This is a genomic window from Arthrobacter sp. 05T47, assembly GCF_056395825.1.
Genome location: NZ_JBFTKG010000007.1, coordinates 1 through 113,259, shown reverse-complemented (window position 1 = coordinate 113,259; position 113,259 = coordinate 1). Strand labels below are relative to the sequence as shown.

Genomic DNA, 113,259 nt, shown 5'->3' with positions numbered 1-113,259 from the left:
GCCAGCGCCTAGGACCCGGAGAAACCGTGCAACCCACTACCTCCATCACGCGTGTCCTCGTTGTCGGCGCCGGCGCCATGGGGTCCCAGATTGCCCTGACAGCCGCCCTGGCCGGATACACCACCACCGTGCAGGACGTGTCACCGGGCCAACTGGACGCCGCCGCGGCCCAACTGCGCGAACGCACCCACAAAATGGTGAAATCCGGAAAACTGGCCGCGGAACGGGCCGAGCGCGCCCATGACCGGCTGGAATTCAGCACTGACCTGGACGCGGTGGCGCCCTCTGCAGACTTTGTCATTGAGGCCGCTACCGAACGGCTGGAAACCAAGAAGGCCATCTTTGCCCGGCTGGGCCAGCTCGCCCCGCCGCATGCCATCCTGGCCACCAATTCCTCCACGATCGGCTCCTCCGCCGTGGCCGGGGCCAGCGGCCGGCCCGGGCAGGTGTGCAACATGCACTTCTTCAACCCCGTGCTGGTCATGGAATGCGTGGAAGTGGTCAGGCACGCCGGAACGTCCCAGCAAACCGTGGACACTACCGTGGAACTGGCCCGGCGCCTTGGCAAGACACCGGTGCTGATCAACCGGGAGGTTCCGGGCTTCGTTGCCAACCGGCTGATGGGCGCCGTGCAAAAGGAGGCACTCGCGCTGCTGGCCGGCGGCGTGGCCAGCATGGAAGACATCGACGCCACGGCAAAGACCGCACTGCGGCACCCGATGGGACCATTCGAGCTGATGGACCTGGTGGGACTGGATGTTGTGGACTACATCGCCCAGGCCACCTATGCGGCGACTGGCGATCCGGCCGACGCCCCGGACGAGTCCGTTGCAACCCTCGTCAGGGCCGGAAAGCTGGGCCGCAAGTCGGGCGCCGGGTGGTACAACTACTCCTGTTGAACCGGCTCCGCCGTCCTCAGCGCCGACCCAAGCAACGCGGGGTCAGCGCAGGACGATGTCCACGGGGTTCGCCTCGGACCGCCAGGTGCCCTCGGTCCCCGCACGCGGGGCAATCACCGGTGCGGTCAGGACGCCGGAGCGGTTGGTCCGCTTGTCCCGGAGGATCTCGGTCACGGACCCCAGGTGCCGGGAAAGGTCGATCACGTTCTCCGGCGCGGCCAGCAGGAGCTGGAAGCCGAACTCGTGCAGCGCCTTGATGCCGGCGCCGGCGAATTCCTCCGAGGCGAGCACGAAGGCCTCGTCCATCATGACGGTGCCGTAGGTGGTGAAGCCCTGTTCGGCGATGCCCAGCTGGTAGCTCAGCGCCGCCGCCATGATGAACGCGGTGAAACGCTGCCGCTCACCGCCGGACATGGAGCCGGTGTCCGCGTGCATGAAGACCTCGGTCTTCCTGGCGCCCTTCGCGGCCCCTTTGGCGCCGGTACCCTTGGCGCCAATACCCTGCACTTCGCGGTGCTCCTTGCACTGGATGAACAGGTGGCCGCGGACATCCAGCACCTCGGCACGCCAGCGCCGGTCCTCGGGGGTCTGTGAGCCGAGCCGCTTCACGAGCGTTTCGAGCGACTTGTAGCGGGTGGTGAGCTCGGCGTCGTCGTCCGACTGGGCACCCGGCGCCGCCGCGGCGGACGCTGCTGTGACCGTCTTCCCGGGCCGGGTGTGCCGGACCTTGAGCGCGTTCTGGATGGCGTCCTTGAACTGCTTGGCCGTCGCGGGCAGCGTCTGTTTGATGTCCAGTTCCAGGAAGCTGCCCTCGTGGAAATTGACCTCGGACAGGATGCCGTTCAGCGGCAGGATGCGGCTCGTGATGGCGCGGCGTTCCTCGTCCAGCAGGTGCAGCAGGGTGGAAAAGGACTCGTGGGTCCGCTGGTTGAAGAACTGCCGGAACTCGGCCTCCTGCGCCGGCAGCCCATCGCTGACAATCGCGTGGTAGCGGGATTCGAACTCCCCTGCGGCGCCGATCGAGGTGCCGTGGTCCGCGGAAATCGCCGTGCCCCACTCGCGGACGAAGCCCTCGAAAATACGGGTGAGGCGCTCCGAAGTGGCCTGCCCGCGGGACTCGGCACCGTGCAGTTCGGCGAGGAGCCGGGTGCGGACCTGGTTGGCGAGGTTGTCGAGCTCGTGCATCTCCAGGATGTCGCCGAAGCCGGTGAAGTACGGTTCCAGCGCGGCGATGCTGGCGTCCGACGGCGGCGCCTGCGCGAACCTGTTGCGGGCGGCATCGAGCAGCTGATCGGCGGCGGTCATGCGCGCGTCGAGGGCCTTGTACTCGCTCTGCAGCACGGCCGCCGTTTCGGTGCTGGACTGGTGCTTATGCCGCGCGCCCTCGATGCTGGCGCGCAGCGGTTCGAGGTCGGCCTGCGCGGCGAGGGCGTCCTTGAGCCGCTGCTCGATCCTGGCGAGTTCCTCTGCGGCCACGGCGGCCGAGACCTGCTCCCAGGGCCGGTGGTCGTCGGCCACACGGCGCAGGGCCTCGAGCTGCCGGGTCATGCCCTGGTGCGACTCTTCGCGGCTTCGCGCCAGTTCGGCGGCTTTGGCCAGTTCCTGTTGCAGGTCCTCGACCTGGGCCGCCACGAGCTCCAGCTTGGCGGCGTTGTCGAAGCCGAGGACGTAGTCCTGCCGGGAGGTGAAACGGTCGTCCTTTTCCACCGTGTGGGGGTTTCGCTTGACCACGCCGCCCAGGCTCAGGCCCTTATCCAGGCCGGCGAGCTCGTCCGCGTCCTCCACGCAGGGATAGGCGAAGTCGACGGCAATGCGTTCGCGGAGCCAGGCGCTGGCCTCCGCCACCGCCCGGGCGTGAGCGCCGTCGGCCAGGCCGGCGTCGGTGAGGAAACTGAGCTTGGTCAGCAGGTCGCCGTCGGCCACGTCCTCGACTGCCAGCGCGCCGCCGGGCAGGGGGCGTGAGACGTCTACTGCGCGCAGGGCCCCGCGCACGGAGTGGTCATTGAGGTACCGGGTGACCGCGGCGAAGTGCTCGCCAGGCACCAGCAGCGTGGTGGCCAGGCTCCGCAGCGCGCGCTCGGCGGCCGGCCGCCACTGCTCCTGGCCCTCGGCGAGGTCGATCAGTTCGCCGCCGAAGGGCATGTGTTCTTCCGGCACCCCGGTGGCCGCCGCGATGGCTCCGCGGTTTTCAATGCTCGACGGCGGCAGCAGCGACTTGCGCGTATTCAGCGAGACGAGCTCCTGCTGGGCTGCGGCGAGCTCGCGCTTCCTGGTCGCGTGGCCGTCGAAGGCCTCGAACCGCAGTTCCTTGAGCGCCTCGGAGTCGTTCTGGAGCTCGGCAGAGCGGGCCGCGGCGTGGGCGTGCGCCTGTTCCCAGCCTGCGGCCGACCACTGCAGGTCCAGCCCTGCGTCGGTCAGGGCCTTGCGGGTCGATTCCTCCACGTCCTGCCGGAGCTTGAGGCCCACCCGGGCGTTCTCCAGGGACTGCTCGATCGCGGAAATCGCGTTGCCGCCCTGGTTGTTGTACTCCCCCTCAAGCTGACGGAGCTCCTTGGCGAAGCCGTCGCGGACAGCGCGTTCGGCGGCGAGGTCGCTGGCCTTCGCCTGGGCGAGCTCCTTGAGCCGGGCCAGGGTCTTCTCATGGACAGAAACGGCAAGCTGCTGCTTGTAGGCCTCGAATTCCTCTCCCGAAAGGTCCCGCAGCCGGTTCGCGTCCAGCAGCGCCTGCGCGTACTCCTTGTTCAGCCCGGGAACGGGAGCCAGCTGGTCGCGCTGCTGCCGGACGTCCTCGAGGCGCTGCCGGATGGACATGAGGTTGCTGAATTCCTCGACGACGTCGTCCGCTGCGGCCAGCGTGGCCGGGGCGTCAAGGACCTGGTCGCGGAAGAACGTGTTGACGCTGCCGCCGAGTCCCTTGCCGGCCTGGATGACGCGCAGCAGCGGCAGGGCCTGGTCCGAGTTGATCCCCAGGAGGCGGCGGAAGCGTTCGGCGAACGCCTTGTGGACGTCGAAGATCTGGGCGTCCGGGAAGACCGCGTCGAGCGCGGACTTGGTGAACCGCTTGTCCGCGATGCCCTCGATCGCCGCGAGATCCAGCGGCTTGTTGTCGATCACGTAGTACCGGCCGACGCTGGATTCCGTGCCGTTCTTGGGCAGATCGAACAGCGCCGAGACCGTGACCTTAGTACCGGCGGCGTTATCGAACGTCAGGGCGACAGCGGACCAGGTGGCTCCGGGCCGCTGGAACGCACTCGCCGAGCCCTCGCCAACTGCCTTGTCGCCCACTTTGCCGCGCATGTACGTGAACGTGGTGCGCTTGTCCTCGACAGCGCCTCCGGCCCGCTGGGCAGCCGCTTCGTTGGAGCGCGGGCGGGCGTCGAAGACCCGAAGCATGGCATCGAACAGCGTGGACTTGCCGACGCCCGAATTGCCGGTCAGCAGTGTGCCGTTGCGGTCCACGTGCATCGAGTGGGCGCCATGGAACGTGCCCCAGTTGACCACATGGACGAGGGCGAGGCGCATCTGGCCCGGGTTGGTGAGCTCGCCCATCGGCAGCATGGTTGCGATGCTCACTTGGCTTCTCCGTTCGTGTCCGTGGTTGCGTCAGTTGTGGTTGCGGGGGACGCCGACGGCGATGCCGCCCCCGCCCTGGTGTGGTCGGGTGACGCCGACGGCGATGCCGCCCCCGCCCCTTCGCCGGACAGCAATCGTCCTGCGGACGATGCTGCCGGCTCCGACAGGCCCGATGCCACTCCCGGGGCGGCATCGCCGTCGTCGTCTTGGTCGTCATCGTCACCGGTGGCGACATCGGCGTCGTCGTCGCTGGTCGGCTCACTGTCTGCGTCGTCTTCGGCTTCGCCAGTGGCTACGGTGTCGGCGTCGAGCTCCAGCAGCGGTTCTGTTCCTGACTGGTCTGTGCTGGCTGCGACGAGGGCTTCGATTTGGGCCGGGATGTCGCCGATATTTTCGAACGGGAGCGCCAGCGGGAGGGCGTTGGAGATCGTGTAGACCTCGTCCAGGCCTGTGGTGAGGAGGAGCTGGCGGGCCAGGAGCTTGGTAATGGCGCGATTGACGACGTCGGCGTCGCGCAGGGCGTCCTGCTGGCCGGTGGGCTGGTAGTGGGCGACGAGTTCGGCGATTTCCTCGCGCGTGATGGTGGGGTCGGTCTGGGCGGTGACGTGGCGGTCCAGGAGGAGGCGCAGTCGGAGCAGGACAATGGTCTCGACCCTGCTCAGGGCTCGCTGCTGCCGCAGGATGCTGGACCGGGTGCTGCCGCCGATCGCCTCGGGGTCCACGGGGCGCAGGACTGCCACCTTGCGTTCGTGGTCCAGCTGCAGGGTGAGGAACAGTTCGGAGAGGCGGCTGCGCAGGATCAGCTGGTTGTCCAGGAGCGTGGTCCACAGTTTTTCGTCGCGGCCGCCGTCGATGTACGGGCCTTTAAGAAGCTTCACGAGCGCCTGCCGGACCTTCATCGGAAGCACGCCGGTATCGCCCGGGAAGAGGGCGGCGCCGTCGACGAACGTGTCCCGGGGAGTGACGGTGAAGGGGTCGCTCCGGACGTGGTCGCCCTCGTTCTCGGCCGGCGCAGCATTCTCGGCGGCAGTCTCGGTCACGGTCTCGGTCTCGGTCTCTGTCGCGGTCTCTTCAGTCATGGTCAATCCTTCGCGAGCGTGACGACGGGCAGGTAAGCGGTGCGGGTGGTGCCGTCGATTTGTTCGAATTCGATGGGGCCCCAGGTTCCGCGGTCGAAGCCGGCGCCCTCGTGGAGGGTCTGCGAAAGCAGGGCCCGGATGGAGTTGATGTGGCGTTCCCCGGCGGGAAGCTGCTCCCACGCCTCGGTGAGGGTGGAGGCCCCGGCCAGCGCAGCGCGGATGGCTTCCGGCTTGGCCTTGGCGGTCCGGGGTGAACGCGCGCGGTCCGAGTCGGAGAACGCGATGGGGTCCGCGAGCTTGGGCGGCGCCGCGAACTCGTCGGGGTCGAAGAGCTTGACCATGGCAAGGGATTCGAAGCCGGCGCTGAACAGCACCGGGCCGCGGACCAGTCCGGGCCGTTCGCGCTCGTAGGGCAGGGAGCGGATCGCCTGCTCGGCCTCCCGCAAAACCTTCCGGAGCCGGACCGACTGACGGAAGTCATCGCTTTGGACGTACGTGTTGAGGCTTTCGCTGAGCTTGCCGTAGATCCTCTGGATCTGGCTGTGCTGGCTGCGGAGTTCGGCCACCAGGTTCTTGAGAGTCTCGCGCTCGTCATGGCTGAGCTCGTCCGCGAACTGCCGGCTCAGCACCTCGCCGATCGCCGAGCGGAACCTCAGCTGCTGCTGCGGATCCTCCAGGAACGCGGTGAACGACCGGAACGTGCGGCCTTCGGGGCTCTGCCGGAGCCGCTTGTCGGCCTCCAGCACCTGGGCCATGGTGGCGCCCTTGCTGAGGGATTCCTCGATGATCTGGTTGCGCAGCTCCCCCACGAGCTCTTCGATCCGGTCACGCATTTTCTTGTAGTCCGCGGGCAGACTCGCGGCGAGGTCGAGGATGTTGCCGGCGGCCTCCACGGCCTCGTCGTCGTCGAGCAGTCCGTCGAAGTCCCCGGAGCTGATGTCCTCCATCAGTTGGCGGCGCTCGTCGATCTCCTCCTCGAGGGATTCAATCCGGGCGCTCTGGTCCGGGTTGGTCTCGTTGGCGAGTTTCTCCACATCGCCGAGCAGTGTGCCAAGCCGGGAGCCGTTCAGCGTGGAGCGTTCGCTCGAGAGGCTGTCCAGGAAAGCCAGGACACGGGCAGCGGGTTCGGTGACTTCGTAGACGATCTGGCCGGACTGGTTCCGGCGGGTCAGGAAGTTCTTGCGGGTCCATTCGTCCGCATATTTTTTTCCTGATAGCGCGCCGCTAGCCGAGCCGCTCTGCTGCTCCCCCGCGCCGGGGTCCTGCCGGCGGAGCTGTTCGAGGAAGGCGTCGACGTCGGCGTGGAACTCTTCCAGCGGAAGCTGGGCACGGGTTCGGGTGAAGGAGGCCTGGAGCACGGCGATCACCCAGGGCGCCGAGCGCGTCAGCGCCCAGGCCGGACCTTTGGTGAGGAGTTCGAGGTCCCGGAGCCGGGCGCTGATGGCGTCGGCTGATGACACGGCGGAGCGGGACACGCACTCTCCTTCGGCTGCCAGCGGATGGGTTGGGATGGTGTTGCGGGGCAGCGGATTCGCAAAACTGCCAGCTACAAGGTTAACGCAGGGCTCACGCCGCATTCATCGTTGTCTGCTTCCTTCCGTGGGAGCACACTGGAATGACCAGCTGAAAGGAGACGATCATGCGGAAGAGAACGATGTGGATCGCGGGGGCGGCCTCTGCAGCGGTGATCCTGGGCGGGGCGTCGATTGCGGTCGGGGCCACCCAGCAGGCCCGGGATTTTCGGCTCGGAACCCTGGGCGGCCTGGCAGCCAGCATCGGGAGCCTCGATGACGATTCCGACGGACCGGCGCTCACCGACGCCGACCGCGCCATGGCATCAAGCGCCGCGCTGGCGAAAGTAGGCCAGGGCACCGTCACCGAAGTGGAGCGCGACGGCTCCGGCGCAGCCTACGAGGTTGAAGTGCGGCTCAGCGACGGCACGCACGTTGACGTCGCCCTCGGAGCGGACTTCCAGGTCATGAGCCAGAGCGCCCCCGAACACGACGACGACTGACGGGTTTTGCGGCACTAACTTCAAGGCACATAAGCGGCACACATAAGCGGTGCGACACCCGGGATTGGTGAGGGTGCCGCAACCGCGCCGTGACCTACGCCCCGGTAGCATTTCGATCCCATATCAAGAGGCCACGAACGCTCAAAGGCCCCTAGTTGAGCACCTCTCCGGCACCCTACGCTCGGGCTACTGGTTCAACCGAAGCAATGGTGCAGGGGGAAGAATGCAGTTCGACCTAAGCGCAGTGGAAACGGGCACGATGGTGGTCATGGGAACCCTCGTGTTTGCCCTGATGATCGGTGCCTTCATGATGGTGTCCGCCTTCGCCGCCATGGTTCTGGTTGGGGTGGGACGGCTCGCCTGGTACCTCGTGGCCGGCGCCCTGGTTGGCCTGGTCCACGGCATCAACCACGCATGGGACCGGCTGGTGCACCACGCCTCAACAGTGGAGCTTCCCGGCGACTTCCAGGTCGACTTTGGCACGGACATTCGGGCCGAGTATCAAGGGCAGGCTGCCCCTAGCACAGGCACTTACCCGCGAGTAGTATTGCGGGACAGCTGAAGGGTCCTCCACCCGCGGCGGATCCAGGGCTCAAGCCGGCCACCCGGTTAGAGGAGATGCCCAGTGAGCTCCGCCATTGAAGACCCCGCCGCACCCACCACCCCAACACCCGGCACCCCAACGCCAGCGACCGATGCGCCAGAGGCCGCGGGGGCTCCGGGCCACATCGGCTCCGATGCCACGGCCGCCGACGCCCGCGCCATTGCCGAAGCCGCCCGCGAGACCAGTTGGAAGCAGCCCAGTTTCGCGAAGGGCCTCTACCTGGGCAACTTCGATCTGGGCCTGATCCACCCATGGCCCGAGGCCCCGGCCGACGACGTCGAACGCGGCGAGGCGTTCATCGCCCGGCTGACCGACTACTGCCGCACGATGTCAGGGCGCACCATCGAGCGCGACGACCGGATCCCGGACGACTATCTCAAGGGGCTCGCCGAGCTCGGCGCGTTCGGCATGAAGATTCCCCGCGAATAYGGCGGACTGGGCCTGACACTCGTCTACTACGGCCGCGCACTGGCCCTGCTTGGCTCGGTGCACCCAAGCCTCGGCGCCCTGCTGTCCGCGCACCAGTCCATCGGCGTTCCGGAGCCGGTCAAAGTCTTCGGCACGCCGGCCCAAAAACAGGAATACCTGCCCCGCTGCGCCGCCGGAGCCATCACCGCTTTCCTGCTGACCGAGCCCGACGTCGGCAGCGACCCCGCCCGGATGGGCAGCACCGCCGTCCTCTCCGACGACGGCGAGTCGTACGTCCTGGACGGCGTCAAGCTATGGACCACGAACGGCGTCATCGCCGAACTCGTCGTCGTCATGGCGCTCGTGCCGCCGCACACCGACGCGGACGGCACCGCCCACAAAGGCGGCATCAGCGCGTTCGTGGTGGAAATGGACTCCCCGGGCATCACCGTGGAAAACCGCAACACCTTCATGGGGCTCCGCGGGATCGAAAACGGCGTCACCCGCTTCCATCAGGTCCGGGTCCCGGCCGCCAACCGGCTGGGCCGGGAAGGACAGGGCCTGAAGATCGCCCTCACCACCCTCAACACGGGCCGGCTCTCGATCCCCGCGCTGTGCGTCGCCACGGGTCGGTGGAGCCTGAAGATCGCCCGCGAATGGTCCAACGCCCGCACGCAGTGGGGTCGGCCGATTGGCCAGCATGAGGCCGTCAGCAAGAAAATCGCCTTCATCGCGGCCAGCGCCTTCGCCCTGGACGCCGTGTTTGAACTCTCCGCGGAAATGGCCGACGCCGGGCAGAAGGACATCCGGATCGAGGCGGCCCTGGCCAAGCTGTGGTCCACGGAGATCAGCTGCCTCATCGCCGACGAACTCGTGCAAATCCGCGGCGGCCGGGGCTTTGAAACGGCAGACTCGCTCGAAGCCCGCGGCGAGCGCGCCGTCGCCGCGGAACAGCAGCTCCGCGACATGAGGATCAACCGGATCTTCGAGGGTTCCTCGGAAATCATGAAGTTGCTGATCGCCCGCGAAGCCGTGGACGCGCACCTGGCGGCCGCAGGAGACCTCGCCTCGGAGGACGCCCGCCTCTCGGACAAGGCGAAGGCCGCCGTCGGCGCCTCCGGCTTCTACGCCAAGTGGCTGCCCAAACTCGTGGCCGGCGCCGGCATGGACCCGCGGTCCTACAGCGACTTCGGCCGGCTCGCCAAACAGCTGCGCTACGTGGAGCGCTCCTCCCGGCGCCTGGCGCGGCAGACGTTCTACGGCATGGGCCGCTGGCAGGCGAAGCTGGAGCACAAGCAGGCGTTCCTGGGACGGATTGTGGACATCGGCGCCGAGCTGTTTGCCATGGCCGCGTGCTGCTCCCGAGCCGAGATGCTGCTGCGGACTCATCCCGAACGCGGGGCCTCCGCATACGAACTCGCCGAGGCCTACTGCGAACAGGCCCGCGTTCGCGTGGACGAATATTTCGACCGGCTGTGGCGGAACACCGACGACGCCGACCACGTCCTGGCCCGCCAGACCCTCGCCGGCGACTATGCCTGGCTTGAGGCCGGAGTCCTTGACCAGTCAGAAGGGACCGGCCCGTGGATCGCGGACGCCAGCCGGCGCCCCTCCGTCCGGGAGGACCTGCACCGCAAATACCGCTGAACGGACCCCGCGAGACCGCCACAGCCGATAATAAGCACCCTTGCTAACCGGAATCCGCCATGGTTAGGTTTACGGGAGACCGTCACCCCTACGGTGCCGGACATCCGGCGAAAGTGAGCAGTCCGCATGAGCAGCACCGCAGGCCCCGACGACAAAACGACGCGCCACACCACGCAGGCGGACGGCGCAACCGCGCCGGTGACGGCAGTCCGCCACGATGATCCCGTCCGCGACGCGCCTGTCCGTGACACGCGTGCCGGCGACACGGTTGTCGACGAGATCCCGACCCGCCAAACCGTCGTGGCCCGTGAGAAGGAACAGTTCGGCGGCATCCAGGTCGGCTCGGCGTTCTTCGGCTGGCTGGCCGCCACCGGCACGGCCGTCTTGCTCACCGCGCTGGTCGCGGCCGGCGGCACCGCCGTCGGGCTCGCCACCAACACCGACGTGAACGACGCCGTCAACCAGGCCTCCAACAACCAGACGATCGGGCTTGCCGGCATCATCGTGCTGCTGGTGATCCTCCTGGTCGCCTACTACTGCGGCGGGTATGTGGCCGGCCGGATGGCCCGCTTCAACGGCGCCAGGCAGGGCTTCATGGTCTGGATCTGGGCCCTGATCGCAGCGATCGTGGTCGCGGTGCTGGGCCTGGTCGCCGGGCAGCGCTTCAATATCCTGGCCAATCTGAACAGCTTCCCGCGCATCCCGGTCAACGAGGGCCAACTGAACACCATGAGCATCATCGCGGCGGTGGTCGTGGCCGCCGTTGCCCTGGTTGGTGCCGTACTGGGCGGCCTCGCGGGCATGCGCTTCCACCGCAGGGTGGACAAGGCGGGTTTCAGCCCGGCACCGGTGGASGATCAGGCAGACACGACGCCGTCGACGTAGTACCAGCGCCGGTCCACCCGCGCAAAGCGGCTGGTTTCGCGCTGCACGCCGCGTTCGCCGTCGTGCCGGAAGTGCGCCGCGAATTCCACTGTGCCTTCAGCGTCCAGCGGGCCGCCGCGGCCGGTGGACAGGATGTCCAGGCGGCGCCACTGCATGCCCGAATCCAACTCCAGTTCAGCGGGTCTCGTGTCCGGATGCCACGTCCGCAGCAGGTATTCGGCGTCCAGCACCACGAAGGCACTGTACCGGGACCGCATGAGCTGCTCCGCCGTCGGCGCGTCGGCATCCCCGCGATGGAAACGGCCGCAGCACTGGGCATACTGCTCGCCGGACAGGCACGGACAGTTCCCCTGGTACGCGGCGGCAGAACCACTCCCGGAACTGCCAGCGGCAGACGTGCCCGCGGGTTCAGAATCGGCGGCTGCGGCGTGCGTCACAAGATGTCCTTCCGGCGGGCCGGACAACGCCGGCGGGGCTGTCTTTGACTATAGACGCCCGGCCAGCGGCGGCGCGCCCCGCCGGCGGATAACGGCTTTGACACATCTTCGCCAGGACCGCGCGGGTCGGCGCGGGGCGGCCGAAAAGTACGTATTGTTAAGAGCGGCTCCTGCCCCGCCACATGCTTGCGGCCGGGAACCCGCTGCAGCAGGCCGGCAAGGAGAGGTGACATGGAAGATCCAACAACCATTGCGCTGAACTTGACCTTTTTCGGGACCCTCGGCGTGGCGTTCGTGATGTTCCTTGGCCTCTTCATGGTTTTCGCCGCCACCCTCGTGCTCGCGGGGATCGGCCGGCTCGCGGCATTCGTTGTCCTGGCCGTCACCGGGCTCCTCAGCGGTGGTCCCGGGGTGCGGGACGAGCGGCCGCGGGAACTGCCGACGCGGGACGAACCGGCCAAGGCACCGAAGCCCGCAGTCCCGGCCCGGATGACCACACCGCGCCGCCCCGCCCGGAACGCAAGCAAGAAGGAACCGGCGCTGTCGCCCGAATGGGCAGCCGCCGTGGCCCGGGCAGATGCCCGCGCCGCCGCGAGGGCCAAGGCCGAAGCCGGACCGGCCGTCCGGGTCAAGGTCCGGGACCTGCCCAACCCTTCCGCATCGGCCCGGGACATCACGGAAGTCTCGGCCCTGGTGGAGTCGGCCACGGACACCAATGGAACCCTCGGCGCGATCCCGCTGGCCTTCAAGAAGCCCGCCATGCCCGCCGCGAAGTCCCTGCTGGACACCGGCTCACTCGTGTCCTTGCGGGGTCTGCCGACCGCGAAGGCCAAGCAGCCGGCCCAGGAGCGCAAAGCCGGCTGAGCCCTTACCCCGGGCAGGCAAGTCCGCTACGTTGGAACCCATGGAATTCAGATACCTCGGGAACAGCGGCTTCAAGATTTCAGAAATCACCTTTGGCAACTGGCTGACCCATGGCTCCCAGGTGGAGAACGACGTCGCCACCCAGTGCGTCCGTGCCGCGCTCGACGCCGGCATCAGCACCTTCGATACGGCGGACGTCTACGCCAACACGGCCGCGGAAACGGTCCTGGGCGCAGCCTTGAAGGACGAGCGCCGGGAATCCCTGGAAGTCTTCACCAAGGTGTTCGGCCCCACCGGACCCAAAGGCCACAATGATCTGGGCCTGTCCCGCAAACACATCATGGAATCCATCAACGGCTCCCTGAGGCGGTTGCAGACCGACTACGTGGACCTCTACCAGGCGCACCGCTATGACTACGAGACGCCGCTGGAAGAGACCATGCAGGCCTTCGCGGACATCGTCCGGCAGGGCAAGGCCCTGTACATCGGGGTCAGCGAGTGGACGGCCAACCAGATCCGCGACGGCCATGCCCTCGCCAAGGACCTGGGATTCCAGCTGATCTCCAACCAGCCGCAGTACTCCATGCTGTGGAGGGTGATCGAGGCCGAGGTGATTCCGGCGTCGGAAGAGTTGGGCCTGTCCCAGATCGTCTGGTCCCCGATGGCGCAGGGCGTGCTGAGCGGCAAGTACCACCCGGGCAAGCCTGCTCCCGAAGGCAGCCGCGCCACGGATTCCAAGGGCGGCTCGCGAATGATCGAGCGCTGGATGTCCAACGAGGTCCTCACCGGCGTGCAGCAACTCAAGCCGATTGCGGAGGAGGCCGGGCTGACCATGGCCCAGCTCAGCATCGCCTGGGTGCTGCAGAACAAGAACGTGGCCTCGGCCATCATGGGCGCGTCCCGGCCGGAACAGATCGAGAAGAACGTCGCAGCCGCGGGCCTGAAGCTGGATTCCGTGATCATGGACAAGATCGATTCCGTCATCGGCTCGCTGGCCGAACGCGACCCCGCGCAGACCAAATCACCCGCCTCCCGCGAGGCCTAATCCCATGCCCAACGTGCCCGAGCTCGCCGTCACCGGATCCACCGGCAACCTGGGCGGTGTGGTGGCCAGGCTGCTGGCCGCGGCCGGAAGCCCACAACGGCTCCTGGTCCGGGACGCCGCCCGGGCGCCCGAGCTCGAAGGCGCCGTCCCGTTCGTGACCACCTACGCGGACCAGGAGCGGGCCAAGGAGGCGCTGACGGGGGCGAAGACCCTGTTCATGGTCTCCGCGGCCGAGGCCGAGGACCGGCTGCAGCAGCACTACGCTTTTATCGATGCGGCGGCAGCGGCCGGCATCCAGCACATCGTGTACACCTCGTTCTTCGGCGCGGGGCCGGACTGCACGTTCACCCTGGGCCGGGACCACTTCGCGACCGAGGAGCGCATCAAGGCCTCCGGCATGGACTACACGTTCCTGCGGGACAACTTCTACCTGGACTTCCTGCCGCTGCTGGCCGGTGACGACGGCGTCATCCGCGGCCCCGCCGGGACCGGCGTCATGGCGGCCGTGGCGCGGGCGGACATAGCCCGTTCGGCCCTCACCGTGCTGCGGGACCCTGCCCTGCACGTGGGACGGACCTACAACCTGACCGGCCCGGAGAACATCTCGCTGGCCCGCGGCGCGGAACTCCTGACCGCCGGAACCGGCCGGGCCATCACCTTCCACAACGAGACCCTGGAGGAGGCCTACGCGTCCCGCGCCTCCTACGGGGCGCCGCCGTGGCAGGTGGACGCCTGGGTGAGCACCTATACGGCCATCGCGGCCGGCGAACTGGCCGGCCCCACCTCGGCCGTGCACGAGCTGACCGGCCGCGAACCGCTGGGCCTGGAGCAGTTCCTCGCGGAGGCGCACACCCTGTAGCCCGCGCGGCGGACACGACAGGGCGGGCCAGCCCGGGACAGGCCGGCCTGTCCCGGTGTTGACGGTTTCCGGGCCGCGGCGTAGACCTGATTCCAGGTGACACCGGCCAGCACCGGGCCGGTGCGGAGAAGAATCGCAAGGCCATGCCAAAGCAAATGTCCCGCCACTCCGCCGTCCTGAAGAGCCCGCGCCGGCAGGGCCGGAAACTCGCCCCACATTCCGGCGAGCCGAGCTATGGCCCGTTGACCACCGACGAGCTCCAGCTTGCCGTGCGGAATCATTCCATGCCGCTGGAGGCCCTGCGGAGCGATACCACCCCACCCGGGCTGCACTATGTGCTCACCCACTTCGACATCCCGTTCATCGACGTCGAGCACTGGCATCTGCAGCTCGGCGGGGCGGTGCAGCGGGCTGTGGAGCTGAGCCTGCGGGCCCTGCGCCGGGCACCGAGCATCAGCCTCCCGGTCACGCTGGAATGCGCCGGCAACGGCCGGTCCCTGCTGCGGCCCCGCCCGTTGAGCCAGCCCTGGATCCTGGAGGGAGTCGGCACCGCGGTGTGGACCGGCGTCCCGCTCGCCTACCTGCTGACCCAGGCCGGCGTGGACGAGGACGCCGTGGAGGTGCTCTTCACCGGGGCGGACAGCGGCGTCCAGGGCGGCGTCGCCCAGCACTTCGCCCGGAGCCTGCCGATCAGCGAGGCCCTGCGGCCCGACGTGCTGCTCGCCTACCAGATGAACGGCGCGGACCTGCCGCCGCAGCACGGCTATCCGCTCCGGCTGGTGGTGCCCGGCTGGTACGGCATGGCGAGCGTAAAGTGGCTGTCCTCGATTAAGGTCCTGACCAAGCCCTTCGGCGGCTTCCAGCAGTCCGTGGCGTACCGCTACCAGCAGGATGCCGAGGACCCCGGCACCCCGGTCTCCTGGATCAAGGTCCGCTCACTCATGGTTCCTCCGGGCGTCCCGGATTTCTTCACCCGGAACAGGATCCTGCCCCGCGGACCGGTGATGCTGACCGGCCGGGCGTGGTCCGGGCAGGGCAGCGTGGAGCGCGTCGACGTCGGGATTGACGGAAAATGGGCCCCGGCCCATCTGGAGCACCCGGCCGCGCCGTTCGCGTGGTGCGCGTGGTCGATGCCGTGGGTGGCCGATCCCGGCGAGCACGAGCTCAGTTGCCGTGCCACGGATGCCAGCGGCGCCGTGCAGCCGCTGGAACCGGCGTGGAACTACCAGGGCATGGGGAACAATGTGGTGCAGCGGATCAAGGTCAGCGTGGAGTAGCTCCCGAAACCTGGAGTAGTGCCCGAAATTCGGGGCTCAGCGGCTGCGCCGCAGGTGCTCAGCGTTCAGTTCGTCGAGTTCCTCATCCGTGAGGTCATCGAAGCCGCGGGCCTCGCGCTTGTCGCTGCGCGAGAAGCGGATGAACATCAGGATGATCAGGGGCAAATCCACAATTTCGCAGATGAACCACAAGACATCTCCGGCCAGTTGCTGGTCCCGCAGGGCGTTAGGAAACCAGCCCAGCGGGGAGGGCGTCGTGGTGACGTGATCGAGGACCTGGCCGTTGAGGCGCAGGAGGATCCCGGGCACGGCGTCGACCAGCAACTCAATGAAAACGAATACGAACTCCACGACGAAGAACGCGCTGGACCGGCGGAAGTCTGCCTCCTCGATGATCGGCAGGGCCATCATCATGCCCAGCAGCGGAACCCCGACGGTCAGCAGCGCCCCGGCCAGCGGGTCAGTGCGGAGGGTGTAAAAGGCGGGCGTGAGGAAGGTCGAGAAGAGCGCGAGGCCCAGCAGCGGGGCGGCCATCGAGTTGCCGGCCAGCCGCACCATACGGTGTGAGAGCCCTTTGTTCAGCCGGTCGACGCCCCGCGGTGGGAGGGCCGCGCGGGCCAGCGAAATGGGTTTTCCCAGGCCGATCAGCAGCGGCACCACGAACAGCAACAGGGAAATCTTGAGCGTGAAAGCCCACCGGAGCTGCGCGCTGTAGACGCCCGGAAAGCCGCACGTCAGCACTGTCAGGAACCCCAGGCCCAGGAAATAGAACGCCAGCGTCCGCCACAGGGGATGGCGGTGGCCGCGCGCCGCCGCGGATTTGAGGCCAAGGGCATACAGCAGCGCCGAACCGCCGATCAGGGCGGCGGCGGCCCAGTCGATCTGCCAGGCGGTGAGGATTGCTTCAAGGGGCGGCACGGGCCTATGTTAGGCGCCTTTCCTTGGAGGACCCCGGACACCGCCTCAGCAGCCCTCGAAGTCGGTGAGCACCTTCACCTTGTCCGCCGAGGCGGAGGACGGATCAAAGGTGTAGCCGATCCATTCCCGGGCGAGCCGCCGTGCCAGTTCCAGCCCCACCACGCGCTGGCCCATGGTGAGGACCTGGCAGTCGTTGGACAGCACCGAACGCTCCACACTGAAGGAGTCATGGGCTGTGGCGGCCCGGATGCCGTCGACCTTGTTGGCGGCAATGGCGACGCCGATTCCCGTGCCGCAGAACAGGATGGCGCGGTCCGCCTGCCCGTCCCGGATGAGCTCCCCCGCCGCGATGCCCACGTACGGGTAGGGCTTGGCGAACTGCTCGGGGGCGTCGCCGCGGTTGACGCCGATGTCGATGACTTCTGCCACCCGCGGGTCCGTCCGGAGGTCAGCGAGGATCTGGTCCTTGTAGTCCACCCCGGCCTCGTCCGCGCCAACAATGAGCCGGATCCCGGCCGCCGGGCTCATGAGCGTGCCCCGGCAGCCTGCTGCGCACCTGCAATTTTCACATCGGCAGTATTCACACCGGCAAGGTGTGGGCCGAACACGGTGAAGACCATCGCCAGGGACGTCGCCCCCGGGTCGGGTGTGCCGACGCTCTTCTCCGCCAGGGGTCGGGCCCGGCCCTTCAGCGGGCGCAGGGCCGCGGTGGCCTGCGCCGCAGCGGTGGCCTCCCGTGCCGCTTCCGTCCAGCCAGCATCCGCGCCGGCCCCTTCGCCGGCCAGCCGGCTGAGAGTCCCGGTAAACGGGACAAGCGCGTCCACCATGGTCTTGTCCCCGACGTCGGCCTTGCCGAGTTCGGCGATCCGGGCGGCAAAGGCTGCCACCGCCGCCGCGAGTTCGGCAGCACTGGGCGCGTGGTGGTTGCCGAGGGACTCGCCGAAGGCCCGCAGGCCGGCGCCCCACAAGACGCCGGAGGTGCCGCCGGCGTTATCTGCCCAGGCATCCCCGGCGGTGGTCAGCACGGATCCCGCGCCGGCACCGCGGGACGCAGCCCCTGCGGCGGCGTCAGAGGCCGCATCGATGCCGCGGACCATGCCGCGCCCGTGGTCCCCGTCGCCGGCGATGGCGTCGAGGTCGCCAAGGAACTTCTCGGCGTCGTGGAGTGCCTCGCGGGCCGCCGCCAAAGCGGCGACGCAGTGCCCTGCGTAGTCGCGGGAAGCCTCTGCCGCGGCGAAAGCCTCCGGTGCGGCCGCGTCCTCCCCATGCTCCGATTCGTCCGTCTCGACGCCGGGGAGGGCTGCGTTCCCGCGCCGGTAGGCGGGGGTTTCGGCGGGAGCGGTCCAGAGCGGCTCGAGTTCGTCATCGAGCCACGTCACGGTCAGTGACACACCGGCCATGTCCAGGCTTGTGACGAGTTCGCCGACTTCCGGCATCACCAGGGTGTAGCCGGCGGCGCGAAGCAGCGGTGCCACGCTGAGCCAGAGGACGAAGAGTTCCTCGTGCTTGGTGGAGCCGAGCCCGTTGAGAATGACGGCGAGGCGGTCCCCCGCACCCTGCGGCGTCTCGGCCAGCAGCCGGGACACGAATTCCTGGCCCAGTTCCTTCGCGGGCGGCAGGTCCGTGTCGAACAGGCCTGGTTCGCCGTGAATGCCCAGGCCCAGTCCCATCTGCCGGTCCTTGAGCGTGAACAGCGGAGCCTCGGCGCCGGGGAAGGTGCAGCCGTGGAAGGCGCTGCCGATGGTGCGGGTCAGGTCGTTGGCCTTCCGGCCCAGGCGCACCACCCCGGCAAGGTCAGCGCCCGCTTCGGCGGCCGCGCCCATGATTTTGAAGACCGTGAAGTCACCGGCGATGCCGCGGCGTTTTTCCACTTCCGACGGCGGCGCGCTGGCGACGTCGTCGGTCACCAGGACGTTCTCCACTGCGATCCCCTCGGCGGCGAGCCGTTCGCTGGCCATACCGAAGTTCATGACGTCGCCGGCGTAGTTGCCGTAGGTGAAGACAACGCCGGCGCCGGAATCCGCGGCCTTGGCCACGGAGTACGCCTGCTGGGCAGATGGCGAGGTGAAGATGTTCCCGACGACGGCGCCGTCGGCCAGCCCGGTGCCGATCAGCCCTGCGAAGGCCGGGTAGTGCCCCGAGCCGCCGCCGGCCAGCACGGCCACCTTCGGCTCGCGGGGCCGGTGCCGGCGGACAGCGCCGCCGGGGACCTGGCGCACCAGGTTCGCGTGGACGTCGCAGAAGCCGGCGAGGGCTTCCTCGGCGAAATCTGACGGGTCGTTAAATATTCTGGTCATCGTGGGCTCTCTCGGCTGCGCTCGGTCTGGTCGGCGTGGCTGCTAGTGGATGTGGCTTCCGCCGTTGATGTCGATGGTGGTTCCCGTGAGGTAGGCGGATTCCTCGGAGGACAGGAACGTGATGACGGCGGCGATTTCCTCGGTGCTGGCGTTGCGGCCCAGGGGAATGCCGGCGTTGATGGCGGCTTCCTGTTCTTCGGTGCTGCCGACGCGGATGTTGGTGTCCACCGCGCCGGGGGTGATGGCATTGACGGTCACGCCGGTGCTGCCGATTTCGCGCGCCAGGGCCTTGGTGAAGCCCAGGATGGCGGCCTTAGCTGCGGAGTAGGGGACCTTGCCGAAGACGCCGCCGCCGCGCTGGGCGGAGACGGAGGACATGTTCACGATCCGGCCCCAGCCGCTGGCGATCATGTCCGGCAGGAAGGCGCGGGTGACAAGGTAGGTTCCCGTGGCGTTGACGGCCATGACCTTGTTCCAGAGGTCCAGCGTGGTCTCAAGGAACGGCACCGGGGAGGTGATGCCGGCGATGTTGGCCAGGGCGCCGACGGCGGGGAGGCTGCCGGAGCGGACCTCGGCGGCCACGGCGTTGTACGCGGCTGTCACGGAGTCCTCGTTGGCGACGTCAACCTCGTGGCCAAACGCGGGAACGTTGAATTCGTTGCCGATCTCCGCAGCGACCTTGGCGGACTTCTCGCCGTCGAGATCCAGGATCACCACGGCCCAGCCCTGGCTGGCGTAGCGGCGGGCGGTGGTGATGCCGATGCCCCGGTCCGAGGTTGCCCCGGTGAGGACGGCGGTGCGCTGGATGGTGGTCATGATGCTCCTTGAATATGCATGGTGTGTTGATTGATGGAATCGAGTGCTCGGAAAACGCCGTTTTGACTGTTCAAAAGGGCGGTTACGGAGCAATCGACGGATCGATGAGGTCGGTGATGAAGCTGGCGGCCTTGGCGGCCGCGGCGGGGCGTTCCTCGTGGGTGACGTCCCGGGTCTCCAGTTCCAGGGAGAAGTGGCCGGTGTAGCCTCCGGCCGCGAGGGCGCGCAGTCCGGCGGCGAAATCGGCCTGGCCGTTGCCGATGCTGAGGTTGATGTTCCCCGGCACGGCGTCGCGCAGGTGGACGTGGGCCACCCGGCCCTGGTGCCGCTCGAGGTATTCCAGCGGGTCCTCGCCGGCGGCCACGATGTGGCTGAAGTCCATGACGATCCCGACGCCGGAGCCGGCCAGCCGCTTCGCCAGCAGTTCCGCGCGCTCCAGGTTCCAGCAGAACCGCAGGAAGTGCAGTGATTCGGTCCAGAGCTCGACGCCGAACGTGTCCGCACGCCGCTTGGCTGCGATGAGCTGGGCGGCAACGGTGTCCAGGTCCTCGTCGAGGCTGCGGACCGGGTCGTGGCCAAGGGCGCCGCAGGGCAGGACCAGGGCCTTGGCGCCGGTGCCGGCCGCAAGGGTGAGGAGGGCGTCCAGGTGCCGGTTCCGGGCGGACTGCGTGTCGGCGTTGAGCACGGCGTTCAGGTCCCCGATGTCCCCGTTGACGGACCGCACCCGCAGTCCGGAGGCGACGACGTCGGCCGTCACGGTGGCGACGGCATCGGCGTCGAGGTCGTAGGGGACGTGGTCGCATACCCCGGGGAGGGCGCCGAGGTCTATTTCCTCAAAACCGAGGCCGCTGATGGTCCGCAGGGCGGTCGGCAGGTCCTGGTGACGGAAGCTGATGGACGAGCAGCCGAGTCGGGAATTGAACATCGTCGTTGATCCTCTGGTCGTGCCCCGAGGGCGGTAGTGATAGGGACCACACTACAAAGTCGACTGTCAACAGTCAACCCTTGAAGTTGACTGTTGACAATTACTTATGGCGCGGGTCACACTGGCGTATCATCTGTTAACAGTCGACAGTGTTGGTGCGGAAGCGCCGGCAGCTCTCTTCGAAAGGGATTGACATGAGCAACGAAGCTCTCACCATGCGGGGCCCGGTGCATGGCACCAAGGAAGCGAAACGCGTCGCGATCGGTTCCAGCGTCGGGGCAGTGATCGAAACGTACGACTTCATTGGCTTCGGCACGGCTGCGGCCCTGTACTTCGGCACGGCGTTCTTCCCCACCGGTGATCCGGTGACGGGAACGCTGGCCGCGTTCGCCACCCTCGGCGTCGGCTTCGCGGCCCGGCCGATCGGCGGCATCATCGGCGGCCACCTCGGTGACAAGCTGGGCCGCAAGCCCGTCCTGGTGGCCTCCCTGATCCTGATGGGCGTCGCAACCTTCGTGATCGGCCTGCTTCCCACCTACAGCCAGGTCGGTCTCCTGGCTCCTGCCTTGCTCGTGTTCGTCCGGATCGTACAGGGCCTGGCCTTCGGCGCGGAATGGGGCGGCGCCATCCTCATGAGCTACGAGCACGCGCCCTGGAAGTCCAAGGGCAAGTACACCGGCATGGTCCAGGCCGGCTTCCCGGTCGGGCTGCTGCTGGCCAACCTCGTGTTCCTCTTCAGCGTCCAGCTCGGCGGCGAACTCGCCTGGCGCATTCCGTTCCTCGCCAGCATCGTGCTGGTCGTCGTCGGCCTGATCATCCGCTCCAAGGTCCCCGAATCCCCGGTCTTCGACGAGGTCAAGGACAGCGGCGCCATCGTGAAGTCACCCATCGTCGAGGTCCTCAAGACGGACTGGCGCAATATCGTCAAGGGCATCGGCCTCCGCATCGCCGAGACCGCAGGCTACGCCGTGTCCATCACCTACATGATTTCCTACCTCAACAGCCAGCATCTGGCCGACAAGACCCAGACCCTCGTGGCGCTTTGCATCGCCTCCGCGATCGGCATCTTCGCCACCCAGGCCTGGGCCCGCCTGACTGACAGGATCGGCCGGCGCCCGCTCTACATCTGGTCCTGCGCCTTCGCGGTGGCGTTCGCCGTGCCCATGTTCCTCCTGGTCAACACCGGCCTGTTCATCTTCATCATCGCCACCCTCGTGATCTCCTACGCCGTGTGCCAGAACTCGCTCGCCGGCGCCCAGGGCGCCTGGTTCCCGGAGCTCTTCCAGGCCAAGACCCGCGCCTCAGGCGCCTCGCTGGCCTACCAGATCTCGGCAATGGTCTCCGGGTTCACCCCTTTCATCACCACCCTGCTCTTCGTCAGCTTCGGCTGGATGGGACCGGCACTGCTCTTCGGCACGTACGCCGCAATCGGGCTCTGGGCCGCCGTCGTCACCCGCGAAACCTGGGGCCGGCGCGAACGCCAGCTGGCGGATGAGGCCACCAAAAACACACCCGCCCACGTGAGCGCCTGATGGCCACGACAGAAGAAGCCCAAATGACCGCCACCAAGGAAACCGTGACCACCACCCCAACAGAACGCGTCGAGAGCGTTTCGGCCGCGGCCTACCGGATCCGGCACCATGCCCTGAACATGGGCGAGGTCCAGGGCCAGGGCTATGTGGGCCAGGCCCTTGGCGCCGCGGACATACTGGCGGTTGTCTATGCGGACCAGCTCCGGTTCCGTGCCGAGGATCCCGCCTGGGAAGAACGGGACCGGTTCCTGCTTTCCACCGGCCACTACGCGATCGGCCACTACGCGGCCCTCGCCGAGGCCGGAATCATCCCCGTCAAGGAACTGGAGACGTACGGCTCGGACGATTCCCGGCTGCCGATGTCCGGGATGTCCACCTACACCCCCGGCATGGAAATTTCCGGCGGCTCCCTCGGCCACGGCCTCTCGATCGCCGTCGGCGCCGCCCTGGGCCTGCGCTACCAAGGCTCCGACGCCCGGGTCTACAACTTCCTCTCCGACGGCGAACTCGACGAAGGCTCCACATGGGAGGCTGCGATGGGCGCCCACCACCACCAGCTTGGCAACCTGACTGCCATGGTGGACATCAACGCCCTGCAGGCCGACGGCAAGACGGACACCGTGCTGCGCACCGAGCCCGTCACCGAGAAGTGGGAAGCCTTCGGCTGGTACACCCAGCGCGTGGACGGGAACGACGTCGGCGCTCTGCTGGCCGCGTTCGACAACGCGGCCGCCCAGGCGGCCGCCGTCGGACGTCCCTCCGTGATCCTGTGCGACACGAAGGTGGGCCGCGGAGTTCCGCTGCTCGAGGACCGCGAAAAGGCGCACTTCATGCGCATCGAGGAACACGAATGGCAGCTCTGCCGCGAGCAGCTGACTGCAGGATTCAAAGGGAAGGCCGCACGATGAGCACCGCCACTGATTTGAAGGGCACTGCCCCCAAGCTGAAGACCTCGGCCATGATCGCCTCCTTCGCGGATCCGGGCCAGAAGACCGCGTCCGCGCCGTTCGGACACGCACTGGTCAAGGCGGCCCAGGGGAACGAGAAGATCGTGGGACTGACCGCGGACCTGGGCAAATACACGGACATGCACATCTTCGCCCAGGCCTTCCCGGAACGCTTCTTCCAGATGGGCATGGCCGAGCAGCTGCTCTTCGGCGCCGCGGCCGGCCTGGCGGAGACCGGGCTGGTCCCGTTCGCATCGACCTACTCGGTGTTCGCTGCCCGGCGCGCCTACGACTTCCTGTGCCTGGACGCCGCCGAGCCGAACCTGAATGTCAATATCGTCGGCGGCCTCCCCGGACTGACCACCGGCTACGGCCCAAGCCATCAGGCCACCGAGGACATGGCGATCTTCCGGGGCATGCCCAACCTGACCATCGTGGATCCCTGCGACTCGATCGACATCGAGCAGGCAGTCCCTCAGCTGGCCGCCACCGACGGGCCCACATACCTGCGGCTGCTCCGCGGCAATGTCCCCACGGTGCTGGATGAGTACGGCTACACCTTCGAACTCGGCAAGGCGAAGGTCCTGCGCGGGGGCAACGACGTCGTCTTTGTCTCCAGCGGGCTCATGACCATGCGGGCGCTCCAGGCGGCCGAGGCGCTGGCGGCGCACAATGTGGACGTCGCCGTCGTCCATGCCCCCACCATCAAGCCGTTCGACACCGCGACAGTCCTCGCGGAGCTGAACACGGACCGCCTCGCGGTCACGCTGGAGAACCACAGTGTGGTGGGCGGCCTGTTCGAGACCGTCGCCTCGGCCGTGGTCACCGCGGGCCTGGGCAAACGGGTGGTGCCGGTGGCCCTGCCCGACGAATTCCTCGATGCCGGCGCGCTGCCCACCCTGCATGAACGGTACGGGCTCTCGGTGCAGCGGATCGTCGCCAAGGTGCTCGCCGAACTTGGCTGAAGGTGCGCGGGGGCGGCTGCTGCCGGCCCCGCGCACGTGGCGTACCATCAACTGTTAACACACCAACTGTAAACAGTTGACCACTGACGGTGAGGACTAACCATGGCCGGAGCAACAGCCCCGCTTCTCGGACTGGAAAAGAAGAGCCTCCGCGAGCAGGCGCTATCCGCCTTGCGCACGGCCATCACGAGCGGCGAACTGGAGCCCGGGCGGCATCTGGTGGAGACCGAACTGTCCGACATGCTCCAGATCAGCCGCGGCACGCTGCGCGAGGCCCTGCGCCAACTGGAGCAAGAAGGACTGCTGTCGGCCGGACCGCGCGGCAGGCTGTCCGTGCGTCACCTGGACGGCAAGGAGATCCGGGACATTTTCGCCGTCAGGGCGGCCCTGGAATCGCTCGCGGTCCGGACGCTGTGCGAATTGCCGGACCGGGCCTCTGTGATCGCGTCCCTGCGTTCGGCGGTCGATGCCATGGCCGCGGCTGCCGAGGCGAGCCTGGAAGAACGGATTGAATCCGACCTCGAGTTCCACCGGACGCTGTGCCGGCTCACTGGAAACGAGACCCTGCTGCACTCCTGGGAGTCCCTTGAGGGCTCCATCCGGATGTCGATCATGTTTGCCGGGATTGAGCGGGCCGTCAAAAACATGAGCGTGGACCGCCACCACGACATCGTCGCGGCGATCGAAACCGGGAATGCGGTACTGGCCCGCACAACGGTCCTCGAACACATGGATGTTGCCGCGGCCAACCTGGTGGCCTAGCCGGCGTCAGTAGTCCACGATCGCGCCGGCGGAGATGTTGACGGTGGCGTCGGTGATGGCCGCCGCCTTGTCCGAGACGATGAAGGAGGCCACGTTTCCGACGTCCGTCAGCGTGGCTGTGCGGTTCAGGTGCGCGGCCCTGGCGATCTCCACCACGATCTCCTCGCGGCCTTCGGCCTGCCACGGGATGGTTTCGATAATGCCTCCGGTGACCATGGTGACCACCCTGACGCCGTGTTTTCCCAGCTCAAGCGCCCACTGCCGGCGCAGCCCTTCCATCGCGTCCAGCGCCACCTTGAATCCGCCCAGGCCGGGGATCGTCTGTGGACCCGAACCGCCGAACATGAGCACCACACCGGAGCGCTGCTTGACCATGTAGCCGGCGGCCGCGCGGGTGGTGAGGAAGTGCGTGCGCGCGGCGAGGGCGATGGGACGGGTGAAGTCATCGACGTCAATCTCCATGAGCGGCTGCTGGACGTCGCCGAACGAGATCACATTGAAGGAGATGTCGATCCTCTTGCTCTTCTTCGCCACCCGGTTCACGAAGGCATCCACTTGCTCTTCGTCCAGGGCGTCGACGACGGCGGTTTCGGCCGTGCCTCCGGCCTCGCGGATGTCATTGGCCACTTTCTCCAGCCGCGATTCGGTCCTCCCGGCGATATGGACCGTGGCGCCGTCGGCCGCCAAGGCTCTGGCCACCGCCCCGCCCACTGCCCCGCCGCCGCCGTAGATCAGGGCAGTCTTGCCGTGCAGTAAGCCGTGTTCCTCAATCCCGATGTTCACCATGGTCGCCTGCCTAGTGCCGCGGAGTTCGTGAATTCCCTCAACTATGTTCTTGCGCAGGGCCGGTGGCAAGAGGACGGGCGGGACCACCGCGACGCCGGGACCCGGCCAGGTGTCCCCCCAATTGCACACTCCTGGCCGAACCACGACGATGCGGGCGGACTGCTGCCGCCCCTACAGCGAGTAATTGGACACGTCCAATTTCTCGCCCTGAGCGTACCCGGAACAGATTAGACATGTCCAATCTGCTAAACTCGCTGGCGACCTGAAGTTTTGTGACAAGCCGCGGCTGATGCAGCCCGGCCGATGAAGGAAGCCATTGTGAGCGACGACCAGCCGACCTCCGCGCCGGGTCTAGCCCTGGCCCGCAAGCTGAACATCCTCCTGGACAGCGCCGAGGCCGAGGGCCGGAAAATCACGTTCAATGACGTCCGGGATGCCATGTCCGCTGCCGGGACGCCGCTCTCGCGGGCCAGGTGGCACTACATGCGATCGGGCTCGGGACCGGCCGTCAAGAAAGTCGAACTCCTGCAGAACCTGGCCAAGTTCTTCGGCGTCAGCGAGAACTACCTGATCGACGGTGATGAAGAACTTCCGCCCCGGGTCGAGGCGCAGCTCGAATTGCTCGCCTCCATGCGGGCCAACAAGGTACGCAACTTTGCCGCCCGCCAACTGGACGGACTCTCCCCGGAGACCCTGCTCCAGATCCGGGACCTGATCGATGAGCAGCTCTCCCGCGAGGATCCGGATCAGCGGTGATTCCCCGGCGTCGGGAAGCCGCAAGTTGGTGCTCCTTGACCCGCTAACCGCCCTTTGACCTGCACTGATAGGATTCTGGCGAGGTTTGGCCGTCAGGAAGTGGCGTGTCCACGCTGACGCTCTATCAACAGCCAAGGACTCGGTACATGGATTACGACGCCGCCCGTTCGCGGGCACGGGAAGCAGAAGCCGGCCTCTGCCTCAGCGAGCCGGTCTCGCTGGCTTCTCTCCAGCGGCACCTTGAACGGCTGCGGGACCGCAAGATCGTCATCAACCCCATCGAAGGGGCCACCGATAAGGTCTGCGGTCTGTGGTTCGGGCTTGACCATATGGACCTGATCCTGCACGCACGGGCAGCCTCCGAGGTCCATCGGCAGCAGATTGTCCTCCACGAATTCGCCCACATGATCCTGCGCCACGAGCAGGACATTGTGTCCGCCGAATACGCCGCCACGTTCTTCCCGGACCTGGATCCGGAGCGCGTCGTCAGGGCGCTCAAGAGGGCTGATTTCCTCAATGAGTTCGAGGTCGCAGCGGAGCTCCTGGCCGACCGTCTCGCCGCGCGTATCCGCAGCTCCCAGGACCGCTCCGGCGGCCAGCCGGGCAACTTCGGCTCAGTGTTCGGATGATCCAGCTCCTGACGGCCGCTGTTCTCTTTGTTCTGGCCACGGTTCGCATCCCGGCCGTGGTCCGGAACCGCCGGGACACCGTGTTCCTCGCGGCAGTGTTCGCCGGGATCGCGTCGGTGCTGATGTCGCCGGCCGTGTACGCCACGATCGATGCCCACATCGGCGGCGTCAACATCGCAAAGCTCGCCCTGCATTCCTCAGTTATCCTCAGTCTCTGGTACCTCCGGCGCGCCGTTCTTGAGGCGATAATGCCGGCCGACCCGCGCCGGGCCGTGATCCGCACGCTGCCGCTAACGCTCACGTTAGCGCTGGAGTTCATGCTGTTTGTCCTGACAGGCCCCACTACCACCACGGACAGCTGGGGCCTCTACCACGACCGCCTGCCAGCGGCCCTGTTTTCCGCCGTGCTTGTCGGATTCATAGGTTGGATCTGCTGCGGCGGCGCCGTCGTGTGTTTCCGGTATGTCCCGCGGATGCGCCGGTCTTTCAAAGCCGGCTTCACCATGGCCGGCGCCGGTTGCGCCCTCGGCCTCGTCGTCACGATCAAGTTCACGATCGGGCTGCTCTCGATCCGCTTGCCGGCGTTCGCGGCCGTTCCGCTCCCCTCCGACTCAGTTATCCGAGTCGTGGAGATGCTCGCCTTCATCCTGGTCGGGGCGGGTCTGTTGCTGCCAGCCCTGGCAGGCCGGAGCGGACGAAAACGCCGGGCCCGCTGGGAGGCCAAAACCCTCGCCGGCGTCGAACCCATCAGGGAACGGGTCCTGCACAATGTCGATCCCGGACGCCTCCTCGAAAGCGACCCCGCCGCGCCGGCCCGGGAACGGCTGCACCGGATGATCGTCGAGGTCTGGGACGCTGAGCTCGCCTCCGGCGGAACCCTGACCGGGCAGGAGCGCACGTTCCTCCTGGCCGCCGAAGAGCAGCTCGACCTGAACCGGCTCCCGTGACTCCGTCGCTCACCCACCCGGGCGGATATACGCTGGATCAGATCGGGTCCGGCACCCCGGTCAACGAGGCACGGCACTAGCTCCGGAGGCGGGCAAGGGCACGTCGCCCGGATCGACGGGACCCATGTCGAGGTGGAACGGCGGATATTCGTCCCGCATGAGGGCAACGTAGGCGATGACGCGGTAGATCCAGCGGTTCAGGCCGAGCAGGAGGTCGAAGATCCCCCGCCAGTATTGCCCCGTGAACAACAGGATCACGCCCGCGATGAGGACCAGCAGCCCCATCAGGGAGATGCCTACGCCATACTGAACCCACTGGCCGTCACGGTACTCCCACGCCCTCGCCGTCCCCGTCAGGATGCTGATAATCAGCAGATGCGGAATGGCCAGCAGCCACGATTTCACCAGCACCAGGCCGCGGGACAGCCGTGCGGGATAGTCGACGTCGAAGTCCGCCGGGTAGTCGGTGCGCGCCAGGGTGAAGGGCGGGTAGGCGTCCGTGCCGATCGCGCTGAAGGCGTAGTAGGCCACGCGCCAGTTCCAGCGGATCACGCCGACGCTGAAGTTGAACAGCGAGCGGGGGTAGTGCGCCGTGAAAAGGATCGCGAACCAGGCCACGATCGTGACCACGGCGAAGGCGAACCACAGGAAGAACAGGATGATGCAGTGCGGGATGGCCAGGAACCACTTCACCAGCCACATCCAGCGCGACAGGTTCGGGTCCAGGTAGCCGTGGAGGCGCGCGGGGTACACGTAGGCTGTCGTCGCGCCCGGCGTCATCGGATAGGGAGTTCCCGGCGCGGCGGCGTAGGCGGCTACAGCGCCTGCCGGCGCAGCCATGTTGTAGGAGGCAGCCACGTTGTGTTGGCCAGGGGCGGTCCCGGGCGCGTACGGGCCCACCGGGTACGGCTGGCCGGCCTGGGGTGGCAGCTGGCCGGGAGGGACGCCGCTGCCGGGGCCGCCCTTGCCCGCAGCGCGGCCGAGCCCCGCGGCGCCCAGCACTATCAGCGGCACTCCGATCAGCAGCATCACCAGGCCGCCGATCAGCAGGCCGATGAACACAGGCAGGAGCAGACCGGAACGTGCCCCTGCCTGCAGGTTCACGCTTACCGGGGCACTCGCGTCGGCGTTCATGACCACTACGGCCCAGTCTCCGGACCGAAGGTCCCAGGTGAGGTCCTGCTCACCCGGGCCCGTGGCGGTCGCGGCCCAGAAGTTCTGCTGCGCCGGATCGGAGGGGATGCTGGCGCCGGGCACATCGCGGTACAGGACCCGGAAGGGGTTGACCCTGATGTTTGCGATTTCGGTGTGACGGACCCCGGCCAGATAGGCTGCGACGTCAGCCTGCGGCCCAACGCCGATGAAGATGTCCTTGCCGGGATCGGTGGTGGAACCACGGAGCAGCACGCTGCCCGCAAAACCCGGCGGGACGCCGTCGCGCATGCCGCCCCCGGTCCCGAAGTCCAGCCCGGGCGTGGTCAGCGCGTAGGAATTGGCGGTGAACGGCGCCGGCTGTGTGATGAAGTACCTGCCGTCGCGCTGCTGGTAGTTGACCCAGCCCGCGACCCCGGCGCCGGCCAGCAGCCCCAGCCCGAGCATCGCGCACAGCGCGCCGATCACCAGCATGACAATCCGGCCTGCTTTCATGGCCGCCACCGTCCTCTCAGAAGGTCCCTTTTCAGAAGGTCCCTTTCAGATGGTCCCTTTTCAGAAGGTCCCTTTCAGATGGTCCGCCTCAGATGCTCGGACCACTTTTACGCCGTGATCACCACTTTGAGGGCTTTGGTCTCCGCCGCGCGGGCGAAGGTGTCGTACGCCTCCATGAACTCGTCAAAGATGAAGTGGTGGGTGGCGAATCTGTCCGCCGGGATTTTTTGCTGTGCCACGAGCTTGAGCAGCATGGGGGTGGTGTTGGTGTTTACCAGGCCCATGCTGATGTTGATGTTCCGGATCCAGAGGTCTTCGACGTGCAGTTCCACGGCCCTGCCGTGCACGCCCACGTTGGCGACGTTGCCGCCGGGCCGCACGATGTCTGTACACATCGTGAACGTCGCCGGCACGCCGACCGCCTCGATCGCGACATCCACGCCCTGCCCGTCGGTCAGGACCATCACCTGTTCCCTCCAATCGGCGTCGCTGGAGAGCACCACATCCGTGGCACCGAATTCGCGCGACTTTTCGAGCCGGTTCGCGTCGAGGTCGACGGCGATGATGGTCGCGGCGCCATAAAGTCCGGCGGTACAGATCGCGGCGAGCCCAACGGGACCGGCGCCGATTACGGCCACCGTGTCGCCGGGCTTGACCCGGCCGTACTGCACGCCGATCTCAAAGCCGGTGGGAAGGATGTCGGAGAGCATGACGGCTTGTTGGTCGCTTACTCCTTCCGGCAGGAGGTGCAGGGAGTTCTCGGCGTACGGGACGCGGACGAACTCAGCCTGGGTGCCGTCAATCAGATGCCCGAAAACCCAGCCGATGCCCGAGGTTCCTTCCTCGCCGAGGCAGTGTGAGTACAGTCCCGTCTTGCAGTTGGCGCAGTGCCCGCAGGACTTGATGCAGGAGATGATGACGCGGTCCCCGACTTTGAGGCTGGTCACGGAAGCGCCGATCTCCGTGATGGTGCCGACACCTTCGTGGCCAAGGATCCGGCCCCTGGCTACGGTCGGGACGTCGCCCTTGAGGATGTGCAGATCCGTACCGCAGATAGTGGTGGTGTCCACTTTGACGATCACATCGCTGGGGTTCTGAATTCTAGGGTCGGGGACCTCGGTCCACGACTTCTCTCCAGGCCCGCCGTAGACGAGGGCTTTCATACGTGTTCCTTGGCTTTGAGAATGACTAGTGGGTCCACCAGGCGCAGGCGGCATGGCGTCTCGGTGCCGTCGATCCCCGAATACAGCAATGAGACGCGGGCGCGCTCACGGAGTTCCTCGATCGCCGCGGCCGAGACGCGGGCATGCGCAAGGTCCAGCACGAGTTCGAACCCGGGGAGCTTGCCCGAGACGCGGCGGCACACAACGTAGAGTGCCCGCACGTTGGCTGCGGTCACGATGCCGTGTACCTCGATCCGGGCTGATTCGGCGTCGGCGTTAAGGCGGATGAGAACTTTGAGTTTAGGGTCCCCCGAATGGTGGTGCATGGTCATGTGGCCGTGGTCTCCTGCCTTTCCTGCTGAAGCCGGAAAATGCAAAACGCCATTTCCTTCCCCAATGTGCGGTGAGACCCGTACTGCATTCCATGGGGCGATTCCTCCCTCAACTACGCGGCCCCCAACTGGCCGTGCAGGAACCTCCCCACAATCAGCTTGGTGGGGACCCGTTGCAGGGGTAAGGGGCGAAAGTCCCTTGTGCCCATGCGGCGTCGGCTGGCTTTGGGTCAGGGCCTGTGGGCGCCTAGCCTGTTCCTATGTCTGATCCACTCGATCCCGGCCGCGCACCGGATCTCGTGCTGGCCTCCGCCCGGCTGCCCGGGGACCACGCCAGCTTCGACGTTCATGTCCGCGACGGCGCCGTGTCCGCGATCGTCCCAACGCGCCCGGACGTGGCTGCGGCCCCGGCCGGCACGCGGGTGGTGGATCTGGACGGCCGCTGCGTCATTCCGGGGCTGTGGGATGAGCATGTCCACATGACGCAGTGGGCACTGGCCTCCAACCGGCTTGACCTCTCCGGCGCCGGCTCGGCGCGCGAGGCGGCCGCCGTCGTCGGGTCTCACATCACTGACTCTCATGTCCCCGGCGTCGACGGCGGCGCCGGCACCGACGGCGGTGGGGCCGCTTCCGGAGCTGTCGCGACGCTGGTCGGCGTCGGTTTCCGCGATGCCGTCTGGCCGGACCTGCCCAGCCYGGACCTCCTTGACGGCGTGACGCGCGGCCGGCCGACGGCGCTTATCAGCCACGATCTCCATTGCGTCTGGCTCAACTCCGCTGCGGCCCAACGATACGGGGTGCCGGTGGATGCGGACGGGCTGCTCCGGGAAGATCCGGCGTTCGCCCTGACCCGTGAACTCGGCCGGCTCCCGGTTACGGTGGTGGATCCGTGGGTGCAGCAGGCGGGGAAGGATGCTGCCGCGCGGGGCGTCGTCGGGATCGTGGACTTCGAGATGACGTGGAACCGCGACGCCTGGCTGCGGCGGATTTCCGGCGGTTTCGCTGCCCTGCGGGTTGAAGCCGCGGTCTATGCGCAGGATCTTGACCGGGCCGTGGCCGAGGGGCTGCGGACCGGGTTGGAGGTGACCGGCAGCGGCGGGCTCCTGACCGTGGGCCCACTGAAGGTGCTGATCGACGGCTCGCTCAATACCCGCACGGCGTTCTGCGTCGACCCGTATCCGAACGGCGGCCACGGCCTGCTGACGGTGAGCGAGACCGAGCTGCTCGCCCTGCTGGTCCAGGCGCGGCGGGCTGGTTTTGTGCCGGCGGTCCATGCGATTGGGGACGCGGCCAACCGGGTCGCGCTGGATGCGTTTGAGGCGGCGGGCATCGCCGGGCGGGTGGAGCATGCCCAGTTTGTCCGGAGCGAGGATTTCGCACGCTTCGCCCGGTTGGGCGTGACCGCGAGCGTCCAGCCCGCGCATGCCCTTGATGACCGGGACGCCGCCGAGGCGAACTGGCCCGGCCGCACGGACCGGTCGTTCCCGCTCCGTTCGTTGGTGGCCGCCGGGGCAACGCTCGCCCTTGGTTCCGATGCTCCGGTGGCACCGCTGGATCCGTGGACTGCCATGTCCGCCGCCACGGCGCGGGCCCGGCAGGATGGCCGCGGGCCGTGGCATGCCGAGCAGGCCCTCACGCGGCAGGAGGCCCTCACGGCGTCAACCCGCGGCCGTGGCCGGCTCCGGGTTGGGGATCCGGCCGATATTGCCGTGCTCGACGGCGACCCGCTGACGGTTTCCGACGCCGAGTTTGCGGCCATGCCCGTGGCCGCCACATTGGTGGCGGGACGGTTTACTCACGGCGGTCTGTAGCCGCGTGAGATGCCTTGGCCAGGGTGCTTGGCCTACTTGCCTTTCACGCGCGCCTGGACGAGGTTGGCGAACGGCAGCCGGCCATGGTCTTCGCGGAACCGGGCGTGGTATCCGGCCTCCGCCCCGGTGACCGCCTCTGCCGGCAGCTCCTTCCAGGCAATCAGGAGGGAACCGGGGTCGGCGAGCTGCCAGATCAGCCGGCCGTCCCAATGGCCCGGCGGCTTGCCCTTGCCGAAATCGATGAACTCCTGGATTTGTCGACGAAGTCCGCGGTTGCCCTTGCTGCCGGCGCCCGCTTTCCCGATGTAGACGACGTCGGCGTCGTCAACCCACTCCGCGCTCAACGCAGACTCCGCTACGGAGGGCTCCTTCTTCTTGAAGACCCCCGCCGTGCTCTTGGGCAGGAACCCCGGCTCATAGCCTGCAGGCCGCAGCAGCGCGAAGATCCCGGTCCGCTGCGGGATCCGGTTGACGTCCGCTGCTGCGAGGGGCCGAAACCCCGTAAACCCGTCTTCTTTGAGTGTCTGTCTGTTGATCGGCATGGATTCCTTGACTTGGGGCAGTGTGCGCCCTTGAAGCTTACGGAAGAAAGCGTGCGGAAGTCCGTGCTCAGCCGCGCGTGAAGGTGCCCAGCCCGGTTTGATCGTAGAAGTCGAGCCTGACGCTCGGAGCCTTGGCGTCCGCGTTGGCGGTGACGCCGGCGGCACCCGTGGCGAAGATGGCCCCGGCGAGGCCGTTGGCGTTCTCCCCGATGGACTCAAAGCTGACGGTGGGAAACGGCCGGTCGCAGGCTCTGTCCGCGCTGACAAGATCTCTCCCGGCGTCGGCGTCGGCGACAAAGAAAAGACGCCCTCCACCCCGGTGGCAGCTTGGCGTCAGGCCTGCAGGTACCTTCGCGATCTCGCTATGAGAAGGCTCGGACACTTCAATGTCCCGAACAACCCGGCGTCGTCAGATGGTTACCTGCAGGTACTTAAAGCCTACGCCCGCCCCATCGCCAGAACCAGAGGAAGTAGGCCATTGACCCGCCCTTGGCGACCGAAATGAATGCCCCGCCCGAACCACCCCCTGCCGCGAAAGCGTAGAGTGGAGGAAGCCGCCTGATTCTGGACGCCAAGTGCTGAGGGAGAAATCGTGACGATTGACTGGGACGAAAAAAAGACCCTGCTGCAGGAGCCGAACATCGCCGCGGTGACGCAGCTGTGCGACGAACTCATGGAAAAGAAGCCTGGATCCGTGGTCCCCTACATCGACCCCATCCATGACGAGGACGAATGCAGGATCGTCAGCCTGCATATCAGCCCCGGCAAGGGCACGGAATCGGGGTTCGTCTCGCACTTCAATGACGATGAAGCCGCACGCCGCGCCACCTCCATCTACGAGGCCGCAGAGCTGGATCCCCGCTACGTCATGCCGTGGAATGCCTACCCGTGGATCCGCGATCCGGACGCCGCCTCGGCCCTCAACGTCCAGGAGAAGACGGACGGCCTGCGGCCCTTCCGCCAGTTCCTGAAGATTAACAAGCGGGTCTCGGCCGTGATTGCCCACGGCGCCGACGCCCACTCCTTCCTGACGCTCTTCGAGAAGACCTACCATTCCTCACTGAAGAACCATGGCGTCAAGATCTACAAGGCCACCGCGCTTGGCGGCCGCGCCTTCGCCGTCTCGGCAGCCAAACAGGAAGAGCTCCTCGCCAAAAACGTTGAGGTCTACAAAGACGCAATGCAGCGGGCCGGCATCCAGCACCTCTGAGGCATCGCGCCCCGGCAGATTACGACGCCGGCAGCTGCGGCGGTCGCGTGTTGCCGCCACATCCATACGATGCCGCCGGATTACGCCGCCGCCCGGTTTCGACGCCGTCGGCATCACCCCGACAGCAGCCTGCGCCTGTGCCTGAGCTCCTTGAGCCAGTCCCGGGTGACCATCGCCGAAAACGGCGCGGCGCCGTCGTCGGTCATCGAGCGGAACGCCGTACCCGCCTGAAGGTCGGTCAGCAGCGGCCCCGACGCCCTCAACGCCAGCTCAAGAACCTGCACGGCTGACCGCTCAGTCAGCCCCATCCCCGCGGCCCAGCCCAGGAAGTGCTTCCTCGAGATCCCCGTCCGCTTGCCGTCCAGGGTCAGGGCGAGTGTCTTGTCGCCATACACAACAGTGGAGGGGATGTCGTAGACCGGTGCGATGGCCCACTCCCCGGTTGGCTGCTGCACCATGGAAACGTTTTTGGCATGCAGGTCACCGTTGCCCGTAAGCCACGCAAATGCCGCCTGGAGAGCCAAATTCCGCAAAGCAGGCAGCGGAGCCGCGCAGTACGCCGCCAGCGCTTGGCACACCTGCCCGTAGCCCACGTTGTATTTGTCCGCCGGGTAAAGACCCAGCACCTGCGCTCCGTCCTCGACGGCGAGACGCTGCACGGCATCCGGCGACCCGGCCGCCGCCTTCGGACCCGCCGCCTTCGGAGCCGCCAATTCGGCGACAGGCACCCGGTCGAAGCGTTCAACGAGCAAGCCCGGCCGGCCAGCGACGTCGCGGATCAGCTGGACTCGGCTCAACGGAATCCGCAGCCGCGCCGCGTACCGGAACATCGCGTACTCGTTCTCGACGACGTGCGGGAACTCGGGCGCGTTGAGTTTGAGGATGTACCGCCGGCCGGAGCTGGCCACCGGCATGGAGATCATTCCCGCGGACAGCTTGTCCTGCACTCCGGCCAGTGCCACGGGGTCAATGAGCCCGGAGTCGCCCAGCAGGGCATCGAAATCGACGGGCGTCCCGGGGTCAAGCTCGACGGCGTGCTCGTCCGGGTCCAGCTTCTCGCCATGTCCGACGATCTGCACGTCACCCACCGGATTGGCGCCGGCCGCGATGAGCAGGGACAACTCATCGTCCACGCTGGTCTTGACGGAGCGGCGCAACGCATTTAGCCGCCGCCCCTCCGGCAGGAGCCCGGTGAAATACGGCGGAGCAGCCCCCGCCGCGGACAGGACGGGGTCCGCAGTCAGCGGCAGGGAACTTGCGACGGCGGGCCCGCCGGACGCCAGATAGGCCGGCAGGTAGCTGAACCTGGTGCCGCCGTCGTGCCGCTCCAGCCGCGCCGCCAGCAGGCCGGCCTTGTAAATATCCGCAATGCGGTGCCTCATGGCCGGGCCTCCGGGCCGTTCCGCTGATTGCCGTTTGCCGGCGGTTCGCTGGCACCTATATCTCCGCTGGTTGAAGGCCCGGCCAGCGCCCGGGCGGCGGCACTGGTCCGGGTCTGGATCCGGAGCTCCAGCCCAAGCGTGCCCAGGAGTGCCAGCAGGGAATCCAGCTGCACCGTGCGTTTGCCCTGTTCGACGAACCGGACGAAGCGCTCGGAAACCCCGGCCAATTCGGCCAGATCACGCTGGCTGAGCCGGAGCGCCCCGCGCCGGCCGCGGACCTCAGCGGCGAGGTCGTCCGTAAACGAGTTCCCCATGGCCGCCTTTCCGTTGATCAACTCACGTTTGACTCGCGCCTATAGGTACGAACGTGCCGTTTTGGGCGTATTTCCAGTATAGATCGGACAAACGCACCTGCACAGGGTAGTTCCGGCACGTTCGTACCGGCGGAGCGGGGCATCCAGTCATGGAATGGACCTTTCCGTCCGGAGGGCGCATGGCAGTGCCCCCAACGTTGAACTGCTCAACATCGGGTGGGCCGCCGTCGCCGTCACAATTGACACCCGGTGTGACGCCTGCCATATTTTAAGGCGTGAACCTGTCAGACAGCCGGACAGCAGGACAGCCGTTGGCCCGCCTTAGCGCGGCCGAGGCAGTCTTCAATGTCCTCCGCTCCGAAATCGAATCCGGCAAGCTCGGCGTCGGCACCAAGCTGAGCTCCGAGGCCAACCTCGCCCAGGAGTACGGCGTGAGCCGCTCGGTGGTCCGCGAGGCACTGCGCTCATGCACCGCCCTGGGCCTGACGGTCACCAAGACCGGGCGGGGAACGTTCGTCGTCGCCAACCACGTGGCCAAGGACCTGGTCCTGGGCCAATATTCCGCGCACGACCTCACGGAGGCGCGTCCCCATATCGAGGTTCCTGCCGCCGGTTTGGCTGCCGAGCGCCGATCACCCGAGGAACTGGCCATGCTCCGGGACGTCGTCGCCGCGATGACCGGCGAGGACGACCCCGAAGTCTGGGTGGGCCTGGACTCCAGCTTCCACGCATTGATCGCGCGGGCAAGCCGGAACAAAGTGTTCGAAAACGTCGTCGCGGACATCCGCGACGCCCTCGCCCACCAGTCCGAGACCCTAAACATGGTGGCGGACCGCCAGCACGCGTCCAACGAGGAACACCGGCGCATCCTGGCCGCCATTGAAGCCGGCGACGCCGCGACGGCGCGCATCGCCATGAGCCAGCACCTCCATGCGGTGGGCATTGCCCTCGACTCGATCCTCAACCCCTGACGCCAGACGTCAGCGCCTGACACCCCTTTTCCGCAAGCACCGGGTCAGCAACACAGTGACCACCCACAACCACCCCGCCAAAAGGACGCAATGATTTCTCCCGCCCTCGCGCACATCCCGACCCCGCTGGCCCAGGAGCGGCTCCCGCAACACGCGCCACTCGCGGTCCAGACCCGCGACGGCATCGTCGAAAGCGTCCACTACGGCTCGGCCATCGCCACCGCGGCGGACGGCCGGATCCTCCTGGCCGCCGGCGAGCCCCTCGCCCCGTTCTACCCGCGGTCCGCCCTGAAGCCCCTGCAGGCCGTCGCCATGGTCCGCGCAGGCCTTGACCTCCCGGACGAGCTCCTTGCCCTCACGGCAGCCAGCCATTCGGGCGCCGCAGCCCACCGTGACGGCGCGCTCCGCATCCTGGACCTGCATGGGCTGACCCCCGAGGACCTCGAGAACAGCACCGACCTCCCCTACGGCGCCCGCGAGCGGGAGGACTGGCTCGGCGACGGCGGCCAGCCCACCCAGCTGGCCCAGAACTGCTCCGGAAAGCATGCCGCCATGGCCGCCACCTGCGTCATCAACGGCTGGCCGGTCCGGGGCTACCTGGACCCGGAACACCCGCTGCAGCGGCTCGTGGCCCAGACCGTGGTGGACCTGACCGGCGAGGACCCGCAGCGCACCACCACTGACGGCTGCGGGACCCCGCTCTTCGCCCTGACGCTGCGTGGCATGGCGCGCGCGTTCGGACGTCTGGCCGCGGCGGAGGGTTCCGACGGCGGTGCGGAAGCCGCCGTCGCCCGAGCCATGCGCAGCAACCCCGAGATGGTTGCGGGCGAGGACCGGGATGTCACCGCCCTGATGCGCCTGGTTCCCGGTTTGCTGGCCAAGGACGGCTTCGAGGGCGTCCAGCTGGTGGGCCTCCCGGACGGCCGCGCCATCGCCGTAAAGGTCTCCGACGGCGGAGACCGGGCCCGGATGCCCGTCACCGTGCGCCTCCTGGCCGCGCTCGACGTCGACACCTCCCCCTTGGCGCGCCTCGCCGCGATCCCCGTGCTGGGCGGCGGCCGGCCCGTCGGGCTGCTGCAGGCCACCGATTTCCCGGCTGCCCCCAGTTCGTTCCCCCAGACCTCCAACGCCTCCGACGACCTGTAAGGACCGCCATGACATCGCCCGACGAACGTGCAGACTTCCGCTCCGAACACGACCTCYTGGGCGACCGGGATGTTCCCGCCGACGCCTACTGGGGCGTCCACACCCTCCGGGCCGTGGAGAACTTCCCGATTACCGGCCAGCCGCTCTCCTCCAACATGTACCTGGTCCGCGGGCTGGCCGCCGTGAAACTGGCCGCCGCACGCACCAACCACGAGCTCGGACTGCTCGACGCCSAGCGCGCCACAGCCATTGAGGAAGCCTGCGCCGACGTCCTGGACGGCAAACTCAGCGAGCAGTTCGTGGTCGACGTCATCCAGGGCGGTGCCGGGACGTCGTCGAACATGAACGCCAACGAGGTCATCGCCAACCGGGCCCTGGAAATCCTCGGCCACCCGAAGGGCGACTACGCCCGGCTGCACCCCAACGACCACGTCAATCTCAGCCAGTCCACCAACGACGTCTACCCCACCGCGGTCAAGCTCGGCACGATCTTTGCTGCCCGGGAACTGCTGGAAGCGCTCACCGAGCTCGAAGACGCCTTCGCCGCGAAGGCCCTCGAGTTCCGCACGGTGGTGAAGATGGGCCGCACGCAGCTCCAGGACGCCGTCCCCATGACCCTCGGCCAGGAATTCGGCACCTACGCCGTCACGATAGGCGAGGACCGGCTCCGCCTGGCCGAGGCCGACCTGCTGATCCATGAAATCAACCTCGGCGCCACCGCGATCGGCACCGGACTCAACGCGCCGGCCGGGTACGCCGAGGCCGCCTGCCGGCACCTGGCCGAAATCACCGGCCTGCCCCTGGTCACGGCCGTGGACCTGATCGAGGCCACCCAGGATGTCGGCGCCTTCGTGCATCTTTCCGGCGTCCTCAAGCGGGTGGCCGTGAAGCTCTCCAAGATCTGCAACGACCTCCGGCTGCTCTCCTCCGGCCCGCGCGCCGGATTCGGCGAAATCAACCTMCCGGCCGTGCAGTCCGGCTCCTCGATYATGCCCGGCAAGATCAACCCGGTCATCCCGGAAGTGGTCAGCCAGGTCGCCTACGAGGTGATCGGCAACGACGTCACCATCACCATGGCCGCAGAAGCCGGCCAGCTCCAGCTCAACGCCTTCGAACCCATCATCGTCCACAGCCTCCACAAGAGCATCTCCCACCTGGAAGCCGCCTGCCGCACCCTCACGGCCCGCTGCGTCCGGGGCATCACCGCCAACACCGAACACCTCCGCCTCACTGTGGAGCAGTCGATTGGCCTCGTCACCGCCCTGAACCCGCACCTGGGCTACGCCACGGCCACGGCCATCGCGCAGGAAGCCCTCGCCACCGGCAAGGGGGTCGCGGAGCTCGTGCTTGAACACGGGCTGCTCACTGCCGAGCAGCTCACCGAGCTCCTCAGCCCGCAGCGCCTGGCCAACCTGAGCAAGTAGCGCACCCTCGAACCCCGAAGGACCCCGATGACTCATCCCGAAACTGCCCGTGCCCAAAAACAGCCAGCCCAAGAACTGTCGGCCCAACAACAGGCCGTCTCCGACCACACCATTCCGGCGCATGCCCATGCCTCCGGGGCCGCGCTCCACGCCGAGGACCAGGGCTACCACAAGGGCCTGAAACCCCGGCAGGTCCAGATGATCGCGATCGGCGGTGCGATCGGCACTGGCCTGTTCATGGGCGCCGGCGGCCGTCTCGCCACCGCCGGACCGGCCCTGATCATCAGCTATGCCGTCTGCGGGTTCTTCGCCTTCATGATCCTGCGCGCGCTCGGCGAACTCGTCATGCACCGGCCGTCGTCGGGCTCCTTCGTCTCCTACGCCCGCGAGTTCTTCGGCGAGAAAGCCGCGTTCGTCACGGGCTGGCTGTACTGGCTGAACTGGGCCATGACGGCGATCGTGGACATCACCGCCGTCGCGCTGTACATGAACTTCTTCAAGAAGTACTGGGCGCCCATCGCGGACGTGCCGCAGTGGACCTGGGCCCTGGCAGCCCTGATCCTGGTCCTGGGCCTGAACCTCATCAGCGTCAAGGTGTTCGGCGAGCTTGAATTCTGGTTCGCGCTCATCAAGGTCGTGGCGCTGGTGTCCTTCCTGGTCGTGGGCATCTACTTCGTCATCTTCGGCACGCCCGTGGCAGGCCAGGAGGTCGGCTTCAGCCTGATCGCGGACAACGGCGGCCTGTTCCCCAACGGCCTGGTGCCGGCCATCGTGGTGATGCAGGGCGTCGTGTTCGCCTACGCCTCGATCGAACTGATCGGCACCGCCGCCGGCGAGACGGAGAACCCGGAGAAGATCATGCCGCGGGCCATCAACACGGTGATCGTGCGCATCGCGGTGTTCTACGTCGGCTCGCTGGTGCTGCTCTCCCTCCTGCTGCCCTACAGCTCCTACAAGGCCGGCGAAAGCCCCTTCGTGACGTTCTTCGGCTCCATCGGCGTGGACGGCGTGGACGCCATCATGAACCTCGTGGTCCTCACCGCGGCGCTGTCCTCGCTCAACGCCGGCCTCTACTCCACCGGCCGGATCATGCGTTCGATGTCCGTCTCGGGCTCCGCGCCGAAGTTCGCAGCGCGGATGAACAAGTCCGGTGTCCCGTATGGCGGAATCGCGCTCACCGCCGCCGTCGCGGTGCTGGGTGTGGTCCTGAACGCCGTGGTCCCGGCCGAGGCGTTCGAGATCGTCCTCAACGTCGCATCGCTGGGCATCATCAGCACCTGGGCCATGATCGTCCTGTGCCAGATGCAGCTTGCCCGGCTCGCCGCCCGCGGGGAACTCCTCCGGCCCGCTTTCCGCATGCCGGGCGCACCCGTCACGGGCTGGATCACCCTGGCCTTCCTCCTGGCGGTGCTGGTCCTGATGGCCTTCGACTCGCCCGTGGGAACGTGGACCATCGCGTCCCTGGTGGTGATCATTCCGCTCCTGATGCTCGGCTGGCGCCTCTGCCGGGACCGCATCCTGGAAATCGCCGCTGTGCGCGACGGGTTCACCGGCCCGTACCCGCTCGTCGCCAACCGCCCCGCAGGGAAGAACGCAGCGGGCACCGACGGGATTTCGGAGTAGCACTCCGGCGTTACGCGGCCGCGTCTGCGGCCGCGTAACGCAACGTCCCCGCAACCCCTCGCGCACCCGGTTCGCATATGCTCAGCTCAAGACTCAACATGGCTCAGCGACGAACCACCCGGGAGACAGCTCATGACCAACTGGCGGATCAGGGATTTCCATTCGGCCGATCTAGACGGGATCCTGCACCTCTGGGAGTCCCTGAAGGCCACCAACGTCGAGCCGGTCTACGCCCTCTCCGAGGTGCTTGCCTCCTGCGAAAAGGACCATGCCGTCGTCGCGGTGCAGGGCGAGCAGGTGGTGGGCGCCGCCGTCGGACGGGCCGCGCATGACCAGGGCTGGATCGTTTTCCTGGCCACGCTGCCGGATTTCCGGGGCCGCGGCATCGGCACGTCGTTGCTGGCCGCGGTGGAGAACAGGATGGCCCCGCACGGGCTGAACAAGCTCTCGGCCCTGATGCCCGAATCCGAAACCCGGGTGGAGGCCTTCCTCGGCCGCGGTTTCGCGCTGAAGAAGAACCTGCGTTACTTCGAGCGGAAAATCCCGGTCCAGCGCCAGGAACTGGAACCCCTCAGCCTGCTGGGCGGCCGGATCCTGGCCCGCGACCTCTGGGAGAACGTGGCGGGCATGCGCCGCGAAAAGGAACTCCTGGAACGCCGGCTGGTTCTTCCGCTGGCTGAGGCCGACCTCGCCGACGAATACGGGGTGGTGCCGCCGCGGGCGGTGGTCCTCTTCGGCCCTCCCGGCACGGGCAAGACGACCTTTGCCAAGGCGATCGCGTCCCGGTTGGAGTGGCCGTTCGTGGAGGTCTTTCCCTCCCGGCTGGCCGCCGACCCCAAGGGGCTGGCCGGGGCGCTGCGCGAGACCTTCCTGGAGATCGCCGAACTGGAGCACGCCGTCGTGTTCATCGACGAGGTGGAGGAGATCGCGGCGCAGCGCTCGGGCGAGCCGCCTTCTCCGTTGCAGGGTGTCACCAACGAGCTGCTCAAGATCATCCCGGCCTTCCGCGAACAGCCCGGCCGGCTCCTGGTCTGCGCCACCAACTTCATCCGCGCCCTGGATTCGGCGTTCCTGCGGCACGGCCGGTTCGATTACGTCATCCCGATCGGCCTGCCGGACCGGCAGGCCCGCGAGGCCATGTGGCAGCGCTTCATCCCCGCCGCCGTGGTGGACGACGTCGACGTCGAGCTCCTGGTGGACCGCGCCGAAGGCTTCTCCCCCGCGGACATCGAGTACGCGGCCCGCAGCGCCTCCCAGCGGGCGCTGGAAAAAGCGGTGTACGACGACGGCGGTGCAGCCTCCGGTGGCAGCGCCTCAGTCCGCGAGGCGGTCCGGAAGGGCCCCTCGACCCAGGACTACCTCGATGCGATCGCCGAAACCCGGACCACGGTCAGCCCCGAAGTCCACCAGCAGTTCCTTGAGGACATCGACGCCCTGGGCCGGGTGTAGACCGGCGCCCTGGCCCGCCCAGGTGACCTGATTCACAAGGCTGCAACCTCGTCGCAACCCTCGCCTCCCTAGGCTCTAGGCAACGGCCATCATCCGGCTCAGCACATGTACCGGCGATGATCGCCTCACCCACACCCCTTGTGAGGCTTTCGGCGGACAACGGGCACCCACGGCCGGCTTCTGGCGTGATGCTCAAATTCAGGCCGGCGCACTATTTGCTGCGGCTACAAGCGACGAAGGAATATCGACAATGACGACGATGAAAGCTGCTGTTGTTACCGAATTCGGCAAGGACCTCCAGATCCAGGACCTTCCGGTGCCCACCCCGGGACGAGGCGAGGCCCTGGTCAAAGTACTGACCAGCGGGGTATGCCACACAGACCTGCACGCCGCGGAGGGCGACTGGCCGGTCAAGCCGTCACCGCCGTTCATTCCCGGCCACGAAGGCGTCGGCGAGGTCGTTGCCGTCGGGGAGGGCGTCACCGATCTGGCCGTCGGCGATCTCGTGGGAAACGCCTGGCTCTGGTCGGCCTGCGGCGACTGCCAGTACTGCCGGACCGGCTGGGAAACCCTGTGCGAGGCCCAGCAGAACGCCGGCTACAGCGTTGACGGCTCCTTCGGCGAGTACATGCTGGTCGACAGCCGTTTTGCCGCCCGCATCCCGGCCGGCTCGGACCCGGTGGAAGTCGCACCCGTGCTCTGCGCCGGCGTGACCGTCTACAAGGGCCTGAAGATGACCGAGGCCAAACCGGGCCAGTGGGTCACCATCTCCGGCATTGGCGGGCTGGGGCACATCGCCGTGCAGTACGCCGTGGCCATGGGCCTTCGGGTCGCCGCGGTGGACATCGCGGACGACAAACTGGCCCTGGCCAAAAAGCACGGCGCCGAGCTGACGGTCAACGCCCTGCACGAAGACCCTGCCGAAGTCATCCAGCGCGAAACCGGAGGTTGCCATGGAGTCCTGGTCACCGCAGTGCACCCGTCAGCGTTCGGCCAGGCCATCGGCATGGCACGCCGCGGCGGAACGATCGTTTTCAACGGCCTGCCGCCGGGGGACTTCCCCGCGCCGATCTTTGAGATTGTGCTCAAGGGCCTGACAGTCCGGGGCTCCATCGTGGGAACCCGGCAGGACCTCGAGGAGGCCCTGGACTTCTACGCCCAGGGCAAGATCCACCCCACGGTTTCCACCCGGAATCTCTCCGAGGTCAATGCCGTCCTCGATGAAATGAAGCACGCCAAGATCGACGGCCGCGTGGTCCTCAAGTACTGAGTCACTAGGTACTGACCACTCCTGGCTGCCTGCGGCGGCGTATCCCTGGGCGCGCCTGGGGATGCGCTGCCGCGGCTTCCCACACCCGCACGCATATTCACCGCAGTCCATCTCCACAGCAATCCATCTTCACAGCGGTCCATCTTCACAGCCGTCCATCGACCAAAAGAACAGGGGTTACCCATGTCCAACGCCCGCACCGCGGCATCATCCAGCCTCCTCCGGGGCGGCGATGCGTTTGAGAATCTGTCGCAGGAGGACCGGCGGTTCGCGCCTTCGGCGGAGTTCGCGGCGAATGCGGTGGTGACCGCGGGTGAGTATGCCGAGGCCGACGCGGACCGGCCCGCGTTCTGGGCGAGGCAGGCCCGGGAACTGCTGGACTGGTCCCGGGACTTTGACCAGGCTTTGGACTGGTCCGAGCCGCCGTTCGCGAAGTGGTTCGTCGGCGGGGAGGTCAACGCCGCGTACAACGCCCTGGACCGGCATGTGAGGGCCGGGAACGGGGACCGGGTGGCGATCCAYTTCGAGGGCGAGCCCGGGGACACCCGCACCTACACCTACGCSCAGCTGACCGCGGAGGTGAAGAGGGCCGCGAACGCSTTCGAGTCCCTCGGCGTGGCCAAGGGCGACCGGGTCGCGGTCTACCTGCCCATGATCCCCGAGGCCGTCATCACCATGCTCGCCTGCGCCCGGATCGGCGCGGTCCACTCGGTGGTCTTCGGCGGCTTCTCCGCCGATGCGCTGCGGTCCCGGATCGATGACGCCGAGGCCAAACTCGTCGTCACCGCCGACGGCACCTACCGCCGCGGCAAGCCCAGCCCGCTCAAACCCGCCGTCGACGASGCCCTCGCCGGTGCCGGGCACACGGTGCGGAACGTCGTGGTGGTCAAACGCAACGGACAGGAGGTGGACTGGCACGAGGGCCGGGACCACTGGTGGGMCGACACCGTCGGCGCCGCCTCMSCCGAGCACACSGCCGYCGGGCACGACGCCGAGCAYCCKYTGTTCATCCTGTACACCTCCGGGACSACCGGCAAGCCCAAGGGCATCCTGCACACCACCGGCGGCTACCTCACCCAGACCGCCTAYACSCACCGGGCGGTCTTCGACCTGCAYCCGGAGACCGACGTGTACTGGTGCACCGCGGACGTCGGCTGGGTCACCGGGCACTCCTACGTCGCCTACGCCCCGCTGATCAACGGCGCCACCCAGGTCATGTAYGARGGCACCCCGGACTCCCCGCACCAGGGCCGCTGGTGGGAAATCATCGAAAAATACCGGGTCTCCATCCTCTACACCGCCCCGACCGCGATCCGGACGTTCATGAAGTGGGGCACSGACATCCCCGCGAAATACGACCTGTCCTCGATCCGGGTCCTGGGCTCSGTGGGCGAACCCATCAACCCCGAGGCCTGGATGTGGTACCGCGAGACCATCGGGGCCAATGCCGGCAAGAACGGYGAAAAGAAAGAGCACCCCGCCCCGATCGTGGACACCTGGTGGCAGACCGAGACCGGGGCGCAGATGATCGCCCCGCTGCCCGGGGTCACCGCGACCAAGCCCGGYTCSGCGCAGGTCCCGCTGCCSGGCATCGCCGYGGACGTCGTGGACGAGACCGGCGCGTCCGTGCCCAACGGGCACGGCGGCTTCCTGGTGATCCGCGAACCCTGGCCGGCCATGCTCCGCGGGATCTGGGGGGACCCGGAACGGTTCAAGGAGACCTACTGGTCCCGCTTCGAGACCATGTACTTCGCCGGCGACGGCGCCAAGAAGGACCAGGACGGCGATATCTGGCTCCTGGGCCGGGTCGATGACGTGATGAACATTTCCGGGCACCGGCTCTCCACCGCCGAAATCGAATCCGCCCTCGTCTCCCACCCCGCSGTCGCSGAAGCCGCCGTCGTCGGCGCCGCGGACGAGACCACCGGCCAGGCCGTCGTCGCCTTCGTSATCCTCCGCSGGGACGCCRYSGACWCCGGCGAGGACACCGTCACCGAACTCCGCAACCACGTCGGCAAGGAAATCGGCCCGATCGCCAAACCCAAAACCATCCTCATCGTCCCCGAACTGCCCAAAACCCGGTCCGGAAAAATCATGCGCCGCCTCCTCAAAGACGTCGCCGAAGGCCGCGACCCAGGCGACGCGACCACCCTGGCGGACAACACCGTCATGACCCAAATCGCCCAATCGCTAAGAAAATAACCCACCCGCGATCGGTATGCTCGCTTGTGTCCGCACGAGTGGGCTCCCGCGCATGAGAGGTGGAGACCGTGATCCTGTTCCTGACGATTGTCAGCGGCCTGGCCTGGACCGTGGTCTATGTCGATGCCATCCGGATTGGTTTCAAGGACAGGAGCTACGCGATCCCGGCCGCCGCGCTCGGGCTCAACTTCGCGTGGGAGACCATCTACGCCGCCCGCTCCGTCGCGACCGGAATTGACGCGCAGGGGGTCTTCAACATCGCGTGGGGACTCGCCGACGTCGTGATTCTGTACACCTTCTTGAAGTTCGGCCGATCCGAACTTCCGGCGTGGGTGACGCGGCGGCTCTTCGTCGGCTGGGCGCTCCTGCTGGGCGTCACGTCCTTCGCCGTGCAGCTGCTGTTCGTCGCAGAGTTCGGCTGGGATGACGCTTCGCGCTATGCGGCCTTCCTGCAGAACCTGCTGATGTCCGGGCTGTTCATCGCCATGTTCGTTACCCGCGGCGGGCCCCGGGGCCAGACCCTGCTGATCGCCGTGGCCAAGTGGATCGGCACCCTCGCGCCCACGATTGTCTTCGGCTGGTACCGCGGTTCGCCCCTGATCCTGGGAGTGGGCCTGCTCTGCAGCGTCTTTGATCTGGTGTACATCGGCCTGCTGTGGCGGTCCCGGCGCCGGCTTAGGCCTAGAGCGTGACGACGATCTTGCCCTTGGCGTGGCCCTGTTCGAGCGCAGCGAAGGCCTCCGCGATCTCCGCGAACGGGTAGGTCCTGTCCACAACCGGCTGCACGTGGCCGCTGTCGACCAGCGCCGCCAGAGTGCGCAGATCATCCCCGCTGGGGTGCATGAACAGGTAGCGGTAGCCGGCCTTCGCCCTGCGGGCGCGGCGGCGGATACCCATGCTCATCAGCCAGAACGCGGCGGTGATCAACGGCGGCGAACCCAGGTCCTTCGTCGCCGTGCGGGGCTCCGGAACGCCGGCGATGGAAACCACCCGGCCGCCGGGCCGGAGGATGCGGAAGGAATCCCGGAGGGTCGTCCCGCCGACCAGGTCCAACACGGCGTCGAAATCGTGCAGCACCTCGGCGAAATTCTCCCGGGTGTAGTCGACGACGCGGTCCGCCCCCAGCCGACGCACCAGTGCCTCGCCCCGGACCGATGCCGTGGTGGTGACCTCGGCCCCAAAATACTGGGCGAGCTGGATGGCCAGGGTTCCCACGCCGCCTGCGCCGCCGGAGATGAAGAGCCGGGTGCCGTGACCCACGCCGAGTTCATCCCGGAGGGCCTGCAGCGCCGTGAGTCCGGCCAGGGGCAATCCGGCGGCGTCGGCGAATCCGAGCGACGCCGGCATGGCGGCCACGAATTCCTGCTGTACGCACACCAGCTCGGCAAACGCTCCGAGCCGCGTCTTATCCACCCGGGCGTAGACGCGGTCCCCAATGGCGAAGCGGCTGGGCCCGGGTCCGACTGCTTCCACCGTCCCGGCGACTTCACAGCCGGCGACGATCGGCAGGCGGACACGGCTGATGGGACGGAGCGCACCCTGCCGGAATTTGAAGTCCACCGGGTTCAGCCCTGCCGCGGAGACTTTGATCCGGACATCGCCCGGGCCGGGCTGGGGCGCCGGAACGTCGCGGAGTTCCATGGCGTCCGGGCCGCCATAGCGGGTGAGGACGTAGGCACGCACGCTTAGTCCCGGGTGGGCTCTGGTTCGGCGGAGGCAGCCTCGTAGGAGAGGTTCTCGTAGTCGGTGTCGTCCGCCTCGTCGAGCATGTCGTCCAGTTCGKCCAGCAGCCACGGGTTGATCCGGGCCAGGATCTTCCGGGTTTCCTCGACCGGGACGGCGGCATAGAGCACCGGGCGGGCCTCGTCGTAGCGGGTCACCGGGGGCTTGTCCGGCCACTTTTCGGCCAGCGCCTTGACCCGTTCCGGCAGCGAATTGTGCGCATTGTCGGCGATCTTGACCAGGGTGGCGTCGTGGTCCTCGGCGATGTAGCGGATGCCGGCCTGGTAGTCGTCCGGGTTCTCGTGCAGGCGCTTCGTGACCCGTTCGATGATGTCCACGGCCCGCTCGGAGACGCCCATGTCCAGCAGCGCCTGCCGTGTCATCGGGGTGTCCTCGGCGATGTCGTGGAGGTACCCGGCGATCCGGATATCGTCGTCGAAGTCCGCCAGGGCATCGCCGACGGCGAGCACATGCTCCCGGTAGGGCCGCTTGAGCTTGTCCTTCTGGCGGTTGTGGGCCACCTCGGCCAGGACCTTGGCTGTCTCAACGGTGAAGCGGGGCTGGGGGTGTGCGGGCTCGGTCATGAATCCAGCCTACGCGCCGCGGCTGTCCGTTCGGGGCGGGACCCCGGCTGCCGGGAGGGCTGCGGGCACCCCGGGCCACACCCAGGGATCGCGGGGCAGCGCTGCGGGGTCGAAGGCGGCAAGTGCATGTTCCAGCCCGCCGGGCGGGAGGCCGAGAGAGGCCAGCAGCATGTCCCGGACCTGGTCCGCGGTCACGCCGGCCAGCTCCAGGTCGGCGAGGGTGACGGCGCCGTCGCGCTTGGCCAGCCGGGCGCCGTCGGCGTTGAGTACCAGCGGCACATGCGCATATTCCGGAACAGGCATATTCAGGAGGGACGCCAGGTACGCCTGCCGGGGCGTGGAGGGCAGCAGGTCGTCGCCGCGAACCACCTGGTCTATGCCCTGCTCCGCATCGTCCACCACCACGGCCAGGTTGTAGGCGGTCACGCCGTCGTTGCGCCGGAGCACGAAGTCGTCCACCACCCCCGTGTACCCGCCGTGGAGCACGTCCTGGACCGTCACCTCGGCCACTGTGGAACGGAGCCGGACAGCAGGCGGCCGGGTGGCCCGTTTGGCGGCGCGCTCGGCGTCGGTGAGGTTCCGGCAGGTCCCCGGGTAGGCGCCCTGCGGGGCGTGCGGCGCGGACGGGGCTTCCTGGATTTCGCGGCGGGTGCAAAAGCACTCGTAGGTCAGGCCGGCCGCCGTCAGCTGCGCGATCGACCCGGCGTACAGGTGTTCCCGGTCCGTCTGGCGCACTATGCCGCCGTCCCAGCCCACGCCGATCGCGGCGAGGTCGCGGAGCTGCCCGGCCTCGGCACCGGCCCGGGCACGGTCCAGGTTCTCCACCCGCATCAGGAACTTCCGCGCCGTGGACCGGGCGAAGAGCCAGGCCAGGATGGCGGTCCGGAGGTTGCCCACATGCAGTTCGCCGGAGGGACTGGGGGCGAAGCGGCCGGTTGAGGTCATGGGATAAGCCTATGCGGGGGCAGCACAAGAGCCCCTCAGCTACCGATGACTTCGGGAATCCGACGTCGGTAGCTCAGGGGCTCTTGCCGCGTGGTGGTGCGTTGTGCGGAATGACGATGCGTGAACAAGAGTCAATCAGCGGCGGGTTCCTTGCGGGAGCCTCATCCGGGGTCCGGGTGGTGTGCCGGGGTTTCCGTAGCCTTCGGGACCGTGGCGGTGGCCGCGTCCCCTTGTTGTCACCATTTGAGCAGAAGCCCTACAGTTGGTGCAACGGACCGGCGCCGGAGTGGTCAATCTGATCAACTTCTGCCGGGGCGGTGAACAGGAAGTGGTCATTTTGCAGGAGCTCGACGCGACGGACCGGCGGATCCTCGCCGCGCTGGACGAGGATCCCCGCGTGCCGGTCATGGTGCTGGCGCAGAAGCTGGGCTTGGCCCGCGGAACGGTCCAGTCCCGGCTGGAGCGGATGTCGGCGTCGGGCGCGCTCCGCCCGAACAGCAGCCGGGTCCTACCGTCGGCCCTGGGCCGGGGCGTGGCGGCGGCCGTGAGCGCGGAACTGGACCAGAGCCACCTCAACGAGGCGATCGCGGCCCTGCGCAACATCCCGGAAGTGCTCGAATGCCATGCGCCGGCCGGCGACACCGACCTCCTGATCCGGGTGGTGGCCAAAAGTCCGGATGACCTCTACCGCGTGTCCGAGGAAATCCGGCTGTGCCCCGGCATCGTCCGGACCTCAACCAGCATGTTCCTGCGCGAGGTCATCCCCTACCGGACCACGGGACTGCTCGGCGCCTAAGATGCCTGACGCCTCCGACTAGACGGGCGGACCCACGTTGGTCTTGAGGTTCTTCATGACCAGGGTTGAGGTCAGGCGCTCGACGCCGGGCAGCGAGGTCAGTTCGCTGTCGTAGAAACGCTGGTAGGACGGCAGGTCCTCGGCGATGACCTTGAGCAGATAGTCCGGTGAGCCGAAGAGCCGCTGGGCCTCCACGATGTTGGGGTTGTCGGCCACCCGGTTCTCGAAGATCTCCATGGTAGAGCGGTCCACCTGGCGCAGCGTCACGAAGACGATGGCCTCGAAGCCGAGACCCACGGCGGCGGGATCGACGTCCGCCCGGTAGCCCCGGATGATCCCGGCGGCCTCGAGATCGCGCAGCCGGCGGTGGCACGGGGCAACGGTCAGCCCCACCTTGGCCGCCAGGGCCGTGGCAGTCATTCGCCCGTCCGTCTGGAGGTGGCGCAAAATACTTCTGTCAATGTTGTCGATCACGCAATTATCTTACCCAAAAGCCGCGATTCTCCAGTAAATAGGCGAACACTTCCGGGCCGATTTTGCCTAGAGTTTTCCCTGTACCCGCAACGAGGGTGCCGCACCCCTGGAGCCGCCATGAACCCCCAGCTTTTCCTCGCCTTCCTGGTTGTCGCCGTCGCCTTGGCGTGCACGCCCGGCGTCGACTGGGCGTACTCGATTGCGGCCGGGCTCAGGCAGCGCAGCTTCGCGCCCGCCGTCGCCGGGCTGTGCGGCGGCTACGCCCTCCACACGGCGCTCCTGGTGCTGGGCCTTGCGGCACTTCTGGCCGGGTTGCCCGGCGTGCTCGGCTGGCTGACGGCTGCGGGTGCCCTTTACCTGCTCTGGCTGGGATTCAGCACCCTGCGGTCCTGGCGGGGCGCCAGCTTCAACGGCCCCAGCTTCAGCGCGGGCACCTCGGCTCCCCCGGCGGCCGCGCCCCCGGGCCAGCTCCGGATCTTCCTCCAGGGCGTGGGTATCAGCGGGATCAATCCGAAGGGCCTGCTGTTCTTCGTGGCCCTGGTGCCGCAGTTCGTCAGTCCCGAGGCCGCGTTGCCGGTTCCGGTCCAGTCAGGGCTGCTCGGGCTGACCTTCGTCCTGCTCGTGGCGGTCATCTACAGCTGCGTGGCACTCCTGGCCCGGAAACTGCTGCACGCCCGGCCGGGCGCAGCGCGCCAGGTGACACTGGCCAGCGGGATCATCATGCTGGTCCTGGGTGCCCTGCTGCTCGCCGAACAGATCGTGCCCGCGGTCGGCGCAGCACTGTCCCGCGGGTAAGCCCGGGAACTCGGGGCCGGCGCTACTTGCGCTGCATGTACCACTCGGTGAAGGACGACGCACGGCCGTCTGCGGTCAACTGGATGATCCACAGGTTGTCATAGCTTCGGCTGTTGCCACGGTAGGTTGTCAGGCCCTGCACGAACGCCCTGCCGCCGTCGACCCCCAGCAGTTTCCACTCAAATGTCCAGTCATCCGGCTCATCGCGCCCGGCAATCCAGTGCTCCACGATGTCATCCCGGCCCTGCCACGGTTCGGCTTCCTGGGGGCTGGTCGCATAGACGGCGTCCTCGGTAAACAGGGCCCGAATGTCCTCCGGACCATTCGTTGTCCACGCCGTGATGTAGTGCTGCATCCAGCGCTCCACCGCATCTCTCATGCCTCGTTTGTACTCCCCGGCATGGGGGCCCGCAAGAGTAGTGGTTACGTGTATTTGGCGCTGATCCGGCACGTAATCCTGTCAGTTCTCGTCAGGTTTGCCGTATTCGCGGTCCCAGAGTTCGTGCATTTCCGCGTCTTTGCGGATGGCCTTCACGGCCTCCAGCTGGGCCGGTTTCCGGCGCTGCCAATCCCGGGCTCCGAAGGTCTTTCTGCCAGCGTCCAGCAGGAGCAGGGCACGGTCCGTCAGCGCGTCGCCGCGGAGGGTGAAGTCCGTCTTCCTGCGCCGCAGGACCTCCTGCAGAGCGGAGCGGGAGGCGCTGTAGGACCGCAGCCGGCGCAGCGACCGGGCACGGACCAGCAGCAGCGCGGCGGACAGATCGTCCGCATTGAGTAGCCCCTCGGTGTCCGCTACCACTTCTACGTCGCGTCCCAGCTCGGCGGCGAGCGAACAGCGGGCCAGGGCCAGCGGCAGCGACGGCGGGAGGCCGGCCAGCGCGGCAAGCGCCGCCTCCGTCTGGCCGGTCTCGCGCAGGGAATGGGACAGGGCAAGGAATACGGCCTCCTCGCTGAACAGCACCGGGACCTCGATCCGCTCGGCCACCTCCACCCTGGTGACCACGCCGGCCAGGTAGACGGCCGCGTAGCGGTTGGCGTCGGCGTCGTTCCGGAGGCTGAGGCCATGCTGCAGGAGCTCGGACGCGCGCAGGTGCCCGCCGTGGGCGTAGGCCAGTAGCCCGGCCATGAGGTAGCAGAGTCCGGCCCAGCCGGGGTACGTGCGGGCCAGGGTGATCAGCCGGTCCGGCTCGGTGCTGCCAAAGATGGCGGCGTGCACCGCCTTCGCGGTCTTGGCCGAGGTCCGGCCGCCCACCTTGCCCAGCCGGGGAACCCCGCCCTCGGCGGCCAGCGTCCCGGGCTTCCGGCCCGCCATGAGCCCGGTCACCACGCCGCCCACGTTGCCGGCCAGGCCGCGGACAGGCGTCCGGATTACGGGCTTGCGGTAGGGCGTCAGGTCGCGGGTGTCGGTGTACGGTCTGCCCGTGCCCACGGGCGTCTGGCCCGCGGACGTCCGGTCCGCGGCAATCTGCCCGGCGGCAAGGAGGTCGGCAGGGATTTGGCCGATGGTGATGTGGGTGGCAGATTCGCCAAGTCCGGCGCTCATTCCCTCATGGTAGTAGGCTCCGCGGGCCGCTGCTAGGCTGCCGAAGCCACCCAGAGCCCGATCACCCAAGTGCTCGCGGCGAGGCACGCGAGGCCGAATTCCACGATCATGCCCAGGCCGGTGGCCTTCAGCGCCGCCCAGCTCGAGGCCACCGCCGTTCCGAACGCCCGTGTGCGCAGCAGCTCGCTGAGCAGGAGCCCGGCCGCGAACCCCACGAAGAGCCCCACCACGGGGATGATGAACATGCCAGCCACGCCCAGCACCAGGCCCACCACCACCGAACGGCTCGGGATGCTGTGTTCCTTGAGTTTCCGGCCGGTCAGGACGGCACCGGCGGCCATGCCGGCCAGGACGAACACCAGCCCGATCCCGAAGACCACCCAGCCGGTGGTTCCGGCGCCGCCCCACAGCGCCCAGGCGAGCAGGCTCAGCCCGATCAGGATGCCACCGGGCAGCACGGGGATGATGGTCCCGGCCACGCCCACCAGGATGGCAAGGCCGCAGAGCACAGTCACGGCAATCTCGGGGTTCATGGGCCAAGTCTAGGCGGCGAGGCCCGGCCCGGCGCTCCGCGGCGCTCCCCAACCAGGCAGGCGACGGCGGCCCTGCACAGTTAGATCCACAGCAGGCAGGGCCGCCGTCGCCGTTTGAGCGCGGCGTTGCGCGGGTTTACTCGGCTTCCACCGCCGCGGCGACTGCTGCGGAGACGGCAGGCGCCACGCGGGGGTCAAGCGGGCTGGGCACGATGTAGTCGGCGGTGAGGTCGTCCTCGGCCAGTTCGGCGATGGCCCGGGCCGCGGCGAGCTTCATGGCCGGCGTGATCCGGCGGGCGCCGGCGTCGAGGGCTCCGCGGAAGATGCCGGGGAAGGCGAGGACGTTGTTGATCTGGTTCGGGAAGTCGCTGCGCCCGGTGGCGACGACGGCCGCGTACTTGCTCGCGACCTCCGGCAGGACTTCCGGGTCCGGGTTGGACAGGGCGAACACGATCGAGCTGTGGTTCATCAGCTTCAGGTGTTCCTCGTCCAGCTTGGCGGAGGAGACCCCGACGAACACGTCGGCGCCCAGCAGTGCCTCTCCCGGGCCGCCGGTTACGCCGCGCGGGTTGCTGCGGGCGGCGAGTTCGGCCTTCTTGCTCGCCGGATCGGCGGCGATGTCCGCACGGTCGGCGCTGATCGCGCCGCGGGAGTCCAGGAGGACGACGTCGCCGATCCCGGCGGTCAGCAGGATTTCGGCGACGGCGATTCCGGCCGCGCCGGCGCCGGAAACCACCACGCGCAGGCTGTCGAGCGTCCGGCCGGTCACCTTGGCGGCGTTGGTCAGGGCGGCGAGGACCACGACGGCGGTTCCGTGCTGGTCATCGTGCATGACCGGGCAGTCCAGTGCCTCGATGAGCTTTTCCTCGAGTTCGAAGCAGCGCGGTGCGGCGATGTCCTCGAGGTTGACGGCGCCGAAGCTCGGGCGCAGCCGGACAAGGGTCTCGACGATTTCGTCGACGTCGGTGGTGTTGAGGACCAACGGGATGGAGTCGAGTTCGCCGAAGGCCTTGAAGAGCGCGGACTTGCCCTCCATCACGGGCAGCGAGGCGCTGGCGCCAATATTGCCCAGGCCCAGCACGGCCGTGCCGTCGCTGACGACCACCACCAGGCGCTGGGCCCACGTGAGCGTCTTGGCGAGCTCGGGGTTGGCATGGATGGCGCGGCTGACCTGGGCGACGCCGGGCGTGTAGGCGATGGAGAGGTCGCGCTTGCTGGCGAGCGAGACGGTGCTGGAAATCGACAGCTTGCCGCCCTCGTGGGATGCGAAGATTTCCTCGTCGCTGAGCACGGTTACCGTCTCGGCCGGGGAAGTGGAATCGGCGGGAATGATCGTTTCAGTGGACACGTCTTTGTCTCCTGGGATTCACCGTGGGCGCACGGCTCATGAAGCTCAAGCACAGGGGTGCTCAAGTTGGTCTGTCGGGGGCATCGCAACCAGTGGTGGTGGTAGGGCAGCCCCCGGAATTGCTGGCGTCAGCCGGATCCGGTCCAGCAATCCTAAACAGGGCGCTCCCCCGGTTACGTCGGGTCGGGGCGCTATCGCACGATGGTTAAACGTTTACGCATCGTATCAAGTGACCCGTATCACACGAGGAAGACGTTTTTCGGGGCCGCTGGTCTAGACCGGTTACGCGGCCTGCTGGGCGCGCTGGAGCAGTGAGCAGGCCTTCTTGAGGTCCTCCTCCGCTTCGAAGAGGGACAGCCTTCGGCAGCGTACGGCCTGGACCAGCCCCGTGACCGTCAACAGCAGGACCCGGGCCACGGCGGCGTCGCCGCACGCGGCTGCCACGGCTTTCTCGGCGGTCGCATCGATTTCGCGGAGCAGCCGGGTGGTGTCGGTGTCCTTGACGTAGACCGCCCGGTTGAGGCACTGCTCCACGGCGGGCTGCATCAGGCGCATGTGGAAGATCTCCATCACCACTCCCGCCAGGGCCTGGGTGGCAACCTTTCCCTCCGCCGAGCTTCCTGCGAGCAGTTCGCCCAGTTGCTTGCGGTACAGCGCCAGGACCAGCTGGGTGGAGGAGGGAAAGTAGCGGTACAGCGTCCCCAGGGGCACATCCGCCTTGGCCGCCACCTCGGACAGGACCACGGAGTCCAGGCCCTTGCGGGCAAACCCGGCGGCGACGTCGAGGATCCGAATGTAACGGAGCCGTTGCCGGGGCAGAGTGGGGGGAGGGGCCATCGGTGGAAGATCTGAGTGAAAGTCAGGCATCAGCAGCGTTCCGGGAGTCGTTTTTCTCGGCAGCCGGGCGCCATCCGCCCACCGCGCTGCCGCGGCAATTGCCGTCCACTATACGCCACGAAACCGGGCATTCGGCCCGTCGGGCAGGGCCCCAGCGGCCCCAGGAGCCGGCCGCGGCCGGCTCAGTCCACGCCCTTGATCTTCACCACGAACACGGCACCGAGAAGCCCGATCACGGCGGCCGCCACATACAGCGCAACATAGCCGCCCCAGAAGGCTACAAAGGGGTACGCGATCAGCGGGGCGAGCACTTGCGGCAGTGAGTTGGCGACGTTGATGACGCCCAGGTCCTTGCCGCGGTCCAGGGCCGTGGGCAGGACCTGGGTGATGAGGGCGAAGTCCACCGCCAGGTAGCAGCCAAAGCCGATGCCCAGCACCGAGGCGCCGATCAGCGCGCCCGGCCAGGTGGGCGCAAACGCAAGAATGAGGGAGGCCACGGCGATCACGGCCGAGGAGATGATGACCAGCGGCTTCCGGCGGCCCATCCGGTCGCTCAGCCGGCCGCCGACCACGCTGGTGAGAATCACCATGACCGCATAAAGGCCCGTCAGGATCAGAACCCCCAGCGCGGGCTCTATCCCTTCGGTGTCGCGGAGCCGGACGGCGTCGTTGAGGAAGAACAGCAGGTAAAGGGTGACCATGTGGTTGCCGATGTTCACCAGCAGTCGCGTCAGCCAGGCCCAGGCAAAGTCCGGGTAGCGGGCCGGGGAAATCCAAAAGCCCCGCAGGAAGCCGGCCAGGCTGAACGGCGGGCGGGCCTGCGCAGGCAGCGGAACGTCGTCGTTCTTGAAGAAATAGAGCACGACGCCGGCAAGCAGCGCCGCCGCGCAGACAAAGTACCCCGCGGCGAAGTTTCCGGCGACGGCGGCGGCGATCACCGCCCCTGCCAGGATTCCTGCCGTCTGGCCCATGGCAGCCAGTCCACCCACAGTGCCGCGCTGCGGGACAGGAACCCGGTCCGGGATGGCCGCGGTGATGGCCGCGTACGCGCCGTTGCAGCCTGCCTGGACGAGGCACCACAGCAGCGTCATGGCGGCGATGCTCGGGGCGCCCGCCAGCGCGATGAGTGCCGCCGCGCCCAGGACGGCGCCGAAGAGCACCCACGGAACCCGCCGGCCCCGGCGTGAGGTGGTCCGGTCGCTGAAGGCGCCGAAGAGGGGGTTCGCGACAAGGGACACGGCCGCGCCCGCACCCGTCACGAGGGCCAGGATGGCTTCCTTGTCCGGTTCGCTGAAGGCCGCCGCCTGCTGGCCGAGGAGCACCTGGATCGGGCCGAAGAACGCCGCGTTGATGCCGACATTGACCAGCACCACCCCCGCGGTCCAGACGGGCCGGACGCGGCGTTCGGGTTCGGCGAGTGCCGGCGCGGTGGTATCGGACATGCTCATGGTCCCCCCTGGAACTGATGATCAGGCAGATGTATCAGTGCGGAGCCAGACTATCGGGACTCGGCAGATCTGTTCGCTATGTGCGAGTCTCGGTATGAACACGCCGCCCACCCCTGCATCCGAGGAGAACCCGTGAACGCTTCCGCCGTCAATACTGCCGACCTTTACGATGAGCGCGGCGGGGAGCTGGACTCCGTGTCCCTGCAGTTCCAGTCCCTGGGCGGACACAGCCACTTTCGCGGGCCGGTCCGGACCATCCGGTGCTTCGAGGACAACGCTCTGGTCAAGTCCGTGCTGGCCACTCCCGGCAACGGCTCCGTGCTGGTGGTCGACGGCGCCGGCTCCCTGCGCACGGCGCTGATGGGGGACCTGATCGCGGCGAGTGCCGTCGCGAACGGCTGGGCCGGCGTCGTCATCAACGGCGCCATCCGGGACCGGATCGCGATCGCGGGGCTGCCGCTCGGGGTCAAGGCGCTGGGCAGCAACCCGCGCAAGAGCGCCAAGGAAGGCGCCGGGGGAATCGATGTGCCGCTGGAGATCGACGGCGTGGCCATCCGCCCCGGCGCGATGATCTGGTGCGATCCGGACGGAATCCTGGTCGAACGCTGAGGACATTTTTCGCCGGGATGTAGTGGCGGGAACATTTGAGCCAGTAACATAGTTACTGAAAGCAACTATCCGCTTAATTCCCACACTTCACCTTGGAGCAGTCATGTCCAAAACCACCTCCGTGCGCGCCGCGGGAGAGGTCCTGACCCACCGTCAGACCGTCACCGTCATGGTGGGGCTCATGCTCGGCATGTTCCTGTCCTCGCTGGACCAGACGATCGTGTCCACCTCGATCTACACGATCGCCAACGACCTCGACGGCCTTTCCCTGCAGGCCTGGGCCACCACCGCCTACCTCATTACCTCGACGGTGAGCACGCCGCTCTACGGCAAGCTCAGCGACATCTTCGGACGCCGCCCGCTGTACCTCATCGCCATCCTGATCTTCCTCGCCGGCTCGCTCTACGCCGGCTCGGTCCACTCCATGACCGAGCTCGCCGTTGCCCGCGGCATCCAGGGCATGGGCGCCGGCGGCCTCCTGGCCCTCGCCCTGACCATCATCGGCGACATCGTGGCGCTCAAGGACCGGGCCAAGTACCAGGGCTACTTCATGTCCGTCTTCGGCATCTCCTCTGTCCTGGGCCCGGTGGTCGGCGGCGCCTTCGCCGGCACCGAGACCATTCTCGGCATCGACGGCTGGCGCTGGGTCTTCCTCATCAACATCCCGATCGGCCTCGCGGCCCTGGCGGTGGTGTTCATGTACCTGCACCTGCCGGCGAAGCACGTGAAGCAGAAGATCGACTACTGGGGCGCCGCCGCCATCACCCTGGCGATCGTGCCGCTCCTGCTCGTCGCCGAACAGGGCCGCAGCTGGGGCTGGAGCTCCACCAACTCCTACCTCTGCTACGGCCTGGGCGTTGTGGGCATCATCGCGTTCCTGCTGGCCGAGCGGCGCGCCGGCGACTACGCCCTGATCCCGCTCCGGCTGTTCCAGAACATCACCTTCGGGCTGTCCTCGCTGCTGAACTTCATCATCGGCATCGGCATGTTCGGCGCCATCGCGATGCTGCCCATGTACCTGCAGCTGGTCAAGGGCCTGACGCCCACCGAGGCCGGCCTCATGATGATCACCTTCACCGTGGGCATCCTCACCGGATCCATCACGGCCGGCCGGACCATCTCCGCATCGGGCACCTACCGGATCTTCCCGATCCTCGGCACGGCGGTCCTGACCGCCGCCGCCGTCGTGATGGGCCTGTCCCTCGGCGTCGACACGCCGCTCTGGGTGCCGGGCGTCATTGCCGTGTTCTTCGGCCTGGGCCTGGGCTTCTGCATGCAGCCGCTGACGCTGGCCATGCAGGTCTCCGTTCCGTCCAAGGACATGGGCGTGGGCACGTCCTCCGCCGCGTTCTTCCGCTCGATGGGCGGTGCTGTCGGAACCGCCGTGTTCATCTCGATGCTGTTCAGCCTCGCGGCGGACAAGATCGCCACGGGCATGAAGGACGCCGCGCAGAATGCGGACTACCTCAAGGTGCTCAAGGACCCGGCCGTCGCGGCCGACCCCGCCAATGCCAAGCTCTACGAGTTCTTCAAGAACGGGGCAAGCAACGATTCCCTGAACGACACCAGCTGGCTGCACACGGCCAACCAGACGCTGACCCGCCCCATCACTGAGGGCTTCGCGCAGTCGATCGACGCCGTCATGCTCACGGCTGCCGTACTCACGGGCATCGCCTTCCTGATCACCTTCGCCCTGCCGAACAAGAAACTCACGGACCCGAAGGCAGCTGCCAAAGAGGCAGTCGCGGCCGCCGCCCACTAGGGCGGTCCCGAACACCGGCAGGCCCACGTCACGGCAGGCAGTCTTTTGGACTGCCTGCCGTTGTCGTCTCCCGCAAAACCGGGGTTGGGGAGGGCGTCCGACGCCGAAAGGCTGCCCTGCGTGACGCCTGCGGATCCCGGCCGGGCAGGCAGTGTTGCAGGCACTTTCGCAGGCACAGTTGATGGCCGGAGCAGTGTGCGTGTTTAGTCTCACTTTCCGAGGCCTGTGATTCGCCGCACGCCGGGCCGGGTGTAAGACTGGGTAGTTGCGGCCGAGGCCGTGGACCGCGAACTGCCAAGGGAGCCGTATGACCATCACCCAAGACCAGACCGCCGCCAAGATCCCCAAACGGGTCATTTGGCTGGCCGTGGCGGGCGCCGTCGGCGGCTTCCTCTTCGGCTTTGACTCCTCCGTCGTCAACGGCGCCGTCGACGCGATCAAGGACGAGTTCGCCCTCAGCGAGGCCGTGACCGGCTTCGCCGTCGCCGTGGCGCTCCTGGGCTGCGCGGCCGGCGCCTACCTGGCCGGCAAGGTCGCCGACCGCTACGGCCGCATCCCGGCCATGAAGCTGGGTGCGCTGCTGTTCCTGGTCAGCGCCATCGGCACCGGATTCGCGTTCGGCGTCTGGGACCTGATCTTCTGGCGTCTGGTGGGCGGGCTCGGCATCGGCCTGGCCTCGGTGATCGCGCCGGCCTACATTTCCGAGATCTCCCCGCGCCACGTCCGGGGCCGCCTGGCCTCGCTGCAGCAGCTGGCGATCACCACCGGCATCTTCGCCGCCCTCCTCTCCGACGCCCTGTTCGCGAATTCGGCAGGCGGGGCTGACCAGGCCCTCTGGTTCGGCCTGGAAGCGTGGCGCTGGATGTTCATGGCCGCCGCCGTCCCCGCGGTGGTCTACGGCTGGATCGCCTTCACACTGCCCGAGTCACCGCGGTTCTTGGTCTTCCAGGGCAAGAACGAGGAGGCCCTCAAGGTCTTCAAGTCGATCGCCCCGAACGAGGACTCGGACCGGCATCTGCGCGACATCAAGAAGGCCATCGACGAGGACAAGCTCGCCGGCCAGAAGGGCTCCCTGCGCGGCAAGGCCCTGGGCCTGCAGCCGGTGGTCTGGATCGGCATCATCCTCTCCGTGCTGCAGCAGTTCGTCGGCATCAACGTGATCTTCTACTACTCCACCACCCTGTGGAAGGCCGTGGGCTTCCAGGAAAAGGATTCGCTCACCATCTCCGTGGCCACCGCCATCACCAACATCCTGGTGACGCTCGTGGCGATCGCCCTGGTGGACCGGATCGGCCGCCGTCCCATCATGCTGGCGGGTTCGATCGGCATGGCCCTCTCGCTCGGCACCATGGCCGTTGCCTTCGGCTCCGCCACCGGCTCGGGCGATGCGATCTCCCTTCCCGGCGCGTGGGGTCCGGCCGCGCTGGTTGCCGCCAACGTTTTTGTCATCAGCTTCGGCGCCTCGTGGGGCCCGCTGGTGTGGGTGCTGCTGGGCGAGATTTTCCCGTCCCGCATCCGTGCCCGTGCCCTGGGCCTGGCCGCGGCGGCACAGTGGATCGCCAACTTCGCCATCACCCTGAGCTTCCCCGTCATGGCCGCCGCCTCGCTGCCCCTGACGTACGCCATGTACGCGCTGTTCGCGGCGGCGTCGTTCTTCTTCGTGATGTTCAAGGTGCCGGAGACCAACGGCATGTCCCTGGAACAGGCCGAAACACTGTTCGTGCCCAAGGGCTCTGCGAAGGATTCGGCCAAGGATTCCCTCAAAGCCTGACCCGGCGCCTGGAAGTGGCAACAAAAACGCCCATGTTCTGCGGAACATGGGCGTTTCTGTTGCCTCGGCTGCTAGACCACGTGCGGCTCGTGCGCGGCCAGGTAGCGGCGTCCGCCGAACACCACGGCGATTGCGACCACCATGGCCAGTGCGCCGGCGAAGAAGGGGACCTGCGGGCCGAAGTGTTCGCCCAGCTGCGCGGCGGCAAAGGGTGCCAGGGCGCCGCCCATCCAACGCACGAAGTTGTAGCCGGCGGAAGCCACCGGCCGCGGCGAATCGGAAACGCCCATGGCCAGCTCGGTGTAGATGGTGTTGTTGACGCCCAGGAGCGCCCCGGAAATGACTACGAGGACCACGACGGCTGGCACCGAGTGCCCGGCGGCCAGGCCCAGCCCCAGAAGGTCCAGCATCAGCACGAACAGGGTGCCGGTGAGCACCCGGACGGCGCCGAAGCGGTTCTGCAGCACGGGGGCAACAAATACCGAGAAGAGAGCCACGGCGACGCCCCAGCCGAAGAACACCCCGCCGATCCCGTAGGCGTCCATGCCGAGGATGAAGGGCGTGAAGGCTAGGACAGTGAAGAAGCCGTAGTTGTAGAACAGGCCGCTGGCCGCCGTCGTCCTGAGCCCCTTGTGCCCCAGGGCCAGCAGCGGGTCCCGGAGCCGGACTTTCCGCTCGGGCAGCGGGGTCTTGGGCAGCAGGGCAATGAGCGCGATGAACGCCGAGGCCATCAGCACGGCGGTGCCGAAGAACGGGGCGCGCCACTGCCAGCCGCCAAGCAGCGCACCCAGGAGCGGGCCGAGGGAGATGCCCAGGCCGAGGGCGGCCTCGTACAGGATGATCGCGGTTCCGGCACCGCCGCTTGCGACGCCGACTATGACGGCCAGCGCGGTGGCCACGAACAGGGCGTTGCCCAGTCCCCAGCCGGCGCGGAAGCCGATCAGCTCAGCCACGCTGCCCGACGTGCCGGACAGCGAGGCGAACACAACAATCACGGCCAGTCCGATCAGCAGAGTCCGCTTCCCGCCGATGCGGGAGGAGACGTAGCCGGTGATCAGCATGGCGACGGCGGTCACCAGGAAATAGCTCGTGAAGAGCAGCGATACCTGGCTCCGGGAGGCATCCAGGTTCTTGGCGATCGCCGGCAGGATGGGATCCACCAGGCCGATGCCCATGAAGGCGAAGACGGCCGCGAGTGCCGTCGCCCACACCGCCTTGGGCTGTTTGAGTAGCGAGGCCTTCTCGGCCTCGAGGGTAACTTCGGCTGCCGGCAGGGTGTCGGCGGGCTGGCCGTGCATGGGGGTACTCCTAGGGGATTGGGAATGAAGTGTGAAGATCAGGCCTGGAGCGTCGCGTTGATCCGGCCAATGACCGGCAGGGCAGCGGCGAGGGCGGCGCGGTCATCGTCCGAGAGGGACGAGAGGAGGCCGGCCATGACGGCGTTGCGGCGCTCATTGGCGGAGGCGACGGCGGCGAGGCCGGCTTCCGTCAGGGTCACCCGTACGGCGCGGGAGTCCTCGGGATCCGGTTCCCGGCGGGCGAGGCCAGCGCGCTCGAGCTTGATGATCTGCTCGGTGGCGCTGGGTACCTTGACGCCGAGATTCCGGGCGATTTCGCCCACGCGCACGCCGCCGGGGGAAGTACTGCCGGCCGCGGCCGGCCCGGTGTCGATCAGCATCTTGAGCGTGCTGAGCTGGGCGGCGCTGAGTTCGCCGTCTGCGTCGAGGCGGCGGACGAGGTAGATGCTGTGGCGGAGRGCCTCGCGGAARTCCYSGGCGAGGGCGAGSAGGCCGGGGTCAACCGGATCATTGGCGCTCATAGTTAGGTAGCCTAACAGTTAGGCTACCTAATGGTCAAGGGCACGGGTTGCCCTCTCACTCTTGGTTGCCAAAACCGGCAAATGGCAGCCCTAGCTGATAGCGCAACGGGGGTGACGGTGGGCGCTCCTCTGCGGGGGGGCTTAAATACGCCGACGCCGGAACTCCTGTGAGTTCCGGCGTCGGCCCAGCTAGGGCGTTGATCAGACCACCGTTTTGGCTTCCTCAACGAGGGAGGCGACGGCGGCGAAGAGCGGATGGTCCGGCGCCAGGCCGGTGATCTTCTCCGTGGCCTGGTCCGGCGTGGACGCGGAGAGGATTTTCGCCAGCTCCACGGCCTCCGCGTCCGCCGGATCATTGAAGCGCAGGGCCGCGGCAATCGCCCCGAGCAGCGCCTCGGGGACAATACCGCGTTCGGCCAGCTCGGCAGCGGGACCGATGAAACGCTCGTTCCGGCTGAGCTTGCGCAGCGGGGCGCGTCCCACCCGGGTGACGGTGTCCGGCAGGTGCGGGTTGGAGAAGCGGCCCAGGATCTTCTCCACGTACGCCTCCTGATCCCCGCGGTTGAAGCCGTGCTTGGMCACCAGGAGTTCCTTGGTYTCGTCCAGKACGGMGCGCACGTCSGCGGCRACGTCCTGGTCGGCCATGGCCTCGGAAATCTTGCCGAGGCCTGCCTCGAAACCGAAGTACGCCGCGGCAGCGTGGCCGGTGTTGACGGTGAACAGCTTCCGTTCGATGTACGGCCCCAGATCGTCCACGAAGGTCGCGCCCGGGATCACCGGCTCCTTCCCGGCGAACGGGGTACGGTCGATCACCCACTCATAGAACGTCTCCACGGTGACATCCAGGCCCTGGCCGGGCTCCTGGTTGGGCACAATCCGGTCCACGGCCGTATTGGCGAACACGGCGGCGGCGTCCAGGGATCCGGCGGCCGGATCCCACTGGGCGGCCACCTCGGCCTTCAGGATGTCGGTCGCGTTGATCGCGTTCTCGCACGCCATCACCTGCAGCGGCGCCAGCCCGGCGGCGCGGGCGGCGATCCCCTTGGCGATCAGGGGCGCCACGAACTTCAGGATGTGCGGCCCGACGGCGGTGGTCACGATGTCCGCCGTCGCGATCTCCGTGACGACGGCGGCTTCCTGCGTGCCGGAGTTCAGCGCACGGAAGTTCTCGACAGTGCGGACGGCGGGGTGGTCGCCCACCTCGTGGACCTGGTAGCTGTCCGCCGCGGCCAGCTGGGTGATGAGGGCGTCTGCGACGTCGGCGAACACCACCTCATACCCGGCGTCGTGCAGCAGGAGCCCCACGAAGCCGCGGCCGATGTTTCCGGCTCCGAAATGCACGGCCTTCACTAGGAGTTGACCTTTCCGAACAGGGCCAGGACTTCGTCGACGGTGGTGGCCGCCTCGAGCTGGGCCACCTGCGCCTTGTTGGTGAAGACCTTGGCGATCGAGGACAGGATGTGGAGGTGCTCGTTGTTGACGCCGGCCACGCCGACCACGAACTTCACTTCCTTGCCGTTCCAGTCGATGCCGTTGGGGTAGCGGATCACGGACACCGCGGACTTCATGATGTGGTCCTTCGCGGCGTTGGTGCCGTGCGGGATGGCCAGGAAGCTGCCCATGTATGTGGAGACGGATTCCTCGCGTTCGTGCATGGCGTCCACGTAGCCGGAGTCGACGGCGCCGCGGTCCAGTAGGAGCTGCCCGGCCTCGTCGATCGCGGCGTCGCGCGTGGTGGCGGTGCCGTTGAGGACGACGCTTTCGGCCACCAGGATGCCTGCAGGGCCTTCCTCGGCGTCCTCGGGAGCCTCGGCAGAGGCCTCCGGGGTGCCGACGGCGGTTGCACCGGCGGCGGCGCCCGCCGCGGCCGGGGCCGCTGCAGCGTCCGTGCCGTCTGCCTCCGTGTTGCTGGCCTTGACCAGCTCCACGATCTCGTCATAGCGCGGGCTGTTCATGAAGTTGTCGACGGAGACATGCACGGCGCTGGCCGTGGCGGGCTTGGCCCGCTCGGTCAGGTCCTGGTGGGTGATGACGACGTCGTAGGTGTCGCTGAGGTTGGCGATTGCGGAGTTGGTGACCTTGACCTCCGGGAAGCCGGCGGCCTTGATCTTGTTGCGGAGCACGGAGGCGCCCATCGCGCTGGAACCCATACCGGCGTCGCACGCAAAGACGATGTTCGTGATCGGGGTCGCGAGGACGGCGACGCCGCTGGCGCCCACGCCCTCACCGAGCAGGGCCGCGGAAACCGAGCTCTTCTTGCCCTTCAGGGCCTCCATCTTGTGGGTGGCCTGGTCCAGGTCATCTTCCGCGGGCGCCTTGCTGGCCTTCAGGATCACCGATCCAATCAGGAAGGACACCGTGGTGGCGAACAGCACGGAGAGCGTCACGCCGACGTAGCTGTCGCGTGCGGTGGAGGCGTAGACCGCGATGATGCTGCCCGGGGCCGCGGGGGACCGGAGTCCGGCGCCGGTGACCACCAGGGTGAAGATGCCGGTCATGCCGCCGCCGATTGCCGCGAAGATCATCATCGGCTTCATCAGGACGTACGGGAAGTAGATCTCGTGGATGCCGCCGACGAACTGGATCACAGCCGCGCCCGGAGCGGACGCCTTGGCCAGGCCCTTGCCGAAGAACGAGTAGGCGAGCAGGATGCCGAAGCCGGGGCCGGGGTTGGCTTCGAGCAGGAACAGGATGGACTTGCCCTGCTCGAGCGCTTGCTGCGTGCCCAGGGGGGTGAGGATGCCGTGGTTGACGGCGTTGTTCAGGAACAGGACTTTGGCGGGCTCGATGAAGATGCTGGTAAAGGGCAGCAGGCCGTTCGCGACCAGGAATTCGACGACGGCGCTGGCACCGTTGCTGAAGGCCTTCACCACGGGACCGACTATCAGCATGCCGACAACTGCCATGATGGCGGCCAGGATGCCGGCCGAGAAGTTGTCGATCAGCATCTCGAAGCCGGGCTTGACGCGGCCTTCCCAGATCTTGTCCGCTTTCATCATGAGCCAGGCCGTGAGCGGGCCCAGGATCATGGCGCCGATGAACATGGGGATGTCCGTACCGACAATCACGCCCATGGTGGCCACCGCGCCGACCACGCCGCCGCGAACGCCGTAGACCATGCGGCCGCCGGTGTAGCCGATCAGCAGCGGGAGCAGGTACGTGATCATCGGACCGACCAGCTTGCCGAGCTCCGAGTTGGGGAAGAAGCCCGCCGGGATGAAGAGCGCTGTGATGAAGCCCCAGGCGATGAAGGCGCCGATGTTGGGCATGATCATGCCGGACAGGAACGTCCCGAACTTCTGGACGTGTACCCGCGCGCTGGTGCGTGGTTTCGCAACTGTCTCTGTTGCCATGTGAATTCCTAACCGTCGTTCCCGCTGCTTTGCAGGATGGTCCGATAATTTCGCCGAGCTAGCTGGTGGAGCTGTTGGAGATCCGGTGGAGCCATTCGAGGAAGAGCTTCAGTTCCGAGCTGGAAAGCTGGTCCGAGTGGGACGCCTGGAGTGCTGCGTTCAATGCGATGGCCGCCACAACCACTGAGGATTTTCCGTTGTCGACAGAACCGTTGTCCCGGGCCTGCTCGGTGGAAACCGCAAAGATCATGGCGTCGCGGGTCATGGTGGAGAGCTCGAGGTTCCGCTCTGGCACCTTTTCCGCGATCAGCATGAGGGTCACGCCCACGTTGGCCGCCAGGATGGACCTGGCTGCCTCCCTGGGCGGGACGTTGAGCTGCCCGGAGACAGCCGCCTTGTTCAGCATCTCCTCCATGAGGGCCTCGGCATCGGCGACGATCGCCGGCCGGCTCTCAGGGCGGATATTGCCAAACATGACGAGATACAGTTCGGGCTGTTTCAGCCCGAACTGGACATGGTTGTCCCACATCCTCCGGATGTCCTCCAGCGGTTGGCCAGAGGGCGCGAAGTCACGTTCGCCCGCGACATATTCGTCAAAACCTGCTGCGACGACGGCGTCGAACAGCCCTTCCTTGTCACCAAAGTGGTGGTAGAGGGTCGGTGCGGTAACACCGGCCAGCTGTGTGATCTGGCGGGTCGAGACTGCGGATCCGCCCGAGTTGGCCAGCAGCTCGGCGGCTGCGCGCAGCAGCCGGGCCTTGGGTGGTAGCTGGCCATCGATACTCATAACCGCTACCCTAGCACCTATAGCAACGCTATATGAACTGCATCACATACAATTTTTCCAGGTGCCGTGACCAGCCCGCTGACGCAGCAGTCGGCCGCGGTCAGCAATGACCAGCACGGTCATTGGCGGCGCCTGGCTTACCGGCTTACTGGCCACTGGCCTACGACAGAGAATGAGGACCTTCAGTGCAGAACTTCCCAGGAGTAGGCGTCAGCCCCGGCCGCATCATCGGCACCATCCGGCAGATGCCCAAACCGATCAGCGAACCGCCCGCCGGAGAGCAGCTTCCCACCGGCGTCACGGCGGAGGAGGCGACGGCGGCACTGAAGGCCGCCGCGAAGTCCGTCCACGACGAACTCAAGGGCCGTTCCGAGACCGTCACCGGCGACGGCAAGGCCGTCCTGGAGGCCACGGCGCTCATGGCCACCGACACCATGCTGCTCAAGTCCGCCGCCAAACTGATCGGCCGCGGCACCTCCGGGCAGCGGGCGATCTGGGAGGCCGGCGCCTCTGTCTCCGAAATGCTGCACAACCTSGGCGGCTACATGGCCGAACGTGCCACGGACGTCCTGGATGTCCGGGCCCGGATCGTCGCGGAACTGCGTGGGGTTCCGGCGCCGGGCATCCCCGTGTCCGCCACCCCGTTCATCCTCATCGCCGAGGACCTAGCCCCGGCCGACACCGCCACCCTGGATCCGGAAAAGGTCCTTGCCCTGGTCACCGCCGGCGGCGGCCCGCAGTCCCACACGGCCATCATCGCCCGCTCGCTCGGCCTGCCCGCCGTAGTGGCCGCTGCCGGAGTGGACGAGCTCGCTGACGGCACCGAGGTGTACGTGGACGGAGCGGCCGGCCTCATCACCGCTGAACCTGACGAATCCCAGCGCGCGGCCGCAGCCCACTGGGCCGCCACGGCGTCACTGCTGGCCGCCTTTGACGGGACGGGCACGACGGCGGACGGCCACCTCGTTCCACTGCTCGCCAACGTCGGCGGCGCCAAGGACGCCGTCAAGGCGGCCGGCCTGAACGCCCAGGGCGTGGGGCTGTTCCGGACCGAGTTCTGTTTCCTGGAGCGGGACACCGAGCCCACCGTGGAGGAACAGGCCGCCGCGTACCAGGGCGTTTTTGACGCCTTCCCGGGCAAGAAGGTGGTGCTCCGCACGCTCGATGCCGGTGCGGACAAGCCGCTGCCGTTCCTGACCGACGCCACCGAGCCCAACCCGGCCCTCGGCGTCCGCGGGTACCGGACTGACTTCACCACGCCCGGCGTCCTGGAGCGCCAGCTGCAGGCGATCGCCCAGGCCGAGAAGGCATCCGAGGCCGACGTCTGGGTGATGGCACCGATGATTTCCACCGCCGAGGAAGCGGCCCGTTTCGCGTCGCTGTGCGCCGCGGCAGGGATCAAGACCCCCGGCGTCATGGTGGAGGTCCCCTCGGCCGCGCTGACGGCAGAGTCCATCCTCCGCGAAGTCGGCTTCGCCAGCCTGGGCACCAACGACCTCACCCAGTACGCCATGGCCGCCGACCGCCAGCTCGGCCCGCTGGCCGCCCTGAACACCCCTTGGCAGCCGGCCGTGCTGCGGCTCGTGCGCCTGACAGTGGAAGGTTCAGCGGCCGAGGGCCACAACAAGCCGGTGGGTGTGTGCGGCGAGGCTGCGGCTGATCCGGCCCTCGCCGTCGTCCTCACCGGGCTTGGTGTCACCACACTGTCCATGACGGCGCGATCCATCGCGGCCGTCGCCGCCGTGCTGAAGACCGTCACCCTGGCCGAAGCGCAGGAGCTGGCCAAGCTGGCCCTCTCGGCGCCGAGCGCTACGGATGCCCGGGCCTGGGTCCGGGCAAAGCTGCCGGTCCTGGAGGATCTGGGGCTGTAGCCGCCGCTAGGATGCACTCATGGCACTGATAGCTCCCCGGGTGACGGCCGGCCTCCCGGCCGAGGACGCGCAGAAACTCAAGTACGCCCTCGACGGCGGCGATGACATCACGGTGTTCGTTGACGGCACCGTCCACCGGCTGCCGCCGGCGGCGAGGGACGCCGTCGTCGACCTGCTGGGCCGCTTCAGCCGCGGCGAGGCAGTTACCGTCAGCAGCGTCGAGGAGATGCTGACGACGTCCCGGGCCGCGGAGCTTGCGGGGATCTCGCACACGTACCTGCGGAATATGACCGATCGCGGCGAGATTCCGGTCGAGTACCGGGGAACGCACCGGCGGATCCGGCTGGCCGACATCATGGCCTGGCTCGAAACGCAGAAGAAGAACGGTTCGGGCGCCGGGTCGCCGGGCAGCCAGACCGACGGCGGCGCAAATGACTAGCGACCTAAATGACTAGCGACCTAAATGACTAGTGACCAGTTGCTTCATGACGCAGTGATAAGGATCAAGCAACGATCCCTCCCTTGCGCGGAAACACTGATATGCCGCGGGTTAAGCTTGGTTTGTGGGTAAATTCAGAGGGTGGCACATCATGGCAGGCATCGCCGCGATGCTCCTCGCCGGCATCCTCGGAACTGCCATGGGCCTGAACAATACCGCCACCTATTTGGCCAGCGGCGTCGCTTTCGTTGCGGTGTCATTGTGGGTGGACAGCCGGATTTCTCGGCACCGCGACGCCGTCCGCCGGGCCGCCCCCGACACCGCCGCCGAGGCCGGCGCGGGACTGTCCCTCGACACCGACTCCCCCAAGCGCGAGGGCTGAACCCTAAATCCGGGGCCGGCCCGCCCAGCGCCGTGCCTTGAGCGCGGCATGCAGTTCCAGCCGCACCATTCCCTTCAGCGGGTCCACGCCCAGCAGCTGGCGGATCCGGCCGAGCCGGTTGTAGATGCTGCTCCTGTGCAGGTGCAGTTTGGCGGCGACCTCCTGGACCGAACCGTCGTTGTCATAGAACAGCTCCAACACGGGCAGCAGCTCGTGGTTGCGGTCGTGGTCCTCGAGGATGCGGAAGTACACGGATCCCGCGTCTGCCCAGGCTCCCGCCCCGCCGCCGGCCGAGGCCAGGAGCTGGTACACGCCGGTGGAGTGGCAGTCGACCAGTTCGCCCAGCTGCGGATCCACGGCCGCGGCCTGCGCTGCCCGCCGTGACTGCCGGTAGGCCTCGGCGAGTTCCCGCGGCCTGGCAAATCCCTCACTGGTGCCCAGGATGATCCGCCGGACAGTCCGCCCGGAGCGTTTGGCCAGTTCGAGCTGGTAATGGACCAGCACCTGGGCATGGTCCGCACGTCCCGTGGATTCCTTGAAGAGCACCACCGCATGCGTTTCAGTGCCAGCGCTGAAGAGTGCGGCGTCCACGCCGATGGTGGCCTGCAGCGCGGCGGAGCGGTGAATGAGCGTGTCGGCGATGGGGTCCGAGCCTCCGGCCCAGCCGTCCGCGTCCAGGACGGTCACCAGCTGCCAGGGCCCCTTGCCCTGGACCTCTTTCCAGCCCGCCACGGCCGCCACAGCGTTGGCCTCGCCGGCGCAGGCGGCCAGGAATTCCTGTTCGCGGCGGCGGCGGAACTCGGACTCGGCCGTATTGGAATCCAGCAGCAGGAAGGAGAGCTGCTCCAGGTCCGGGGCCACGTCCTGCAGCTGGGCGAGGACGGTCGCGGCGCTTGGCTCCTCGGCGTCGAGCTGGACCCACAGGTACCCCACCCTGAAGCCCCGCACCAGCAGGGGCACGCACACGCGGCCCAGCATGCCAAGATCCGCATTGGCCGGCACGACGACCGGCCGGACCGCCGTCGCAATCCCGTGGGAGAGCTGCCAGGCGATGACGTCCACGGGGACCCGCTTGCTGAGCAGGAAGTTCACCCGGACGCGGTCCGCATGCGACTGGTTGGAGCTGTAGGCCAGGAGCAGGCCGTCGAGGTCCTCGAGGGAGAGTCCGCGGCCCAGCCGTTGCGCCACCTGCTCCACGAGCTGCTCCACGTCCTGCTGCTGCATCCTGCCAGACTACTGCCCCGGCCCGCCGCACTGCGAATACATCCGGCGACGGACACCAGCCGACACCTGACGCCCGCTCAATCGACAGATGTCTACCCCCGGATTTGAAAAACCCCGGAATCATGCGGCAGCCGCGCAGCACCCGCCGGCGGCTCCTGTCGCGTGCCTCACAGCGGGATTTATTCTGGAAGTACGAAATCCCCCGCTCATCCAGGCCCACGAGGCCTTCACTACTGGAGCCAACAAATGATCATCGGTGTACCCAAAGAGATCAAGAACAACGAATTCCGCGTCGCCATCACAGCAGCCGGCGTCCACGAATTCCGCACGCACGGCCACGTGGTCCTCGTCGAGCGCGGCGCGGGCCTGGGCTCGGGCATCACGGACGAGGAATACGCGATCGCCGGCGCCGAGATCGTCGCCGAAGCCGACGACGTCTGGGGCCGCGCCGACATGGTGATGAAGGTCAAGGAGCCGGTCAAGGCCGAATACCACCGCTTCCGCAAGGGCCTGATCCTCTTCACCTACCTGCACCTGGCCGCCGAGCCGGAACTGACCCAGGAACTGATCAACTCCGGCGTCACCGCCATCGCGTACGAGACCGTCCAGGAAGGCCGGTCCCTGCCGCTGCTGGCCCCGATGTCCGAGGTTGCCGGCCGGCTCTCCGTGCAGGTGGGCGCCACCTCACTGATGGCCCCGGCTGGCGGCAAGGGTGTGCTGCTCGGCGGCGTCCCGGGCGTCCGCCCGGCCAAGGTTGTTGTCCTGGGCGCCGGTGTCGCCGGCACCAACGCCGCCGCCATGGCCCTGGGCCTGGGCGCGGACGTCACCATCCTGGACATCAACATCAACCGCCTCCGCGAACTGGACGCCCAGTACCAGGGCCGCCTGAAGACGGTCGCGTCCAACAACTACGAGATCGAGAAGTCCGTGGTCGACGCCGACCTCGTCATCGGTTCAGTCCTCATCCCCGGCGCCAAGGCCCCGAAGCTGGTCACCAACGAGCTCGTGTCCCGGATGAAGCCTGGCTCCGTGCTGGTGGACATCGCCGTGGACCAGGGCGGCTGCTTCGAGGACACCCACCCCACCACGCACCAGGAACCGACGTACAAGGTCCACAACACGATCTTCTACTGCGTCGCCAACATGCCCGGTGCCGTCCCGAACACCTCCACGTACGCGCTGACCAACGTCACCCTGCGCTACGCCGTGTCCCTGGCGAACCTGGGCGTCAAGGCCGCGTTCGAGCGTGACGCGGCCCTGGCCTCCGGCCTGAACATCGCCGGCGGCAAGGTTGCCCACCGCTCGGTCTCCGAGGCGCACAACCTGCCCCTCGTCTCCGACTGGCACGAACTGGTCTCCGCGTAACCCCTGCGGAGTTAGCATCGGCTGCTCCGTAACCGCCCTTTTGGACCCCCAGAACGGCAGTTACGGAGCAGCCGATTGCTGTTTAAGCCCCGCTAGGCGCGTTCGGCCAGTTCCCGGGCCTGCTCGATCAGGCGCAGGACCTCCACCGGGCCCGCGGGATCGACCGGGACTGGCAGCCCCGAGACGGCGCCGCCTTCGGCGATCTTTGCGGCCAGGATCCGGTAAAACTCCGGGTAGGCGCCGCGCTCGGTAGGCAGCCGGTCCAGGTGCCCGTCGCGTCCCAGCAGCCCGGCCCACTCCGGATCCTCGACACCGTAATCGGCGTCCAGCGGGCTTCCGCCGGCCACGATGTAGGGCTCCTGCGGGTCCACTCCGTGCTTGGTGAAGCCGCCCTCGCTGCCCAGGATCCGGTACCGCGGCCCCTGCTGGGCGCACAGCATGTTCATCCACAGGTGGCTGATAACCCCGGAGCTGTGCTGCAGGGCCACAAAAACGTCGTCGTCAGCGTGGGCTCCGGGGCGCCGGGCTGCCAGTTCCGCGTGCGTGACCGTGGCCGGGCCAAAGAGCTGTACTGCCTGGTCCAGCAGGTGGGTGCCGAGGTCAAACAGCACGCCGCCGCCGTCGTCCGCCGTGGCAGCGGCCTTCCATGCCTTGGGGACGTCCGGCGACCACCGCTCAAAGCGGGACTCGAAGCGGGCCGCGGTGCCGAAGACGCCGCTGTCCAGCAGTCCGCGGACCGTGAGGTAATCGCCGTCCCAGCGCCGGTTCTGGAACACGGTGAGCACCCGGCCCAGGCGCGCGGCGAGGTCAATGAGTTCCTGCCCCTCGGCGCTGCGGACGGCGAACGGCTTGTCCACCACGACGTCGAGCCCGGCTTCCAGGGCCGCTTTGGCGAGCGGATAGTGCGTGGCGGGCGGGGTGCCGAGCACCAGCAGGTCCAGTTCGCCGGCGAGCTCCAGGAGGTCCGCCGGGGTGTCGAGGATCCGGGCCGCCGGGTGGCTTTGCGTGGCGGCAGCCTGCCTGCCGGCGTCGGAGGTGGAGATGGCGCGCAGCGAATAGGCGGGGTTTGCGGCGATGAACGGTGCGTGGAAGACGCTGCCGGAGAGGCCGAATCCGGCGACGGCGGTGCGGATGGGCCCACTTGTTTGGTCGGTCGCTGAATCGTTGCTCATGGTGCCTAGGCTACCGCCGTGTTGGTCGGACCCGGCGGGTTGGTTAAGCAGCCGGCCTGCTATGCGACGAGCCTGTTAAGCGACAACCCTGTTAAGCGAACGTGGCCGGCGCCGCCCGGATGCTTCCGGTGGCGCCGGCCGCGGCCGTGCTGCTGCTATTGCTTGAGGTTTGTCAGTGCTAGCTCTTCTGCCAGCCGACGACACTCCAGTCCGGAGTCTGGAACAGGGCGGCGCCGTAGTTGGCCAGGCCCGTGCGGGCGAAGTAGATCTGCGGGCCGTTCATGATGACGCCCATGGAGAAGTACTTCTCCATGTGCTTCTTCTCGACGTCCATGGCGGCCTTGTTGCGCTGGGCGTCGTCCTGGATGGAGGCGAGGTCCTTGATGGCCTTGTCCAGGTCGGCATCGCCGAGTTCGTTCTCGTTGGTCTTGGAGTCGTAGTACTGCTTGACGGCGGCGGTGGCGTCGGCGCCGACGGAGTAGCCGCTGATGGTGAGCTGGAAGTCGCGGCTGCCCACCACCTTGCCGAAGTCGGCGTCGCCGCGCTGGTCAATGCCGACCTCCATGCCGGCGGCCTGCAGCTGCTTCTGCAGCGTCTGCACCGTGGCGAGGGCGGTGGGGTCGTCACCGAAGTTGGTGATCTTGAACGACGCCGGAACGCCGTCCTTTTCCATGATGCCCTTGGCGTTGGCCGTGTAGCCGGCCTCGGTCAGGACCTTCTTGGCGGCGTCGGCGCCGGTTTCCTTGACCGGGTAGTTGTCCTGGTAGTACTTCGAGAACGGCATCAGCATCATGGAGCCGGAGCTGTTCTCCTCCCAGTTCAGGCCGCCGAAGCGGACGGCGCGGATGGCCGGACGGTCGACGGCGGTGAAGATCGCCTTGCGGACTGCGACGTCGGTGAGCGGCGCCTTCAGTGCGTTGAGGTTCAGTCCGCCGGCGAAGAGGCGCTGGCCGCGGCGGACCTCGGCGTTCTTGGTGCCTTCAAGCTGCTTGTACTTGGTCAGCGTGCGGCCGTCGGCCATGTCGACCTCGCCGTTCTTGAAGGCGGCGATCTCGGCGCTTGCCTCCAGCTGGCGGAAGATCACCTTGTCCAGGACAGGCTTCGCTCCCCACCACTTGTCGTTGGGAACAAGGGAGACGGTCTTCGCGGCAGAGTCGTACTTGTCGACCTTGAACGGGCCGGCCATCCACTCGGGGTGCATTTCGCCGGTGAAGCCGGTGTTGAAGAGCTCCGGGGTGTTGACGGCCTGCGGGATGAAGCCGCCGAAGATGTCGCTGAGGGGGTACACCGGCTGGGTGGTGGTCACAACGACTTCCTTGTCGCTGCTGCCGGCCTTGACGGAGTCGATGAACTCGTACGCGCCGGACGAGACGATGTCGATGTCCTTGTTCTGGCCATTGAGCATCTTCCACGTGTTCTCGAACGTGGAGGCGTTGATCGGAGTGCCGTCGTTGTAGGCGGCCTTCGGGTTGATCTTGATCGTGATGGTCTGCTTGCCGTCTTTGACCTCGCTCTTGAAGTCTTCGCAGAAGTTTTTGTTGAGGCTGGCGGTGCCGTCGAAGTCCAGCTTCCAGCAGCCCACGTAGCCGGCCTCGTCTATCGGGTAGTGCAGCTCGGTGTTGTCCGCCGAGTTGCCCGCGTTGGAGAAGCCGTTGAAGTCCGGTCCGATGTTGCCCAGGGGCAGCGTCACCGTGCCGCCCTGCTTCAGGTCTCCGGCCGTCTTGGCGTTGACGCTGACCAGCTTGCTGAGATCGCCCGAGGCATCCTGTGCCTTGGCGCTCTCCGCGGTAGTGGAGGCGCCTCCGCTGCCGCAGGCAGTCAGAGCGAGTGCGGCCACGACGGCGGTGATGCCGCCGATCTTGGTCCGATTCTTCATTGTGATCCCCTTCATTTTTTTCGTGCGAGTGTGATGCATGGGAGTCTCTGGCGGACTGGTGGTCCGGGTGCAGCGTGCAGTTCTGCTGTTGGTGTGGGCTGCTGTTGGCGCGACTCAGGTGGTCTCGTGGACAACCAGCATGTCCGCGTCCAGTTCGCCGTCCGGGTAGAAACAGGCGAACCGCTGGTCGGTGGCGGCCGGTTCCAGGGCAGGCTCCAGGGTCAGGCACTTCTCCTGCCTGGCCGGCGGCAGGGCCGCGAACACGGGACAGCGGGTGGCGAAATTGCAGCCAGCCGGCGCCTCCAGGGGCGAGGGCAGGTCGCCCTGGAGGATGATCCGTTCGCGGGTGCGCTCCAGCTCCGGATCCGGTACCGGGATCGCCGAGAGCAGGGCGCGGGTATAGGGGTGGCGGGGGTTGTCGAAGACGGCGTCGACGTCTCCGATCTCCACGATCTTGCCCAGATACATGACGGCAACGCGGTTGGAGATATGCCGGACCACGGAGAGGTCATGCGCCACCATGAGGTAGCTCAGGCCGAGTTCGGCGCGGAGCTTGTCCAGGAGGTTGATGACACCGGCCTGCACTGACACGTCGAGGGCGGAGACGGGTTCGTCCAGGACAACCAGACKGGGGTTCACGGCGAGGGCCCGGGCTATGCCGATGCGCTGGCGCTGGCCGCCGGAGAACTGGTTGGGGAACCTGTTGACGTGGTCCGCCTGCAGGCCCACCAGCTCCATGAGCTCCATGATCCGTTTCCGGATGGCCGGCTTGGGCATGCCCAGGTTTTCCATCGGCTCGGCCAGGACCTCGTAGACGGTGAAGCGCGGATCCAGTGCCCCGGTGGGGTCCTGGAAGACCATCTGCAATTCCCTGCGCATGGCGCCCTTGGCTTTGGCGTCGGCGGCCTGCTTGTTGCTCAGCCCGCCAATGACAACCTCGCCGTCCTGGTCCTTGTGGAATTCCATGATTTCCAGCAGCGTGGTGGTCTTTCCGCAGCCGGACTCCCCCACGATCGAGAAGCACTCCCCCTCGCGGATATCGAAGCTCAGCCCGTCCACGGCTTTCACAGTGCCGATCCTGCGCTTGAGCAGGGCGCCTTTCAGGAGCGGGAAGTGCTTCCTGACGTCACGGAGTTCCAGGACGGTTCTGCGCTCGTGCCGGGGAAGCGAGTCAAAGCGGGATACCGGAACGGCCGGGACGGCAAAAACCGTCTGGACGTCGACGTCGGCGAGGGCCTCGGTCTTGATGCATGCAGCGCTGTGTCCCGCGCCGGGTGCCACGGCCCGAAGGTCCGGTTCCCCGTCGAGGCAGTCCTCGCCGGCGAGCGGGCAGCGGGGCGCGAACGAGCAGCCTGTGGGCGGCTGGGTCAGATTCGGGGGGATGCCCTCGATTGGCACCAGGGAGGTCTTTTCCGCGATGTCCACGCGCGGGACCGCGCCCAGCAGGCCCATGGTGTACGGCATCCGCGGGTTGTAGTAAATCTCGTCCACGCTGCCGGTCTCCACCGGTTTGCCGGCGTACATCACCATGATGTCGTCAGCGATGCCGGCGACCACGCCGAGGTCGTGCGTGATCATGACGACGGCGGCGCCGGTCTCCTCCTGCGCGGCGTGGAGTACCTCGAGGACCTGCGCCTGGATGGTGACGTCGAGCGCCGTCGTCGGCTCATCGGCGATGAGGACCCGCGGGTTGTTGGCGATGGCGATGGCGATCATGACGCGCTGTCGCATGCCGCCGGAGAATTCGTGCGGGAAGGCCTTGAGCCGGTCCTTCGGGCTGGGGATGCCGACCAGGCCCAGGAGTTCGACGGCGCGGGCCTCCTTGGCCTGCTTGCTCATGGCCGGGTTGTGGACGGTGAGGGCCTCGATAATCTGGGTGCCGACCGTGTAGACGGGGGTCAGGGAGGACAGCGGATCCTGGAACACCATTGCGAGGTCGTTGCCGCGGTGGGCGCACATGGCCTTGTCGCTGAGCCCCAGCAGTTCCTTGCCGTTGAGCCGGACCGAGCCGCTGATTTCCGCCGTCGGGGGCAGCAGGCCCATGATCGCCATGGACGTGACCGATTTGCCGGAGCCGGACTCGCCCACGATTCCGAGGGTCTTGCCGGGCAATACGTCGAAGTCGATGCCGCGGACCGCGTGCACCACGCCGTTTTCGGTATTGAAGCGGACATTGAGGTCACGGACGGAGAGGACCGCGTCGGTGGGGGCGTGCAGCCCGACGGCGCGGAGGCGCCCGGCGGTGCCCTGGGCGGCGTTCCAGGCGGTGGTGGTCTGGGCGGTGGTGTTGCTGGTCATTTGGTCTTCTTCTGTGTTTTGCCAGTGCTGGCGTTGCCCCGCTTGGCGCGGCCCACGGAGCTGGAGCTGGGGTCGAACGCGTCGCGGAGGCCGTCGTTCATCATGGCGAGCGAGCCGGTCAGCAGGAACATCACGGTCAGGGGGGCCCAGAACATCCACGGGAACGTGGAGACCTGCGAAGTGGACTGGCCGATCAGCACGCCCAGGCTCACGTCAGGAACTTTGATGCCAATGCCGATGAAGGAGAAGGCGACCTCGGCGAGGATGGCGCCGGTGACACCCCGGGTGACTTCCAGGACCAGCAGGGAACCGATGTTGGGGACCAGGTGCCGCCAGACGATCCGGCGCGGCGGGACGCCCATGTACTGCGCGGCCTTGACGAAATCGCGCTGCATGAGGGACATCGAAAGCGACCGGATGAGGCGCGCGGTGCCCATCCAGCTGAAGACCAGCAGGACGATGATGAGCAGCATCCAGCTCGGGACGGTGTTCTTCAGGCCGTTGGCGCCGCCGCTCGTGGCCACCGCGACCACCAGCAGGGCCGGCATCATGATCAGGGCTTCGAGGATAAACAGCATGACCTTGTCCACCCTGCGGCCGAAGTAGGCCATGGTGCAGCCGTAGACGGCGGCGACCAGCACCGAGACTACGCCGACGACGACGCCGATCAGGATGGAGACGCGGGTGCCCTCGACGGTGAGGGCGTAGAGGTCGATCCCGGCCTGGGAGGTGCCCAGCAGGTGGTCGGCGGAGGGCGGCATGCCGATGTTGAAGGGGTCGATGGTTTCCTTGTCCCAGCTGCCCAGGAACCCGCCGATGAAGGAGAAAAGGGTCAGGGCCAGGAAAATGATGAGGCCGGCGACGGCGGTCCGGTTGCGCAGGAAGCGCCGCCGGATGATCCGCGACTTGCCGATGACGACGTCGTCGTTTTCGATCTTTCCTTCGTCGAGGACGGCGGCCGGGTCAATCGTGTTGAGGTTGGTCATGGTTACTGCACCCGCACTCTCGGGTCGACGAGCGTGGTGGCGAAGTCGGCGAGGATCGCCCCGATCGCGAAGATGACTGAGCCGTAGGCGAGGGTGGCGGTGGCCGCGTTGACGTCCTGCAGCCCGATCGAGTCGATGGACCAGGACCCGACGCCGTGCCAGGCGAAGATCTTTTCCGCGAAGAAGCCGCCGGCGAAGATGGCGGGGATGGTGAACGCGATGCTTTGCGCCACGGGTATGAAGGACACCCGCAGTGCGTGGCGGCTGATGGCCTGGTTGCGGGTCAGGCCCTTGGCCCGTGCGGTCCGGACGAAGTCGGCGTTGACGTTGTCCAGCAGGTACTGGCGCTGGGCGATCTGGTACGCGCCCCAGCCCACCACGGTGATGGCGAACGTGGGGACGGCGTAGTGGGCGAGCATGTCGACGAACTGGGCCCAGCCGTCGCCGTCGAGGCCCGGCGTGGAGATGCCGGTGACAAAGAAGACGCGCTCCCCGACCGTTTCGTTGATGTTGATGGCGCCGAGCTGCACCAGGAAGTAGGCGATGGGTGCGGGGACGATGTACATCAGGTAGCTGTACGAGGTGATGGCGCGGTCCGAGGCCTTGTACTGGCGGGCGGCGGTGTAGACGCCGAGGGCGACGCCGATCACCAGGGTCAGGATGATCGAGGCCAGGAACAGCCGGGTGGAGATCCAGACCCGGTCGCCGAACTCGGCGTTGATGAACGCGCCGTTGGGGCTCCGGCCCCAGTCCCAGCGGGTCACGATGCCCGTGAGCCAGTCAACGTAGCGCTCCCATGGGCTCAGGGTGGGGTCCAGGCCCTTGAGCCGGAAGGAGTTGACTACCTGTTCAGGGGTGGGCTTCGGAATCCGCTCCTGTTCGAGCAGAGCCGGCTGCAGCGTGCTCACCGCCAGGAGGTAGCCTGCGCTGGTGGTCAAAAAGATCATGAAGACATACGTGATGGCCCGTTTGGCGAGGTATCGAAGCATGAATCGGTTAGTCCCGAATCGCCGTTGCCCGAGTGGATCCGGGCGTCGGGGCGGCGGCCTGACGAGCCCGCCTGCCTGCCGGGATGAGAAGACAATTCACAACTTCGGTCCTTCCGCTCTCCCCATCCGGCAGCGGGTTCCGCCGCCGGTTTGGGATCATGGGCCAGCTGGTTTCCGGCCGCCCGCCAGCCTTGCGGCTAAGTCCTTGTGGGCTATGCGGCGGGTCACATTCCAGAGGAAGCTATCACATATGCCCCTTCGCGCCGCGGTCCTTGCCGCCGCGACACGGCGGCTCCACAACCAGATTGTTATGGATAACTCCGGGGAATGGACTTTGCCGCGTGAAAGCCGCGGCGCCGCGCTCTCCTAGCGTCCGCCCACGATCCGGGTGACGAGCTCGCGCCAGTTTTCCGTGAGCCGCTCGGGCGTAATTGCGTGCACGCCGACGGAATGGAGCAGGAATTCCGGCTCCAGGGCGGCGCCGAGGGCCGACGCCATGAGCCACGGGTCCGCCGTCACGCCGGCTTCGCGCAGCAGCATCTCCAGGTGCCGGTGCCAGAGGACCGCCGGGGGCACGTCGAACCTGTTGTACGCCGAGGCATCCGCTGCCCGGGCCAGCTCCCCGAACTCCAGGGTCCAGGCGATGCGGGCGGCACCGACGGCGATCAACCGCTCCAGGGGCGGCGCACCGGGACCCACCGGAGGCGGACCGAACATGAACCGGCCCTGGAATTCGGCCTCCGCGTCACTCAGGAGCGCCACCATCAATCCCGCACGGCTGCCGAACCGCCGGAAAACGGTCCCCTTCCCAACGCCGGCACGCTGCGCCAGCCGGTCCATGGTGAGGGCCTCGACGCTGGATTCCTCAACGATTTCCCGGGCTGCGCAGAGCAGGAGCTCCCTGTTGCGCACCGCGTCGCGGCGCCCGGATTCCGCGGCGGGCGGGACGGCGCGCCCACCACCGGGCTGGGCGCCGGGACGGATCGGGATGAGGCTCACACCGCTGATTCTAGCGCCTCGGAATATAACCGGACCGCAGTCCGTTTAGCATGGATGAAGGCCCCCCAAGCCTCCACGATCCGCCAGCCGCCGGAATCATCCAGCGGCGTGATGCACAGGAGTACACATGTCCAAGAAGACCATCCTCACCCTCGTCGGCAGCCTTCGCGCCGGCTCCACCAACCTGCAGCTGGCCGAGGCCATCCAGCTCAACGCCCCCGAACAGGTGGACGTGGTCATTCACGAGAGCCTGGGCAACATCCCGTTCTACAACGAGGACATCGACGTCGAAGGCCAGGTTCCCGCAGCGGCCGCCGCCCTGCGCGCCGCCGCCAACGACGCCGACACCATCCTGCTGGTCACCCCGGAGCACAACGGCACCGTCCCGGCATCGCTCAAGAACGCCATCGACTGGCTGTCCCGCCCGTTCGGCGCCGGCGCCCTGTCCGGCAAGCCCACCGCAGTTGTCGGGACCGCCTTTGGCCAGTTCGGCGGCGTGTGGGCCCAGGACGAGGCCCGCAAGGCCGTCGGCATCGCCGGCGCCCAGGTTCTTGAAGACGTCAAGCTGGCAGTTCCCGGCTCGATGGTCCGCTTCGCCGAGGTCCACCCGAAGGACGACGCCGAAGTTGTCGAGCAGATCAAGGGCGTGTTCGACGCGCTGGCCGAGGCCCGCACCGCCGAAGCCGCGTAAGCTCTCCGCACTTAGCGACACCGCACTCCCTTCACCACAGATGGCCCCCGGCAGCACGCAGCTGCCGGGGGCCTTTCGGATTCCGGCCATCTCGGATTCCAGCCACCCCTGGGCATGAGCCCGGACGCACGGCATGGGCCAAAACCCTCCCCCAAAAACAATCGTTTCCCCCCGGACAACAAGGGTAGTATCCTTGGGACTGTGACCCACGAAACACTTGATGCCGCCGCAGCAGTACTTCCGGCCGAGGCCATTGACGCAATCGAACGTGCGGCTACGTCCGCCCACCGCCACGAGATCCTGTTCTCGGAGCGCGCAGCAAATATCAAGCAGTCGGCAGTCCGGGACGTTTTCGACATCTCGATGCGCCCCGGCCTCGTTTCCCTCGCCGGCGGAAGCCCCTACCTGCAGTCCCTGCCCCTGGATCGCCTTGGCCAGACGGCCGCGAAGATCATCGCCGAACAGGGCATGACGGCCCTGCAGTATGGCAGCGGCCAGGGCACCGAAGAACTCCGTGCCCAGATCTGCGAGGTCATGGCAGCAGAAGGAATCCTGGACGCCGACCCCGCGAACATCGTGATCACGGCCGGCTCGCAGTCCGCACAGGATGTGGCCACCAAGGTCTTCTGCAACCCGGGAGACGTGGTCCTCGTGGAGGATCCTACCTATGTGGGCGCCCTCAACACGTTCGAGGCCTACCAGGTGGAAGTCCAGGCCGTGCCGATGGACGACGACGGCATCATCCCGGATCTCCTCGAGGCCAAGATCGCCTCCCTGCAGACCGCCGGGCGGAACATCAAGTTCCTCTACACGATCCCCAGCTTCAACAACCCGTCCGGGATCACCCTGTCCGCGGAACGCCGGCAGTCGGTGGTCGATATATGCCGGCGATCGAATATTTTGGTCCTGGAGGACAACCCGTACGGCCTGCTGCGCTTCGACGGCAAGCCGCTGACGCCCCTGCGGGCAGCCAATCCGGATGACGTCATCTACATGGGGTCCTTTTCGAAGATCTTCGCCCCGGGCCTGCGGATCGGCTGGGCCCTCGTTCCGGCCCACCTGCAACGCCGCTACTACCTGGCGTCGGAAGCCGTCACCCTGTGCCCGCCGACGCTGAACCAGATGCTGGTGTCGGCCTATCTGCGCGACTATGACTGGCTCGGCCAGATCGAGACTTACCGCGGGCTCTACAAGGAACGCTGCGAGGCAATGCTTGCCGCCCTGGCCGAGTTCATGCCGGACGGACTGAGCTGGACGCACCCGGACGGCGGCTTCTTCGTGTGGGTCACCCTGCCCGAGGGCGTGGACACGTACCCGTTGCTGAAAAAGGCGATCGACGCCGGCGTCGTCTTCATCCCGGGAGCGGCCTTCACTTCCTCGGACGACACGTCGAACAAGATCCGGCTGGCGTTCAGCGCGGTGCCGCCGGAATCGATCCGCGAGGGCGTCCGCCGGCTCGCGCCGGTCCTGCGGGAAGCAGTGGCTGCACTGTAACGTCAAGGCAGCAACGTCAAAGCAGCAAGGCGAAAGCAGCAACGTCAAACTTGGCGCGCCAGGACCGGTAGCGTGTAGACCGGCCGGGCTCATTGAACGGCATTACTCATCGACAGAGGGAGCGGTCCATGACCGGAATTATCGTTGTCGGCGTCGACGGCAGTGAGACTGCCCTGCGGGCGGCGCACACTGCGCGCGACCTCGCAGTGTCCGTGGGGGCGACACTTCACGTGGTCAGCGCCTTTGACAGCGACAGGACCGAGGTCTTCGGCAGCGGCAGTGACCAGTGGATCGTTTCTGACGCGGGCAACGCCGAGAAGGTCGCGCGGACGGTGGCGGACAGCCTGCGCCGCCCGGACACCAATGTCACCTACGCCGCCGCGCGGGGCAAGCCGGCCGAGGCCCTGATCCGCGAAGCCGAACGGACCAGTGCCCGGATGATCGTGGTCGGCAACCGCCGTATGTCCGGGATCGGCCGCGTCCTGGGGAGCGTTGCGAACAGCGTGGCCCACAACGCCCCCTGCGACGTCTACATCGCCAAGACCGACGTCGGCTAGGGCGCTACTGCTTCTCTGGCACCGCTCGATTCTCTGGCGCCGCGGCCGGCTCTGCCGTCTTGAGCATCCGCCGCAGGATTTTTCCTGAGGCGGACTTGGGCACCGCCTCGATGAACTCCACGCGGCGGATCTTCTTGAACGGCGCCACCTTGGCCGCCACGAAGGCCATGACACTCTCCAGGTCCAGGGCGTCGCCCTCCGCGCCGGGCTGGCGCACGACGAACGCCTTGGGCACTTCCTGGCCGTCGGCGTCGAGGAATCCGATCACCGCCGAGTCGGCAATCCCGGGGTGGGTCAGGAGCAGCGCCTCAAGTTCCGCCGGGGCAATCTGGTAGCCGTTGTACTTGATCAGTTCCTTGAGCCGGTCCACGATCGTCACAACGCCGTCCGCCCGCACCGTGGCGATGTCCCCGGTGTGCAGGAAGCCGTCCGCGTCCAGGGTGTCCGCGGTTTCCTGCGGCCGGTTCAGGTAGCCGAGCATCACGTTCGGCCCGCGGCACAACAGGTGCCCCGGCGCGCTGGATCCTTCCGCGGGCACGTCGATGTCCTCGCCGGTGGCCGGGTCCACCAGGCGGCACTGCATGTTCGGCACGGTGTACCCGACGGAGCTGACGGGCACGTCACGGCTGTCGCGCGGAATGAGGTGCGACACCGGGCTCATCTCCGTCATGCCATAGCCCTGCAGCACCCGGCAGCCGAGGCGTTCGGCCAGTCGGCTGCCCAGCTCGCCGTCCAGCGGCGCGGCGCCGGAGAGGGTGGTGTGAACCGAGCCAAGGTCGTACTCGGCAACCAGCGGGTGCTTGGACAGCGCCACGGCCACGGGGGGTGCGATGAACAGGTAGCTGCACCGGTGGTCCTGGATGATCCGCAGGAACTCGGGCAGATCGAACCTGGGCATCGTGACGAGCCTGGCCCGCTGGCGCAGTGCAAGGTTCAGCAGAACGGTCAGCCCGTAGATGTGGAAAAACGGGAGCAGCGCCAGCAGCCGGTCCTCGGGGCCGACGTCCAGCAGCCCCCTGGCCTGTTCCACGTTGGCGACCAGGTTTCGGTGGCTGAGCATGACGCCCTTTGGCCGTCCCGTGGTGCCGGAGGAGTAGGGCAGCACGGCCACATGCGTGGCGGGATCGAACGAGACGTTGGGCGCCGGGGCGCCTGCGGCGAGCAGGTCGGCCAGCGCGGGGTGGCCGTCCGCGCCGTCGAGCACCACGAGCCGCGACGCCGGGATCCCCGTCCTTTCGGCGGCCTCCAGGGCGGCGGGCAGCAGCGCCGAGATCGTGAAGAGCCAGTCCGCGCCGGCGTCGGTCAGCTGGTTGGCGATCTCGTCCGCCGTGTACAGCGAATTGATGGTGGTGACCGTGGCGCCCGCCCGCAGCAGGCCGTGGAAGACGGTGGCAAAGGCGGGGATGTTGGGGCACAGGATGGCCGCCACGCCGTTCACGCCGAGGCCCTGGGCGGCCACGGCACCGGCGAGGGCGTCGATCTGCCCGCGGAGCGAACGGTAGGTGGTTTCCGCACCGCTGGCGCCGTCGACGACGGCGACCCGGTTCAGGTCCTCCTCCGCAAGGGCGCCGAAGAGGTAGTCGTAAATGCTGAGATTGGGAACATCGACGTCGGGGTACGGGCTTGAAAACACGCAACATCTCCTTTGATCCGCGTCCGCCCGGGCTGTCGGCGGCTGGTGCCACTCTAGTGGCGGCGTGTCCCTTCGGGACAGGATGGCGCGGTTCTGCCGTGACTGTGTCCGGACTTGATGAGGATCACCCGGTCCCGTGGGCAGCCTCACCGCCGATCAGCCTCCCGGGCCGGGGCGGATCGGTAAAATGGGAAGTGCCCTGCGATGGTGCGGACATCCAAGAGCCCCACCTATCAAGGGAGCCCAATGCTCACTCTTCAGCGCCGCCAACTGGTTGGCCACGACATCCTGCTGGCCCGTCACGGCAACCACATCAGTGCCATGCGCGTGGACCGCGGTGCCGGGCGCGTTGTGGCGTTCCTCGATGACGGTTCAACCGACAGTGCCCCCAACCTGATTGCGCCGGGCCTGCGCATGCCCGACACCGTGCGCAGCGTGCTCCGCGAGGACTGGAGATTCCTCACCGGGATCAGCGCGTGCAGCCTGGGGCTCGGGGGCCTGATGTTTGCCGCCTCGGCGGCCCTGGCCAGCATGAGCGGCGATCCCGCGATGGCCCAGGTGCTGGCCGCCTACTCGGGAACCTGAGCCGCGCCGGCCATTCGGCCTGATCAGCCGCGGTCTGACACACCCCGCCTGACGCACCCCGCCTGACAAAGACTCCGCCTGACAAAGACAGAACCCCGCCGCTGACTCGTTCAGCGGCGGGGTTCTGTCGTTTCGTGGCTGGCTTGCCGGGTGGCCCGGCTGTTTAGTCCAGCAGAAGTGCAGGCTCTTCCAGGATGGCGGCGACGTCGGCCATGAAGCGTGCCGAGAGGTCTCCGTCCACCACGCGGTGGTCGAAGGAGCCGCCGAGGGTGGTGATCCAGCGCGGGATGACTTCACCGTCCAGGACCCAGGGCTTTTGCTTGATGGTGCCGAACGCCACAATCGCGACTTCGCCGGGGTTGATGATCGGGGTGCCTGTGTCGATCCCGAGGGCGCCGATGTTGGTCACGGTGAGCGTGCCGCCCCGCATCTGGGCGGGCTGGGTCTTGCCGGCGCGCGCCGTGGTGGCGAGCTCGTTCAGGGCCAGGGCCAGCTGCTTGAGCGAGAGGTCCTGGGCGTTCTTGATGTTGGGCACCATCAGGCCGCGGGGCGTGGCGGCGGCGATGCCCAGGTTCATGAAGTGCTTGACGTGGATCTCCGCGGAATCGCTGCCGTCCGGGTTGTCCACCCAGGTCGCGTTGACGCTCGGGTTCCGGGCCGCGGCCCAGATGACTGCCTTGGCCAGGATCAGCAGCGGGGAGACCCTGATGCCCTCGAAGTCGCGGGAGGCCTTCAGGCGCTTGACGAATTCCATGGTGCGGCTGGCGTCGACGTCCACGAAGATGCTGACGTGCGGGGCCGAGAACGCCGATTCCACCATGGCTTTCGCGGTGGCCTTGCGGACTCCCTTGACCGGGATCCGTTCGATCCGCTGGTCCTGCGGCCGGCCGGACTTGCCCCAGAACGAGTCCGCCTGGTCCACCTCGGCGTCGCGCTGGGCCTGGTAGCTCACCAGGTCCTCGCGGGTCACTTCCCCGCGGGCGCCAGTGGGTACGACGTCGGCCAGGTTGATCCCGAGGTCCCGGGCGATCTTGCGGACCGGCGGCTTGGCCAGCACCTTGCCGACCAGGCCGCTGATGGCACCGCCTAACGTGGGGCGCGCGTCAAAGGAGTCGGCGGTGCCGGCGGCCGGGACGGCAGTCTCGCCCGCGGTCTTGGCAACGGTCTCAGCAGTGGTCTCAGCAGCGGTTTTGGCAGTGGCCGCGGCAGGGGCGGCGCCGGGGTTTGCCGGGGCGGACGGGGCTTCCTGGCCCTGCGCCGCGGGGGCTGAGATCCGCCGCCGGCGCTTGACGGCGTCGGCCTTGGGGCCGGATCCCACCAGCGGACCGGCGGCCGGGCGGCCGGCTGCTTCGCCGGCGTCGGACGGGTCGGCCGGCAAGGTTCCGTACATGGGTGCCGTGACAGCGGGGGCAGGAGTGGCCGGGGCTTCGGAGGCCTGAGCGGCCAGTGCCTGAGCTACGGCTGCCGGGGCTTCGGAGGCCGGAGCTTCGACGGCGTCGCTCACGCTGATGATCGGCGTGCCGACGTCCACCGTGACTCCCTCGGGAACCAGCAGTTCGGTGACGGTTCCCGCGAATGGTGAGGGCAGTTCCACCAGGGACTTGGCCGTCTCGATCTCGCACAGGACGTCGTTGATGGCCACGGTGTCGCCGGCCTTGACCTTCCAAGCGACGATTTCGGCCTCCGTCAGCCCTTCGCCGACGTCGGGAAGGTTGAACTTATTGAGCGTCATGGGTCCTCGTCAGTACGCCAGGGCGCGGTCCAGCGCCTCAAGGATGCGGTCGATGTCCGGCAGGTAGTCCTCTTCGACCTTGGCCACGGGATAGGGCATGTGGAATCCGCCGACACGGATGACGGGGGCCTCCAGCGAATGGAATGCCCGCTCGCTGATCCGGGCGGCAATTTCGCCGCCGATGCCGCCGAACGTGGGGGCCTCGTGGGCCACGATCAGCCGGCCGGTCTTGCGGACCGAGGCTGTGACGGTGTCGAAGTCGATCGGCGAGATGGAACGCAGATCGATTACCTCGACGCTGTGGCCGTCCTCGGCGGCGGCCTCGGCCGCAGCGAGGGCCACGGGCACCAGCGGACCGTAGACGACGACGGTGGCGTCGGTTCCCTCGCGGAGCACGTGTGCCTTGAAGGGGTCTGAGGACGCGCCCGGGGTCTCGGTGTCCACCTCGCCCCGGAGCCAGTAGCGGCGCTTGGGCTCGAACACGATCACCGGATCCTGGCAGTCGACGGCCTGCTGGATCATCCAGTAGGCATCGTGCGGGTTGGACGGCGTGATGATGCGCAGGCCGGCCGTGTGGGCGAACAGCGCCTCCGGCGATTCGGAGTGGTGCTCGATCGAGCCGATGCCGCCGCCGTACGGAATGCGGATGACAACCGGAACAGTCAGGTTGCCGTTGCTGCGCGAGTGCATCTTGGCCAGCTGGGTGGTGATCTGGTTGAACCCGGGGAACACGAAGCCGTCGAACTGGATCTCGCAGACCGGCTGGTAGCCGCGCAGGGAGAGTCCGATCGCGGTGCCGATGATGCCGGATTCGGCCAGCGGGGTATCCACGACGCGGTCGGCGCCGAATTCGGCGATCAGACCGTCTGTGACGCGATAGACGCCGCCGAGGGCCCCGATGTCCTCGCCCATGAGCAGCGAGCGGGGGTTGTTGTTCAGAGTCGCGCGCAGGCCCTCGTTGATGGCCTTCGCAATGGTCATGGTGGTCATCACTGGGCCGCCCCTGTTTCTGCCTCGGCCGGTTCCGCCTGGTCGGCGAACCCTGCACTGTACTCCTCAAACCAGGCCAGCTCCTCAGCCACCAGCGGGTGCGCCTCCACGTAGGTGTTGGCGAAGGCAGTCCGGATGTCCGGGGTTTCCAGGTCATGGGTGGTCTTGCGGACATAGGCGGCGAGCTCGTCGCCGTCGGCCCTGACCTCCTCGAAGAAGGCGTCGTCCGCGAGGCCCTCGGCGCGGAGGTACTTTTCCAGGCGTTCCAGCGGATCCTTGGCCCGCCACAGGGTTTCCTCGGCGGATTCGCGGTACTTCGTGGGGTCATCGGCCGTGGTGTGCGCCCCGACGCGGTAGGTGAACGCCTCGATCAGCACCGGGCCCTTGCCTTCGCGGGCCCGCTCCAGCGCCCACTCCGTGACGGCGTGCACGGCGATTACGTCGTTGCCGTCCACCCGGATGCCCGGGAAGCCGTAGCCCTTGGCGCGGTTGGCCAGCGGGATGCGCGTCTGCACCGAAGTCGGCACCGAGATGGCCCAGTGGTTGTTCTGGCAGAAGAAGACCACGGGCGCCTGGTAGGACGAGGCGAACACCATGGACTCATGGACATCCCCTTCGGAACTGGCGCCGTCGCCGAAGTACACCATAACGGCGGCCTTCGGCTCCGCGGCCTGTCCCGTTTCACCGCTGGCGATGGCGTTGGCAGCCGCCAGCTTCTGATCCCGCTGGATGCCCATGGCGTAGCCGACGGCGTGCGGGGTCTGGGCGGCCAGGACCAGCGTGTAGAGGTGGAAGTTTGTGTCCTTCGGGTTCCAGCCGCCGTTGGAGACGCCCCTGAACTGGCGCAGCAGCTCGGCCAGGTCCACATTGCGTGTCAAGGCAACGCCGTGCTCGCGGTAGGTCGGGAAGATGTAGTCCTGCGGCTGGCTGGCCCGGCCGGAGCCGATCTGGGCCGCCTCCTGGCCCGTGAGCGGAACCCACAGGGCCAGCTGGCCCTGCCGCTGCAGGGCGGTGGCCTCCACGTCGAACCGGCGGATCTTGGCCATGTCCGCATAGAAACCGCGCAGCGTATCCGGATCGAGCCTTTCGGCGTACTTCGAGAAAACCGGGTCAGAGCCCAGGGTGCCGTCAGGGCCCAGCAGCTGCACCATCGGCTCGGCCGGTGCGCCCAGTTGGGCCTCGGCTTCCGCCTCGAGCTGGTCATCCATCTCGGTTCCGTCGAACTCGGTAGAGGGCAGATGTGTGGCGCCCATACCGTCTCCTTGCTTGCCGCATCCGAATGCGCCGCAATCGCTGGGATATATGCCGGACTGGAAATACATTCCCGGTCCGGCATATATTTTGGCTTACTCGTCCTTACTTTATCCGCACGGGGCGGCCAGGACCCGTCATGTTAAGCGCTAGGAACGCCGTGGCGGTTTTGTATAGATCGCACAGAGCTCCAGGAACCGGGTGTTGGCTTCCGGTTCGCCGATGCTGACCCGCACGCCCTCGTCGCCGAAGGCACGCACGGAGAGCGCCCGTTCCGCCGCCAGGGCGGCGAATTCCGCACTGTTTGCGCCCAGATTGAGCCAGACGAAGTTGCCCTGGGCCTCCGGAATGAACCATCCGAGTTCCCGCAGTCCGGCCGTGACCCGGTCCCGTTCGTCAACCAGGCTTTGTACCCTTTCTACAACGTCAGCGAAGTGCTCGAGCGAGGTGACCGCCGCAGTTTCGGCGATTTGGGAGACCGCGAAGGGTGTGGCGGCGACCCGCAGGTGCTGCGTGAGCTCGGGCCGGGAGACGCTGTAGCCCACGCGGAGCGCGGCAAGGCCGTGTGCCTTCGAGAACGTCCGCAGGACGACGACATTGGGGTACTTGCGGTACATCGCGATGCCGTCCACAGCATCGTTGTCGCGCACAAATTCCTGGTAGGCCTCATCGATGACCACCACAACGTCGGCGGGAACGGCCTTGATGAAGCGCTCCGTTTCCTCGGACGTCAGGATGGGGCCGGTCGGGTTGTTGGGCGTGCACAGCAGGACCATCCTGGTCCGCGCGGTCACTGCGGCCGCCATGGCCTCAAGGTCATGCCGCCCGTCAGCCGTCAGCGGGATGCGGACGCTCTCGGCGCCCGCCAGTCCGACGCAGATCGGGTAGGCCTCGAATGAGCGCCACGCGTAAATGACCTCGTCGGCTTTGCCGTCGTCGTTCTGGCCGGCGAAGGTGGTCAGCAGCTGGTTCAGGGCGCCAAGGCTGCCGGCGCCCGTGACGATGTCCTCGGCGGGGACGTCCAGGAAGCGGGCGAGCGATTCACGCAGCTTGCTGCTGAGCGGGTCGGGATAGCGGTTGAAGTCAGTCTGCGCGGCGATGGCCTGCTGCACTGCAGGAATCGGGGGCAGAGGGTTTTCGTTGGAGGAAAGCTTGTAGCTGACCAGGCCCTCGACGGGGACGGGCGGTTTGCCGGCCGCGTAGCGGGGCAGGAGGTCTACCACCGGACGGGGCCTGATGCCCCCGGCCGGGTTCTCTGATGAAGTCATGCCAACTAGCCTACTTCGGGTCGCTGCCGCCATTGGAGGATATGGTCCCTGCCGCCGCGGCCGGGCGTATGACAGCATGGGGCCATGCGCTCATTCATCGTTCGAGTCATCATCAACGGGCTGGCCTTGGCAATCGCCTGCTGGATCCTCACCGGCCTGGATATTTCCACCCAGGGTGACGGCACCATCAACGTTGTGCTGGGCTACCTGTTCATCGGCTTGATCTTCGGCCTGGTCAATGCCTTCGTCAAGCCCATCGTGAGCATCCTCTCGCTTCCAATCACCATCCTCACCCTGGGCCTGTTCACGGTTGTCATCAACGCTGGCATGCTCTACCTGACGTCCTGGATCAGCAGCTACACCACTGTGCACTTCACCATCGACTCGTTCTTCTGGACCGCGGTGTTCGCCGCCATCATCATCAGCGTGGTGTCGCTTGTGGCCAGCTTCCTTCCCGCCCTCGATCGCTAGGGGCTCCCGGGCCGCCCCGCGGTCCCGGGCCTGCGCGCGCTTCCCGTAGCGCCGGCCGGCCCTCGCGCCGGAGCGAAAACCGGGTCACGGTCGCCGCACCTCCTGTCCCCACGACTGCGGCCAGCGCCGCCGTGGAGACCCGCAGCGTGTTGTCCCGGCTAGCCGAAACGAGCGCAGCCCCCTCGGCATAATTCTCCAGCCGGTGCCCTGGCCCCAAACCGAAGTCCTTTAGGGGCGGCACGGCCAGCGGGTTGGTGAGGGTCACGGTCACCCGGTCCCTGGTATCCGGATTGGCCAGCCCGTCCGCCCCGGGCACCCAGTCCTGTTCGTGTTCCAGGTGCAGGCTGCGGATCCCCGGCTCCGGGTTGATTCCGCCAACCGGAGAACCCGCAGTCAGCACGAACTTGAGATCGTACTCGGCCAGGAAAGCTCGGTCCTTGCTCAGATTCATGGCGTGGATCCCACCCTGGCTGTAGCCGACGGCCACTAGCTGGTCACCGGCCTGGGCTCCGGCCTGCCGCAACGCCTGCCGGATCGCCTCAGCTGTCGATGCCGAGTCATAGCCCAAGGCCTCGGCGATTCCGGCGGGGTCAAAGGGGTTGGTGCCCTCCGGCAGGCCGCCCTGCTGCGTTCCGGGAATGATCACCACCCACGCGGGCCGGCTCCCGCCGCCGGCCTCGATGACCTCGATCCGACCCTCCTGCTCTCCCACCGCTCCGGCCCGCCGCAGCAGCCCGGCCGGCGAGAGATCGACGTTGGCCGAAAACGTCTCGCGACCCACGATGTCGACGGGCCGGGGCTTGAGGAACGCGAGCCCCGGCGAATTCGAGGCGTCCCGAACCATCCGGCGGACGTCAGTGGGCCCGCTGACTGCTCCGGCCACGGCGGCCAGGGGCAGGGGCAGGCCAAGCAGCGCGGCGAGGTTCCCGGGCGCCATGGCGATCCAGGCTTCAACGGTGCCGCGCACCCCGGGCAGGGCGAAGGGCTCGGGTGCTGCGCCGTACACCGGGCCGTGCAGTCCCATCCGCAGCAGCAGGGCATTCCGGGCCTCGGCATATTCGTACTCGCGGTGGCTGGCACGGACGTCGCCGCCGATGCGCCCGAGTTCTGAGCGGACGCGGCCGACATCCCGGCCGGCCTCCCCCACGGCAATGATGGCGTTGCTGCCGCTGGCATAGGAGTCGGACTGGTAGGGGAACAGTGCCCGCCGGACGGAATCGGCTTCGGTTTCAACCCATTGCAATTGCCGGACCAGCCCGTCCAGTGCGGCGGCGCCCGCCAGCAGCTCCTCAAACTGGAAGCTCACCCCTCCGATTCCGCCCCGGATGCGCAGGCCGCCGTCAGCCGGTGGCGCGGAAACCCCGGGGGTGCCTCCGGAGCCTGCCGGCGTCACCTCGGCCATCAGGGGCCGGTCCGGTCTGCGAGCGTCACGTTCCGGGCATGCCGGAGCACGACGGCCACGGCGTCGAGCAGGGCGTCCCGGCTCCGGCGCAGCGCCGCCGCGTGCAGGGCCAGCGTCAGCCGGTAGGCGCGACCGGCCGGCGACTGCCACGTCTGCAATTCCAGGCGCGCGAGGCTGGCGATCACGGCGTCAACTTCATCTGCGCACCTCCCAACGCGTGCCGCGAGCTGCTGGACTTCATAACTGCGCGAAGCACACTCGAGGGCATCGGCGGCCGTCACGCCTAAAACTGCAACGCTGCCCGCCGGTCCGGGTGATATCCAACTGGACTGTGATATCGAACTGCCCTGTGATGTCCAAGTGCTCTGCGTCATTCCACTGCTCATGAAGCGACGCTAACGGGCGGCCGGGACCGGCTGAAGGGCGCCGCCCGGCTATGTGGACAACCCCCGGAGGGCCGCCGGCGTCGGCGGGAAAGTCAGACGGCACTGTCATAAGAAAAGGTGCGCTTAAGGCCCGGCCGCACTTCGTGAAAGAATCGGCACATGCCTGAAACTGCCGCCACAGCTGATACCCGCACGCCATCCGGACGCCTGGCCCTCGCCGCGTCCGACCACCAGATCGCGCTCGGCCCGCTGGATGGCCGCTACCAGTCCGCCGTCGCGCCGCTGGTGGACTACCTTTCCGAGGCGGCCCTGAACCGCGACCGTGTGGCCGTGGAGGTTGAGTGGCTGATCCACCTGACCGCCAACAGCGTCCTGCCCGGGGCCGGCCCGCTCACGGCCGAACAGCAGCAGCAGCTGCGCGCGATCGTCACCGAGTTCGACGCCGCATCCGTCTCCGAGCTGGCCGAGATCGAGGCTGTCACGGTGCAYGACGTCAAGGCGGTGGAGTACTACATCGGCCGCCGCCTGCCCGGCATCGGCATCGATCACCTGACCGCCATGGTCCACTTCGGCTGCACCTCGGAGGACATCAACAACCTCTCCTACGCCCTCGGCGTCAAGGGCGCAGTGGAGGACGTGTGGCTGCCCGCGGCCCGCGCCCTCGTTGCCCAGATCAGCGCCATGGCTGAGGACAACCGCGCCGTGCCGATGCTCTCCCGCACCCACGGCCAGCCCGCCACCCCCACCACGCTGGGCAAGGAACTGGCCGTCATTGCGCACCGCCTCAACCGGCAGCTGGACCGGATTGCCCGGACCGAGTACCTCGGCAAGATCAACGGCGCCACCGGCACGTACGCGGCCCACGTTGCCTCCGTGCCGGGCGCCGACTGGGAGAACGTCTCCAAGGGCTTCGTCGAAGGCCTCGGCCTGACCTGGAACCCGCTGACCACCCAGATCGAAAGCCACGACTGGCAGGCCGAACTCTATGCCGACGTCGCGCGTTTCAACCGCATCCTGCACAACGTCTGCACCGACATCTGGAGCTACATCTCGATCGGCTACTTCGTGCAGATCCCGGTGGCGGGCGCCACGGGCTCCTCGACCATGCCGCACAAGGTGAACCCGATCCGTTTCGAAAACGCCGAGGCCAACCTCGAGATCTCCTCCGGCCTGCTGGACGTGCTGGGCTCCACCCTGGTCACCTCCCGCTGGCAGCGCGACCTCACCGACTCCTCCTCGCAGCGCAACATCGGCGTGGCGTTCGGCCACTCGCTGCTCGCCATCTCGAACGTCGCCAAGGGCCTGGACCGGCTCAAGGTCGCCGAGGACGTGCTGGCCGCGGACCTGGACACCAACTGGGAAGTCCTCGGCGAGGCCATCCAGATGGTCATGCGCGCCGAGGCCATCGCCGGCGTCGAAGGCATGGAGAACCCCTACGAGCGGCTCAAGGACCTGACCCGCGGGCAGCGCGTGGACGCTGCCCGGATGCAGGAATTCGTCCAGGGCCTCGGCCTGTCCGCCGACGCCGAAGCCCGGCTGCTGGCCCTGACTCCGGGCAAGTACACGGGGATCGCCGACCAGCTGGTGGACCACCTCAAATGAGGCTCCTGCTCATCCGCCACGGCCAGACCCCCGGCAACGTCCTTGGCCAGCTGGACACCGCGCACCCGGGGCCCGGGCTGACAGAACTCGGCGAACGCCAGTCTGAGGCGTTGTCCCGCGTCCTGGCGAACGAGCGGATCGACTCCCTTTACGCCTCTACCCTGATCCGGACGCAGATCACGGCCGCGCCCCTCGCCCGGGTGCACGGGCTGGAAATCGAGGTGCTCCAGGGCATTCACGAGATCGAGGCCGGGTCCCTGGAGAAGATGACGGACCACGAATCGCACAAGCGGTACATGGGCACCATTTTTTCCTGGGCGGACGGCGACCTGGACCGCCGGATGCCTGACGGTCCCAGCGGCCGGGATTTCTTTGAGCGCTACGACGCCGCGATGGCCAAGATCGCTGCGCGGGAAAACGGTTCGGGGAACTCAGGATCCGTCGCCGTGGTCAGCCACGGCGCGGCCATCCGGGTGTGGGCCGGCATGCGGGCAGGCAACATCGGACCGGACTTCGCCATCAAGCACGCGCTGGACAATACCGGCATCGTTGCGCTGGACGGCGACCCGGACAGCGGCTGGGAGCTCATCCACTGGGACGACAGCCCCGTGGGCGGCCTCGCGCTGGCGGATCCGACGGCGGAGGATCCCACCGGCCGTCTCGCGTAGCGGGCCCGTCAGTCCCCGGCGGGCGAAGCCTGCCCGCCGGGACTGGACTGGACTGCTAACCGGAACGCGGCGATGATGAAAACAGGCGTGGGGACAGGATGGTCGGCCGCGGCAAGCGGTTGGGCCCGCGCCGTGGAGGCGCAGGCCCATGTCACGCAAATCGGTACACCCCGGGCACGCTCCCACCAGCGTCTTCCCCGGCTTCGATGAACAGTTCCTAGCGGCCTACTACGAGCACGCTGCGCCGGAGGACCTCCAAGGCTACAGTCCGGAAAACCTGGAGCAGCGCTCCAGGCACCATGCGGAACTTGCGGACAGCCGGCCGGCAGGCACGGCGGCAATCGACATCCTGAACGAAAGTGACGCCAGCGTCCTGCTGGTGGTTGCTGACTCCACACCGCACCTGATCCATTCGCTCACCGCGGAGCTGGCCCGCCAAAACGAGTCCATTCGGTTGCTGGTGCATCCCAATTTTCTGGTGCGGCGTGATCCGCGGACTGATCAGTTGGTGGAAGTACGGCATGGATCCCCGCAGCCCGGACCGGCGGGCCGAAGTGCCGGCATGCCCGTCAACGCGGCGACAGGCACCGTCCAAGATCCGCCGGGGTGGAGATCCGAAACGTGGGTGGCGGCAGAGATAGGCCGGCTGCCGGACTCACGGGCCATCGCGGAACTCACCGCAAACGTGGGGCGTGTCCTGGCGGACGTCCAGCTGGTCGCCGATGACACTCCCGCCATCCACGCCCGTCTCGCACGCACCATCAAGTCCCTGGACCGGCTGCCCGCCGGCGCGGTGCCGACTCCTGAGCAGCTCGGTGAGCTCCTGGACTGGCTGGATCGCGGCAACTTCATGTTCCTGGGATACGGCGAATATGAATACCCGACGGCGGACCGTCCGGATGTTGTGTCGTTGCTTCCCGGCGCGGGACTCGGCCTGCTCAGGGACGGGCGGCCGGAGGCCCGACAGCCCGTTACGGGACTGCCCCATCCGCAGGTCCTCACCATCTCCATTTCGGATCTGAGATCGTCCGTCCCCCGCCCGGCTTACCTGGATGAAATCCTCGTCCGGACGTTCGGCAGCGCCGGGAAGGCCACGGGAGAGGTCAGGTTTGTTGGCCTCTTCGCCCCGGGTGCCACGGGCCGGTCCGTGCGGCGCATCCCGGTCATCCGGGACAAGGTGCGCGCCATCCAGGAGGGCTTTGGCTTCACCGAGGCCTCCCACCCTGGCAAGCAGCTCATCGCCGTCCTCGAGTCATTCCCCCTGGACGAGCTGTTCCACCGGGACCTCCATGAACTTGCCGGGCTCGCCCGTGAAATCCTGCGCCTGCAGGCCCACCACCAGACACGGGTGTTCCTGCGCGCCGACAGCTACGGGCGTTTCATGACCGCGCTGGTGTTCCTTCCCCGGCACAGGTACAGCACGGCCGTACGCCTCCGGATTGAGCACGAGCTTAAACAGGCCTGCCGGTCCTCCTCGCTCGAGTTCGAAGTCAGGCTAAGTGAATCCCCGATGGCCCGGGTCTTCTTCCGGATCCTGTTGCCCGCCGGTGGGATGCCCGACGTCGACCCCGCCGCAGTGGAGCGAAGCATTGTTAGCGCAACGCGGACCTGGGCCCAGGGCCTGGACGAGGCGCTCCGTGACAGGTTGCCGTCGGCGGAGGCCAGCCGTTTGTCGGCGCTGTGGTCCGCCGCCTTCCCGGCCAGCTACCGGGCTGATTTTGAAGTCGAGGACGCCGTCGAGGACATCAAGACGTTCGAGCGGTTCGATCTCGACGGCACGGGCGGCCGGCAGCTGAACGATCCCCAACTGGCCGTCTATGTCCGCACCGATGCCTCCCCGACGCTGGCCGAAGACGCACGGATCCGGCTTTACCTGACCACCGCCCACAGCCTGACGCGGATCCTGCCGTTCTTCCACAACCTCGGACTGGAGGTGCTGAACCAACGGCCCTTCGATGTGGTGCGCGGGAGCGACCGGGCTCTGTTCCTCTATGACCTTGGCGTCCGGTACCCGGCCGGCGTGGATCCCGCCCGGACCAGCGGGCTGCTGGGGGATGCCTTCGGAGCTGCCATGCGCGGTGACTCAGAATCGGACCGCTTTGACGGCCTTGTCCTCCGGGAGGGCATCGAATGGCGGCAGGCGGCCATCCTGCGCAGCTACGCCAAGTACCTGCAGCAGTTGGGCACCACAACCTCCTATGGGTTCATAACCGACACGCTGCTGGCCAATGCCCGGGCAACCCACGCTCTCCTGGCACTGTTCAGGGCCAAGTTTGATCCCGATCTGGAGGCGCCACGCCGGTTCAGGGACACCGACGCGGCCCGGAGGGACCTGCTGGCCGCGATCGAGGACATTCCCGTCCTCGACGCCGACCGGCTGCTGCGCACCTTCATGAACCTGGTGGAATCCACGCTCCGCACGAACTACTTCCAGGCCAGGCCCCACCTGAGTTTCAAGCTGAACCCTTCCGCGATCGCGGGTGCGCCGCTCCCCCGTCCCAAGTACGAAGTCTGGGTGTATTCGCCCCGCGTGGAAGGCGTGCACCTGCGCTTCGGGGCACTGGCAAGGGGTGGGTTGCGTTGGTCCGACCGAAGCGAGGATTTCCGCACCGAGGTTCTGGGCCTGGTCAAGGCGCAGAACGTTAAGAACTCGGTGATCGTACCCACCGGCGCCAAGGGCGGTTTTTATCCCAAACAGTTGCCGGACCCGTCCTTGGACCGCGACGCGTGGCTGACGGAGGGCCTGGAGTGCTACCGGATATTCGTCCGCGGGCTGCTGGATGTCACCGACAACCTGGTCGCCACCGCGAACGGCGAATCGGTGGTTCCCCCGCCGCGCGTGGTGCGGCACGACGTCGACGACTATTACCTTGTGGTGGCGGCGGACAAGGGAACGGCGTCATTTTCCGATGCTGCGAATCGTGTCGCCGCGGAGTATGGCTTCTGGCTGGGCGATGCCTTCGCGTCCGGCGGGACCGTGGGCTATGACCATAAGCAGATGGGCATCACGGCCCGCGGGGCCTGGGAATCGGTAAAACACCATTTCCGCGAGCTCGGGATGGACTGCCAGGAAGAGGACTTCACCGTAGCCGGCATCGGCGATATGGGCGGCGACGTCTTTGGGAACGGGCTGCTTCTCTCCCGCCACATCCGGCTGGTAGCGGCTTTCGATCACCGCCACATCTTCCTTGACCCGGCACCGGATGCGGAGGCCTCCTTCGAGGAACGGCGGCGGCTCTTTGCCCTCCCCCGCTCGTCCTGGGCGGACTACGATCCAGCGCTGATCAGCGACGGCGGTGGTGTCCACTCCCGCCGTGCCAAGTCCATCGGCATTACCGAACAAGTCAGGAGCTCACTCGGCCTGGAACCGGGCACTGTGTCGCTGCCGCCCCATGGATTGCTTCAGGCCAKTCTCCGGGCGCCCGTGGACCTCCTGTACAACGGAGGCATCGGAACTTATGTCAAGGCCTCGTCGGAGTCCAGCGCGGAGGTTAGCGACAAGGCCAATGACCCTGTCAGGGTCAACGGCAATGAGGTGCGGGCGAAGATCATCGCCGAGGGCGGGAATCTGGGAATCACGCAGCTCGGGCGGATTGAGGCCGCCTTGTCCGGCGTCCTGCTCAATACCGATGCGATCGACAACTCAGCGGGCGTGGACTGCTCGGATCATGAGGTAAACATCAAGATCTTCGTGGACCGGATGATCGCGGCGGGAAAGATGCCGCCGTCGGATCGCACCGGCTTCCTGCAGTCCCTCACGGACGAGGTGGCCCGTCTTGTCCTGGCCAACAACGCGGACCAGAATGTCCTGCTTATCAACGACCGGCACTTGGTGCGGGAGTGGAGTCCGGGCTTCGAACGGACCATGGATTGGCTGGAAAACGCCACCGACCTTGACCGCAGGCTGGAGGGCCTGCCTAGCAACGACCAACTCCGGGCACGGCTGAAATCAGGGGAGGGCCTGACCGCGCCAGAGCTGTCGGTGCTGGCCGCATACGCCAAGATCGAACTGGCGGCGGAACTCAACGCCAGCGACCTTGCCGAGGACCCGTGGTTCCGCCGCGTCCTCCGCGGCTATTTCCCGCCCCAGCTGTCCGAGCGCTTTGAAGCAGAGCTGGAAGATCATCCGCTGCGCCGCCAGATCGTGTGCACCGTGGTGGCCAACGACATGATCAACCTCGGCGGAATCACGTTCGCCTTCCGCGCCGTCGAGGAGACGACGGCGACGGCCGCCAGCGTTGCCAGGGCCTTCGTGGTGGCGCGGGAGGCCTACGACCTGCCGTGGATCGTCAACCGGCTGGCCACACTCCCCGCCGAATATCCGAACGACTGCGTCGCCGAAGCGACCCTGCACATGCGGAGGGTCCTCGACCGGGCCACGCGGTGGTACGTGACGCACGACCATCGCGACCAGCCGGTGGACGAGGCCCTGGGCAGGATCATGCCCACACTGGAGATGCTGCGGACCTGCACCTTGGACTACCTCCGGGGCTCCGACCTGGACCGCGCGCAAGAGCGGCTCGCGCATTGGGACGCCGTGGGGATGCCCCGTGAGCTGGGCCTGCGCTTCTCGGACCTGCTGGAGAGCTTCGGGCTGCTGGACATCTCCCTGATCTCTGAACAGGTCCGTGAACCAATCGCCACCATCGCCGACGTGTACTACGCGGTGTTCCAGCGAATCGGCGCCGCGAACCTGCTGCTCAGCATCACCGACCTGCCGCGGCACAGCCGCTGGGACGCCCTCGCGCGGGCCGCCTTGCGCGATGACGTGTATTCCGCCGTAGCGGACATGACTGTCTCTGTGATGGAGACTACCCGGGGCCCTGGCGCCGCAGACAACGGCACGTCCGATTCGGTGGAGCGCATCGTGGTGTGGGAACGCGGGCATCAGGAGCAGCTGGGACGGATCAAAGACACCTTCGCGGAAGTGACCAAACCGGGGCAAGTGGATATCGCCTCGATCTCCGTGGCCCTGAAACTCCTGCGGACACTCGTGCGCCGCTAGGCAGCGGCCGTCCCCAAGCCCACCCGGAAGTCGAGCCGAAAGACGGAACTGCACCGCCATCCATCCATACACAGTTCTCCCGACTCTTACCGGCAGGAAACACAGCCGAAACCGCTGGTGCCTAGCCTTGGACTGCATAACACTTCGGCGAATCGAGGCAGTCATGCAGACCAACCCGCGGCTCAACATCCGTCAGGTCACCTGGGCGAATCCCGTCGGTGCGGACCTGAGGGCCGCCCAGCAGGCGGAACTCGAGGCCCGTTTCGGCCGGCCGGATCACGAACCCGGGCCGCCGCCGTCGGAAGCGGACACGGCGGTGTTCCTGGTGGCACACGACAAGGCCTCGGGCCAGCCGGTGGGCTGCGGCGGCCTTCGCGTGCTGGACGCCCGGACCGCCGAAATCAAACGCCTCTACGTGCTGCCGTACACCCGCGGCTCCGGAGTGGCGAGTTCCATCCTGGCGGCCCTCGAAGCCCACGCCCACGCGCTGGGGATCACCACCCTGACTGCGGAGGCGGGCTCGGTGCAGACCGACGGACGGCAGTTCTACGAGAACTCGGGCTTCGCCCCGGTGCCGAACTTCGGACCGTATATCGGCGTGGAGCACTCGTACTGCTACGCGAAGCCGATCGATTCGCACAGCGCCGCGCACACCGCCATGGCGTGAGGCTGCGCGGCACCGCGCACCGTCACAGAACGCCGGTCCGTCCCGGAGTGGGCTAACCTCGCACTATGGAATCGGCCGACATCACTTTCCGCACCCGCAAATGGGTGCGGCCGGAGGACCTCAACGCCAATGGCACCCTGTTCGGCGGGAGCCTGCTGAAGTGGATCGACGAAGAGGCCGCGATTTACGCCATCCTGCAGCTGGGCAACGGCCGGGCCGTCACCAAGTACATCTCGGAAATCAACTTCGTAAGCTCCGCCGTCCAGGGCGACCTGATCGAAATGGGCCTGACCGCTACCCGCTTCGGCCGGACATCGCTGAGCATGCGCGCCGAGGTCCGGAACATGATCACGCGCCGCAGCATCCTCACGATTGAGGAGATCGTCTTTGTGAACCTGAGCCCGTCCGGGAAGCCCGAGCCGCACGGATACACCGAAATCACTTACGACCGGGACCGGATTCCGACGCACCACCTGACCGAGACCCTGGACCAGGACTAGGCCAGGGCGAACGGATTTGTTTGGTCAGGTCCAGAAATCGTCTGCCTTGGCCGTATCCTCGAAGAACTCCCGCCCTTCGGTGATCTTTCCGTCGCGGACCACAAACGTGATGACGGTGGCCATGTCCAAGGTCTTGCCGTTGTTTTGTGCGCGGGTCTTCTGGATGGCGACGGTGTACTTTTCCCCGCCGACGATGTCCTCGAGGTCTGCCTGGAAGGAACCCTGGGTACGCGCGCCCAGTTCACCGAAGTACGCCAGGACGGCGTCCCGGCCCTGTTTTGTTCCGGACAGCACGCCGCTTCCGGCAACGTGCCAGACTGCGTCCTCCGCGAACATCTCGCTGAGGGTCGCCATATCCCCTGCGTTGAAGGCCGTGTACCCGCGTCGGACCAGTTCAACATTCTCTGCGGTTCCCATGATCGTGCACCTCTCCGTCATCTTTGTCGGGTCATGCTGGGACGGTTCAAGGGTAGTCCTGGCCCCGGTAGCTGTCGATGGAAAACATGCACCGCGGAAGGACCCTCAGGCAGGACCTCGGGCTCGGCCCTATCGGTCGCCCGGCCAGCCCGTATAAGCCTCCGCCAGATAGGCCCTGCCATGGCGGGATGACACCACGGACCGGAGCTCGCCAAGCTGGCGGGCCCGGGAAAAGTCGTCGGCGTCGACGGCCGTGTGCAGCATGGAGGTCATCCAGTAGGAGAACTGCTGGGCTTTCCACACTCTGCCGAGGGCGCGGTCGCTGTAGGCATCCAGGAGCGCGGTGGAGCCGGTGGAGTAGAAGCTGTCGAATCCTTCGAAGAGGACTTTGACGTCGTTCAGCGCCAGGTTCAGCCCTTTGGCCCCGGTGGGCGGCACGGTGTGCGCGGCGTCGCCGGCGAGGAACAGCTTGCCGTGCCGCATGGGGGCCTGGACAAAGCTGCGGAATTTCAGGACGGTCTTCTCGATCACGGGCCCTTCCTTCACCTCGAAGCCGTTGCCGTTGACGCGGCTGCGAAAGGCGTCCCAGATGCGTTCTTCGTCCCAGCTATTGGCGTCCTCGCTGGGGTCGCACTGGAAGTACATCCGTTGCACCGTCTCGGTTCGCTGGCTGATCAGGGCGAAGCCGTTCGCCGAGTTGGCGTAGATCAGCTCCTCGGAGCTGCGCGGGGCCTCGGCCAGGATGCCGAACCAGGCGAAGGGGTATTCGTGGAAGTACCTATTGCGCCGTGCCTCGGGGATCCGCGCGCGGCAGTGGCTGCGTGAACCGTCCGCGCCGGCGATGAAGTCGGCCTGGAGCTCGTAGTCGATGCCCTCCTCGTCGGTGAACCAGACCTTGGGCGCGTCCTCGATGTCATGGATGGTGGCCTCCTTGACGGCGTACCGGACGTCCCCGCCGTCGGCCTTCCGGCGTGCCGAAAGATCCAGGAACACATCCGTCTGCGGGTAGAGCCACACCGATTCGCCGACGAGGTCCTGGAAGTCGATCCGGTGGCTTTCGCCGTTGAAGCGCAGTTCGATGCCGTCATGTCGGTCGCCCTCACGCAGCACACGGTCGGAGACACCGCTGTCTACCAGCAGGTTGACCGAGCCGTGCTCCAGGATGCCGGCGCGGACCGTTTCGGAGATCTCCTGGTGGCTGCGGAGCTCGACGACGGTGGATTCGATGCCGGCTTTGGCCAGCAGGTGGGACAGCATGAGCCCGGCCGGTCCGGCGCCCATGATCGCTACCTGGGTGGTGATGACTTTCCGCTGTGCCATGTGCGTCTCGCTTCGTCGCGGGGTCCGGGCGGGCCCGGAGCCGTATTCGTGGTCCGGCTAACAGTGTGCCCCCGCAGGCGTGATACGCGTTACATGGATCCCGTTGAATGGAATCCGCCAGCCTCGCGGGGCTCGCCAAGCCGCCGACCGATTCCGCGGGCCGCAGTCTGGAGGGCCGGGACCAGCGCCTGCAGGCGCATCTCACGGAGGGGAACCACGACGCCGAGGGCCGCCACGGCCCGCTTCCGGCGGTCCAGCACGGGGACGGCGATCCCCCATGTGTCCGGATCGACGACGCCGGCCAGCTGCGCATAGCCCTGGCGGACGGCCTCATCAAGGAGAGCACGGAGCTCGGCCGGGGCCAGCCGCCCGGCCGGGTCGCTGAACGCTTCGAGATACTCGGCCTGGACGGTGCCGGGCTGGTTGGCCATCAGCACCAGGCCGGCGGAGGACACGTGCACGGGCATCCGGCCGGCCACCTGCGCACGGTTGACTGCGGAGCCCCGGCGGGACAGCCGCTCCACAAAGAGCACCTCGGCGCCGTCCAGCACGGCGAGATTCACGTTTTGGTTCAGCACCTGCTGGATGTCCTCCATGAACGGCAAGGCCGCCTGGCGGAGCTCCAGGGTGGGCGAACTGCGGTTGGCGAGCTCCCAGAGCCGCAGGCCCAGGCTGACCGAACCGCCGGGGCCGACGTCGAGCAGGCCGTGGCCGGCAAGCTGCCGGGCCAACCGGTGCGCGGTGGTCACGGGAAGTTGCGCCCTCGCGGCCAGCTCCGAGAGCTGCAGCGAGGTGACACCCTCCGGAAAGGCCGCAATCAGCCGCAGGACGCGGTCCACCACTGAGTCGCCGGAGTTCGAATTGGCCATCACACCCCTTCCGTTGAATGGTTTTAAGTGTCCCACCCAACACCCTCGGGCGATAGGACTCTCACAATAGGAAGGGGCTGGCCAGCAGGGCCCGGCCATACGGAATCCCGTAGATACTAGCTCGTCAGGCGTCGCCAGGCGCCGGGCGCCAGCACGACGGCGATGCCGACGGCGGCCCCGATGATCGTTTCGACGATTCTGTCGCGGAGCAGGATGCCGGGCGGGATGGGTGCCACGAGCAGCGTCGAGGTCAGGGCCAGGGGCGTGACAAAGACCTGCGCCAGCATGTACTGCCGCGCGATGAACATTTCGGCACCGAACTGGCAAGCGGCGATCACCAGCACCGTCTGCCAGGGGTTCGGCTGCAGGAGCAGGATCCCGGCGAGCAGGACCAGTCCCAGCGCAGTCCCGGCGATGCGCTGCAGGCCCCGGCTGACCCGGTGCCGCGTGGTGTGGCCCACGAGCGGGACGACGGCGGCCACCATCGCCCAGTAGTTGTGGCCAACGCCGAGCCATTCGCCGGCCAGGGTCCCCAGCGTGCCCGCCAGGCCTGCCGCCACGAGGTAGCCCCCGCTTTCCTGCCACGCGGCGCGCTTCTGGCCCGGTGTCAGCCTTAGGGGTTCCGGCCACACCCACGGGGTCCGGCGGCTCCTGGCCACACGCGATGACAGCCCGATGAGCAGGGAGAACGCGACCGTCAGCACCGCCACCAGCATGGCCTGCCACAGCGGCGGCTGGTTCGGGATTGAGGCGATGGCCGCGAACGCGAAGATATGGAAGAGCGAGCCCGAGGGACGAAGGCGCCACAGGGCGACTACCAGGGAACAGGCGCCGGCCACCAGGGTTGTGGTCCCGACCAGGACCCAGGTGGTGCCCGCCGCCGACAGCCCGGCAAGGGCATCCACACGCGCGGTGAGGGCGGCCAGGAACATCACCAGGAGCATCAGGCCACCGGCCCGCACCTGGAGATTCAGCCGCCTGGCGTGCGGCTCATTGCGGCCATAGATCCCGGTGAAGGCACCGAAGGAGGCAAAGATTGCCAGGTCGAGGCGGTCCAGCAGCACCAGGGTGATCAGCGGAACGAACACGCCGATGGCGCAGCGGAGGGCAACCTGATGGTCCTTGTTGGCCGGCGCGATGGTGAGCATCCCGGCGAGCAGCTTCACAGTGCCGGTCCCACGGGGCCAGTGTCGCAGCGCCCACTCCACGGCCGGATTAGTCCCTGGCAGGCATTCATGGGCTTGTCATCACGGGTTGGGGGTCCCTTTCGCAGCGGTCGGAATGGTACGACGGCGTCACTGGCATCCACGACGGATGTTACTCCGGAAGCCCGCGGCTGACGCATCGAAKCCCGTTCATTGGGATCGGCCGGGCGCGCCGCGGGGTGGTAGCGTCTAGCGGTTGAATCACGCAAACAACCGGAGGTTCCCCATGCTCAAAGGATTCAAGGATTTCATCCTGCGCGGCAACGTGATCGAACTGTCCATCGCCGTCGTGGTCGGCACTGCCTTCACAGCCCTGGTCAGCGCGTTTACCTCAAACATCGTCAACCCGGTCCTCGCTGCGGCCGGCGGCGTCGAGACCCATGGCCTGGGCTTTTACGTCTGGCCGGGCAACGACAAGACGTTCGTCAACATCGGCGCCGTCGTGACGGCCTTCCTGACCTTCCTCATCACCGCCGGGGTGGTGTACTTCATCTTCGTGGCACCCATGAACCGGATCAACCGCATGGTCAAGAGCAGGCTCGGCGCCGCCGAGCCCGAGGAAGAGCCGATCCCGGCCGACACCGCGCTGCTGGCCGAGATCCGGGACCTGCTCACCACACTGGCGGACCGGGAACACGACGGCGGCCCCGGCCGTGCCGGTTTCGATGGGAACTTCGAGAAGAACCCCGCGCGGAACGTTGATGACAACGCGGGGAATGCGGCGGAGTTCGTGGACGAGGACCGCCCGCGCCACGCCGCCAGCCGCTAGCTCTACTGCCCGGGCAGACGCCTTCGGGCGCTGGTCCGAAACTGTCACCCGGCGGCAACCCGGCCGAAACAGCCGGCCGGAATCATGGGAGCATGACGCGCAACGCCGCAGGCAAAAAACCAGGCAAGGCCCACTCCCCGGCCACCTCCGAGCTCAGCTGCGAAGTGTGCGGCCAGATGCCCGAACCGACCAAGGCGCGGCTGACGCTGGCCAACATCGCCGTGATGCTGCCGATCGAACTGCTGGTGCACGCGGCGGTGGTGGAAACACACCTGCCGTATGTTGCCAAGGTCGTGGTGCTGACCCTGACCGCGACCATCCTGGTGATCTGGGTGGCCGAACCCTCGGCGGCCCGGATGCTCAGAAGCTGGCTGCATGCGCCGGCCCTGCGCCACCGGAAGCGGCTTGTCGCCGCGCCGGCCCTGTGGCGGGCGCGGACCGTCCTGAAAGACAAGCCGGGATCGCTGCAAAGACTGACCCAGGCCCTGGCCGGACTCAACACGAACATCCTGAGCATTCATGTCCACCCCGTGGCCGGCGGCGTGCTGGACGAGTTTGTGCTCTCGGCGCCGGGTGAGGTCCGTGAGACCGAGCTGCTCCGGGCACTGCGGGCAGGCGGCGGCGCGGATCCGCACGTCTGGCCCACTACGGCCCTGGCCATGGCCGACGGGCAGACCGGTGCACTGAGCCTTGCCGCCCGGATCGCCGCCAGCCCCGAGGAGCTGCCCCTGGCGGTCGCGGAACTGCTGCGGGCCCGGATCATCCCGGGGCCCGCCGCCGGCAGCCCGGAGTCGCCATCCCCAGCCGACGCGGACGGGACCGTCCTGAAGATCCCGACGGCGTGGCAGGGGCCCATCGCGTTTTCAAGGCCCGGCGAGCCGTTCACGCCGGCCGAGTCCGCCCGCGCGCACCGGCTGGCCGAACTCGCTGAGATCCTCGCGCACCGCCCGGACCACACCGGACCGGGACGGTAGCCCGGCCGGCCCGGCACTGCGGGCGGCGGGTCAGATGGCTGTCATCCGGATGCTGAGGACCCCGGGCTCCACCGTGACGCTGAGGTGCTTGGCCTTGCCGAGCGGGTCGCCGTCGAGCTGGAAATCCTGCTCGTGGGCGAGCTCGATCTCAGCCGACTTTCCGGCGAAGTATTCCACCGAGGCATCCTTGGGCTTGTTCCGGCCGAAGACCCCGGCCAGCACTCCCAGCCAGCCCAGGCGGCCGACGGGCGCCAGGATCACGACGTCGAGGATTCCGTCGTCGATCTTGGCTTTGGGGAAGATCTCCACGCCGCCCATGATCTTGCCGCAGTTGCCCACCATCACGCTGCGGATCCGGCGGCGCACGGCGTGCCCTCCGTCAATGCTGATCCTCGCCCGGATGGGCTTGCCCGGCAGGTGCCGGATGCCGGCTTCAACATAGGCGAGCCAACCCACGCGGTCCTTGAGTTCATCCACGGTGTTCGCCATGATGGCGGCGTCGTAGCCAAGCCCTGCCATGACAAGGAAGAGGTGTTCGTCCTCGGCGTGGTCCAGCCTGGCCTTCACCACGTCCACCTTGACGTCCGTGCCGCTCAGGACGTCGTAGCTGGCGGCCACGGGGTCGGTGATGTCGACGCCCAGATTGCGGGCCAGCAGGTTGCCGGTGCCCATAGGCACCAGGCCCATCGGTGTGCCGGTGCCCGCAAGGACCTCCGCCACGCAGCGGACGGTTCCGTCGCCGCCCGCGGCGATGACGACGTCGACCCCGGCGTCCAGGGCCTGGCGCGCCTGGCCAAGCCCGGTGTCCTCTTTGGTGGTTTCCAGCCACAGCGGCTCGGCCCAGCCCTGGGTCTCGCACAGGCGGAAGAAGGAGGCCCGAAAGCTCTCGCCGGGAGATTTCATCGGGTTGATAACCACTGCGGCCCGCAGGGAGGCGGTGGTATCGGGGGTCTCCGGCGTCGCCGTTTTGTTCTCTGTCATGACGTCCTTAGGGCAATTAGGCGGGAGAAGTCCCTAACGTGAAATCCTAGCCGCAGTGTCCGCGCAACCTCCGCAGCACCGGCGCCAATCGTGGACGTCGGCTCGTGTGCCTCACTAGACTGGGCTTCGTGATGTGCCGGAGCCTGCGCTCCGGACGCCGAAAGTGGGAGCAGATGACTGAACCAGAGAACTATTCGGCTACCGCTGAATCCTCCAGCATGGATCCCCATGACTGGGGCCGGGCGATGGCCCTGGCGCTCACCCGGCTGGCCGAGCAGCTGGCCCCCGGCGACAGCGAGGACATCCATTCCTCGATAGTGGGCCGGGGACTGCATCTGAAAATCAGTGACGAACCCGGGGGCGTCACCATCACGGTTTCAACAGGGCCCGTCCCGGATTCCGCCCCCTGAACTGACGGCGCTCTTCCGGCCGTCCTGTCGGAGGGGTGTTTCACCGCCCCGAGGTCAGGTCCTCCGAGATGAGTTCCGCCGTTGCCACCGTCGCGTCGCGCACGGCATCGAGGTAGGCAGCGGGGTCGGGCTGTGCCGAAACRCTCTGGGCCTGCAGCGAGACGTTGATCGCCGCCACCACTTTGGGCCCGTCATGGACCGGCGCCGCGATGGACATCAGTCCCAGCTCGAGTTCCTGGTCCAGCAGGCACCAGCCCTGGGCACGGACAGTGTCCAGTTCCGCCAGGAGTGCGGCCCTCGTTCCGATGGACCCGGGGGTCAGGGGCCGGATGTCGGCGGCCGCGAGGTACTCTTCCAGCTTCGCCGGGGCCAGGGCCGCCAGCAGCACCCTGCCCATGGAGGTTGCGTAGGCGGGGAAGCGGGTGCCCACCGTGATGCCCACCGTCATGATCCGCCGGGTGGACACCCGCGCGATGTAGGCGATGTCGGTGCCTTCGAGCACCGCTGCCGACGTCGACTCCCCCAGCTCGAGCGAGAGCTCCTCCAGGTGCGGTTGGGCGAGCTGCGGCAGGGACAGTCCGGACAGGTAGGCGTAGCCGAGCTGCAGCACTTTGGCGGTCAGGGCGAAGATCTTGCCATCGGTGCGGACATAGCCCAGCTCCACCAGGGTGTGCAGGAACCGCCGGGCCGTGGCCCGGGTCAGTTCGGTCCGGGCCGCCACCTCGGTCAGCGTCATTTTGGGGTGTTCCGTGTCGAAGGCACGGATCACGGCAAGCCCGCGCGCCAGCGATTGCACGTATTGGTCGCTGGCCGCGGGCGCGCCGCCGCTCCTGGCTGGCTCAATCATTTTTCGCCTTTCGGTCCCGCATCACTTTAGCGGGGCGCAAGGTCTCCGGCCGCAGGACTGTCAGCGTGGATCCGCCGGACGCAGCGGCACGGGGACCATGGCCTGGAGTTCCTCGAGGGTGCAGCCGAACGTCTCGCGCACCTGGACGCCGTCGGGCCCGGTCAGGAAGACGGCCTTGTCCGTGTAGACGCGGGTGACGCAGCCGATCCCGGTGAGCGGGTAGGTGCACGCCTCGACGATCTTGGATGCGCCGTCGCGGGTCAGAAGCGTCATCATGACGAACACGTCCTTGGCCCCGGTGGCGAGGTCCATGGCGCCGCCGACGGCGGGGATCGCGTCCGGGGCGCCGGTGTGCCAGTTGGCGAGGTCACCCGTGGCGGAGACCTGGAAGGCGCCAAGCACGCAGATGTCCAGATGGCCGCCGCGCATGATCGCGAAGGAGTCTGCGTGGTGGAAGTAGGATGCGCCCGGCAGTTCGGTCACGGGGATCTTGCCGGCGTTGATGAGGTCGCCGTCGATCTGGTCCCCGGCGGCTTCCGGGCCCATGCCCAGCATGCCGTTCTCGGTGTGGAGCGTGATGTTCTGCTCCGGYTCGAGGTAGTTCGAGACCAGGGTGGGCTGGCCGATGCCGAGGTTCACGAAGGATCCGGGSTCGATGTCGCGGGCCACGAGGCGGGCGAGATCGTCCCGGCCCAGGGGTTTGTCGGAGGTCTGGATCGTGGTTKGGATGCTCATCTCAGGCCACCTTCACRATGCTGTTGACGTAGATKCCGGGGGTCACGATGWYYTCCGGGTCCAGGCCGCCGGTGGGGACGATCTCGGAGACCTGGRCGATGSTGTGYTTSGCSGCGGCGGCCATGATGGGRCCGAAGTTCCGTGCGGTCTTGCGGTAGACGAGGTTGCCCTTCCCGTCGGCCGTGAGCGCCTTGATAAGGGCGACGTCGGCGTGGATGGGSGTCTCGAACACCTGCCATTTGCCRTCCAGGAAGCGGGTTTCCTTGCCCTCGGCGAGCATGGTGCCGTAGCCGGTGGGCGTGAAGAACCCGCCGATCCCGGCGCCGGCGGCCCGGATCCKCTCGGCSAGGTTTCCCTGCGGGACGAGTTCGAGCTCRAYCTCRCCGGCSYKGTACTTGGYGTCRAAGTGCCAGGAGTCGGACTGCCGSGGGAASGAGCAGATCATCTTCTTCACCCGGCCYTCCTTGATSAGCAGGGCCAGGCCCTGGTCGCCCTGGCCGGCGTTGTTGTTCACYACGGTCAGGTCGGTGGCGCCGCACTCCAGCAGCGCGTCGATCAGTTCGAAGGGCTGGCCGGCGTTGCCGAACCCGCCGATCATCACGGTGGAGCCGTCGTTGATCCCGGCGACGGCCTCGCCGACGGTGTCAATGAAATTCAGCATCGCTTACGCCTTTCCTGTGTTGGTTCCGGCAGCGGTCATGTTTTCGAGGACGACGGCGAGGCCCTGGCCGACGCCGATGCAGATCGCGGCGACGCCCCAGCGTTCGCCGGAGGCCTGCAGGCTCCGGGCCAGGGTGCCCAGGATCCGGCCGCCGGAGGCGCCGAGCGGGTGGCCCATGGCGATCGCGCCGCCGTGCCGGTTCACGATKCCMGSGTCGATGSCCCAGGCGTTGATGCAGGCCAGGGACTGCGCGGCGAACGCCTCGTTCAGTTCGACGGCGCCGACCTGGTCCCAGCCGATGCCGGCCTTGGCGAGGGCCTTGTTCGCGGCCTCGACCGGGGCGTAGCCGAAGTACTGGGGATCGTTGGCGTGCGCGCCGCGCCCGGCGATCCGGGCCAAAGGCTCCAGGCCCAGGATCCCGGCGGCGTTTTCACTGCCCAGCCACGCCGCGGACGCGCCGTCGGAGAGCGGGGACGCGTTCCCGGCGGTGACGGTGCCGTTTTCGGTGCGGAACACGGTCTTGAGCCCGGCGAGCTTCTCCGCCGAGGACCCGGCCCGGATGCCTTCGTCGCGGACCAGGTCCGTGCCCGGGACCGGGACGACGAGGTTGTCGTAGAAGCCCTCGTCCCAGGCCGCGGCGGCGAGGTTGTGGGAGSCGGCGGAGAACTCGTCCTGCGCCTGCCGGGTCACGCCGTACTTCTCCGCCAGCCGTTCGGTGGCCTCGCCCAGGGAGATGGTCCAGTCCGCSGGCATGGCYYGGTTCACCAGCCGCCAGCCCAGCGTGGTGGAGGCCAGGGTCAGGYCCCCGGCCGGGTAGGGCTTCTCGGTCTTGGGCAGYACCCASGGGGCSCGGGACATCGATTCGGCGCCGCCRATCAGCATSAGCTCCGCGTCGCCGGTGGCGATCTGCCGGGAGGCGATGATCGCCGCGTCCAGGGAGGACCCGCAGAGCCGGTTGACCGTGGTGCCGGGGACCGAGACCGGCAGCCCGGCCAGCAAGGTGCCCATCCGGGCGATGTTGCGGTTTTCCTCGCCGGCGCCGTTGGCGTTCCCGAAGACCACCTCATCGATCCGCTCGGGGTCCAGCGCGGGGGCGCGTTTCACGGATTCGGTGATGACGTGCGCTGCAAGGTCATCCGGGCGGACGGCGGCGAGGCCGGAACCGAACTTCCCGAAGGGGGTACGCACAGCGTCGTAAACAAAAGCCTGGTTCATGGTTCTTCCTTCGTTGGCGCGGGCAGGGGTTGCGGGGTCTAGGCTGCCGCTGGCTTGCGGGGCGTCGGCTGGTACGCCAGGAACTTCCAGCTCTCGCCCTCTTTTATCCATACCGAGAGTGCACTGTTGGCAAGCGTTTTGTGGGTTCCGTTGACAGTGAGGTCCGCGTTCATCTGTCCCAGTACGAGTGCGGTGTCCCCAATCAGGACGATGTCTTCGATGGGGTGGTCGATCCGGTGGTACCTGTAGAAGCCCTTGCGAAGCTTTTCCAGGTAGCTGCTCAGCGTGTCACGGTCACCCAGCGAATGCGTGTACACCAGGCGCTGGTGGCACAGGCCCTCGAAGGCGTCGTAATCACCGTCGACTACGGCTTGGTAGCGCTTTGCTTCCAAGGTTTCGATCTTGTTTTTCTCGGCTGCAGTGGCGTTATCCACGGAGCACTCTCCTTGCTTAAAGTGTTGGGGGCTATCGGCCGCCACGAGTCTGATTTCGCCCCGCTGTCCATGCCCAACGCTGCTTCTTCACGACGTTGAGCCGGGCCTTCGTTAGGGAAAGCCAAACCTGAGCTGATGATTCTTGGCCCAGCCTCATTCCAAGGTAATTGACAGCAGGCTGGCCGTCAACTAATAGTTGACACAATCCGCGGGCCTGATTGCGCGACAGAGCCTGCGCCCCAGCCTTCTCTTACCGCATAATCAGCAGAGAAACGGCCTTAATTCGAAGGAGAACGCGCTTTCTAAGGACCCCTCCATGGGGCGTTGACCGGCGGCTTGAGGTTTACAGGAATGGTGCACATGTAATCTCTTACTTGACACCTGTGTGTTGGATCACTTAACGTCGTTCTCGAACCAATCAAACGGAATGAGGTCAACG

At 67.4% G+C, this 113,259-nt stretch carries 104 protein-coding genes and 1 pseudogene (1 of these 105 only partly in view); 49 read left to right on the top strand and 56 right to left on the bottom strand.

From position 1 onward, the window contains the following. Together AC1DEY_RS08045 and AC1DEY_RS08040 are read left to right on the top strand one after the other, a co-directional pair. Window positions 1-12, top strand: the 3' end of a protein-coding gene (locus AC1DEY_RS08045; protein ID WP_476867498.1) for an aldehyde dehydrogenase family protein. The gene continues 1,476 nt to the left of window position 1, outside the view; only the last 12 of its 1,488 coding nucleotides appear in the window; its start codon lies beyond the left edge, outside the window; it ends in the stop codon at window positions 10-12. A gap of 14 nt (window positions 13-26) precedes the next feature. Further along, complete coding sequence (locus AC1DEY_RS08040; protein WP_476867497.1) at window positions 27-899, top strand: 3-hydroxyacyl-CoA dehydrogenase family protein; 873 nt, start codon at window positions 27-29, stop codon at window positions 897-899. A 42-nt stretch (window positions 900-941) separates the two neighbouring features. On the opposite strand, the gene AC1DEY_RS08035 is transcribed toward AC1DEY_RS08040, so the two are convergent. The 3 genes and pseudogenes from AC1DEY_RS08035 to AC1DEY_RS08025 all read right to left on the bottom strand — a co-directional run bounded on the left by AC1DEY_RS08035 (window position 942) and on the right by AC1DEY_RS08025 (window position 7,026). Next, window positions 942-4,472 carry an ATP-binding protein gene (locus AC1DEY_RS08035; protein ID WP_476867496.1) on the bottom strand — a complete coding sequence of 1,177 codons (3,531 nt, stop codon included), beginning with the start codon at window positions 4,470-4,472 and terminating at the stop codon, window positions 942-944. A 236-nt stretch (window positions 4,473-4,708) separates the two neighbouring features. Next, window positions 4,709-5,551 (bottom strand): annotated as a pseudogene (locus AC1DEY_RS08030) (DUF4194 domain-containing protein); the annotation flags it as partial. A gap of 2 nt (window positions 5,552-5,553) precedes the next feature. Beyond that, complete coding sequence (locus AC1DEY_RS08025; protein ID WP_476867495.1) at window positions 5,554-7,026, bottom strand: DUF3375 family protein; 1,473 nt, start codon at window positions 7,024-7,026, stop codon at window positions 5,554-5,556. Between the two features lie 164 nt (window positions 7,027-7,190). On the opposite strand from AC1DEY_RS08025, the gene AC1DEY_RS08020 reads away from it, so the two are divergent. The 4 genes from AC1DEY_RS08020 (at window position 7,191) to AC1DEY_RS08005 (ending at window position 11,109) form a co-directional block, all read left to right on the top strand. Continuing rightward, entirely contained in the window at window positions 7,191-7,565 is a 375-nt protein-coding gene (locus AC1DEY_RS08020; RefSeq protein ID WP_441411103.1) for a PepSY domain-containing protein, read from the top strand. 223 nt (window positions 7,566-7,788) lie between these two features. Next, a complete protein-coding gene (locus tag AC1DEY_RS08015; protein WP_476867494.1) occupies window positions 7,789-8,127 on the top strand; it encodes a hypothetical protein in 339 nt (112 codons plus the stop codon). Window positions 8,128-8,190: 63 nt separating this feature from the next. Further along, complete coding sequence (locus AC1DEY_RS08010; RefSeq protein ID WP_476867493.1) at window positions 8,191-10,224, top strand: acyl-CoA dehydrogenase family protein; 2,034 nt, start codon at window positions 8,191-8,193, stop codon at window positions 10,222-10,224. A gap of 126 nt (window positions 10,225-10,350) precedes the next feature. Next, window positions 10,351-11,109, top strand: coding sequence for a hypothetical protein (locus AC1DEY_RS08005; protein WP_476867492.1), 759 nt, complete (start codon window positions 10,351-10,353; stop codon window positions 11,107-11,109). Here the strand turns inward: AC1DEY_RS08005 and AC1DEY_RS08000 are convergent. After that, window positions 11,082-11,546, bottom strand: coding sequence for a YchJ family protein (locus AC1DEY_RS08000; protein ID WP_476867491.1), 465 nt, complete (start codon window positions 11,544-11,546; stop codon window positions 11,082-11,084). The two genes, AC1DEY_RS08005 and AC1DEY_RS08000, sit on opposite strands and share 28 nt — an antisense overlap. Before the next feature lie 231 nt (window positions 11,547-11,777). Here AC1DEY_RS08000 and AC1DEY_RS07995 point away from each other — a divergent pair, with 231 nt between their 5' ends. The 4 genes from AC1DEY_RS07995 (at window position 11,778) to AC1DEY_RS07980 (ending at window position 15,591) form a co-directional block, all read left to right on the top strand. Beyond that, a complete protein-coding gene (locus tag AC1DEY_RS07995; protein ID WP_476867490.1) occupies window positions 11,778-12,410 on the top strand; it encodes a hypothetical protein in 633 nt (210 codons plus the stop codon). A gap of 40 nt (window positions 12,411-12,450) precedes the next feature. Further along, window positions 12,451-13,455 (top strand): aldo/keto reductase family protein, encoded by a 1,005-nt coding sequence (locus tag AC1DEY_RS07990; protein WP_476867489.1) that lies wholly within the window; start codon window positions 12,451-12,453, stop codon window positions 13,453-13,455. A 4-nt stretch (window positions 13,456-13,459) separates the two neighbouring features. After that, window positions 13,460-14,314 (top strand): SDR family oxidoreductase, encoded by an 855-nt coding sequence (locus AC1DEY_RS07985; protein WP_476867488.1) that lies wholly within the window; start codon window positions 13,460-13,462, stop codon window positions 14,312-14,314. 155 nt (window positions 14,315-14,469) lie between these two features. Beyond that, window positions 14,470-15,591 carry a sulfite oxidase gene (locus AC1DEY_RS07980; RefSeq protein WP_476867512.1) on the top strand — a complete coding sequence of 374 codons (1,122 nt, stop codon included), beginning with the start codon at window positions 14,470-14,472 and terminating at the stop codon, window positions 15,589-15,591. Between the two features lie 36 nt (window positions 15,592-15,627). Here AC1DEY_RS07980 and AC1DEY_RS07975 read toward each other — a convergent pair whose 3' ends face one another. The 5 genes from AC1DEY_RS07975 to AC1DEY_RS07955 all read right to left on the bottom strand — a co-directional run bounded on the left by AC1DEY_RS07975 (window position 15,628) and on the right by AC1DEY_RS07955 (window position 20,547). After that, window positions 15,628-16,509, bottom strand: a complete 882-nt coding sequence (locus tag AC1DEY_RS07975) for a cytochrome c oxidase assembly protein (protein WP_476867487.1) — start codon at window positions 16,507-16,509, stop codon at window positions 15,628-15,630. Window positions 16,510-16,554: 45 nt separating this feature from the next. Further along, on the bottom strand, window positions 16,555-17,037 hold the full coding sequence (locus AC1DEY_RS07970) for an RpiB/LacA/LacB family sugar-phosphate isomerase (protein ID WP_441411110.1): 483 nt from the start codon (window positions 17,035-17,037) through the stop codon (window positions 16,555-16,557). Continuing rightward, a complete protein-coding gene (locus AC1DEY_RS07965; RefSeq protein ID WP_476867486.1) occupies window positions 17,034-18,806 on the bottom strand; it encodes a dihydroxyacetone kinase family protein in 1,773 nt (590 codons plus the stop codon). Before AC1DEY_RS07965 ends, AC1DEY_RS07970 begins: the two co-directional genes overlap by 4 nt. A 42-nt stretch (window positions 18,807-18,848) precedes the next feature. Next, window positions 18,849-19,622 (bottom strand): SDR family NAD(P)-dependent oxidoreductase, encoded by a 774-nt coding sequence (locus tag AC1DEY_RS07960; RefSeq protein ID WP_476867485.1) that lies wholly within the window; start codon window positions 19,620-19,622, stop codon window positions 18,849-18,851. An 82-nt stretch (window positions 19,623-19,704) separates the two neighbouring features. Beyond that, window positions 19,705-20,547, bottom strand: a complete 843-nt coding sequence (locus AC1DEY_RS07955) for a sugar phosphate isomerase/epimerase family protein (RefSeq protein WP_476867484.1) — start codon at window positions 20,545-20,547, stop codon at window positions 19,705-19,707. 194 nt (window positions 20,548-20,741) lie between these two features. On the opposite strand from AC1DEY_RS07955, the gene AC1DEY_RS07950 reads away from it, so the two are divergent. The 4 genes from AC1DEY_RS07950 to AC1DEY_RS07935 all read left to right on the top strand — a co-directional run bounded on the left by AC1DEY_RS07950 (window position 20,742) and on the right by AC1DEY_RS07935 (window position 24,753). Continuing rightward, on the top strand, window positions 20,742-22,079 hold the full coding sequence (locus AC1DEY_RS07950; RefSeq protein WP_476867483.1) for an MFS transporter: 1,338 nt from the start codon (window positions 20,742-20,744) through the stop codon (window positions 22,077-22,079). Window positions 22,080-22,102: 23 nt separating this feature from the next. Continuing rightward, window positions 22,103-22,987 (top strand): transketolase, encoded by an 885-nt coding sequence (locus AC1DEY_RS07945; RefSeq protein WP_476867482.1) that lies wholly within the window; start codon window positions 22,103-22,105, stop codon window positions 22,985-22,987. Then, window positions 22,984-23,991: a transketolase family protein gene (locus AC1DEY_RS07940; RefSeq protein WP_476867481.1), complete on the top strand. Its 1,008-nt coding sequence runs from the start codon at window positions 22,984-22,986 to the stop codon at window positions 23,989-23,991. The genes AC1DEY_RS07945 and AC1DEY_RS07940 overlap by 4 nt, the downstream gene beginning before the upstream one ends. A gap of 102 nt (window positions 23,992-24,093) precedes the next feature. Then, on the top strand, window positions 24,094-24,753 hold the full coding sequence (locus tag AC1DEY_RS07935; protein WP_441411116.1) for a GntR family transcriptional regulator: 660 nt from the start codon (window positions 24,094-24,096) through the stop codon (window positions 24,751-24,753). Between the two features lie 6 nt (window positions 24,754-24,759). Here the strand turns inward: AC1DEY_RS07935 and AC1DEY_RS07930 are convergent, their stop codons facing one another. After that, window positions 24,760-25,539 (bottom strand): SDR family NAD(P)-dependent oxidoreductase, encoded by a 780-nt coding sequence (locus tag AC1DEY_RS07930; protein WP_476867480.1) that lies wholly within the window; start codon window positions 25,537-25,539, stop codon window positions 24,760-24,762. A gap of 318 nt (window positions 25,540-25,857) precedes the next feature. Here AC1DEY_RS07930 and AC1DEY_RS07925 point away from each other — a divergent pair, with 318 nt between their 5' ends. The 3 genes from AC1DEY_RS07925 (at window position 25,858) to AC1DEY_RS07915 (ending at window position 27,871) form a co-directional block, all read left to right on the top strand. Beyond that, on the top strand, window positions 25,858-26,295 hold the full coding sequence (locus AC1DEY_RS07925; RefSeq protein ID WP_476867479.1) for a hypothetical protein: 438 nt from the start codon (window positions 25,858-25,860) through the stop codon (window positions 26,293-26,295). A 146-nt stretch (window positions 26,296-26,441) separates the two neighbouring features. Then, complete coding sequence (locus tag AC1DEY_RS07920) at window positions 26,442-26,924, top strand: hypothetical protein (protein WP_476867478.1); 483 nt, start codon at window positions 26,442-26,444, stop codon at window positions 26,922-26,924. After that, window positions 26,921-27,871, top strand: coding sequence for a hypothetical protein (locus AC1DEY_RS07915; RefSeq protein WP_476867477.1), 951 nt, complete (start codon window positions 26,921-26,923; stop codon window positions 27,869-27,871). Before AC1DEY_RS07920 ends, AC1DEY_RS07915 begins: the two co-directional genes overlap by 4 nt. A 60-nt stretch (window positions 27,872-27,931) precedes the next feature. On the opposite strand, the gene AC1DEY_RS07910 is transcribed toward AC1DEY_RS07915, so the two are convergent. The 3 genes from AC1DEY_RS07910 to AC1DEY_RS07900 form a co-directional block, all read right to left on the bottom strand. Beyond that, on the bottom strand, window positions 27,932-29,518 hold the full coding sequence (locus AC1DEY_RS07910) for a DUF4389 domain-containing protein (protein ID WP_476867476.1): 1,587 nt from the start codon (window positions 29,516-29,518) through the stop codon (window positions 27,932-27,934). A gap of 107 nt (window positions 29,519-29,625) precedes the next feature. Further along, window positions 29,626-30,681, bottom strand: a complete 1,056-nt coding sequence (locus tag AC1DEY_RS07905) for a zinc-dependent alcohol dehydrogenase family protein (RefSeq protein ID WP_476867475.1) — start codon at window positions 30,679-30,681, stop codon at window positions 29,626-29,628. Next, window positions 30,678-31,013 carry a hypothetical protein gene (locus AC1DEY_RS07900; RefSeq protein ID WP_441411123.1) on the bottom strand — a complete coding sequence of 112 codons (336 nt, stop codon included), beginning with the start codon at window positions 31,011-31,013 and terminating at the stop codon, window positions 30,678-30,680. Before AC1DEY_RS07900 ends, AC1DEY_RS07905 begins: the two co-directional genes overlap by 4 nt. 260 nt (window positions 31,014-31,273) lie before the next feature. Between AC1DEY_RS07900 and AC1DEY_RS07895 the strand changes: the two genes are divergently transcribed. After that, window positions 31,274-32,824, top strand: a complete 1,551-nt coding sequence (locus AC1DEY_RS07895) for an amidohydrolase (RefSeq protein WP_476867474.1) — start codon at window positions 31,274-31,276, stop codon at window positions 32,822-32,824. A gap of 32 nt (window positions 32,825-32,856) precedes the next feature. Here AC1DEY_RS07895 and AC1DEY_RS07890 read toward each other — a convergent pair whose 3' ends face one another. Beyond that, window positions 32,857-33,366 carry a hypothetical protein gene (locus AC1DEY_RS07890; RefSeq protein ID WP_476867473.1) on the bottom strand — a complete coding sequence of 170 codons (510 nt, stop codon included), beginning with the start codon at window positions 33,364-33,366 and terminating at the stop codon, window positions 32,857-32,859. Window positions 33,367-33,433: 67 nt separating this feature from the next. Further along, a complete protein-coding gene (locus tag AC1DEY_RS07885; RefSeq protein WP_476867472.1) occupies window positions 33,434-33,748 on the bottom strand; it encodes a hypothetical protein in 315 nt (104 codons plus the stop codon). A gap of 210 nt (window positions 33,749-33,958) precedes the next feature. Here AC1DEY_RS07885 and AC1DEY_RS07880 point away from each other — a divergent pair, with 210 nt between their 5' ends. Next, entirely contained in the window at window positions 33,959-34,576 is a 618-nt protein-coding gene (locus AC1DEY_RS07880) for a uracil-DNA glycosylase family protein (protein WP_441411126.1), read from the top strand. Window positions 34,577-34,689: 113 nt separating this feature from the next. Here AC1DEY_RS07880 and AC1DEY_RS07875 read toward each other — a convergent pair whose 3' ends face one another. After that, window positions 34,690-35,958 carry a type II toxin-antitoxin system HipA family toxin gene (locus tag AC1DEY_RS07875; RefSeq protein ID WP_476867471.1) on the bottom strand — a complete coding sequence of 423 codons (1,269 nt, stop codon included), beginning with the start codon at window positions 35,956-35,958 and terminating at the stop codon, window positions 34,690-34,692. Then, window positions 35,955-36,272 carry a type II toxin-antitoxin system Y4mF family antitoxin gene (locus AC1DEY_RS07870; protein ID WP_476867470.1) on the bottom strand — a complete coding sequence of 106 codons (318 nt, stop codon included), beginning with the start codon at window positions 36,270-36,272 and terminating at the stop codon, window positions 35,955-35,957. The genes AC1DEY_RS07875 and AC1DEY_RS07870 overlap by 4 nt, the downstream gene beginning before the upstream one ends. Before the next feature lie 275 nt (window positions 36,273-36,547). Here AC1DEY_RS07870 and AC1DEY_RS07865 point away from each other — a divergent pair, with 275 nt between their 5' ends. The 8 genes from AC1DEY_RS07865 (at window position 36,548) to AC1DEY_RS07830 (ending at window position 47,049) form a co-directional block, all read left to right on the top strand. Further along, window positions 36,548-37,243 carry a FadR/GntR family transcriptional regulator gene (locus AC1DEY_RS07865; protein WP_476867469.1) on the top strand — a complete coding sequence of 232 codons (696 nt, stop codon included), beginning with the start codon at window positions 36,548-36,550 and terminating at the stop codon, window positions 37,241-37,243. Window positions 37,244-37,333: 90 nt separating this feature from the next. Then, window positions 37,334-38,389, top strand: a complete 1,056-nt coding sequence (locus AC1DEY_RS07860; protein WP_476867468.1) for an asparaginase — start codon at window positions 37,334-37,336, stop codon at window positions 38,387-38,389. A gap of 8 nt (window positions 38,390-38,397) precedes the next feature. Continuing rightward, on the top strand, window positions 38,398-39,813 hold the full coding sequence (locus tag AC1DEY_RS07855; protein WP_476867467.1) for an aspartate ammonia-lyase: 1,416 nt from the start codon (window positions 38,398-38,400) through the stop codon (window positions 39,811-39,813). 27 nt (window positions 39,814-39,840) lie between these two features. After that, window positions 39,841-41,436, top strand: a complete 1,596-nt coding sequence (locus AC1DEY_RS07850) for an amino acid permease (RefSeq protein WP_476867466.1) — start codon at window positions 39,841-39,843, stop codon at window positions 41,434-41,436. Between the two features lie 132 nt (window positions 41,437-41,568). Continuing rightward, window positions 41,569-42,885, top strand: a complete 1,317-nt coding sequence (locus AC1DEY_RS07845) for an ATP-binding protein (protein ID WP_476867465.1) — start codon at window positions 41,569-41,571, stop codon at window positions 42,883-42,885. A gap of 259 nt (window positions 42,886-43,144) precedes the next feature. Next, window positions 43,145-44,155, top strand: a complete 1,011-nt coding sequence (gene adhP, locus AC1DEY_RS07840) for an alcohol dehydrogenase AdhP (protein WP_441411140.1) — start codon at window positions 43,145-43,147, stop codon at window positions 44,153-44,155. A 183-nt stretch (window positions 44,156-44,338) separates the two neighbouring features. After that, window positions 44,339-46,357, top strand: coding sequence for an acetate--CoA ligase (gene acs / locus AC1DEY_RS07835; protein WP_476867464.1), 2,019 nt, complete (start codon window positions 44,339-44,341; stop codon window positions 46,355-46,357). Window positions 46,358-46,425: 68 nt separating this feature from the next. Continuing rightward, complete coding sequence (locus AC1DEY_RS07830; RefSeq protein WP_476867463.1) at window positions 46,426-47,049, top strand: transmembrane-type terpene cyclase; 624 nt, start codon at window positions 46,426-46,428, stop codon at window positions 47,047-47,049. Here AC1DEY_RS07830 and AC1DEY_RS07825 read toward each other — a convergent pair. From AC1DEY_RS07825 to gluQRS, 3 genes are read right to left on the bottom strand one after another with little or no spacing between them, the layout of a single operon-like run. Continuing rightward, the gene (locus AC1DEY_RS07825; RefSeq protein WP_476867462.1) at window positions 47,039-48,040 is read right to left on the bottom strand and encodes an NADP-dependent oxidoreductase; all 1,002 of its coding nucleotides are present in this window, start codon (window positions 48,038-48,040) and stop codon (window positions 47,039-47,041) included. The two genes, AC1DEY_RS07830 and AC1DEY_RS07825, sit on opposite strands and share 11 nt — an antisense overlap. Before the next feature lie 2 nt (window positions 48,041-48,042). Beyond that, window positions 48,043-48,663: an HD domain-containing protein gene (locus tag AC1DEY_RS07820; protein WP_476867461.1), complete on the bottom strand. Its 621-nt coding sequence runs from the start codon at window positions 48,661-48,663 to the stop codon at window positions 48,043-48,045. A gap of 9 nt (window positions 48,664-48,672) precedes the next feature. Further along, window positions 48,673-49,608 (bottom strand): tRNA glutamyl-Q(34) synthetase GluQRS, encoded by a 936-nt coding sequence (gene gluQRS, locus AC1DEY_RS07815; RefSeq protein WP_476867460.1) that lies wholly within the window; start codon window positions 49,606-49,608, stop codon window positions 48,673-48,675. A 337-nt stretch (window positions 49,609-49,945) separates the two neighbouring features. On the opposite strand from gluQRS, the gene AC1DEY_RS07810 reads away from it, so the two are divergent. Then, entirely contained in the window at window positions 49,946-50,404 is a 459-nt protein-coding gene (locus tag AC1DEY_RS07810; protein ID WP_176803545.1) for an Lrp/AsnC family transcriptional regulator, read from the top strand. Window positions 50,405-50,422: 18 nt separating this feature from the next. Here the strand turns inward: AC1DEY_RS07810 and AC1DEY_RS07805 are convergent, their stop codons facing one another. Beyond that, on the bottom strand, window positions 50,423-50,878 hold the full coding sequence (locus AC1DEY_RS07805) for an Lrp/AsnC family transcriptional regulator (RefSeq protein ID WP_476867459.1): 456 nt from the start codon (window positions 50,876-50,878) through the stop codon (window positions 50,423-50,425). 117 nt (window positions 50,879-50,995) lie between these two features. On the opposite strand from AC1DEY_RS07805, the gene AC1DEY_RS07800 reads away from it, so the two are divergent. After that, a complete protein-coding gene (locus AC1DEY_RS07800) occupies window positions 50,996-51,673 on the top strand; it encodes a LysE family translocator (RefSeq protein ID WP_476867458.1) in 678 nt (225 codons plus the stop codon). A 22-nt stretch (window positions 51,674-51,695) separates the two neighbouring features. Here the strand turns inward: AC1DEY_RS07800 and AC1DEY_RS07795 are convergent, their stop codons facing one another. The 6 genes from AC1DEY_RS07795 to AC1DEY_RS07770 all read right to left on the bottom strand — a co-directional run bounded on the left by AC1DEY_RS07795 (window position 51,696) and on the right by AC1DEY_RS07770 (window position 57,379). Beyond that, window positions 51,696-52,052, bottom strand: a complete 357-nt coding sequence (locus AC1DEY_RS07795) for a nuclear transport factor 2 family protein (protein WP_476867457.1) — start codon at window positions 52,050-52,052, stop codon at window positions 51,696-51,698. 81 nt (window positions 52,053-52,133) lie between these two features. Continuing rightward, the gene (locus AC1DEY_RS07790; RefSeq protein WP_476867456.1) at window positions 52,134-53,213 is read right to left on the bottom strand and encodes a hypothetical protein; all 1,080 of its coding nucleotides are present in this window, start codon (window positions 53,211-53,213) and stop codon (window positions 52,134-52,136) included. A gap of 32 nt (window positions 53,214-53,245) precedes the next feature. Continuing rightward, window positions 53,246-53,746: a DUF456 domain-containing protein gene (locus AC1DEY_RS07785; protein ID WP_476867455.1), complete on the bottom strand. Its 501-nt coding sequence runs from the start codon at window positions 53,744-53,746 to the stop codon at window positions 53,246-53,248. A 136-nt stretch (window positions 53,747-53,882) separates the two neighbouring features. Beyond that, entirely contained in the window at window positions 53,883-55,094 is a 1,212-nt protein-coding gene (locus tag AC1DEY_RS07780; RefSeq protein ID WP_476867454.1) for an NAD(P)-dependent malic enzyme, read from the bottom strand. A gap of 282 nt (window positions 55,095-55,376) precedes the next feature. After that, on the bottom strand, window positions 55,377-55,931 hold the full coding sequence (locus AC1DEY_RS07775; protein WP_476867453.1) for a TetR/AcrR family transcriptional regulator: 555 nt from the start codon (window positions 55,929-55,931) through the stop codon (window positions 55,377-55,379). Between the two features lie 182 nt (window positions 55,932-56,113). Beyond that, on the bottom strand, window positions 56,114-57,379 hold the full coding sequence (locus AC1DEY_RS07770; protein WP_476867452.1) for an MFS transporter: 1,266 nt from the start codon (window positions 57,377-57,379) through the stop codon (window positions 56,114-56,116). 78 nt (window positions 57,380-57,457) lie between these two features. Here AC1DEY_RS07770 and rraA point away from each other — a divergent pair, with 78 nt between their 5' ends. The 3 genes from rraA (at window position 57,458) to AC1DEY_RS07755 (ending at window position 61,521) form a co-directional block, all read left to right on the top strand. Continuing rightward, window positions 57,458-57,988 (top strand): ribonuclease E activity regulator RraA, encoded by a 531-nt coding sequence (gene rraA / locus AC1DEY_RS07765; RefSeq protein WP_476867451.1) that lies wholly within the window; start codon window positions 57,458-57,460, stop codon window positions 57,986-57,988. A 103-nt stretch (window positions 57,989-58,091) separates the two neighbouring features. After that, window positions 58,092-59,750, top strand: coding sequence for an MDR family MFS transporter (locus AC1DEY_RS07760; RefSeq protein ID WP_476867450.1), 1,659 nt, complete (start codon window positions 58,092-58,094; stop codon window positions 59,748-59,750). 307 nt (window positions 59,751-60,057) lie between these two features. Next, window positions 60,058-61,521, top strand: coding sequence for a sugar porter family MFS transporter (locus AC1DEY_RS07755; RefSeq protein ID WP_476867449.1), 1,464 nt, complete (start codon window positions 60,058-60,060; stop codon window positions 61,519-61,521). 71 nt (window positions 61,522-61,592) lie between these two features. On the opposite strand, the gene AC1DEY_RS07750 is transcribed toward AC1DEY_RS07755, so the two are convergent. The 5 genes from AC1DEY_RS07750 to AC1DEY_RS07730 form a co-directional block, all read right to left on the bottom strand. Continuing rightward, complete coding sequence (locus AC1DEY_RS07750; RefSeq protein ID WP_476867448.1) at window positions 61,593-62,819, bottom strand: MFS transporter; 1,227 nt, start codon at window positions 62,817-62,819, stop codon at window positions 61,593-61,595. Between the two features lie 38 nt (window positions 62,820-62,857). Next, entirely contained in the window at window positions 62,858-63,340 is a 483-nt protein-coding gene (locus tag AC1DEY_RS07745; RefSeq protein WP_476867447.1) for a MarR family winged helix-turn-helix transcriptional regulator, read from the bottom strand. A gap of 201 nt (window positions 63,341-63,541) precedes the next feature. Beyond that, window positions 63,542-64,690, bottom strand: a complete 1,149-nt coding sequence (locus AC1DEY_RS07740; RefSeq protein WP_476867446.1) for a mannitol-1-phosphate 5-dehydrogenase — start codon at window positions 64,688-64,690, stop codon at window positions 63,542-63,544. After that, window positions 64,690-66,693, bottom strand: a complete 2,004-nt coding sequence (locus AC1DEY_RS07735) for a PTS mannitol transporter subunit IICBA (protein ID WP_476867445.1) — start codon at window positions 66,691-66,693, stop codon at window positions 64,690-64,692. The genes AC1DEY_RS07740 and AC1DEY_RS07735 overlap by 1 nt, the downstream gene beginning before the upstream one ends. Window positions 66,694-66,751: 58 nt before the next feature. Further along, window positions 66,752-67,480: a TetR/AcrR family transcriptional regulator gene (locus AC1DEY_RS07730; protein ID WP_476867444.1), complete on the bottom strand. Its 729-nt coding sequence runs from the start codon at window positions 67,478-67,480 to the stop codon at window positions 66,752-66,754. Between the two features lie 185 nt (window positions 67,481-67,665). Here AC1DEY_RS07730 and ptsP point away from each other — a divergent pair, with 185 nt between their 5' ends. The 3 genes from ptsP (at window position 67,666) to AC1DEY_RS07715 (ending at window position 70,172) form a co-directional block, all read left to right on the top strand. Continuing rightward, on the top strand, window positions 67,666-69,351 hold the full coding sequence (ptsP, locus tag AC1DEY_RS07725; RefSeq protein ID WP_476867443.1) for a phosphoenolpyruvate--protein phosphotransferase: 1,686 nt from the start codon (window positions 67,666-67,668) through the stop codon (window positions 69,349-69,351). A 19-nt stretch (window positions 69,352-69,370) separates the two neighbouring features. Next, the gene (locus AC1DEY_RS07720; protein WP_476867442.1) at window positions 69,371-69,790 is read left to right on the top strand and encodes a helix-turn-helix domain-containing protein; all 420 of its coding nucleotides are present in this window, start codon (window positions 69,371-69,373) and stop codon (window positions 69,788-69,790) included. A 124-nt stretch (window positions 69,791-69,914) separates the two neighbouring features. Then, a complete protein-coding gene (locus AC1DEY_RS07715; RefSeq protein WP_476867441.1) occupies window positions 69,915-70,172 on the top strand; it encodes a hypothetical protein in 258 nt (85 codons plus the stop codon). Between the two features lie 3 nt (window positions 70,173-70,175). Here the strand turns inward: AC1DEY_RS07715 and AC1DEY_RS07710 are convergent, their stop codons facing one another. Then, on the bottom strand, window positions 70,176-71,396 hold the full coding sequence (locus tag AC1DEY_RS07710) for a PucR family transcriptional regulator (protein ID WP_476867440.1): 1,221 nt from the start codon (window positions 71,394-71,396) through the stop codon (window positions 70,176-70,178). 246 nt (window positions 71,397-71,642) lie between these two features. Between AC1DEY_RS07710 and ald the strand changes: the two genes are divergently transcribed. Then, window positions 71,643-72,761, top strand: coding sequence for an alanine dehydrogenase (gene ald, locus AC1DEY_RS07705; RefSeq protein ID WP_476867439.1), 1,119 nt, complete (start codon window positions 71,643-71,645; stop codon window positions 72,759-72,761). A 92-nt stretch (window positions 72,762-72,853) separates the two neighbouring features. On the opposite strand, the gene AC1DEY_RS07700 is transcribed toward ald, so the two are convergent. The 6 genes from AC1DEY_RS07700 to AC1DEY_RS07675 form a co-directional block, all read right to left on the bottom strand. Then, window positions 72,854-73,933 (bottom strand): Gfo/Idh/MocA family protein, encoded by a 1,080-nt coding sequence (locus tag AC1DEY_RS07700; RefSeq protein ID WP_476867438.1) that lies wholly within the window; start codon window positions 73,931-73,933, stop codon window positions 72,854-72,856. Window positions 73,934-74,111: 178 nt separating this feature from the next. Next, window positions 74,112-75,809, bottom strand: coding sequence for an ABC transporter family substrate-binding protein (locus AC1DEY_RS07695; protein ID WP_476867437.1), 1,698 nt, complete (start codon window positions 75,807-75,809; stop codon window positions 74,112-74,114). Window positions 75,810-75,923: 114 nt separating this feature from the next. After that, the gene (locus AC1DEY_RS07690) at window positions 75,924-78,107 is read right to left on the bottom strand and encodes a dipeptide ABC transporter ATP-binding protein (protein ID WP_476867436.1); all 2,184 of its coding nucleotides are present in this window, start codon (window positions 78,105-78,107) and stop codon (window positions 75,924-75,926) included. Next, complete coding sequence (locus AC1DEY_RS07685) at window positions 78,104-79,093, bottom strand: ABC transporter permease (protein ID WP_476867435.1); 990 nt, start codon at window positions 79,091-79,093, stop codon at window positions 78,104-78,106. Before AC1DEY_RS07685 ends, AC1DEY_RS07690 begins: the two co-directional genes overlap by 4 nt. 2 nt (window positions 79,094-79,095) lie before the next feature. Further along, window positions 79,096-80,082 carry an ABC transporter permease gene (locus tag AC1DEY_RS07680; RefSeq protein ID WP_476867434.1) on the bottom strand — a complete coding sequence of 329 codons (987 nt, stop codon included), beginning with the start codon at window positions 80,080-80,082 and terminating at the stop codon, window positions 79,096-79,098. Window positions 80,083-80,448: 366 nt separating this feature from the next. Beyond that, window positions 80,449-81,081, bottom strand: coding sequence for a TetR/AcrR family transcriptional regulator (locus AC1DEY_RS07675; protein ID WP_476867433.1), 633 nt, complete (start codon window positions 81,079-81,081; stop codon window positions 80,449-80,451). A gap of 127 nt (window positions 81,082-81,208) precedes the next feature. Here AC1DEY_RS07675 and AC1DEY_RS07670 point away from each other — a divergent pair, with 127 nt between their 5' ends. From AC1DEY_RS07670 to AC1DEY_RS07660, 3 genes are all read left to right on the top strand, one after another. Continuing rightward, the gene (locus tag AC1DEY_RS07670) at window positions 81,209-81,772 is read left to right on the top strand and encodes an NAD(P)H-dependent oxidoreductase (RefSeq protein ID WP_441411168.1); all 564 of its coding nucleotides are present in this window, start codon (window positions 81,209-81,211) and stop codon (window positions 81,770-81,772) included. Between the two features lie 201 nt (window positions 81,773-81,973). Beyond that, window positions 81,974-83,266: an aminotransferase-like domain-containing protein gene (locus AC1DEY_RS07665; RefSeq protein WP_476867432.1), complete on the top strand. Its 1,293-nt coding sequence runs from the start codon at window positions 81,974-81,976 to the stop codon at window positions 83,264-83,266. A gap of 128 nt (window positions 83,267-83,394) precedes the next feature. Further along, complete coding sequence (locus AC1DEY_RS07660) at window positions 83,395-83,823, top strand: universal stress protein (RefSeq protein WP_441411170.1); 429 nt, start codon at window positions 83,395-83,397, stop codon at window positions 83,821-83,823. 4 nt (window positions 83,824-83,827) lie between these two features. Here the strand turns inward: AC1DEY_RS07660 and AC1DEY_RS07655 are convergent, their stop codons facing one another. Beyond that, complete coding sequence (locus tag AC1DEY_RS07655) at window positions 83,828-85,456, bottom strand: AMP-binding protein (RefSeq protein ID WP_476867431.1); 1,629 nt, start codon at window positions 85,454-85,456, stop codon at window positions 83,828-83,830. Window positions 85,457-85,702: 246 nt separating this feature from the next. Between AC1DEY_RS07655 and AC1DEY_RS07650 the strand changes: the two genes are divergently transcribed. Then, a complete protein-coding gene (locus tag AC1DEY_RS07650) occupies window positions 85,703-86,041 on the top strand; it encodes a hypothetical protein (RefSeq protein ID WP_441411172.1) in 339 nt (112 codons plus the stop codon). 163 nt (window positions 86,042-86,204) lie between these two features. Here the strand turns inward: AC1DEY_RS07650 and AC1DEY_RS07645 are convergent, their stop codons facing one another. From AC1DEY_RS07645 to AC1DEY_RS07630, 4 genes are all read right to left on the bottom strand, one after another. After that, window positions 86,205-87,773: a dihydrolipoamide acetyltransferase family protein gene (locus AC1DEY_RS07645; RefSeq protein ID WP_476867430.1), complete on the bottom strand. Its 1,569-nt coding sequence runs from the start codon at window positions 87,771-87,773 to the stop codon at window positions 86,205-86,207. 9 nt (window positions 87,774-87,782) lie between these two features. After that, window positions 87,783-88,763: an alpha-ketoacid dehydrogenase subunit beta gene (locus AC1DEY_RS07640; protein ID WP_476867429.1), complete on the bottom strand. Its 981-nt coding sequence runs from the start codon at window positions 88,761-88,763 to the stop codon at window positions 87,783-87,785. Beyond that, entirely contained in the window at window positions 88,763-90,016 is a 1,254-nt protein-coding gene (gene pdhA, locus AC1DEY_RS07635) for a pyruvate dehydrogenase (acetyl-transferring) E1 component subunit alpha (protein ID WP_476867428.1), read from the bottom strand. Before pdhA ends, AC1DEY_RS07640 begins: the two co-directional genes overlap by 1 nt. Window positions 90,017-90,163: 147 nt before the next feature. After that, window positions 90,164-91,282, bottom strand: a complete 1,119-nt coding sequence (locus tag AC1DEY_RS07630; protein ID WP_476867427.1) for a histidinol-phosphate transaminase — start codon at window positions 91,280-91,282, stop codon at window positions 90,164-90,166. 84 nt (window positions 91,283-91,366) lie between these two features. Here AC1DEY_RS07630 and AC1DEY_RS07625 point away from each other — a divergent pair, with 84 nt between their 5' ends. Next, a complete protein-coding gene (locus AC1DEY_RS07625; RefSeq protein WP_441411176.1) occupies window positions 91,367-91,753 on the top strand; it encodes a phage holin family protein in 387 nt (128 codons plus the stop codon). Here AC1DEY_RS07625 and AC1DEY_RS07620 read toward each other — a convergent pair. After that, a complete protein-coding gene (locus AC1DEY_RS07620) occupies window positions 91,704-93,059 on the bottom strand; it encodes a hypothetical protein (protein ID WP_476867426.1) in 1,356 nt (451 codons plus the stop codon). The genes AC1DEY_RS07625 and AC1DEY_RS07620 overlap by 50 nt on opposite strands. A 95-nt stretch (window positions 93,060-93,154) precedes the next feature. Further along, window positions 93,155-93,340 carry a hypothetical protein gene (locus tag AC1DEY_RS07615; RefSeq protein ID WP_476867425.1) on the bottom strand — a complete coding sequence of 62 codons (186 nt, stop codon included), beginning with the start codon at window positions 93,338-93,340 and terminating at the stop codon, window positions 93,155-93,157. Window positions 93,341-93,700: 360 nt separating this feature from the next. On the opposite strand from AC1DEY_RS07615, the gene purB reads away from it, so the two are divergent. From purB to AC1DEY_RS07590, 5 genes are all read left to right on the top strand, one after another. After that, window positions 93,701-95,143: an adenylosuccinate lyase gene (purB, locus tag AC1DEY_RS07610; protein WP_476867424.1), complete on the top strand. Its 1,443-nt coding sequence runs from the start codon at window positions 93,701-93,703 to the stop codon at window positions 95,141-95,143. After that, window positions 95,140-95,811: a histidine phosphatase family protein gene (locus tag AC1DEY_RS07605; RefSeq protein WP_476867423.1), complete on the top strand. Its 672-nt coding sequence runs from the start codon at window positions 95,140-95,142 to the stop codon at window positions 95,809-95,811. Before purB ends, AC1DEY_RS07605 begins: the two co-directional genes overlap by 4 nt. Window positions 95,812-95,959: 148 nt before the next feature. Then, window positions 95,960-100,816, top strand: a complete 4,857-nt coding sequence (locus AC1DEY_RS07600) for an NAD-glutamate dehydrogenase (protein WP_476867422.1) — start codon at window positions 95,960-95,962, stop codon at window positions 100,814-100,816. Between the two features lie 163 nt (window positions 100,817-100,979). Next, entirely contained in the window at window positions 100,980-101,483 is a 504-nt protein-coding gene (locus tag AC1DEY_RS07595; protein WP_476867421.1) for a GNAT family N-acetyltransferase, read from the top strand. A 65-nt stretch (window positions 101,484-101,548) separates the two neighbouring features. Further along, complete coding sequence (locus AC1DEY_RS07590; protein WP_441411183.1) at window positions 101,549-101,983, top strand: acyl-CoA thioesterase; 435 nt, start codon at window positions 101,549-101,551, stop codon at window positions 101,981-101,983. A gap of 24 nt (window positions 101,984-102,007) precedes the next feature. Here AC1DEY_RS07590 and AC1DEY_RS07585 read toward each other — a convergent pair whose 3' ends face one another. The 4 genes from AC1DEY_RS07585 to AC1DEY_RS07570 all read right to left on the bottom strand — a co-directional run bounded on the left by AC1DEY_RS07585 (window position 102,008) and on the right by AC1DEY_RS07570 (window position 105,755). Then, entirely contained in the window at window positions 102,008-102,400 is a 393-nt protein-coding gene (locus tag AC1DEY_RS07585) for a nuclear transport factor 2 family protein (RefSeq protein ID WP_441411184.1), read from the bottom strand. A gap of 129 nt (window positions 102,401-102,529) precedes the next feature. Continuing rightward, window positions 102,530-103,720 carry a 4-hydroxybenzoate 3-monooxygenase gene (locus tag AC1DEY_RS07580; protein WP_476867420.1) on the bottom strand — a complete coding sequence of 397 codons (1,191 nt, stop codon included), beginning with the start codon at window positions 103,718-103,720 and terminating at the stop codon, window positions 102,530-102,532. A gap of 89 nt (window positions 103,721-103,809) precedes the next feature. Further along, the gene (locus AC1DEY_RS07575; RefSeq protein WP_476867419.1) at window positions 103,810-104,589 is read right to left on the bottom strand and encodes an IclR family transcriptional regulator; all 780 of its coding nucleotides are present in this window, start codon (window positions 104,587-104,589) and stop codon (window positions 103,810-103,812) included. A gap of 116 nt (window positions 104,590-104,705) precedes the next feature. Continuing rightward, window positions 104,706-105,755 (bottom strand): FUSC family protein, encoded by a 1,050-nt coding sequence (locus AC1DEY_RS07570; protein ID WP_476867418.1) that lies wholly within the window; start codon window positions 105,753-105,755, stop codon window positions 104,706-104,708. Window positions 105,756-106,020: 265 nt separating this feature from the next. Between AC1DEY_RS07570 and mscL the strand changes: the two genes are divergently transcribed. Together mscL and AC1DEY_RS07560 are read left to right on the top strand one after the other, a co-directional pair. Continuing rightward, window positions 106,021-106,563, top strand: a complete 543-nt coding sequence (gene mscL / locus AC1DEY_RS07565) for a large conductance mechanosensitive channel protein MscL (protein ID WP_476867417.1) — start codon at window positions 106,021-106,023, stop codon at window positions 106,561-106,563. Between the two features lie 92 nt (window positions 106,564-106,655). Further along, window positions 106,656-107,537: an ACT domain-containing protein gene (locus AC1DEY_RS07560; protein WP_476867416.1), complete on the top strand. Its 882-nt coding sequence runs from the start codon at window positions 106,656-106,658 to the stop codon at window positions 107,535-107,537. Between the two features lie 30 nt (window positions 107,538-107,567). Here AC1DEY_RS07560 and AC1DEY_RS07555 read toward each other — a convergent pair whose 3' ends face one another. Further along, window positions 107,568-108,518 (bottom strand): diacylglycerol/lipid kinase family protein, encoded by a 951-nt coding sequence (locus AC1DEY_RS07555; RefSeq protein WP_476867415.1) that lies wholly within the window; start codon window positions 108,516-108,518, stop codon window positions 107,568-107,570. Between the two features lie 173 nt (window positions 108,519-108,691). On the opposite strand from AC1DEY_RS07555, the gene AC1DEY_RS07550 reads away from it, so the two are divergent. After that, on the top strand, window positions 108,692-108,928 hold the full coding sequence (locus tag AC1DEY_RS07550; RefSeq protein ID WP_441409232.1) for a hypothetical protein: 237 nt from the start codon (window positions 108,692-108,694) through the stop codon (window positions 108,926-108,928). A 40-nt stretch (window positions 108,929-108,968) separates the two neighbouring features. On the opposite strand, the gene AC1DEY_RS07545 is transcribed toward AC1DEY_RS07550, so the two are convergent. The 5 genes from AC1DEY_RS07545 to AC1DEY_RS07525 are packed head-to-tail and all read right to left on the bottom strand — an operon-like array spanning window position 108,969 to window position 112,820. Further along, a complete protein-coding gene (locus AC1DEY_RS07545; RefSeq protein ID WP_476867414.1) occupies window positions 108,969-109,775 on the bottom strand; it encodes an IclR family transcriptional regulator domain-containing protein in 807 nt (268 codons plus the stop codon). 60 nt (window positions 109,776-109,835) lie between these two features. Beyond that, complete coding sequence (locus AC1DEY_RS07540; protein WP_476867413.1) at window positions 109,836-110,510, bottom strand: 3-oxoacid CoA-transferase subunit B; 675 nt, start codon at window positions 110,508-110,510, stop codon at window positions 109,836-109,838. A gap of 1 nt (window position 110,511) precedes the next feature. Continuing rightward, on the bottom strand, window positions 110,512-111,171 hold the full coding sequence (locus tag AC1DEY_RS07535) for a 3-oxoacid CoA-transferase subunit A (RefSeq protein WP_476867412.1): 660 nt from the start codon (window positions 111,169-111,171) through the stop codon (window positions 110,512-110,514). Between the two features lie 3 nt (window positions 111,172-111,174). Beyond that, window positions 111,175-112,386 carry a thiolase family protein gene (locus AC1DEY_RS07530; protein ID WP_476867411.1) on the bottom strand — a complete coding sequence of 404 codons (1,212 nt, stop codon included), beginning with the start codon at window positions 112,384-112,386 and terminating at the stop codon, window positions 111,175-111,177. 38 nt (window positions 112,387-112,424) lie between these two features. Then, the gene (locus tag AC1DEY_RS07525) at window positions 112,425-112,820 is read right to left on the bottom strand and encodes a nuclear transport factor 2 family protein (RefSeq protein WP_476867410.1); all 396 of its coding nucleotides are present in this window, start codon (window positions 112,818-112,820) and stop codon (window positions 112,425-112,427) included. Window positions 112,821-113,259: the final 439 nt, after the last annotated feature.

Bases quoted from the DNA above. Each gene is read 5' to 3' on its own strand.
- AC1DEY_RS07735 (WP_476867445.1), bottom strand. From the start codon at position 66,693: ATGGCAACAGAGACAGTTGCGAAACCACGCACCAGCGCGCGGGTACAC.
- AC1DEY_RS07985 (WP_476867488.1), top strand. From the start codon at position 13,460: ATGCCCAACGTGCCCGAGCTCGCCGTCACCGGATCCACCGGCAACCTG.
- AC1DEY_RS07920 (WP_476867478.1), top strand. From the start codon at position 26,442: ATGGATTACGACGCCGCCCGTTCGCGGGCACGGGAAGCAGAAGCCGGC.
- AC1DEY_RS07645 (WP_476867430.1), bottom strand. From the start codon at position 87,773: ATGACGCTCAATAAGTTCAACCTTCCCGACGTCGGCGAAGGGCTGACG.
- AC1DEY_RS07910 (WP_476867476.1), bottom strand. From the start codon at position 29,518: ATGAAAGCAGGCCGGATTGTCATGCTGGTGATCGGCGCGCTGTGCGCG.
- AC1DEY_RS07575 (WP_476867419.1), bottom strand. From the start codon at position 104,589: ATGGCCAATTCGAACTCCGGCGACTCAGTGGTGGACCGCGTCCTGCGG.
- AC1DEY_RS07760 (WP_476867450.1), top strand. From the start codon at position 58,092: ATGTCCAAAACCACCTCCGTGCGCGCCGCGGGAGAGGTCCTGACCCAC.
- AC1DEY_RS07785 (WP_476867455.1), bottom strand. From the start codon at position 53,746: ATGAACCCCGAGATTGCCGTGACTGTGCTCTGCGGCCTTGCCATCCTG.
- AC1DEY_RS07960 (WP_476867485.1), bottom strand. From the start codon at position 19,622: ATGACCACCATCCAGCGCACCGCCGTCCTCACCGGGGCAACCTCGGAC.
- AC1DEY_RS07700 (WP_476867438.1), bottom strand. From the start codon at position 73,933: ATGAGCAACGATTCAGCGACCGACCAAACAAGTGGGCCCATCCGCACC.
- AC1DEY_RS07950 (WP_476867483.1), top strand. From the start codon at position 20,742: ATGAGCAACGAAGCTCTCACCATGCGGGGCCCGGTGCATGGCACCAAG.
- AC1DEY_RS07890 (WP_476867473.1), bottom strand. From the start codon at position 33,366: ATGCCGATCAACAGACAGACACTCAAAGAAGACGGGTTTACGGGGTTT.
- AC1DEY_RS07990 (WP_476867489.1), top strand. From the start codon at position 12,451: ATGGAATTCAGATACCTCGGGAACAGCGGCTTCAAGATTTCAGAAATC.
- AC1DEY_RS07750 (WP_476867448.1), bottom strand. From the start codon at position 62,819: ATGCACGGCCAGCCCGCCGACACCCTGCCGGCAGCCGAAGTTACCCTC.
- gluQRS (WP_476867460.1), bottom strand. From the start codon at position 49,608: ATGACCTCAACCGGCCGCTTCGCCCCCAGTCCCTCCGGCGAACTGCAT.
- AC1DEY_RS07640 (WP_476867429.1), bottom strand. From the start codon at position 88,763: ATGACCACCATGACCATTGCGAAGGCCATCAACGAGGGCCTGCGCGCG.
- AC1DEY_RS07585 (WP_441411184.1), bottom strand. From the start codon at position 102,400: ATGGGAACCGCAGAGAATGTTGAACTGGTCCGACGCGGGTACACGGCC.
- AC1DEY_RS07915 (WP_476867477.1), top strand. From the start codon at position 26,921: ATGATCCAGCTCCTGACGGCCGCTGTTCTCTTTGTTCTGGCCACGGTT.
- AC1DEY_RS07710 (WP_476867440.1), bottom strand. From the start codon at position 71,396: ATGCAGCAGCAGGACGTGGAGCAGCTCGTGGAGCAGGTGGCGCAACGG.
- AC1DEY_RS07945 (WP_476867482.1), top strand. From the start codon at position 22,103: ATGACCGCCACCAAGGAAACCGTGACCACCACCCCAACAGAACGCGTC.
- AC1DEY_RS07870 (WP_476867470.1), bottom strand. From the start codon at position 36,272: ATGGGGAACTCGTTTACGGACGACCTCGCCGCTGAGGTCCGCGGCCGG.
- AC1DEY_RS07970 (WP_441411110.1), bottom strand. From the start codon at position 17,037: ATGAGCCCGGCGGCCGGGATCCGGCTCATTGTTGGCGCGGACGAGGCC.
- AC1DEY_RS07595 (WP_476867421.1), top strand. From the start codon at position 100,980: ATGCAGACCAACCCGCGGCTCAACATCCGTCAGGTCACCTGGGCGAAT.
- AC1DEY_RS07955 (WP_476867484.1), bottom strand. From the start codon at position 20,547: ATGTTCAATTCCCGACTCGGCTGCTCGTCCATCAGCTTCCGTCACCAG.
- AC1DEY_RS07580 (WP_476867420.1), bottom strand. From the start codon at position 103,720: ATGGCACAGCGGAAAGTCATCACCACCCAGGTAGCGATCATGGGCGCC.
- adhP (WP_441411140.1), top strand. From the start codon at position 43,145: ATGAAAGCTGCTGTTGTTACCGAATTCGGCAAGGACCTCCAGATCCAG.
- AC1DEY_RS07550 (WP_441409232.1), top strand. From the start codon at position 108,692: ATGACTGAACCAGAGAACTATTCGGCTACCGCTGAATCCTCCAGCATG.
- AC1DEY_RS07860 (WP_476867468.1), top strand. From the start codon at position 37,334: ATGATTTCTCCCGCCCTCGCGCACATCCCGACCCCGCTGGCCCAGGAG.
- AC1DEY_RS08020 (WP_441411103.1), top strand. From the start codon at position 7,191: ATGCGGAAGAGAACGATGTGGATCGCGGGGGCGGCCTCTGCAGCGGTG.
- AC1DEY_RS07625 (WP_441411176.1), top strand. From the start codon at position 91,367: ATGCGCTCATTCATCGTTCGAGTCATCATCAACGGGCTGGCCTTGGCA.
- AC1DEY_RS07650 (WP_441411172.1), top strand. From the start codon at position 85,703: ATGCTCACTCTTCAGCGCCGCCAACTGGTTGGCCACGACATCCTGCTG.
- AC1DEY_RS07670 (WP_441411168.1), top strand. From the start codon at position 81,209: ATGTCCAAGAAGACCATCCTCACCCTCGTCGGCAGCCTTCGCGCCGGC.
- AC1DEY_RS07755 (WP_476867449.1), top strand. From the start codon at position 60,058: ATGACCATCACCCAAGACCAGACCGCCGCCAAGATCCCCAAACGGGTC.
- AC1DEY_RS07720 (WP_476867442.1), top strand. From the start codon at position 69,371: ATGGCACTGATAGCTCCCCGGGTGACGGCCGGCCTCCCGGCCGAGGAC.
- AC1DEY_RS07980 (WP_476867512.1), top strand. From the start codon at position 14,470: ATGTCCCGCCACTCCGCCGTCCTGAAGAGCCCGCGCCGGCAGGGCCGG.
- AC1DEY_RS07695 (WP_476867437.1), bottom strand. From the start codon at position 75,809: ATGAAGAATCGGACCAAGATCGGCGGCATCACCGCCGTCGTGGCCGCA.
- AC1DEY_RS07605 (WP_476867423.1), top strand. From the start codon at position 95,140: ATGAGGCTCCTGCTCATCCGCCACGGCCAGACCCCCGGCAACGTCCTT.
- rraA (WP_476867451.1), top strand. From the start codon at position 57,458: ATGTGCGAGTCTCGGTATGAACACGCCGCCCACCCCTGCATCCGAGGA.
- AC1DEY_RS07555 (WP_476867415.1), bottom strand. From the start codon at position 108,518: ATGACAGAGAACAAAACGGCGACGCCGGAGACCCCCGATACCACCGCC.
- AC1DEY_RS07660 (WP_441411170.1), top strand. From the start codon at position 83,395: ATGACCGGAATTATCGTTGTCGGCGTCGACGGCAGTGAGACTGCCCTG.
- pdhA (WP_476867428.1), bottom strand. From the start codon at position 90,016: ATGGGCGCCACACATCTGCCCTCTACCGAGTTCGACGGAACCGAGATG.
- AC1DEY_RS07905 (WP_476867475.1), bottom strand. From the start codon at position 30,681: ATGAAAGCCCTCGTCTACGGCGGGCCTGGAGAGAAGTCGTGGACCGAG.
- AC1DEY_RS07995 (WP_476867490.1), top strand. From the start codon at position 11,778: ATGGAAGATCCAACAACCATTGCGCTGAACTTGACCTTTTTCGGGACC.
- AC1DEY_RS07775 (WP_476867453.1), bottom strand. From the start codon at position 55,931: ATGGCCCCTCCCCCCACTCTGCCCCGGCAACGGCTCCGTTACATTCGG.
- AC1DEY_RS07730 (WP_476867444.1), bottom strand. From the start codon at position 67,480: ATGAGTATCGATGGCCAGCTACCACCCAAGGCCCGGCTGCTGCGCGCA.
- AC1DEY_RS07875 (WP_476867471.1), bottom strand. From the start codon at position 35,958: ATGAGGCACCGCATTGCGGATATTTACAAGGCCGGCCTGCTGGCGGCG.
- AC1DEY_RS07965 (WP_476867486.1), bottom strand. From the start codon at position 18,806: ATGACCAGAATATTTAACGACCCGTCAGATTTCGCCGAGGAAGCCCTC.
- ald (WP_476867439.1), top strand. From the start codon at position 71,643: ATGATCATCGGTGTACCCAAAGAGATCAAGAACAACGAATTCCGCGTC.
- AC1DEY_RS07630 (WP_476867427.1), bottom strand. From the start codon at position 91,282: ATGACTTCATCAGAGAACCCGGCCGGGGGCATCAGGCCCCGTCCGGTG.
- mscL (WP_476867417.1), top strand. From the start codon at position 106,021: ATGCTCAAAGGATTCAAGGATTTCATCCTGCGCGGCAACGTGATCGAA.
- AC1DEY_RS07795 (WP_476867457.1), bottom strand. From the start codon at position 52,052: ATGAGAGATGCGGTGGAGCGCTGGATGCAGCACTACATCACGGCGTGG.
- AC1DEY_RS07800 (WP_476867458.1), top strand. From the start codon at position 50,996: ATGAACCCCCAGCTTTTCCTCGCCTTCCTGGTTGTCGCCGTCGCCTTG.
- AC1DEY_RS08015 (WP_476867494.1), top strand. From the start codon at position 7,789: ATGCAGTTCGACCTAAGCGCAGTGGAAACGGGCACGATGGTGGTCATG.
- AC1DEY_RS07930 (WP_476867480.1), bottom strand. From the start codon at position 25,539: ATGGTGAACATCGGGATTGAGGAACACGGCTTACTGCACGGCAAGACT.
- AC1DEY_RS07900 (WP_441411123.1), bottom strand. From the start codon at position 31,013: ATGACCATGCACCACCATTCGGGGGACCCTAAACTCAAAGTTCTCATC.
- AC1DEY_RS07685 (WP_476867435.1), bottom strand. From the start codon at position 79,093: ATGACCAACCTCAACACGATTGACCCGGCCGCCGTCCTCGACGAAGGA.
- AC1DEY_RS07590 (WP_441411183.1), top strand. From the start codon at position 101,549: ATGGAATCGGCCGACATCACTTTCCGCACCCGCAAATGGGTGCGGCCG.
- AC1DEY_RS07770 (WP_476867452.1), bottom strand. From the start codon at position 57,379: ATGAGCATGTCCGATACCACCGCGCCGGCACTCGCCGAACCCGAACGC.
- AC1DEY_RS07935 (WP_441411116.1), top strand. From the start codon at position 24,094: ATGGCCGGAGCAACAGCCCCGCTTCTCGGACTGGAAAAGAAGAGCCTC.
- AC1DEY_RS07850 (WP_476867466.1), top strand. From the start codon at position 39,841: ATGACTCATCCCGAAACTGCCCGTGCCCAAAAACAGCCAGCCCAAGAA.
- AC1DEY_RS07940 (WP_476867481.1), top strand. From the start codon at position 22,984: ATGAGCACCGCCACTGATTTGAAGGGCACTGCCCCCAAGCTGAAGACC.
- AC1DEY_RS07790 (WP_476867456.1), bottom strand. From the start codon at position 53,213: ATGAGCGCCGGACTTGGCGAATCTGCCACCCACATCACCATCGGCCAA.
- AC1DEY_RS07560 (WP_476867416.1), top strand. From the start codon at position 106,656: ATGACGCGCAACGCCGCAGGCAAAAAACCAGGCAAGGCCCACTCCCCG.
- AC1DEY_RS07845 (WP_476867465.1), top strand. From the start codon at position 41,569: ATGACCAACTGGCGGATCAGGGATTTCCATTCGGCCGATCTAGACGGG.
- AC1DEY_RS07680 (WP_476867434.1), bottom strand. From the start codon at position 80,082: ATGCTTCGATACCTCGCCAAACGGGCCATCACGTATGTCTTCATGATC.